Source organism: Bradyrhizobium sp. KZN70725 (assembly GCF_055264925.1).
Window position 1 is genome coordinate 111,367 of sequence record NZ_JBUYWT010000009.1, and the last position, 100,450, is coordinate 211,816.

The window sequence follows — 100,450 nt, forward strand, 5'->3', positions numbered from 1 at the left end:
AAGAACGACGTGATCAACATCGTGCGCGATCTCCGCGCCAAGGGGCTGGCGATCATCGTGCTGTCGACCGAGCCGGAGACGGTGCTGTCGCTGGCCGACCGGATCCTGGTGCTGAAGCGCGGCGCGGTGGTGCGCGAATTCGCGGGCGAAGCGGTCAGCAAGGACCGGCTGCTGGAGGCGGCCTAGAGCATGATCCGGAAAAGTGCGAAGCGGTTTTCCGATGCTCAAACAAACAGAGAAAGCGCGATGACCACCTCATCGCGCTTGATGGAGAGACATGATGGCAAGCAGTGACGGCGCCACGGCGCGAGCGGATCACCAGCGGTCGCGCGGGCTGGCGCCCTTCCTGCGCTCGCAGATGCGCAACATTGCGCCGTTCCTGACGCTGATCTTCCTCAGCGCCTTCTTCGCGATCGCGAGCCCGTCGTTTGCCACCATCGACAATGTCGGCAACATCCTCACGCAAGTGTCGGTCACCGGCATCATCGCCGTTGGCCTCACCTTCGTGATCCTGTGCGCCGAGATCGACCTGTCGATCGCCAGCATCGCCAACGTCACCGGTATTGCGGTGGCGTACTTCACGCTGCAGGAATCCTACGTCAACATCGCCAATGTCCCGATGCCGGGCATCGTCGCGATCCTGCTGGCGCTGGCGCTGTGCGCGCTGCTCGGCCTCGTCAACGCGCTGGGGTTGACCATGATCGGCATCCCCTCCTTCATCATGACGCTCGCCATGATGCAGATTGCGGCCGGCGTCTCGGCGCTGCTGGTGCGCGGCCAGATCGCCTACAAGGTGCCGGACCTGATCACGACGCTCGGCTCCGGCTCGATCGGCGGCATCCCCTGGATCGTGATCGTCGCCGCGGTGATGCTGCTCGGCGGCCACCTGGTGCTGACCTACACACGGTTCGGCCGCTACGTCTACATGGTCGGCGGCAACCGCGAGGCCGCGGAATTTGCCGGCCTCAACGTCAAGCTCATCCTCGGCAGTGTGATGGTGATCTCGGCGGTGTGCTCGGGGATCGGCGGCATGCTCGGCGTCGCCCATTTCGGCAGCGCCCAGCAGAACGAGTTCGATACCTATCTGCTGGATTCGATCGCGGCCGTGGTGGTCGGCGGCACCAGCCTGTTCGGCGGCCGCGGCGGCATCGGCAACACCATCGTCGGCCTGTTCGTGCTCGGCGTTCTCAACAACGGCCTCGACCACGTCAATATCGACAGCTTCCTGAAGATCCTGATCCGCGGGTTGATCCTGCTCGCGGCGCTGATCATCAACGTGTACGCGCAGCGGCTGCGGGAACAGGCGGCGGATTAAGGATGAAGGAGCTGAGCACACAGCTCTCTCCATTCGTCGTCCCTGCGAAAGCGGGGACCCATACGCCGCGGCGGGTATTGTTGAAGGAACTCGTCATTCCAGCGTCGCTCAACAATGATCGTTGATGGTTATGGGTCCCGGCCTTTGCCGGGACGACGCCGAGTGTGTATCGCTTGTGAGTCAAACATCCGCATTCTCGCGACATGATTTGTCCGAGCTTGCTGTTCGTTCCGCCCTCGCGTTGAAGAGGGCGCAGGGAAAGCCGCGCTGCGTAGGACGAGTAGAGCGAAGCGAAACCCATCAACTCTTATCGCGCTGTCAGAATGATGGGTACCGCTTCGCTCCACCCATCCTACGCTTCCCGGCTACCTCGCAAAATCCGGCTGCCAGTGGCGCAGCTCGCGGGCGGCGTAGGTGACCGCGCCGATCGTCGTGTAGGACGGCGCCTCCAGCATCATATTGCGGGCGAGCTTGAGGGCCCGCGCCTCGCAGATCGCGCGCTGCTTCTCGTCGGCGATCCACTCGAAGTCGATGTTGTGCGCGAGACCAAGGATGCGCCGGATGGTCTTGGCCGCGGCGAAGCCGACGGTGTCCTCGAACAGCCGCGCCATGTACGCCTGCCGTTCTGCCTCCAACCGCGCGGCACCTGCCTCGCCGGTAAATAGCGACACCGGATAGCCGTCGCCGTTCGCCTCGCTGCGCCACAGCGCCAGGAACTTTCGGGAAAACTCGCTCCAGACGCCCTCCATGGTCGCGAGTAGCCAGGCCTCGAACGAGGCGCGCTCGCCCGGCGTGCGCTCGTGGCCGGCGGAGGCCAGATAGGCCATCAGGAGGTTGCCGATGACGGCGCCGATGTCGAAGCCCATCGGGCCGTAGAAGGCGAACTCGGGATCGATTACCCTGGTCTCGCTGTCTGTAACCATGATCGAGCCGGTATGCAGATCGCCGTGCAGCAGCGCCTGCGGGCTCGCCATGAATTTCAGCTTCAGCCTGGAGATCGCGACATGCAGGTCGAGGTCCTCGCGGAACGCCGCCGCCGTGGCGTCGAGATACGGCGCGGTCCAGCGGTTCTGCTCGGCGATGCGGTAGGGATCGGTGAAGATCAGGTCTTCTGTGATCTTGCAGAGCGCGTGGTTGCCGGCGAAATCGGCGATGCCCTGCTTCTTCTCCGCGGCCGACAACGCAAGGTCGGACGTGAAGAACAGCGTTTGCGCCAGGAAGGTTGAGATATCCTCGACAAAGCGCGGGTACCACGTGGCCTCGATCAGGCCCTTGCGCATGATGATGTGCGGCTCGAGTAGCTCCATCGCGGTGAGCGCGAGCGGCGCATCATGATGCAGCACCGCCGGCACGAGCATCGGCGCCAGCCGCGCCTGATGCACCAGCGCCATGTGCTCGTAATGCGCCCGCGACAGCGGCAGCGGCCAGCTCTCGCCGACGAGGCGCACATACGGCAGCGCCTGCTTGACCGCGAGGCCGCCGCTTCCGCCCTTGACGATGAAGACGAGATTGAGATTGCCGTCGCCGACCTCGCTGATCGACCAGTCCGCCGGCGCGCCGCCGAGCTGCGCGACGATGGCGGGCAGCCCCGCGAGATAATCCCGCAGATCGGCTTCCCGCAGGATTCGATATGCGCTCGGCCCGGAGCCCGGCTGGGACTGCAGGTTCATCGTGGTCGCCTCCTCCGCAATGCCAGGGCGAGGTTGATCCCCGCTCCATTGGCATCAGTTTCTAAAACAGCATCCCCATCGGTACGTAGCCCGGGTGAGCCAACGGGTCGCGCGAACGCGCGCCCGATGACAGCCTCCGCGATACCCGGGAAAGTGATCCCGCATGTCGCTTCGCTCATGCGGGCTACTTCTGCGTATCAGAACGGCATCCCCATCAGCTTCGACAGCCGCTCGATCGAGAGATAGCCGGAATGATAGGCCCACATCGCGATCGCGAAGATCACGGCGGAAATCAGCGTGGTCCACAGCAGCTTGCGGCCCATCCGCGCCAGGATCGGCGCGCCGGGGTCGGTGCCGGGCGCGCCGACATTGTCCTCGTGCTGGCTGCGCACGCCGAACGGCAGCGTCAGGAACAGCACGAGCCACCAAAGCACGAAGTAGATCGCAAGTCCGGTGGAGATCTGGTAAGCCATGCGGCCTCAGGCCTGTTCGATCTCGACCAGGGCGCCGGAAAAGTCCTTCGGGTGGAAGAACAGCACCGGCTTGCCATGCGCGCCGATCTTCGGCTGGCCGTCGCCCAGCACCCGCGCACCCTCGGCGATCATGCGGTCACGGGCCGCGATGATGTCGGGCACGTCGTAGCAGACATGGTGGATGCCGCCGTCGGCATTGCGCTCGACGAATTTCGCGATCGGCGAGGTCTCGCCCAGCGGCTCGATGAACTCGATCTTGGTGTTCGGCAGCGTCACGAACACGGTAATCACGCCGTGTTCCGGCAGCGGCACCGCATCGGAAATCTCGGCATTGAAGGCAGTGCCGTAGATCTTCGCGGCCTGCTTGGCGTCCTTGACCGCGATCGCGACGTGATTGAGCCGGCCCAGCATCTCTCTCTCCCTTTAGTTGAGCATGATCTTTTCGGAAAATCGCTTCACACTCTTCCGGATCATGCTTAGGCTCAAACCGTCAGAACGTGCACGACGCAGATCGGCTTCTTGCCCCATTGCTCGTTCAGCGCCGCCCGCACCGCGCGCCGCACCGATTCCCCCAGCGCGTCCGGATCGCGCCGCCGCGGCTTCGGCAGGCCCTCGATCGTCGATACCACCACATCGAACACGATGTCGTCGAGCAGTTCGCCCGCCGCATTGTTCTCCGGCATGCCGACCAGATCAACCTCGGGATCGTCGACGAGCTCGCCCTGCTCGGTCATGGCGATGGCGACGAAGGCGCAGCCGGCAAAGCCCATCCGCCGCCGCTCCACCACAGCGCGCGACTTGGCGTCCTCCAGGATGGTTCCGTCCTTGTAGAGCCGCCCCGCCGGCACCTCGCCGATGATGCCGGGCGCGCCGGGCCCGAGCTTGACGAGGTCGCCGTTGCGGCAGGTCAGGACCTTGGGCACGCCGGCGGCGCGCGCCAGCTTGGCGTGTTCGGCGAGATGCAGCGCCTCGCCATGGACGGGGATCAGCAGTTGCGGCCGCACCCAGGAGATCATGTCGCGCAGCTCGTCGCGGCGCGGGTGGCCGGAGACGTGCACCAGATGCTCGCGGTCGGTGATGATCTCGACGCCCTGCATGACGAGGTTGTTGATGATCGAGCCGACCGCCTTCTCGTTGCCGGGAATGGTGCGGGAGGAGAAGATCACGGTGTCGCCCTTGTTCAGGGTGACCTGCGGATGGTCGTCATTGGCGATCCGCGCCAGCGCCGCACGCGGCTCGCCCTGGCTGCCGGTGCACAGCGCCAGCACCCTGTCGGCCGGGAAATGGCCGTAATAGTCGGCGCTGCGGAATTTATGCGAGCCATCGAGATAGCCGCATTCGCGCGCCACCTGCACCACGCGCTCCATGGCACGGCCGACCACGACGACCTCGCGGTCGGCGGCGTTGGCGGCGTCCGCCACCGCCCGCACCCGGGCGACATTGGAGGCGAAGGTCGTGACCGCGACCCGGCCCTTGGCCGCCTTGACCAGCTTCTTGATTGTGGCGGCGACCTCGGTCTCCGACGGCGAGCGCCCGTCGCGCACCGCATTGGTGGAATCGCCGACCAGCGCCAGCACGCCTTCATCGCCGAGCTCGCGCAGCCGCCGCTCGTCGGTCGGCTGGCCGATGATCGGGGTCGGATCGATCTTCCAGTCGCCGGTATGCAGCACGGTGCCGAGATCGGTCTTGATCGCCAGCGCGTGCGATTCCGGAATCGAATGCGCGACCGGGATGAACTCGACATTGAACGGACCGATATCGACTCGCCCGCCCGACGGGATCACCGTGACCGGGATTTTTGGCGGGTTGCGCTCGGCGGCGCATTTGGCCTCGAACAGCGCCGCGCTGAATTGCGTCGCGTAGATCTTGCAGCCGAGCTTCGGCCAAAGATCGATGATGGCACCGAAATGATCCTCATGGGCGTGCGTCAGCACGAGGCCCACCAGATTGTTGCGCTCCTTCTCGAGGAAGCGGACGTCGGGCATGATCAGGTCGATGCCCGGCAGATGCTCCTCGTCGCCGAAGGAGACGCCGAGATCGACCGCGAGGAAGGACCGCTGGTGGCGGTTGCCGAGGCCGTAGATCGACAGGTTCATGCCGATCTCGCCGACGCCGCCGAGCGGCGCAAAGGTGAGCTCGTCCGGACGCGCCATCAGTTCGCCCTCACCGAGGCTGCGGTGCCGAAATAGACCTCGCCGGCGGTCACGGGCAGGCGCTCGCCATCAGCAGTGCGGACGATCAGGCAGCCGGTATCATCGATGGTGTCGAACGTGCCCTCAAGGGTCGCCGAGCCGGTCTGGACCGCGACCTTCTCGCCGAGCCCGGCCGCGCGCTCCAGCCACAGCCTGCGGATCTCGGGGAAGCCGCGGCCGTCGTCCCAGATGCCGCGAAACTCGACCCAGGCGTCCGACAGCGCGGCAAACAGCTCCTCCGCCCCGATCTGGATGCCGAGCGCCGCGAGCGATACGGCCGGCGTCGGCGTCCCCTCTGGTGCTGCGACGACATTGGTGCCGATGCCGACGACGACCGCCAGCCGGCTCCCGATGGCTTCGGCCTCAAGCAGGATGCCCGAGAGCTTCCTGCCGTTGGCCAGCACGTCGTTCGGCCATTTCAGGGTGAACTTCGGGCTGTCCGGCCCGAGCCGCAGCGCCGCCTCGATGCTGACCTTCCGCAGCGCAGCTTCGAGCGACAGCCCGGCGGCGAAGCCGAGGGTAGCGGCGACTGCCGGCTGGACGTCCGTCACCTCGAGGATCGTGCTGGCGAGATTGCCGCGCGGCGCGACCCAGACCCGCTGCCGCCGCCCGCGGCCCGCGGTCTGTTCGGGCGTCACGAACCACATCGGCCCCCGCTCGCCGCCGCGGGCGCGCAGCATCGCCTCGGCATTGGTCGAGCCGATCTGATCGAAGGCGGCGAGCCGATAGCCCGCCGCTATGGCCCGGGGCCCGAGCGTGAAGGTCATGTCAGCGTTATGCGCATGATTGGTTCCGAAAGCCAGCATCCCGATTTCGGAACCGCACGCGTCAAAATAGCGATTTTGCCGCCGCCGTGGCCACACTCACCAGCGGGCCCGGATAGGCGAAGTAGAAGATATTGAAGATGCCGGCGACCGCCAGCACGGTGCGCAGCTCGACGCGGACCGGGTCGAGCTTGCCGAGCGGCTGGTCGAAATACATCACCTTGACGATCGACAGATAGTAGAACGCACCCACCACGCTGGTCAGCACGCCGATCACGGCGAGCGTGAACAGATTGGCCTTGATCGCGGCGACGAACACGTACCATTTGCCGAAGAACCCGGCGAGCGGCGGCACGCCGGCCAGCGAGAACAGCAGCATCGCGAAGATGAAGGCGAGCAGCGGGTTGGTGCGGGAGAGGCCGGCGAAATCGCTGATCTGCTCCAGCGCCTGGCCATTGCGCTTCATCGCCAGGATGATGCTGAAGGAACCGAGCGTCATCGCGACGTAGATCGTGATGTAGATCAGGACGCCCTGGGCGCCCTCGACCGTGCCGGAAGCGAGGCCGACCAGCGCAAAGCCCATATGGCCGATCGAGGAATAGGCCATCAGCCGCTTGATGTTGGTCTGGCCGATCGCGGCAAACGAGCCCAGCGCCATCGAGGCGATCGCCACGAACACCAGGATCTGCTGCCACTGGGTGACGATGCCCGGGAACGCGGTCAGCGTCGCGCGGGTGAACACCGCGAGCGCCGCGACCTTCGGGGCGGACGCGAAGAACGCCGTCACCGGCGTCGGCGCGCCCTCATAGACGTCGGGCGTCCACATGTGGAACGGCACCGCCGACACCTTGAAGCAGAGGCCGGCGAGCAGGAACACCAGGCCGAACACGATGCCGATGCTGCCGGTCGTCGCGGCGGCCGCGATGCCGGCGAAGCTGACGGTGCCGGTGAAGCCGTAGATCAGCGAGGCGCCGTAGAGCAGCATGCCCGACGACAGCGCCCCGAGCACGAAATACTTCAGGCCCGCCTCGCTCGACTTGGCGTTGTCGCGCTGGCTGGCGGCGACGACGTAGAGCGCAAGGCTCATCAGCTCGAGGCCGAGATAGAGCGAGATCAGGTCGCCGGCCGAGATCAGCACCATCATGCCGAGCGTCGACAGCAGCACCAGGATCGAGAACTCGAAGTTGCGGCTCGACGGCTGTGACAGGTACTCCGTCGACAGGATCAGGGTTGCCGCCGAGGCGATCAGCGCGAGGACCTTCAGGAAGCGCGCGAAATCATCGACGATGAAGCTGCCGCCGAAGGTCACGAGCTTGCCGGCCGGCAACCAAAGCTCCAGCACGCCGGTCAGCACCAGGAGACAGATCGCCAGCGCCGTGACGAGCCGCGTCGTCCCCTGCCCGCGATAGGCTCCGATCATCAACAGCACCATGGCGCCGACCGCGAGCACCAGCTCCGGCAGCACCGGCTGCAACTGATAACCTGCACTGGAAAAGCTCATGACGAGGGCCTTACTGGACGGTCAGCGCGGCTGCCTTCACGGCAGTCACGGCGGTTTGGTAATTGTTGACGAGCTGCTGCACCGAGGCCGCCGACATGTCGAGCACCGGCTTCGGATAGACGCCGAACAGGATGGTCAGTGCGATCAGCGGGAACAGCGTCACGCATTCGCGGAAGGTGAGATCCTTGATCGACATCAGCGACGGCTTGACCAGCGCCCCGAACACCACCTTGCGGTAGAGCCAGAGCGCGTAGCAGGCCGACAGGATCACGCCGGTGGTGGCGAAGAACGCCGTCGGCAGCGAGATCTTGAAGGTGCCGAGCAGCGTCATGAACTCGCCGACGAATCCGCTGGTGCCCGGCAGACCGACATTGGCCATGGTGAAGACCATGAAGGTCAGCGCGTAGAGCGGCATCCGGTTGACGAGACCGCCATAGGCCGCGATCTCGCGGGTGTGCATGCGGTCGTAGACGACGCCGACGCAAAGGAACAGCGCGCCGGAGACGATGCCGTGCGAGACCATCTGGAACATGCCGCCGGCGACGCCCTGCGTGGTCACCGCGAAGATGCCCATGGTGACGAAGCCCATATGCGCGACGGAAGAATACGCGATCAGCTTCTTCATGTCCTCCTGCATCATCGCCACCAGCGAGGTGTAGATGATGGCAATGACGGACAGCACGAACACGAACGGCGCGAAGTCGTGCGAGGCCAGCGGAAACATCGGCAGCGAGAAGCGCAGGAAGCCGTAGCCGCCCATCTTCAGCAGGATCGCGGCCAGGATCACCGAGCCCGCCGTCGGCGCCTCGACGTGCGCGTCGGGCAGCCAGGTGTGCACCGGCCACATCGGCATCTTCACCGCGAACGAGGCGAAGAAGGCCAGCCATGCCCAGGTCTGCATCGACCGCGGCACCGCGGTGTGCATCAGGGTCGGGATGTCGGTCGTGCCGGCGTTCCAGTACAGCGCCATGATGGCGAGCAGCATCAGGACCGAGCCGAGGAAGGTGTAGAGGAAGAACTTGAACGACGCATAGACCCGGCGCGGGCCGCCCCAGACGCCGATGATCAGGAACATCGGGATCAGGCCGCCCTCGAAGAACAAATAGAACAGCACGAGGTCGAGCGCCGAGAAGGTGCCGACCATCAGCGTTTCCAGGATCAGAAACGCCATCATGTATTCGCCGACGCGCTGCGTCACCGACTTCCAGCTCGCGATGATGCAGAGCGGCATGATCGCGGTGGTCAGGATGATCAGCGGCAGCGAGATGCCGTCGACGCCCATGTGATAGGTGATGCCGGTGGCGAGCCAGGACGCCTTCTCGACAAACTGGAAGTCGGTCGAGGCCGGATCGAAGCGCGCCACCAGGATCAGCGAGATCGCGAAGGTGATCAGCGTGGTCCACAGCGCGATCCAGCGCGCCGTGCGGCTCGCGGTCTCGTCACCGCCCCGCGCCAGCAGATAGACCAGGATCGCACCGACCGCCGGCAGGAAGGTCGTGACCGAAAGGATGGGCCAGGTTGTCATCTACTGGCCTCCCAAGCCGAACATGAACCAGGTGATCAATCCGGCGGCCCCGATCAGCATCGCGAATGCGTAGTGATAGAGGTAGCCGGTCTGCAATTTCACGACGTTGCGGGTGACGTCGAGCACGCGGGCGGAGACGCCATCGGGACCGAAGCCGTCGATGATGAAGCCGTCGCCCTTCTTCCACAGCGTGTAGCCGAGCCACTTCGCCGGGCGCACGAAGATCCAGTCGTACAGCTCGTCGAAGTACCATTTGTTGAGCAGGAACTGGTACAGCATCGGCTGCTGCTGCGCGAGCTCGACCGGTAGGTACGGCCTGCGGATGTAGAACAGATACGAGATGAACAGGCCGAGCGCCATCATCACGGTGGGCAGCGGCGCAAGCCAGCCCGGCATGTGCTCCATGTCCTCGAGGATGTGCGGGTTCATCTTCACGGACTCGCGGAAGAACTCTTCCACGCCGTGCGGGTTGACGAACAGCTCCTTGAACGGCAGGCCCGCCAGGATCGAGCCGGCGGCGAGCACGCCGATCGGCACCAGCATCCACACCGGGCTCTCATGCGCCGCGTCGTAGTGCTTCTGGTCGTGCGGCTCGCCGAAGAACGTCTTGAAGATCAGGCGCCAGGAGTAGAACGAGGTCAGGCCGGCGGCCACGATGGTCAAGAGATAGGCGTAGGTCGCGAACGGATTATGCGCCGCATAGGCCGCCTCGATGATCGCGTCCTTGGAGAAGTAGCCGGCGAACAGCGGGAAGCCGGTCAGCGCCAGGGTGCCAATGCACATCACCGCGAAGGTGTACGGGATCTTGCGCCACAGGCCGCCCATGTTGCGGATGTCCTGCTCGTGATGCATCGCGTAGATCACCGAGCCTGACCCTAAGAACAGCAGCGCCTTGAAGAAGGCGTGCGTGAACAAATGGAACATGCCGACCGAATAGGCCCCCGCTCCCATCGCCACGAACATGTAGCCGAGCTGCGAACAGGTCGAATACGCGACGATGCGCTTGATGTCGTTCTGCACGAGGCCGATCGTGGCGGCGAAGAACGCCGTGGTCGCGCCGAAGAACATCACCACCGCCTGCGCGGTCGGCGACAGCTCGAACAGCGGCGACAGCCGCGCCACCATGAACACGCCGGCGGTGACCATGGTCGCGGCATGGATCAGTGCCGACACCGGGGTCGGACCTTCCATCGCGTCCGGCAACCAGGTGTGCAGCAGGAACTGGGCCGACTTGCCCATCGCGCCCATGAACAGCAACAGGCAGGTCAAGGTCAGCGCGTCGGCCTGCCAGCCGAAGAAGTTGATGGTCTTGCCGGTCAGACCGGGCGCGGCATGGAAGATGGTCTCGAAATCGGTCGAGCCGACCAGCGCGTAGATCGCGAAGATGCCGAGCGCGAAGCCGAAGTCGCCGACGCGGTTGACCACGAAGGCCTTGATCGCCGCGGCATTGGCCGACGGCTTCTGGTACCAGAACCCGATCAGCAAGTAGCTCGCGAGGCCGACGCCCTCCCAGCCGAAGAACAGCTGAACGAGGTTGTCCGACGTCACCAGCATCAACATCGCGAAGGTGAACAGCGAGAGATAGCCGAAGAAGCGCGGCCGGTTCGGATCCTCGTCCATGTAGCCGATGGAATAGAGGTGGACGAGCGCGGACACCGTGTTGACCACGACCAGCATCACCGCGGTCAGGGTGTCGACCCGCAGCGTCCAGGCCACCTGCAGGTCGCCCGAGTTGATCCAGGGCAGCAGCACGACGCGCGCGTCATGGTGCATGAAGCCGACATCGACCAGCGTGAACCACGACAGCGCCGCCGACACGAACAAGAGGCCCGTGGTGATCAGCTCGGCAAGGCGCGAGCCGGCGGCCGCCGGCTCGGAGACATGGTGATCGTCATGGCCATGGTCATCATGGCCGTGATCGTCATGGGCCGCGGAGGCATGGGCGTCGCCATGCGCATCGTCGTGATGGTCGACGGTATCGCCGCTCGGGCAGCGCGCATGGGCACCGACCAGCGAGATAATGCCTGCGAGGATGGCGCCCAGCAGAGGCAGGAATACGATTGCCTGAACCATAACTGCGCCTAGCCCTTCATCAGATTGACGTCTTCAACCGCGATCGAACCGCGGTTGCGGAAATACACCACCAGCACGGCGAGACCGATCGCAGCCTCGGCGGCGGCCACCGTCAGCACCAAGAGCGCGAACACCTGGCCGACGATGTCGCCGAGGAAGGTCGAGAACGCCACCAGGTTGATGTTGACCGACAGCAGGATCAGCTCGATCGACATCAGGATGACGATGATGTTCTTGCGGTTGAGGAAGATGCCGAGGATCCCGAGCGTGAACAGGATCGCGGCGACCGCGAGATAGTGTCCGAGCCCGATCGTCATTTCACCCACTCCGCCGCGTCGGCATCCTGCAGGCCCTGCCCCGACGCCACCTTGCGCATCGCCATCGCCATCTCGGGCGTGCGCGCGTTCTGCACGTTGATGTTCTGCCGCTTGACCTTGGCCTTGTGGCGCAGCGTCAGCACGATGGCGCCGATCATCGCGACCAGCAACACCATGCCGGCGAGCTGGAAGTAATGGATGTACTTCGTATAGAGCACGAGGCCGAGCGCCTCGGTGTTGCTGACATTGGTCGGGATCGCCGCGGTGATCGTCTTGGTCACGGCCGGGTTGATCACCCAGGCGCCGACGACGAGCAGCAGCTCGAACATGAAGATGCCGCCGATCACGATGCCAATCGGCAGATACTGGATGAAGCCCTCGCGTAGCTCGACGAAGTCGACGTCGAGCATCATGATCACGAACAGGAACAGCACCGCGACCGCGCCGACATAGACCACGATCAGCATCATCCCGAGGAACTCGGCGCCCATCAGGATGAACAGCCCGGCCGCGTTGACGAAGGCCAGGATCAGGAACAGCACGGAGTGCACGGGATTGCGCGAGACAATCACCATCACCGCCGAGGCCACGCAGGCCGCAGCAAACAGGTAGAAGAACAGCGCCGGAAGGATCATGCCCTCACCTCACCGGTATGGCGCGTCGAGCGCGATCGACTTCGCGATCTCGCGCTCCCAGCGGTCGCCATTGGCGAGCAGCTTGGCCTTGTCATAGTACAGTTCCTCGCGGGTCTCGGTCGCGAATTCGAAATTCGGTCCCTCGACGATGGCGTCCACCGGGCATGCCTCCTGGCACAGGCCGCAATAGATGCACTTCACCATGTCGATGTCGTACCGCACCGTGCGGCGGGTGCCGTCGTTGCGGCGCGGGCCGGCCTCGATCGTGATCGCCTGCGCCGGGCAGATCGCCTCGCACAGCTTGCAGGCGATGCAGCGTTCCTCGCCGTTCGGATAGCGGCGCAGCGCGTGCTCGCCGCGGAAGCGCGGCGAGATCGGGCCCTTCTCGAAGGGATAGTTCAGCGTCGGCTTCGGCTGGAAGAAATAGCGCATCGCGAGGAAGAACGCCGAGACGAATTCCGACAGCAGAAGCGAGCGGGCGGTTGCGTTGACATTGACACTCATGACGGCCTCACTTCGGCGCGATGCCGGCGAACTGCAGCACGCCGGCCACGATCACCACCATCGCCAGCGACAGCGGCAGGAACACCTTCCAGCCGAGCCGCATCAGTTGATCGTAGCGGTAGCGCGGCACGATCGCCTTCGCCATCGCGAACATGAAGAACATGAAGAACACCTTCAGGGCGAACCAGACGATGCCCGGAATCCAGGTGAACGGCGGCAGATTGACCGGCGGCAGCCAGCCGCCCAGGAACAGGATCGACGCCAGCGCGCACATCGTGGTGATCGCGACATACTCGCCGAGCATGAACAAAAGATACGGGGTCGAGCCGTATTCGGTCATGAAGCCGGCGACCAACTCGGATTCGGCCTCGACTAGATCGAACGGCGGACGATTGGTTTCGGCCAGCGCCGAGACGTAGAACACGACGAACATCGGGAACAGCGGCCACACATACCAGTTCAGGATAGTGAGCTGCGGCAGGCCGATCAGGTGCGCAAGCCCGCGGGTGTTCTGCGCCTCGACCACAGCCGACAGGTTCAGCGAGCCGACGCAGAGCAGCACGGTGATGATGACGAAGCCGATCGAGACCTCGTAGGACACCATCTGCGCCGCCGAGCGCAGCGCGGCCAGGAACGGATATTTCGAGTTCGACGACCAGCCGGCCATGATGATGCCGTAGATCGACAGCGACGAGATCGCGAAGATGTAGAGAACGCCGACATTGATGTCGGAGATCACCCAGCCGAGATCGAACGGGATCACCGCCCAGGCGGCCAGCGCCAGGATGCACGACACCAGCGGCGCGAGCAGGAACACGCCCTTGTTGGAGCCGGACGGAATCACCGGCTCCTTCAGCACGAATTTCAGGAGGTCGGCGAAGGATTGCAGCAATCCGAACGGCCCGACCACGTTGGGGCCGCGGCGGATCTGCACCGCCGCCCAGATCTTGCGGTCGGCGAGCAGGATGTAGGCGATCGCGATCAGGAGCACGACCAGCAGCAACAGGCTCTCCGCGACCATGATGATCAGCGGCCAGAGGAAGCCGGTCCAGAACGAGCTTGCGAAGAATTCAGCCATCAGGTCACGCTCACTCCGCTGCCGTCAGCATTCGGCCCGACGCCAGCCGCGAGCACTCCGCCATCACGGCAGAGGCCCGCGCGATCGGGTTGGTCAGATAGAAGTCCTCGACGGTCGGCTTGAATGCCGCCTTGTCGACGCTGCCGCCCTTGCCTGCCAGCGCCTTGACGTCGTCGGGCTTGCCGGCCTCGATCTGGTCGAGCCGCATCAGATGCGGGTAGGCCTTGAACATAGCCTGGCGCAGCGCCTGCAGCGAGTCGAACGGCAGCTTCTTGCCGAGCACGTCGGACAGCGCGCGGATGATCGCCCAGTCCTCGCGGGCCTCGCCCGGCGGGAATGCGGCGCGGTTGGCGATCTGCGCCCGGCCTTCGGTGTTGACGTAGATGCCGGACTTCTCGGTATAGGCCGCGCCCGGCAGGATGACGTCGGCGCGATGCGCGCCCTGGTCGCCATGGGTGCCGATATAGACCACGAAGGTACCGTCCGGCACCTTGATCTCGTCGGCGCCGAGCAGGAACAGCACGTCGAGCGTGCCGAAGGTCGTCATCTGCGCTGAGGTCAGGCCACCAGCCGCCGGCGAGAAGCCGATATCGAGCGCGCCGGCGCGCGAGGCGGTATCCTGCAACACGGCAAAGCCGTTCCAGCCGTCCTTCAGCGCGCCGACATTAACGGCGAGCTTGGCGGCCTGCGCCAGCACCGCAGCGCCGTCATGCCTGGTGTAGGCGCCGGCGCCGACCAGGATGATCGGGTGCTGCGCATTCTTCAGCACGTCGGCAAAGGAGTGCTTGCCCGCCACGAGATCGGCCAGCGTGTCAGTACCCGCACCGAGATACTCATGGTCATAGGTGAAATCGGCCTTGGCGCCGATCATGCCGACCTTGAGCCCGCCGGTGCGCCAGCGCTTGCGGATCCGCGCGTTCAGCACCGCGGCTTCCTTGCGCGGATGCGAGCCGATGATCAGGATCGCGTCGGCCTGGTCGATGCCGGCAATGGTCGGATTGAAGATGTAGGAGCCGCGGCCGGCCTTGGCGTCGAACGCATCGCCGCCCTGCACGGCGAGATTGACCGAGCCGAACTTCGCGAGCATTTCCTTCAGCGCATACATTTCGTCGACCGCGGCCAGATCGCCGGCGATCGCGCCGATCCGCTTGCCGTCGCTGCGGCTGGCCTTGGCAGCGATGGCGGCGAAGGCTTCCTGCCAGGTCGCCGGCCGGAGCTGGCCGTTCTCGCGCACATAGGGCCGGTCGAGGCGCTGCGTACGCAGGCCGTCGACGATGTGGCGGGTCTTGTCGGAGATCCACTCCTCGTTCACCGCCTCGTTGATGCGCGGTAGGATGCGCATCACCTCGCGGCCGCGGGTGTCGACGCGGATCGCAGATCCCACGCCGTCCATGACGTCGACCGACTGGGTCTTGCCGAGCTCCCAGGGCCGCGCCGCGAAGGCGTAGGGCTTCGAGGTCAGCGCGCCGACCGGGCAGATATCGACGAGGTTGCCCTGCAGCTCCGAGCTCAGCGCCTGCTCGAGATAGGTGGTGATCTCCATGTCCTCGCCGCGGCCGGTCGCGCCCATTTCCGGCGCGCCGCAGACTTCGGCGGAGAAGCGGACGCAGCGCGTGCACTGGATGCAGCGGTTCATCGAGGTCTTGACCAGCGCGCCGAGATACTTGTCCTCGACCGCGCGCTTGTTCTCGGCGAAACGGCTGGTGTCGACGCCGTAGCCCATCGCCTGGTCCTGCAGATCGCACTCGCCGCCCTGGTCGCAGATCGGGCAGTCCAGCGGATGGTTGATCAGCAGGAACTCCATCACGCCTTCGCGCGCCTTCTTCACCATCGGCGAACGGGTCGAGATTTCCGGCGGCTCGCCCTTCGGGCCCGGCCGGCAGTCGCGCACGGCCCAGGCGCAGCTCGCGACCGGCTTCGGGCCGCCCTTCACCTCGACCAGGCACATCCGGCAATTGCCGGCGATCGACAGCCGCTCGTGATAGCAGAAGCGCGGAATCTCTGCGCCGGCCGCCTCGCATGCCTGCAGCAGCGTGTACTCCGGCGGCACATCGATCTCTTTGCCATCGACGATGATCTTGCTCATGTCTGTCTCAAGTCTTTCCGAGCTTGCAGTCGGGCGGTGCGACGCTCGCGGTTTTCAATGAGGTCTTCACCCATTGCTGGGTGTCGGCGCCGTAGGTCGCGAGATAGGCAGGCTGCGCCTGGTTCTTCTCGCAGAGGAACGGCAGATGCGGTTTCAGGTCGTAGTCACACGATGCCTGCCATTCGCGCTTATCCGCGAAGGCGGCAAAGGTCTCCTCGCAGGCATAGAGGAAATACGAGACAAAACTCTCATATTGGGACCGCTCTTCGCGACCGGCGGCCTTGATGGTCTCGTAGTCCGGCTGAGCGAATTTCGGATTCTGGAATGCGAGATCGGTGTAGCCGAGAAACGCCGAACGCGCGCTGGAAGCACGGTTCGAGGTACGGATTTCGTTGATCTGCAGCAGGATTGCAACAAAGCCGAGCAGCGCCACGGTCGCCTGCGCCATCTGCGCAAGCGTCCCGTACTTCTGCCACCATGCGGCCTGTTGCGTCATCACCAACATTACTCCGCGGCTACCATGTGCATGGGATCGCGAATGCCCTGGTCGTCGAGATCGGCCTTGTGCGAATATTGGTCGATGCGCTCTTCGATCTCGTGACGGAAATGCGCGATCAGGCCCTGGATCGGCCAGGCGGCGGCGTCGCCGAGCGCGCAGATAGTGTGGCCCTCGACCTGCTTGGTGACCTCGAGCAACATGTCGATCTCGCGCTTGTGGGCACGGCCGTCGGCCATCCGGGTCAGGACGCGCCACATCCACCCCGTGCCCTCGCGGCACGGCGTGCACTGGCCGCAGCTCTCATGCTTGTAGAAATAGGAGATGCGCGCGATCGCCCGGATCAGGTCGGTCGACTTGTCCATCACGATCACCGCCGCGGTGCCGAGGCCCGAGCGCAGCTTGCTCAGGCTGTCGAAATCCATCGGCGTGTCGATGATCTGCTCGGCCGGCACCATGCGCACCGACGAACCGCCGGGGATCACGGCCTTCAGATTGCCCCAGCCGCCGCGGATGCCGCCGCAATGCTTCTCGATCAGCTCGCGGAACGGAATCCCCATCGCCTCTTCGACGTTGCAGGGCCGCTCGACGTGGCCGGAGATGCAGAACAGCTTGGTGCCGACATTGTTCGGCCGGCCGATGCCGGCGAACCAGGCGGCGCCGCGGCGCAGGATGTCCGGTGCGACCGCGATCGACTCGACGTTGTTGACGGTGGTCGGGCAGCCATAGAGGCCGACATTGGCCGGGAACGGCGGCTTCAGCCGCGGCTGCCCCTTCTTGCCCTCAAGGCTCTCGAGCAGCGCGGTCTCCTCGCCGCAGATATAGGCGCCGGCGCCATGCGCGACATAGATGTCGAACGGCCAGCCGTTGATATTGTCCTTGCCGACCAGCTTGGCCTCATAGGCCTGGTCGATCGCCGCCTGCAGCCGCTCGCGTTCGCGGATGAACTCGCCGCGGATATAGACGTAGCAGGCATGCGCGCCCATCGCGAAGCTCGCGAGCAGGCAGCCCTCGACCAAAAGATGCGGATCGTGCCGCATGATCTCGCGGTCCTTGCAGGTGCCGGGCTCCGACTCGTCGGCGTTGACGACGAGATAGCTCGGACGGCCGTCCTTGGATTCCTTCGGCATGAAGGACCACTTCATCCCGGTCGGGAAGCCGGCGCCGCCGCGGCCGCGCAGACCCGACGCCTTCATCTCGTTGATGATCCAGTCGCGACCCTTGTCGATGATCCCCTTGGTGCCATCCCAGGCGCCTCTGCGGCGCGCGCCCTCGAGGCCCCAATCATGCAGGCCGTAGAGGTTCTTGAAGATGCGGTCCTTGTCGTCGAGCATGCTCAAAACTTTCCGAACATCACCGATTGGCTTGCGAATAAGCGAGCCCGGCAGCGCAGCCGCCGAACACGATGGCCCACAACAGGCTGGATTCCAGCGTGGCGCTCAGGCCGTAGCGTTGCAGCAGGAACATGAAGCCCGCCGCGACAACGGTATGCAGGGCGATCGTGCGCCAGGCCTTCATCGCAGCGCCCCTTCCCGTCTCATCTGCTAGCACCTGAAAGCTCCGCATCAGGTGGTTTCCTTCAGCGTCGTCGGCCCGCCCGCGGGCGCCGAGAACTGACGGTCGACCTGCGGGCCCGGCTTCGGCGGATTGCCGGCGGCAAAGCCGTCGAGCACCTTGCCGAAGCTTTCCTTGGTCAGGTCCTCATAGGTGTCCTTCCAGATCAGCACCATCGGCGCGTTCACGCAGGCCCCTAAGCACTCGACTTCTTCCCAGGAGAAGTTGCCGTCCTTCGACAGCTGGAAGGGATCGTGATGGATGCGGTGCTGGCAGACCTCGATCAGGTCGGCGGCGCCGCGCAGCCGGCACGGCGTGGTGCCGCACACCTGCACATGCGCCTTCTTGCCGACCGGCGAGAGCTGGAACATGGTGTAGAACGTCGCGATCTCAAGCATGCGGATATGCGGCATCTCGAGCAGGTCGGCGACAGCGCGGATCGCGGCTTCCGAGACCCAGCCGTCATGCTGCTCCTGCACGCGCCACAGGATCGCGATCGCGGCCGAAGCCTGCCGTCCCGGCGGATATTTCTCGATCTGCTTCTTGGCCCAGGCAAGATTCTCGTCCGTGAACGTGAAGCTCGCGGGCTGCAATTCCTTCGGGGCAAGGCGGCGGACAGACATCGATCAAACTCTCATTGCGCGCGGTTCGGATGCGGACATCGTCACCGGTCGACTTCGCCGAACACGATGTCCAGCGAGCCCAGGATGGCGGAAACGTCGGCCAGCAGATGGCCCCTGCAGATGTGATCCATCGCCTGCAGATGGGCGAAGCCCGGCGCGCGGATCTTGCACTTGTAGGGCTTGTTGGAGCCGTCGGCGACGAGGTAGACGCCGAACTCGCCCTTCGGCGCCTCGACCGCGGCATAGATTTCGCCGGCCGGCACGTGCACGCCTTCGGTGTAGAGCTTGAAGTGATGGATCAGCGCTTCCATCGAGCGCTTCATCTCACCGCGGCGCGGCGGCGCGATCTTGTTGTCCTCGACCACGACCGGGCCCTGCCCGTCGGGTGCCTTGAGCTTCTGGATGCACTGCTTCATGATGCGCACCGACTGGCGCATCTCTTCCATGCGGATCAGATAGCGGTCGTAGCAGTCGCCGTTCTTTCCGATCGGAATGTCGAAATCCATCTCGGCGTAGCACTCGTAGGGCTGCGACTTGCGCAGGTCCCAGGCCGCGCCCGAGCCGCGCACCATCACGCCGGAGAAGCCCCACTCCCAGGCTTCCTTGAGCGGCACCACGCCGATATCGACGTTGCGCTGCTTGAAGATGCGGTTGCCGGTGAGCAGCCGATCGAGGTCGTCGACGACCTTGAGGAACGGATCGCACCACGCCTCGATGTCGTCGATCAGCTTCGGCGGCAGGTCCTGATGCACGCCGCCGACGCGGAAGAACGCCGCGTGCATGCGCGAGCCCGAGGCGCGCTCATAGAACACCATCAGCTTCTCGCGCTCTTCGAAGCCCCACAGCGGCGGGGTCAGCGCGCCGACGTCCATCGCCTGGGTGGTGACGTTGAGCAGATGCGACAGGATGCGGCCGATCTCGCAATAGAGCACGCGGATCAACTGGCCGCGGCGCGGCACCGTAATGCCGAGCAGCTTTTCCGCCGCGAGGCAGAACGCATGCTCCTGGTTCATCGGCGCGACATAGTCGAGCCGGTCGAAATAGGGAATCGCCTGCAGATAGGTCTTGTGCTCGATCAGCTTCTCGGTGCCGCGGTGAAGCAGGCCGATATGCGGATCGACGCGTTCGACGACTTCGCCGTCAAGCTCCAACACAAGACGAAGCACGCCGTGCGCCGCCGGATGCTGCGGCCCAAAGTTGATGGTGAAGTTACGAAGGTTTTGCGGTTGTTCATTCATGGCTTCGGCTCCGCCTTGACCTTCTCATCGCCGGGCAGCGGATAGTCCGCGCCTTCCCAGGGCGAAAGGAAATCGAACTTGCGGAATTCCTGGTTGAGCCGGACCGGCTCATACAGCACCCGCTTCTCCTGGTCGTCGTAGCGGACCTCGACGAAGCCGGTGAGCGGGAAATCCTTGCGCAGCGGATGGCCGTCGAAGCCGTAGTCCGTCAGCAGGCGGCGCATGTCGGGATGGCCGGTGAAGATCACGCCATAGAGGTCGTAGGTCTCGCGCTCGAACCAGTCGGCGCCCGGGAAGACGCCGATGATCGACGGCACCTGCGTGGTCTCGTCGGCCTGCCCGCGCAAACGGACGCGCGCGTTCAGCGTCGGCGACAGCAGATGGTAGACGACGTCGAAGCGCTTCTCGCGGCTCGGATAGTCGACCGCGGTCACGTCGGTGACGTTGACGAAACGGCAGCCGGGATCGTCACGCAGAAACCTGGCGACCTCCACGATTCTGCCAATCTCGACGTCGATAGTGAGCTGATTGAACGCGACCGAGTGCGCCGTGGCCGCGCCCGGAAGCGCGCTCACGATCGTCTGCCCAAGGGCGTCGAGCTTGCCGTCGTCCATACCTGAAACCTTAGCGTTCAATAGTGCCGATACGGCGGATCTTCTTCTGCAGCAGCAGCACACCGTAGAGCAGCGCTTCCGCCGTGGGCGGGCAGCCGGGCACGTAGATGTCGATCGGCACGATGCGATCGCAGCCACGCACCACCGAATAGGAGTAGTGATAGTAGCCGCCGCCATTGGCGCAGGAGCCCATCGAGATCACGTAGCGCGGCTCCGGCATCTGGTCGTAGACCTTGCGCAGCGCGGGCGCCATCTTGTTGGTCAGGGTGCCCGCAACGATCATCACGTCGGACTGCCGCGGCGAGGCGCGCGGTGCGAAGCCGAAGCGTTCGACGTCATAGCGCGGCATCGAGACCTGCATCATCTCGACCGCACAGCAGGCGAGACCGAAGGTCATCCACATCAGGGAGCCGGTGCGCGCCCAGGTGATGAGGTCATCGGCTGCAGCGACGAAGAAGCCCTTGTCGGACAGCTCGTGATTGACCTCGAGGAAAAACGGATCATTGGCGCCGACCGGCTTACCGGTCGACGGATCAAGGATACCCCTCGGAGCCATGGCGATCTCAGATTTGGCAATCGCCGGCTGGGAGGTTGCGGCGGTGGGGCTCAATCCCATTCGAGCGCGCCTTTCTTCCATTCATACGCAAATCCGACCGTCAGCACGGCCAGGAACACCATCATCGACCAGAACCCGGTGGCGCCGAGCTTTCCGAACGCCACGGCCCAGGGGAACAGGAACGCCACTTCGAGGTCGAAGATGATGAAGAGGATCGCCACCAGATAGAACCGGACGTCGAACTTCATGCGGGCGTCGTCAAAAGCGTTGAATCCGCATTCATAGGCGGACAGCTTTTCCGGGTCCGGCGATTGGAACGCGACCAGGAACGGCGCGATCAGGAGTGCCAGACCGATCAGGCTCGCGACTCCGATAAAGACCACAAGTGGGAGATAATTCTGCAGGATGCCGGTCATCGGCGAGGCCTTCTTGCTGCGGTTTCGGACATGCCGCAGATTCGTTGATTGGAATTGTTCTTGAGGCTTTAGCGCAGCGCAACAGGGGGCGCAAGACAAGCTATTTTGACGCTTTTACCGTCCTTCCCGCGGGCTCTTGGCCTCATCAGGCGGATGCGCTTGCCTCCATGGGCAACGCCGCGGCGGCCATCCGGTGCCCTGCGCTCTCCCCATATCAGCCCAGCCCCCGCTCGGCAGCGAGCATCTCGGCGGCGGTCAGGGTGAGCCGATCGATGTGTCCGAGCAGCAGCTCAAGATCCCCCGGCGCAAGCTGTTCCAGCAGGTGCCGGTTTCGCTCCTGCGCGCCGGCCACGATGGCATCATGGGCTGCCAGGCCGGCCTTGGTGAGAGAGACCAGGGTCTCCCGGTTGTCGCGCGGATTGGCCGCCTTCGCCACCAGCTTGCGCGCCACGAGCTCGGCGAGCGCCCGGCTGATCTGCCCCTTGTCCATGCCGACGGCCTCGGCGAGCCGCACCACACTCATCGGCGGCCGCCGACCGAGCGAGGCGACCAGACCGAACTCGACCGAGGACAGGCCGGTCAGGCGCTTGTAGCGCAGCATCGCGCCGCGCCTGAGCAGGTTCGCCAGCACCATCAGCCGCGACGACATCATCGCGGTGATCGGCGCCAGTTCGGAATCGACAACGGCCTCCGGCGGCAAGGCCCTCTCAGTCCTGAGCTTCTCGGTCATCACCAACCTCTGCCAACAAAGCCGCGCGCTGCCAAGCTCAACGATATCGTTGACATTGTCATCTATCTATCGTTGACTTGGTCAACGATAGATCAGCCGCCGGCGCCCGACCAGCGGCGGGGAGGACAACATGACGATCACCCACCGGGACCGCGATCTCGGCACGGCCTATGCGATGAAGCCGTCGAGCACCCGGACCGAGCTCACCTCGGTCGGCCGCGGCACGCCGATGGGCGAGCTGTTGCGCCGGTATTGGCACCCGGTCGGCCTCACCGGTGACGCCTCCGATATCCCCAGAAAAGTCCGCGCACTTGGCGAAGACCTGATCCTGTTCCGCGACCGGCATGGCCGGGCCGGCCTGCTACATGCGCGCTGCTGCCACCGCGGCACCACGCTCTATTACGGCAAGGTCGAGGAAGACGGTATCCGCTGCTGCTATCACGGCTGGAAATTCGACACCGAGGGCCGCTGCCTCGAACAACCCTGCGAGCCCGACGGCGGCCTGTTCAAGGACAAGGTGCGCCAGCCCTGGTATCCGGTGCAGGAACGCTACGGCCTGATCTTCGCCTATATGGGGCCGGCCGAGAAAAGGCCGGTGCTGCCGCGCTACGAGTGCCTGGAAAACATGGACGACGGCGAGTTCGTCGAGGCCGACGATTCCTCGATCGGCGGCGGCGGCCCTGCCGTGATCCCCTGCAACTGGCTGCAGCATTTCGAGAACGTCGCCGACCCCTACCATGTGCCGGTGCTGCACGGCTCGTTCTCAGGGCCGCAGTTCACCAACATGATGGCCTCGATGCCCGACGTGAAGTTCGAGATGTCGCCGCGCGGCATCACGGTGCGTTCGATCCGCAGGCAGGACGACGGCAAGGTGTTCTATCGCGTCACCGAGGCCGCCCTCCCCACACTCCGCGTCGTGCCCAATCCGCGCGTCGCGCAGTTCGCGCGCGTCGAATCGATCGGCTGGACCTTGCCGATCGACGACACCTCGTTCCGCATCTACGTCGCCGGCCGGGTCAAGAACGCGGGCGATATCGGGCGGATGCGCTCGAAGTTCAACGGCAAGTTCTGGTGGGACATGACCGAGGCCGAGCACCAGCAATTTCCCGGCGACTACGAGGCCCAGGTCGGCCAGGGAGCGGTGACGATCCATTCCGAAGAGCATTTTGGCCAGAGCGACCGCGGCATCCTGATGATCCGCCGGATGCTCGCTGACCAGCTCGAGGCCATGGCCACCGGCCGCGACCCGATCGGGGTGTCGTTCGACGCCGACACGAGGCCGGTCGAATTCGAGGCAGGGAATTACATCCGCGAGGCGTAAGGCCCGCGCGCAAGCAACAACAACAAAGAAGATCGGGGGAGGAAGTGATGGTCGATGTCGCACCGCAGGCGGCCGCGCCAACGCAAGCTGCGGCCGCGCCTCGGCGCGCCGCTACTACGTCCTCGCCTTGCTCACGATCATCTACGCCCTCAACTTCCTCGACCGCACCATCTTCAACGTGCTGATCGAACCGATCAAGAAGGAGTTCACGCTCAGCGACACCACGATGGGCCTGCTCGCCGGGTTCGGTTTCGTGCTGTTCTATTCGCTGCTCGGCATTCCGATCGCGCGGATGGCCGATCGCCTCAACCGCCGCAACATCGTCGCGGTCGCCTTCGCGTTCTGGAGCGCGATGACCTATCTCTGCGGCCTCGCCTCCAGCTTCACGACGCTGGCATTGGCCCGGGTCGGCGTCGGCATCGGGGAGTCGGCGGGCACGCCGGCCTCGCAATCGATGATCGCCGATCTCTTCGACAAGAACGAACGACCGCGCGCGCTCGGCATCTACGCGATCGGCACCTATCTCGGCGTCTTCCTCGGCTATTTCATCGGCGGCTATGTCAACCAGCACTATGGCTGGCGGATGGCGTTCTTCACCGCCGGCCTGCCCGGCATCGCGCTCGCCGCCGTCTTGTGGCTGACGATCGCCGAGCCGAAGCGCGGCGCGATGGCCGAGACCTTCAAGGCCGAGCCGCTGGGGCCGACGCTGCGTTTCCTGGTATCGCAGCCGAGCTTCGTCATCGTGCTGATCGGCTCTTGTCTGACGACCTACACCAACTACGCCACCGCGGTGTGGATCCCGCCGTTCCTGGCGCGGATCCATCACCTCACCAGCGCCGAGATCGGCACCTATGCCGGCACCTTCAAGGGTCTCGCCGGCATGGCGGGCACGCTGATCGGTGGCCTCGTGGTGGCGCAGATCGGCCGTCGCGACGACCGCTGGAAGCTGTGGGCGCCCGCGATCATGTCCGGTCTCGCCGGCCCGGTGTTCGCGCTGTGCATGCTGACGCAAAGCTTCACGCTGATGGTCGCGACGCTGGCGCTGACCTCGTTCATGGTCGGCTTTCATCTCGGCCCGATCTTCGCGATTGCGCAGACGGTGGCAAAACCCAGCATGCGCGCGCTGGCCTCGGCGATCGTGCTGCTGACCGCGACCTGCTTCGGCCAGGGCGTCGGCCCCCTCGCCGTCGGCATGATCAATGACGCGCTGAAAGGCACCTACGGCGTCGATGCGGTTCGCTACTCGCTGCTGTCGGCCGCGCTCACGACGACGCTCGGTGCCCTGCTGTTCGTGTTGGCGGCACGCGCGATCCGCGCCGACATCGCGCGCGCGAGCTAGCACCCGTCTCAGCCGAGCCGGCGCGTGATGTCAGGCTGCGCTCACGTCAGCTTGCCGGTGTATTTCTCCAGCGCCGCCCAGGCGTCCGCGCCGTAGGTCTTCTGCCACTGCGTGTAGAAGCCGGCCTTCACCAACGCGGCCCTGAACTGCACGGGATCGGGCTTGTTGAAGGTCATGCCCTTCTCGGTCAGCTCGGCCTGCAGCGAGCGGTCCATCTCGACCAGATCGGTGCGCTCCTTCACCGCCGCGGCGTCGAACGCGGCATTGATGAGCTCGAGCAGATCGGGCGGCAGGGCCGCCATCGCGCGGCGGTTGCCGAGGATCCAGTAACCGCTCCAGCAATGGTTCGAGAGCGCGCAGAATTTCTGCACCTCGTAGAGCTTGCCGGTCGAGACCTGCGCCAGCGGGTTCTCCTGCCCTTCGACGATGTGGGTCTGCAGCGCCGAATAGAGTTCGCTGTAGGAGATGCTCGACGGCAGCGCGCCAAGCCCTGAGAACAGCGACGTCAGCAATGCCGTCACCGGCACGCGGATCTTGAAACCCTTGAGATCGTCGACGCTGTTGAGCTGCCGGCTCGACGACGAGGTGATCTGACGGAAGCCGTTGTCCCAGACCTTCTTCAGCGGCACGACGCCGGTCTTCGTGATCGCCTCGCGCACGAGGTCGCCGACGCCGCCGTCCATCGCCGCCCAGACCTGGTCGTAGGACTGAAAGGCGAAACCGATGCTGGGCAGCCCCGATAGCGGCACCAGCGTCGACAGCGTCATGCTGGGCGCGGCCAGCAGCTCGATCCCGCCGGCGCGGACCTGCGACAGCATCTCCGGATCGCCTCCGAGCTGGTGTTGGCGAACACCGTGATGTTGACCCGGCCGGACGACTGCGCGCCGACCGCCTTGGCGGCCTCAGTCAGGCGGATTGTTAGCGGATGGGTTTCCGGAGTGTTGACGCCGAGCTTGAAGTCGAACTCGGCCGCCGCAACGGCGCGCTTACCAAACATCGTGGCGGCGAGTGCCGCGGAGCCGGTTCCAAGGACGCGGCGCCGGGTTAGTCTCATTGTTTTCATTATTGTTTTTCTCCCAAGCGCATTTCCGCGCCTGGGGTAGTTTTAGCCGGCCGGCAGTGTGACGCAAGGCACGGTGAAACCAATCCGCCCGTGGCACGAAACCATTTCCCGGAACTCACGAAACGATCCGGAAACAGATGGGCCTTACCAGTACCTGCCATAGACGGCGCACAGACGCCCGGAGGCGACCATGAACCACTCGATCCATTCAGCTGACCGCGCGACCCATCTCAAGATTGTGGTGGTTGCCCTTATTGCGGGGATCGGGATCGCGGCGCTCGGCATTTCGGCCCGGAACAACGCGGATTTCACCCAGACTGCCCAGTCCACGCAGGTCATCAAGGCTGGCAAGCCGGTGGCGATCACCTCGTCGGGCACCTCCACGGTCCGCTAAGACGCTTTCAAGCCTCGGCAGACACAACGGCCGCCCCTGGGCGGCCTTTCTTGTTGGTCCTGATCGTCTCAAGCTCGGACCAGGACGGTGTGGCCTTTGCGAGCAGGTTCGGCTACGGCGATTGTGGACCACCGAGACCGGAGTGCGCGCGATCGACGTGTGCAAGGTCGCAACCCGGCTGAGCGCAGCGAATGACTGAACCTCGCCTCGCCGGCGACAACATTGCGAAGCCGCAGCATGCTTCCCGCACCGACGGGTCGCCCCCTTTGCTCGGCCTCCCGGCATCGCTGCCGCTGGTGCTCGACCTCGACGGCACGCTGATCACGGGCGACCTGCTCTATCTGAGCTTCGTCTCGATCCTGCGCCGCAATCCGCTGATCGTCGTGTCATGCGCCGCCTGGCTGACGCGCGGCCGCGCGGCGCTGAAGCGCCGGCTCGCACAGCGCCAGCGCATCGACTGGAGCCGGATCGAACTGCACCAGGACGTCGTCGCATTGGCCGAGCGCGAGAACGCGGCCGGCCGCCGCATCGTGCTGGCAACCGCGGCCGACGCGCTGCTCGCTCAGAAGCTGGCGTCGCGTCTGCCTTGGATCGACCAGGTGCTTGCCTCCGACGGCGAACATAATCTCAAGGGCGCCAACAAGGCCGACCTGTTGCAAAGGACATTTCCCGGGGGCTTCATCTACGCCGGCGACAGCGCCTCCGACCTCGCGGTCTGGGCCCACGCCGCCGGCATCATCACCGTCAATGCCCGCGATGCCGTGCGCGCCGCCGCGACCGGGCTCGGCAGGCCGACGCTGCATTTGCAGGGCCGCGCGGCCGCAGCGAAATCTTAACCGCGCCCTAACGCGGTTGTTCGATTGCAATCCGCTCCGCGACCCCAGTCTTAAAAGTTGCCCGGCTAAGGTCGGCGTCAACAAAGGCGCAGGCCACAATGAATTTGCAGCAGCAAGTAATTTCAACCGGCTTCAAGATCATCTGCACGGATTGCGGCAGCCTGGCGATCAAGGTCGCCGATCCGGCGCATGCATCCGGCGACACCATCATCGAATGCCGCCGCTGCAACGCGGTGCGCGGCACGGTGGCGGACCTGCACAATTTGGCGCGGCGCGGCCGCGACCTGTTCGAATTCTAACCGCGGCCCCGCCAATGCTGTCAGACCCGAAGGCGACCACGCAGAGCGACGTTCCCTTGGACACGGTCTGGTCGATCCTCGAGGCCGCCAACGAATTGGGCGACACCCACACGGTTGACGCCTGCCGCCGCATCATCGACGCCAATTTGCGCGGCGATGCACCGGGACAATCCGACCTCAACGCGGTCGCCGCATTCTTTGCCTGATCAAGGCAGGGCGTTGCCGTTGTGTGAATTCGTAGGGCATCGCGGAGACGAATGGCCAGGCAGAAACATAACAACACAGACCGGGATATTGCTTAACTTGCTTCGTCCAGGGCCGACCGGCTAGCTGCCTGGCAGCTTTCGGATGCGGACGGACCGATGACATTGACGCGCGGTGACCTGGTTGTCGGGGTCACGATCCCCGGGTTCTTCGTCCTCAGCGTCGCCTCGATGATCGCCTGTGGGCACGCATTCCCGGCGATGCATGTCTGGCGATCCGGCATCACCGCGCAGGCCGTCCTCGGCATCACCATCATGGTCGCGTTCGTCCCGGCGTTCGTCGCGGCACGATTCAGCTTCGGTTATCTGGTCGGCTTCTCGCTGCTGTCAGCCGTGTTCGGCTTCGTCTGGCTCAGCTTCTTCAGCGCCTTCGACTATCCGCACGCCATCGCCCGCTGGGCCATGATCGCCGCGCTGGCCGCCGCGATGATCCCTCTGATGTTACAGAATATCCCGGTTTGGCGGCCCGATTTGTCCGAGGCGGCCGTCAAGCGCATCGCGATTCTGCTGCTGGCGTCGTGCCTTGCCGTGCTGATCGGCGACATCTCCTACGGGGCCAATCTTGGCAATCCCTATGGCGCAGCCCGCACCGCCGTCGTGCGCCCGGCGCTGTTGAACTATCTCACCGGAATCATGACCGGCGCGGTCCTGCCCTATTTGTTCGCGCATTTCGCATCGCGCAGCCGATGGATGCCGGCAGCCGGGGTGCTGCTGCTTGCGCTTTGCTTCTATCCCGTCGTCAACAACAAGACCGTCCTGTTGCTGCCGATCTGGCTGCCGTTTCTGTTCTGGCTGTACGGCCGGTTCGACCCGCGGCTGGCCACGGTGCTCGCATTTCTGATCCCGATGATCGTCGGCCTTTTGGCTTTCGCCGTCCTCGTGTCCGACAAGACCTACATCGTGTTCAGCACCATCAATCTGCGCTTCGTCGCGATCCCGTCACTCGCGCTCGATCAATACGCCGACTTCTTTGCGCACCGCGAACTCACCCGGTTCTGCCAGATCACCGTCCTGCGATACATAACCGCCTGCCCGTACGGCGAGCTCGGCCCGACCCTCGGAGCGATTTATCAGGACGGCAATTTCAACGCGTCCTTCCTCGCCACCGAGGGCATCGCATCGGTCGGTCTTGCGCTCGCCCCGGTGTCGGCTTCCGTCTGCGGCCTGATCCTGTCGGTGGGATCGATGGTCTCAAAGCACCTGTCGCCGCGCTTCATCGCGGTTTCGTCCGGCATCGCAGTTCAGGCGATCATGAACGTGCCGCTCACGACAGGCCTGCTGTCGAACGGGATAGCACTGCTGTTCCTGCTGTGGTGGCTGACGCCCGAACAGCGCGTGGCATTATCAGTCAGGCTCGAGCAGGCCGCTCAACCCGTCAGCGTTGTCGGCCTCGCGGCGTCCTGAGCTGTCGCGGCAGTTCGCCAGGTGCAGTGAACAGGAGGGCAGGCAACTCGTTATGGCACCGGTCCAGAGGGACCAATGGTTTCGGGCCAAACACGCTGCTAAGTCATTGAAATAAATGGCGCGAGAGACGGGACTCGAACCCGCGGCCTCCGCCGTGACAGGGCGGCGCTCTAACCAACTGAGCTACTCCCGCGGATGCCGATCGTCGGATTGATCCGCGCAGGACCGAGGGCATAAAGGCCCGCATCCGGTTAGTCAAGGACGTTGCGGATTCCTGCACAGCGTCGGCATTTTCGCGGCGCGTACGCGGGTTGTCGCCTGTTTTCAGGGGAAACGGCGTAGTCAGCGAAGCCCCGAATCAAATAAGGCCTGATACGTCTGGGTTTCCTGTGGCCGGCCCGGCGCTGCCCGTTCCCGGAACCGGCGGTTTTCAGGACTTTTCCGGACGCATTTTCCCGACGCGAACGGCGCGCCATTCGCGTGAAAAGCAGCAATCCAGCCATTCAGCAACGAGGAGGGCCAGACATGGCGAAGAAAGCAGCGACACCGGCGACGATCACGCTGAAGCATTTGGCGGCGGCCATCGCCGAGGAGCAGGAGCTGTCCAAGAAGCAGGCCGAGGCGATTCTGACCGACATGGTCACCAGGATCACCAAGCACCTCAAGAAGGGCGAGCGCATCAGGATCGTCGGCCTCGGCATCCTCCAGGTCCGCAAGCGCGCCGCCCGCATGGGCCGTAACCCGGCGACCGGCGAACAGATCCACATCAAGGCCAGCAAGAAGGTCGCCTTCCGCGCCGCCAAGGAGCTGAAGGAAGCCGTCTAGCGCCTACTCTCTCCGTTAAGGCAAAGCGCCATTCCGGCTCGTGACGCGGCCCCGGGTGGCGCTTTTCTGTTATAGGATTGTCCTTCGAAACTCGCCTTGACGCGGTTTGCTCGCGCGAACCAACTTCGCCAAAGCGCATTGTTCCTTTCTCCAGTTTTTTGCGCGGTTTTCATGCTGGCACCGGCTCTCGACTTCAAGCACACCGTCACCGAGCGCTTCCTGCGCTATGTCGTGATCGACACCCAGTCCGATCCGGATTCACCCACCACGCCTTCCACCGAGAAGCAGAAGAATCTCGGGCGCCTGCTGGTCGCCGAGCTGCAGGCGATGGGGATATCCGACGCGCATCTTGACCCGCACGGATACGTCTACGCGACGATCCCGGCCAACACCGACAAGACAGTGCCGGTGATCTGCTTCTGCTCGCACATGGACACCTCTCCCGACTGCACCGGCAAGAACGTCAAACCGCAGGTCGTGAACAACTACCGCGGTGGCGATATCGTGCTGCCCGCCGATGCCTCGCAGGTGATCCGCGCCGCCGAGCACGAAGCGCTGGCCGACCAGATCGGCAACGACATCATCACCACCGACGGCACCACCCTGCTCGGCGCCGACAACAAGGCGGGCCTTGCCGAGATCATGGATGCCGCGCATTTCCTGATCACCAATCCGCAGGTGAAGCACGGCACCGTCAAGATCCTGTTCACGCCGGACGAGGAGATCGGCCGCGGCGTCGACAAGGTCGACATCAAGAAGCTTGGCGCCGATTTCGGCTACACCATGGATGGCGAGACCGCTGGCCATATCGAGGACGAGACCTTCTCGGCCGACGGCGCCAGCATCATCATCGAAGGCGTCGCGACCCATCCGGGATTCGCCAAGGGCAAGATGGAGCACGCGATCAAGATCGCCGCCGCGATCGTCGATCGCCTGCCGAAGGACACCTGCTCGCCCGAGACCACCGAGGGCAAGGAAGGCTTCCTGCATCCGGTCGCGATCTCCGGCGCGCTGGAGAACGCGCGGATCGACTTCATCGTGCGCGATTTCACCGAGGCCGGCCTGAAGCAGAAGGAAGCGCTGCTGGAGGACATCGTGAACGATGTCATGAAGGGCTATCCGCGCTCGACCTACCGCATGGAGGTCAAGCAGCAGTACCGCAACATGAAAGACGTGATCGATCGCCACCCCCAGATCGTGGCCTATGCGATCGAGGCGATCGAGCGCGCCGGCCTCACGCCGGTGAAGACCTCGATCCGCGGCGGCACTGACGGCTCGCGGCTGTCCTTCATGGGACTGCCCTGCCCGAACATCTTCGCCGGCGAGCACGCGTTCCATTCGCGGCTCGAATGGGTCAGCCGGCAGGACATGGAGAAAGCCGTGCAGACCATCGTGCACCTGGCGATGATCTGGGAAGAGCGGGCGTAGGAGTCGCGGCTCCTTTTTCTTCCGTCATTGCGAGGAGCTCGGCGACAAAATTGCGAAGCAATTTTGCACTGAAGCGACGAAGCAATCCATGTTGGCACATATGCGGCGCGATGGATTGCTTGCTCGCGCGCACAATGACGGAGTGCTTGGTCCCGAGAGTTCTATGCCCGCGCGGTCACGATCCAGATCGCGCCGGGCAGCAGCACCGCATCGCCCTTCAAGAAAGGCGCCAGCGCCTCGCGCATCGAGGCGATCGCCGCAGCGCGCACCTCATCAGGGTGCCCTTCCAGCGCGCGGCTGGCCGGCCCGATCTCGAGCGCGCCCTGTATCGCGGCATCGATGCCGCGCCCGGTCGCGACATCAAGCTCAACCCGGCACGGCTCCATGGCAATGCCGGAGAAGCCGGCTTCGCCCAGGATCCGCTTCACCCGGGCCTCGGAGGCGAACGCGAACGGGCCGGGATCCTCGGGCCCTAGCGGCGGCAGTTTCGGCACGTGCTTGTAGACGGCAGCAAGCGGCGTCATGAAGAACGGATTTTCGCGCGGCTCCTGCCAGCAGACGAAGGCGAGACGGCCGGTCGGCTTCATCGCCTTGCGCAGATTGGCGAACGACGTCACGGGATCGGCAAAGAACATCACGCCAAAGCGCGAGGCCAACAGATCGAAGCTCTCGCTGACAAACGGATAGATGGTCGCGTCGGCCAGCGCGAACTCGACCGGCAAACCCTGCGGCGCGCTCTGCCGCGCCCGCGTCAGCATCGGCTCCGAGACATCGACGCCGAGCACGTGACCTGTGGGCGCGACCTTGGCCGCCAGCGCGAAGCTCGAGGCGCCGCTGCCACAGCCGACATCGACGACGCGTTCGCCGGCTTTCGGCGCGGCACGATCGATCAGGAGGTCGAGCACCGGCTGCAGCACGATATCCTGCGCGGCCTGCCGTGTGGCCCAGCGCTGACCGCCCGGCCCGTTCCAATAAGCAATCTGGTCGGCGTTCTGCGGATGGCCAGCGTTCATGCGATCCAAACCTCGTTAGGAAGCTTCTGTCGTCTCATGCTTGGGCATGATCCTTTTCGGAATACCGCTTCGCACTTTTCCGGATCATGCCCTAGCAAGTCTCGCGCGTCGCGGCGCGCAGCATCGGCATCAGCTGATAGGTGAATCCGGCATCGGCCTTGGTGACGGGATCGTTGGCGACGATCTCCTGCGGATCGGCATCGTCAGGCAACTGCAGCACGCCGAGTCCCCAGACCCCGGCGGGATCGGCGACCGGTCCGAACACCAGCGCCTTGCCGGCCTGCAGCAGTTCGCCGCAATAGGCGACGTGCGCCTGCATGATGGCGGCTTCCTGCGGCGCCATATCCTGAGGAAAGGTCGGGCGCGGTCCGGTCAATTTGCAGACGTAGTATTTCATCGACCTGATCCGCGCTCGGAGCTCTATTTGGCGGCTGCGCTCGTGGGCTTGGCCGGTTTCGGCTTCGCGGCATTCGCCTTGGGCGCGCCCTGCCCGTCGCTGCGCGCGATGCCCCAGGGATCGGTCGGCTTCTGATCCGGCACACCACTGAGCGCCCGCTGATAGGCGCGCTGCTGGCGCGCCTCGTTGGCCGCATCGGCCGGCGACTTCTCGACCTCTTCGCGATAGCGCTGAACGTGATCCGACTGTGCGAATGCGGGTCCGGCAATCATGGTGAGAAGAAAAATCGCGGCGAGTTTGCGCATGCATCAAGTTCCCGGTTAGGCGGACAGAATAGCATCGCTGCAGCGTCGGCATCAAATCGGAGCGCGTGACTTTCGGCACCTTTCGCACCATCGGGGATCGAATGACATTCGGCACGCCAGCGCGGAGCAAGCGCGGTCCCGGCCATCCCCATGAGACTACTCCACGGCCGGGATCGCGCCCTCTCCGCGCGTTCACCGAGAGCGATGCAATGGCCTTACTCCGTAGGGCTCATCAACCAGAGGCCGCTTTGCAGCTCGTGAAACACCGCGCCACCGTCATCCTGCGCGAGCATGTGCAAGCGGAGGCCGAGCTGGTCGGACGAGCCGCGGTTCTCACCGATGGAACCGCAGGGACCGTCGAGGGCGTGTTTCTCGACGAATCTCATGGGTTGCGCATCTCGATCAAGGGCCACATCGGGAAGTGGCCGATCGCGACCATCAGGATGCTTCAGCCATAGGGCTGGATCCAAAACGGGGAAGCACGCCCGCACATTCAGGCAGCCGGTCCGCCTGCGCTCTTCGAGCTTCGGTGCGACAGCCTTCGCCCTGCGAACCGAACAAGCGGATGAATTCGTGCTCACAGGCTGGCTTGCCCAGCCGTAGCCCGTGAGGTGCGAAGGCTGGTAGGCGGCGAGAGATTCGAACTCCCGACCCTCTCGGTGTAAACGAGATGCTCTAACCAGCTGAGCTAGCCGCCCTTACCTGCGCGCCTCTTTAGCCTCGCCTGCCCCCGAGGCGCAAGGCCGCAAAACCTCAATCCGTCAGCTCCAGTCCTTGGGGTGCGCTGGCAATTCCTTGAGATCATTGATCCATGGCGCAGCGGAGCGGCACCAGACCTGGCGTCGCGGGCTCAATTGGCCGCGTTGGCGAATGCTGCCCCAGCGGATGCCCCAGTCGTCGGGCCCGCCGTCCTCGCCGCTCGTAAACAGCGGCGAACCGCAATCGCCGCAAAAGTGCTGGAAGCGGATTCGGCCGTTATCGCCCCGCTTGCCGTAGACCTTCGGCGCACCTCCGATCAGCCGCACCTGTTCGGCGTCGCAGATCACCGTGACGCGGTAGGGCGAGCCGGTCAGCGCCTGGCAGTCCGTGCAATGACAGATCGAGACGCATTCGGGGTCGATCTCGGCCTGATAGGTGATAGCCCCGCAATGGCATTGCCCGTCGATACGCATGTAGCGCTCTCCAATTCCGTCAAACAAAGCAACCGCCGTGGGCGCGGTTCCATCGTCCAGGGCCTGGCTCTCGGCCCACCTCCTTTAACGGAGCAACGTGGTATCCCATAGGCGCCTTGTTTGGGATACCAAATCGGGATACGAAAGCCGCCTGATGTAGATTCCGCGCCGCCAACGAGCGGCCAAAGGACGGCGCCATGTCGCAGATGCTTCAGATTCATGACCAGCTCCGGGAGATGATCCTGTCGCTCGACCTGGGGCCCGGCGAGCGACTGACCGAGCGCTGGCTGGAGAGCCGGTTCGAGGGGTCGCGCACGCCGATCCGTGCCGCGCTGGTCCGGCTCGAAGGCGAAGAGCTGGTGCGCCGCGACGGCCGCAACTGGATCGTCGCACCGATCGACCTCGGTGAGCTGGAGGCGCTGGCCGAGTTCCGGATTCCGCTGGAGACGACGGCGGTGCGCCTCGCCTGCGCGCGGGCGAGCGCAGCCGATATCGCCGGCGTCGAGGAGATGCTGGATGCCTGCCAGTCCGGCGCACCGCGCGAGGAATGGCATCGGGTCGGCACCGATTTCCATGTCGAGATCGCGCGGCTCTCCGGCAATCCCTTCATCGTCAAGGCGATCGCCGGCGCCATGACGAGGCTGTCGCGGGCGCGCTGGCTGGAAGTGTGGACCGAGCCCTCGCGTGAGCAGGCCTGGCGCGAGCACCGGCGCATCCTCGGCTTCATCAAGGCCAACGATCCGGAGGCCGCCGCGCGCGAGGCCGCCGACCACATCACCGATACCCGTGATCGCCTGCTGCGTTCGCTGAACGAGGATCGCCGCGGCCTGCGAGCGCGCGGCTTCGCCGTGATCGGGCTGCGCTGACATGAACATCGAAGTCGATCGCGAAGCCCTGCTCGACGCGGGCCCCTGGAAACGCAATTTGATCGTCTGCGTGTTCGGCTCCTTCACGACAATCGTGGGGATGACACTGCTGCTGCCGTTCCTGCCGCTCTATGTCGAGCAGCTCGGAGTGACCGATCATGCCGCGATCGTGCAATGGTCGGGCGTCGCCTATGGCGCAACCTTCTTCAGCGCGGCGCTGACGGCGCCGCTGTGGGGACGGCTCGCCGATCGCTACGGCCGCAAGCTGATGCTGATCCGCGCCAGCCTCGGCATGGCGATCGCGATGTCGCTGATCGGCATGGCGCACAACGTCTATGAGCTGGTCGGCCTGCGGCTGCTGACCGGCCTGCTCGGCGGCTACGCGTCGGGTTCGACCGTGCTGGTCGCGGCGCAGACGCCGAAAGCGCGGTCCGGCTGGGCGATCGGCGTGCTGTCGGCCGGCATCATGGCCGGCAGCCTGGTCGGTCCCTTGATCGGCGGCGTGCTGCCGGGCCTGATCGGCATCCGCGCGACATTCTTCCTGATCGGCGGCGTCATCTTCTTCACCTTCCTCGGCACGACCTTTTTGATCCGCGAGGAAGCACGCCCGAAGACCGCGAAAGGCGGCAAGGCGCGTGGCGGCTGGTCGCTGGTCCCGGACAAGCGCCCCGTCGTCGCGATGTGGGGAACCGGCCTGCTGCTGATGGCCGCCAACATGTCGATCGAGCCGATCATCACGGTCTATGTCGCGCAATTGGTCGAAGCACCGCAGGTGACGTTCGTCGCGGGCCTCGTGATGTCGGCGGCGGCGTTCGGCAGCCTCTTGTCGTCCTCGCATCTCGGCAAGCTGGCCGATCGGGTCGGCCACTGGCGGATCATCACCATCTGCCTTGCTGTCTCCGCGCTGCTGTTGATCCCGCAGGCCTTCGTGGTCAGCGGCTGGCAGTTGATCCTGCTGCGCTTCCTGATGGGGCTCGCGCTCGGCGGCCTCCTGCCCTGCATCGCGAGCGTGATCCGGCACAACGTGCCCGATGCGGTCACCGGCAGCATGCTCGGCTATTCGATCTCGGCGCAATATGCCGGCCAGGTTATCGGCCCGCTCGGCGGCGGCTTCATCGGCGGCCATATCGGCATGCCCGCAGTGTTCCTCGGCACCAGCGTGCTGATGGCACTCGGCGCGATCGGCAATTTCGTCGTCGAGAGGAAAGACTAGTTCCGGCGCCGGCGTACCCACGTCGGCAACTCGATCGTTCCGTACCGCAACGACGAAAAAGCCCGTCGGGGTGTCGGAACGCGCGCCATTCGTTCGTCCTTTTGCCTGTGAAGCCAGTAAATGGAGATACCCAATGGCCGACCTGACCCTGACCACCTTCGATTGGGTTCCGGAGATGCCGCGGGGATTTGTGCGCGACCTCCGGGTGCGCTGGGCACTGGAAGTGGCGCGCTTGCCGTATCGCGTCGTGAGCGTGCCATTTCGCGATCGGAGCGCCGAGCACTTCGCGCACCAGCCGTTCGGCCAGGTGCCGTGGCTGACCGACGGCGACATCTCGATCTTCGAGAGCGGCGCGATCCTGCTGCATCTCGGCGAGCGCAGCGACGCGCTGCTGCCGACCGATCCGCACCAACGCAACGATTCTTTGAAATGGCTGTTCGCAGCGCTCAACTCGGTCGAGATGGCGAGCCTGCCCTGGTCGCTCCTGGTATTCTCGGGCGAGAGCGGCGGCACGTCGGCATGGACACGCTTCGACGGCTTCCTGCAATCCCGGCTCAGGCACATGGAGCCGGTGCTCGCGGGCCGCAAATGGCTGGCCGGGGCATTCTCCGTCGCCGACATTCTCATGGCGGATGTGCTGCGCCTGGTCGACCGCTTCGACGGACTGGCGGAATATCCCGCGTGTCGCGACTACGTTGCGCGCGCCACGGCCCGGCCGGCTTTCGCAAAAGCGCATGCCGATCAGATGGCGCACTTTGCCGCCGCGGACAGAGCCGCAGCCTTCCCGACCTGATCGCGAACAGCGAAAACAAAAACGGCGCCCGAAGGCGCCGTTTTCTTATGTCGATCTGAGCTCGCTCAGTGCGCCGTCAGGCCGCCGGACGCTTCATCGGAAGCATCGGGCTTGACGTCGACCTTGCTGGTCTCCTCTTCCCAGACGATCGGCGCGGGCACGCGGACCAGCGCCTTGGCGACGACCTCATCCAGCCGCGAGACCGGAATAATGTCCATGCCGCCCTTGATCGCATCGGAAATCTCCGTGAGATCCTTGGCGTTGTCCTCCGGGATCAGCACCGTCTTGATGCCGCCGCGGGCGGCGGCCAGGAGCTTCTCCTTCAGACCGCCGATCGGCAGCACGCGACCACGCAGCGTGATCTCGCCGGTCATCGCGACATCGTGGCGGACCGGAATGCCGGTCATGACCGAGATGATCGCGGTGGCCATCGCAACGCCGGCAGACGGACCGTCCTTCGGCGTCGCGCCCTCCGGCACGTGAACGTGGATGTCGCGGCGGTCGAACATCGGCGGTTCGATGCCGTAGACGATCGCACGCGAGCGGACGTAGGACGCCGCCGCCGAGATCGACTCCTTCATCACATCGCGCAGATTGCCCGTGACGGTCATCTTGCCCTTGCCGGGCATCATGACGCCTTCAATGGTGAGCAACTCGCCGCCGACATCGGTCCAGGCCAGACCGGTGACGATACCGACCTGATCCTCGTCGTCGATCTCGCCGAAGCGATACTTCGGAACGCCGAGGAACTCTTCGATGTTCGCCTCGGTGACCTTCACCGACTTCTTCTTGGAGATCATCAGCTCCTTCACCGCCTTGCGGGCGAGTGTGGAGAGCTCACGCTCCAGGTTACGCACGCCCGCTTCGCGGGTGTAGCGGCGGATCATCAAGAGCAAGGCCGCGTCGTCGATCGACCATTCCTTGGAGTCCAGACCGTGCTTGGAGAGCGCGCTCGGGATCAGATGCTTGCGCGCGATCTCGACCTTCTCGTTCTCCGTGTAGCCGGCGATCCGGATGATCTCCATGCGGTCCATCAGCGGGCCCGGAATATTCAGCGTATTCGCGGTCGTGATGAACATCACGTTGGACAGGTCGTAGTCGACCTCCAGGTAGTGGTCGTTGAAGGTCGAGTTCTGCTCGGGGTCCAAGACCTCAAGCAGCGCCGACGACGGATCGCCGCGGAAATCGGCGCCCATCTTGTCGATCTCGTCCAGCAGGAACAGCGGGTTCGAGGTCTTCGCCTTGCGCATCGACTGGATGATCTTGCCGGGCATCGAGCCGATATAGGTGCGGCGGTGACCGCGGATCTCGGCCTCGTCACGCACGCCGCCGAGCGACACGCGCACGAATTCGCGCCCCGTGGCCTTCGCGATCGACTTGCCGAGCGAGGTCTTGCCGACGCCGGGAGGCCCGACCAGGCACAGGATCGGTCCGGTCAGCTTGTTGGCGCGCGACTGCACCGCGAGATACTCGACGATACGGTCCTTGACCTTCTCGAGTCCGTAGTGATCGGAGTCCAGCACCGCCTGCGCGGCCTCGAGGTCCTTCTTGACCTTGGACTTCTTGCCCCACGGGATCGACAGCAGCCAGTCCAGATAGTTGCGCACGACGGTCGCTTCCGCGGACATCGGCGACATCTGGCGCAGCTTCTTCAGCTCGTGCTGGGCCTTCTCGCGCGCTTCCTTGGACAGCTTGGTCTTGGAGATCTTCTCCTCCAGATCGGCCAGCTCGTCGCGACCTTCGTCGTCGCCGAGCTCCTTCTGGATCGCCTTCATCTGCTCGTTCAGGTAATACTCGCGCTGGGTCTTCTCCATCTGGCGCTTGACGCGCGAGCGGATGCGCTTCTCGACCTGCAACACCGAGATCTCGCTCTCCATCAGGCCCAGCACCTTCTCCAGGCGCTGCGTGACGGACAACGTCTCCAGGATCGCTTGCCGATCGGCAATCTTGACCGCGAGATGCGAGGCAACGGTATCGCCGAGCTTGGCGAAATCGGTGATCGCCTGAACCACGCCGACGACTTCGGCGGAGATCTTCTTGTTCAGCTTCACATAGCTTTCGAAGTCGGACACGACCGACCGCGCCAGGGCCTCGGCTTCGACCGAGTTGGCGTCAGTGTCGGCGAGCGCGACCGCGGTCGCCTCATAATATTCGCTGCGGTCGGAATACTTCTCGACGCGCGCGCGCTCGAGGCCCTCGACCAGCACCTTGACGGTGCCGTCGGGCAGTTTCAGGAGCTGCAGGACGCTGGCGAGCGTACCGGTCTCGTAAATTGAATCGGGTGCCGGATCGTCATCGGACGCGTTCTTCTGCGTCGCGAGCATGATCAGCGCGTCGTTCTTCATCACCTCTTCGAGCGCGCGGATCGATTTCTCGCGGCCGACGAAGAGCGGCACGATCATGTGCGGGAAGACGACGATGTCGCGGAGCGGCAGCACCGGATAGGAGTGGCTTTCGCCGTGGACGATCGTTGGCCGGGGTTTTGAGGTCGTCATGGCCTAATCCTTTTGTTGTGCCCCCTTGCACGCAGTCCGCCTGCTTGCGCAACCGCCACAAGGTGCCTTGGTGATGCGGAATGAGAATGCCGTCGGCAGCCGCTTATTCCGCATCGTGAAGCGACGAATCTCAACGGATGAGATCCCTCACCGATAGCATTAGGTGGCTATCAGGCGGGGGGTGTCAAGTCTCAGAAGTGTCGGGAAATATAGGCTAAACAAGCATTTGCTGCTACGCCGTAAGGGCGCCGCTGCTGCGCCACGGCGGCCGCCGGAGCGTCCGGCAGCCGTGCATTTTTGGCGGGTCGAGACGAGCGCCGTTTAGGCGCTCGCGCTGCTCTCGACGGCGCGGTCGGAACGATCCGCGTAGATGTAGAGTGGACGCGCCGTTCCCTCGACGACCTCGCGCGAGATCACGACTTCCTCGACGCCTTCCAGGCCCGGGAGATCGAACATGGTTTCGAGCAGGATGCTCTCCAGGATCGACCGCAGGCCGCGCGCGCCGGTCTTGCGCTCGATCGCCTTGCGGGCGACCGCGCCAAGCGCCTCGTCGGCGAAGGTCAGCTCGATGTTCTCCATCTCGAACAGCCGCTGGTACTGCTTCACCAGCGCGTTCTTCGGATCGGTCAGGATCTTCTTCAGCGAGGTCTCGTCGAGGTCCTCCAGCGTCGCAACGACGGGCAGACGGCCGACGAATTCCGGGATCAGGCCATACTTCAGCAGATCTTCCGGCTCGACGTGACGGAAGATCTCGCCGGTGCGGCGGTCCTCCGGCGCGAGCACCTGCGCCGCGAAGCCGATCGAGGTCGAGCGGCCGCGCGCGGAGATGATCTTCTCGAGGCCCGAGAACGCACCGCCGCAGATGAACAGGATATTGGTGGTATCTACCTGCAGGAACTCCTGCTGCGGATGCTTGCGGCCGCCCTGCGGCGGGACCGAGGCCACAGTGCCTTCCATGATCTTCAGCAGCGCCTGCTGGACGCCCTCGCCCGACACATCGCGGGTGATCGAGGGGTTGTCCGATTTGCGGCTGATCTTGTCGATTTCGTCGATATAGACGATGCCGCGCTGCGCACGCTCGACGTTGTAGTCGGCGGCCTGCAGCAGCTTCAGGATGATGTTCTCGACGTCCTCGCCGACATAGCCGGCTTCAGTCAGCGTCGTCGCGTCAGCCATGGTGAAGGGCACGTCGAGGATGCGGGCCAGCGTCTGCGCGAGCAGCGTCTTGCCCGAACCGGTCGGACCGATCAGCAAAATGTTCGACTTCGCCAGTTCGACGTCGTTGTGCTTGGTCTGATGGTTGAGCCGCTTGTAGTGGTTGTGGACGGCGACCGACAGCACCTTCTTGGCATGGCTCTGGCCGATCACGTAGTCGTCCAGGACCTTGCAGATTTCCTTCGGCGTCGGGATGCCGTCGCGCGACTTCACCAGCGAGGACTTGTTCTCCTCGCGAATGATGTCCATGCACAGTTCGACACACTCGTCGCAAATGAAGACAGTCGGTCCGGCAATCAGCTTGCGAACTTCATGCTGGCTCTTGCCGCAGAACGAGCAATATAGCGTGTTCTTGGCGTCGCTCGTGCCGACCTTACTCATTCATTATCTCCGTCCGCCGTTCGATCTTGTTTGCCAGATCGACCCAATCCGGCACACAACCGGGCTGTTGGGTAGATAGAGCAAATTCCGTACCAAAAAAGACCCTTACGCAATACTGACCGTGTGGATCACGGTTTATTCGAATCTCCGCGATCATAGCCGATGCATCACAGCCAACCATGCTGGCACCCGACTATCAAGAATTCGCTAATCGGATGGCCGGCTCAAGACCGTGACAATACCGTGATTTTCAACGATCGCACGTGGAATACGCGTCGAAATCCACGGAACGTTGCGGGATTACCACGTCGGTATATGAGCACGAAAGCGGAACTTTCCGCTGTGCGCATGCACCCGCCGGCGGGTCCAGCACCCTGCTTTTGCCGGTTATGTGAGGCGTCAATGTGGAGATCACACCGACGCCTCGAGATGCCTGCCCAGATCAGGCCGCCTTCGCGGCGGCCGGATCGTCCGGACGCTTGTCGATGACCTTGTCGACGAGGCCGAACGCCTTGGCGTCCTCGGCGGTGAGGAACTTGTCGCGCTCCAGCGCGTCCTCGATCGCCTTGTAGGTCTGACCGGTATGCTTCACGTAGATTTCGTTGAGGCGCTTCTTGAGATTCAGGATCTCCTGCGCGTGCAGCATGATGTCGGTGGCCTGACCCTGGAAGCCGCCGGAGGGTTGGTGCACCATGATGCGGGAATTCGGCAGCGTGAAGCGCATGTCCTTCTCGCCCGCAGCCAGCAGCAGCGAGCCCATCGAGGCCGCCTGCCCGGTGCACAGCGTCGATACCGGCGGACGGATGAACTGCATCGTGTCGTAGATCGCAAGACCCGACGTCACCACGCCACCCGGCGAGTTGATGTACATCGAGATTTCCTTCTTCGGATTCTCGGCCTCGAGGAACAGCAACTGCGCGACGATCAGCGTCGACATGCCGTCTTCCACCGGACCGGTGACGAAGATGATGCGCTCTTTCAGCAGGCGCGAGAAAATGTCGTAGGCGCGTTCGCCGCGATTGGTCTGCTCGACGACCATCGGCACGAGGTTCATGTAGGTTTCAACGGGATCGCGCATGAAAGAACCCAAGGGTTAGGGGTGATGCAGAACTTTGCTCAAGACTACTTGGCTCAAGACTACTGCCTCAAGGCTTAACCCAGATATGGGCCAATTTCCGGCCGACAAGGCCGTCAACTCGCCGCACTAGCCACCTGGGCAGGTCGCAGACCTTCAAGCTGATTCGCGTCTTCGCGCCTAGCGACGGGACCCGTCGCGAGGCGCGCTTTCGCGGTTCATCATTAACGCGAGGTGCCGAAATTAAGCGGCAGTTTTCTCGGCGTCTTCATCCTTGAACAGCTCCTCCTTGGTGACCTTCTTCTCGGTCACATTGGCGAGCTCCAGGACGAAGTCGACAACCTTGTCCTCGTAAATCGGGGCGCGGAGCTGGGCCAACGCCTGGGCGTTGCTGCGGTAGTAGTCCCAAACTTCCTTCTCGCGGCCGGGCATCTGGCGCGCGCGCTCGATCACGGCGCGCGACACCTCGTCGTCGGTCACGGTAATCTTGTTCTTCTCGCCGATCTCCGACAGCACGAGGCCGAGGCGGACGCGGCGGTCGGCGATCTTGTGGTACTCCTCCTTTGCCGCTTCCTCGGTGGTGTTCTCGTCGGCGAAGGTCTTGCCGGACGAGTCCATCTCGGCCTTGATCGAGTTCCACATCAGATTGAACTCTTCGGTGACAAGCGACGGCGGCGCCTCGAATTTGTGGCTCTCGTCGAGCCGGTCGAGCAGCGCGCGCTTGACCTTCTGGCGGGTGGCGCCGGCGAACTCGGCCGTCAGACGCTCGCGGGCGGCTTCCTTCAGCTTGTCGAGCGACTCCAGACCAAGCGTCTTGGCGAACTCGTCGTCGATCGTGGTCTCACCGGGCGCCTCGATCAGCGTCGCGGTGGTCTCGAACTCGGCCGGCTGGCCGGCGAGCTTCTCGTTCAGATAGTTCTTCGGGAACGAGACCTTCAGCGTGCGAGTCTCATTGGTGCCGATGCCGATGAGCTGCTCCTCGAAGCCCGGGATGAACTGGCCGGCGCCGATCACGACCTGGATGCCCTCGCCGGTGCCGCCCTCGAAGGCTTCACCGTTGATGGTGCCCTTGAAGCTGATGGTGACGCGGTCGCCCTTCTCCGCCCCGCCCTCGGTCTTGGCATTGTACGGGCGGCTGCCTTCCGCGATCCGCTTGATGGCATCGTCGACATCGGCGTCGGAGACGTCGACCACCGGCTTCTCGACCGAGAACGACTTGAAATCGGCGAGCTGGATCGGCGGCACGACCTCGATCGCGACGGTGTAGGTCAGGTCGGTCTTGCCCGACAGCAATTCCTCGACCTGGTCCTTCTCGGTCGGCATCGTGATCTTCGGCTCGCCGGCGAGACGGAAGCCGCGATCCTCGAAGATCTGCCGGTTGGTGTCGCTGATGGTCTGGTCGATGGTCTCGGCCATCACCGAGCGGCCGTAGATCTTCTTGAGATGCGCCACCGGCACCTTGCCGGGACGGAAGCCGTTGAGACGGACCTTGTCCTTGAGGTCGACCAGCTTGGCGTCCGCCTTGGCATCGAGATCGGATGCCGGGACGCTGATCTTGAATTCGTGCTTCAATCCCTCGTTGAGGGTCTCGGTGACCTGCATGGTATCAATCTTCTTCCGCTTTTGCCGCGGCCCGAGCGGCCGTGGCAGTGTTCAATCTGTTCGACGATGGGCCTTGCGGCCTAACGTCTGTGGGTTCGGCGAACCCTCACCCCATCGGGGCCAAAGGTTCTCCAAGAATTCGTCATGCAAACGCTGTAAGCGCTTGGTGCGGGCGGAGGGACTCGAACCCCCACAACTTTCGTCACTGGAACCTAAATCCAGCGCGTCTACCAGTTCCGCCACGCCCGCGCGAAAAGCATCCCAGTCCGGCCGCGATGCCGCGGGCGGCCGGGCTTATAACATGCGCCCACCGGTTCGCAGTAAAAAAATGGCCGCTGTTGAGCCCGCCCTGCGACCGATCGCGACTGGACAGGTACTCTTGAAAATGGTCCGCATCGGCAGGATGGCAAGTCCTCCCGCAAGTCCCGAATTTTCCCTCACCCGGCGCGATCTGATCGCCGCCCTCGGCGCCGCGGCGTTTTGCCCCGCTCTGCCGGCCACCGTCGCGGCGCAGGGCCGGATCGCGGTCGCGCTCCAGGCCAAACCTGACCGCATCTCGCTTCGTCCGGACGGACCGGGTCCTGGCGGACCGGAGATACCGGTCTGGTCGCTCGGCAGCGGCGACCTCCGCTTCAAGCGCGGCGAGGTCCTCGACGTGACCTTTGGCAATGAACTGCCGGTCGCGGCCGCGCTGGATTGCCGCGGGCTCGACGGCGTCGCGGCGGCGGAGCCACTGGCCTCCCGGGCGCGGCTTGCCGCCGGGGCAAAGGATAGCTTCCAGCTGCCGCTTCGGCATGCCGGCACCTTCCTGTGCGAGCCGCTGATCGGCGATGGCAGCACGGCGCCGGCACGGCCGCGGCCGCTGATCGTGACCGGCACCTCGCCGGTTGCGGTCGATCGCGACGAGGTCTTGCTGATCGAGGAGTGGCGCCTGCGACCGGACGGAAGCGCAATCCCGGCCGGCAATGATCCAAAAGATTCGACGCAAATTCATACGATTAACGGCAAAACCTCATACGACATCTCGGCACCGGCCAATGCCCGCCTCAGACTCCGCTTCATCAATGGCAGCCAACGCAGCGTGCTGGCGATCAAGCTGGAGAACCTCGATGTCCGTGTGATGGCCATCGACGGCCAGCCGGCCGAACCGTTTCCGGCCCGCAACGGTGCGCTGGTACTGGCTCCCGGCGGCCGCACCGATGTGTTCGTCGACGCGGCCGGACCGGCCGGAACCAGCTTTCCGATCCTGCTGCACGACGGCACGCAGGCCCGCCCGGTCGGCAAGCTGGCCATCTCGAACGACCCGCCGCTGCGGCCGGCGCCGTTCCCGCCGGCTCCGCCGCTGCCCGGCAACGACATGCCCGCCCAGCTCGATCTCAAGAGCGCCGCAAGGTTCGAGCTAACCCTCGGCACGCCGACCGAATGGTTCCGCACGGCGGACTTCAAGCCATCGGCCGCGCCGGCCTTTCAGGCCAAAGCCGGCCGGCCGGTGGTGCTGGCGCTGACCAACCGCGGCCCGATCGCCAGCGTCTTTCATCTGCACGGCCATCACTTCCGTCTGCTCGACCGGCTCGACGACGGCTGGAAGCCGTTCTGGCTCGACACGCTCGCGATCGAGCCAGGCCAGACCCAGCGCATCGCCTTCCTCGCCGAATATCCGGGCCGCTATCTGATCGAGCAGGTCGCGACCGACTGGGCCGCGCCGCGGCTCGTCCGATGGTACAGTGTCCAATAACAAGAAGAGGAAACGTCCATGAGCCAGACAGTTGCAGCGATCCGCGCAGTCAAGGCGCGAAGCGTCGTGGTGCCGCTCAAGCGCCCTGTGAAGAACGCCTTCGGCGTGATCGATTCCGGCCCGCTGGTTCTGATCGATGTCGAGACTGACCAAGGCGTTACCGGCCGCACCTACATCTTCGCCTACAGCAAGCTCACGCTTAAACCTCTTGCCTATCTGATCGAGGAGATCGGCCGCGAGCTCATCGGCAAGCCGGTCGCGCCGTTCGACCTGATCAAGGCAATGGACGCCAAGTTTCGGCTGCTCGGCTGGCAGGGCCTGGTCGGCATGGCGGTATCCGGACTCGACATGGCGTACTGGGATGTGCTCGGCCAGCTCGCCGGCCGGCCGCTGGTCGAACTGCTTGGCGGCTCGGCGAAGCCGATCAAGGCCTATGACAGCTACGGCGTGGTCGATCCCGTTGCCGATGAGCGCGCGCTGCGCTGCTCGCTCGACCAGGGTTTTCGCGGTATAAAAATCAAAGGCGGCGACGGTGATGCCGCCAATGACGAGCGCGTCGTGAAGGGCGTGCGCGCCCTGCTCGGCCCCGACATCGCGTTGATGATCGACTTCAACCAGTCGCTCGATCCGGCGGAGGCGACCCGCCGCATCGCCCGCCTTGCGCCCTACGATTTGCACTGGATCGAGGAGCCGGTGCCGCAGGAGAGCCTGTCCGGCCACGCAAAAGTCCGCGAGACCTCGCCGACGCCGATCCAGGCCGGCGAGAACTGGTGGTTTCCGCGCGGCTTTGCCGAAGCGATCGCGGCCGGCGCATCCGACTTCATCATGCCCGACGTGATGAAGGTCGGCGGCGTCACCGGCTGGATGCAAGTCGCGGGACAAGCCGACGCCGCCTCGATCCCGATGTCGAGCCATCTGTTCGCGGAAGTCAGCGCGCATCTGCTCGCGGTGACGCCGACCGCGCACTGGCTCGAGTTCCTCGACTTCGCCGGCGCGATCCTCACAAGGCCCGCCGAAATCGTCGACGGCGCGGTGACCGCCAAGGGTCCCGGGCTCGGCATCGAATGGAACGAGCCGGCGGTCGCGAAGTATCTCGTCAGCTAGCGGCGATCCTGGCCGGTGAGCGCACGCTTCACCTTTGCGACGCATTCATGTAGGTCGATCCGAAATCGGAGCGCCCAATGTCGACCAATAGCAAGCTGACGCTCAAATTCCGTTGCCCGACGGAGCTTGACGGACTGATACCGGCCCCGATACCGGCGGCGCAGGGCGTTCCCGACTGGCTCAGGGCGATGCCGGCGACGGCCTTCTCCTCGATCAACCTGCACGACGAGGATACCATCAAGCGCTGCCCGCCGTTCGTGGATGCGATGACCTGCGGGTTCTTGCTGCCGCTGGTTTGCGATCTCAAGGTCGAGGACGGCGAAATCACCTGGGACCAGGACCTGCCGCCGGGAGGCACGCCGGAATTCCCACGCTCACCGATCGGCTTCCACGACCCGGGTCAGGTCACCGGCACTCCGCTGTTTGAAGAGGGCCGCTTCTTTCTCAAATTCCACAATTTGTGGACCGTCGAAGCCCCGGAAGGCTACGCGATCTACTTCACCCATCCCGTCAACCGCTTCGATCTGCCATTCACCACACTCAGCGGCCTGGTCAATTCCGACCTCTATGCCGACAATTGGGTGCACTTTCCGGCGTACTGGCACGACAGGAATTTCAGAGGCGTCCTCCCCAAGGGGACTCCGATCGCGCAATGTATTCCCGTCAAGCGAGACGACTGGACCGCGCAGGCATCGCCGTTCACCGCGGAAGACGCCAAGCGGGTCGGCGAACTCCGCACCGAGCTCAGACGGCAGCCGAACCTCTACCGGAGAAACTTCAGGGCGTAAGGCATGGCGGAATGCCGTCCGCCGCGCGCAATCTCAGTCCCCGCCGAGGAACTTCGCAGCGGCGCTCTGGGAGAAGAAGAAGCGGCCATGAGATCCCGAGGCCATGACGAATGCCGCGCGTCCAAACAGCTGGGGCTGACCGCGCATCACCGAGCGCAGCGCTGCCTCGGCAGCATCGCGCTCCCCCTGCTCGAAAAGGCAGGTGGCGAGGTGGGCGCGGGTTGAGCGATCATCCGGGTATTGCGCGAGCACGCGGCGGAACGCATCCGCGGCTGCGGCGTAGTCGCCACGGAGGATCAGGACCCGCCCGAGCTGGTTGAGAATGTCGGGGCGTCCCGGCGCAGCATCACGTGCCGCCGTCAGGACGCTTGCAGCCCGCGCGACGTCATTGGTCTCCTGCAACAGGCGCCCGAGAGCGAGCTTCAGGTCGGCGCTCTCAGGGGCCAGCGCGAGACCGGCCTCGATCGTGCTGATCGCTTCGTCGTGTTGACCGGCCTTGGCAAGCTGCCCGGCGAGTTCCTGAAAGGACGGAAAATATGGCGGGCGGCGTGCCGCCGTGCGCCGAAGCTGTGCGATGCCGTCGGCGACGCGGCCCGCGCCGCACATCAGCGCGCCGAGCAAAGTCTCGACCTCTCCATCGTCGGTGCGACGCGCAACCCGCTCGAGCGTTGCGATCGCCTCGCCGCCCCGGTTCTGCCCCATCAGGGCATGCGCCAGAAGAAGCGCGGCGTGTCTGTCCGTGCGGTTTGATTTCAGGAGGTTCGTCGCAATCTGCTCGGCCTGAGCAAACTGCTGCGCCCGCAACGCCAAGGCGCCTTGTTGCAGCGCCTGAGCGAGGAAATTGTTCTGCCTGCCACTCACGAGAGGTTTCTGGAGGATCCGAGAGAGGGCCCTAGCCCCGCCATCGCGGGGCGTCCAGCAACAGTCTCGTTAAAACGCGACATGAGGTCAACAGCAGCGCCCCGCCCACCTTCTGGCCTACCCAACGGCCTGATGTCGTCGAGCCCATGGCGATCACATCAATTCGCATCGAAATCGCGAAACGGAACCCGTCAATTCGGGACAAGCGTCGGATAAATCCTGTAGTGTCGGAGTTGATCGGCGTGCCGCCGAGCGAATCTGGCACCATGTGGCTCAGATCGGAGAACAGGGATGGCACAGTGTATCGTCGTCGTTCAATTCGACCTTCCGAAACGAACTGAAGAACAGGCCATCAGGGGTGGCATGGGCACCGCCCCCATTTACCGAAAGCTCGCAACAAAGGGGCTGATCCGCAAAGACTATCTCAATGGAGAGGCCGGTACCGGCGGCGTCTATCTCTGGGAGAGCCGAGAGGCGGCCGAGGCATGGTTTACCGAGGCCAAGATCGTCGAGCTCACCGGACGGTTCGGAGTCCGGCCGCGGCTGACCTGGTACGACACACACGTCACCGTCGACAATCTCAAGGGCGAGACGCGGGTGAGCCAAACCGCGCTGATTTCAGCAGCGGAATGAAATCGACCTGAGGTCAGCGTCGAGCGCCCGCATCTGAGCACAGTGCGGGCGCTGTAACGCGGCCGTTTTCGACCGGGGCCTTTGGCCCGACGCCTACTCCCCGCCTCCGGCAATCCCGCCGGGGCTCGGTTGCAGCTTGCCGCGCGCCTGCGCCGATGACGCTTCGCTGTCCATCGCCTCCGGCCGCAATGCCTCCAGCGGACGCTTGCGGGTCTCGATGCCGAGCACCGCAACCGCGATCGCCTGCACCACCAGGAGCCCGGCCACCACAGAGACGACGCCGGTGACGCCGAACCTGATGAACAGCTCGACCACGATGAACGGCGTCACGATCGACATCAGGCGACCGGCGGTGTTGCAGATGCCGGATCCGCGCATCCTGAGCTCGGTCGGGAACAGTTCGGGGATGTAAAGCCCCCAGGCCAGCGCCAGCATCACCGCCACCGTGAACACGAGCAGGAAGCCGATCACGACGAAGGCGACCGGGTTGATGAACATCGGATAGATCAGCCCGAGCCCGGCCGCGGCGAGCGACAGCACGATCAGCGACGGCTTGCGGTCGATCTTCTCGCCGATCCACATGCCCGACAGCGTGCCGAGCGGGCTGCCGAGCGTCATCAGCATGGTGTAGCCGAGCGATGACGACAGGTTGATGCCCTGCTTGACGAAGAAGGTCGGGATCCAGGCGATGAAGCCGTAGACCGCGGTGTTGAGCCCGATCAGGATCAGGCAGCCGACGGTGGTCCGCGCGATCAGTGCGCGCGAGAACAGGCGCGTAAAGCGAACGTCCGGCTGTACCGGCGCCGGCTGATAGGCCGGGGTCGGCAGGGTCCTACCCTTGCCGACCTCCTGCTCGATCGCCGCCAGCACCGCCTCCGCCTCGGCGCTCTTGCCCTGCGTCTCGAGCCAACGTGGCGATTCCGGCAGCGAGCGCCGCAGGAACCAGACGATCATCGCGCCAATGCCGCACAGCGCAAACATCCAGCGCCAGCCGAGGTGCGGAATGACGACCCAGCCGACCAGCGTCGCGACGAACAGCGCACCATTGGTGCAGGTCGCGAGCGCCGCGCCCCAGCGGCCGCGCTGCTGCGGCGGGATGAATTCGCTGAGCACGACATAGCCGACGACGATCTCGGCGCCGAGCCCGAGGCCCATCACGAAGCGGGCCCCGATCAGCCAGCTCATCGACGGCGCGAGCGTTGCCGCCAGCGCGCTGAGGCCGAAGATCAGGAGGTTGGCCTGATAGGCGAACTTGCGGCCGAAGCGGTCGCCGGCGACGCCCGCCAGCCAGGCACCGATCAGCATCCCTACAAAGGTCGCCGAGATGAAGCGCGCATTCTGCGCGAGGTCCGAATAGCCGGACTGAACCAGTGCGCCGAGAATGCTGCCGGCGAGGAAGATCTCGAAGCCGTCGACGAACAGCCCGGCTCCGATCAGCGCGAAGATCCGGTAGTGAAACCTTGAGATCGGCAATCTGTCGAGCCGGCCCCCCGCGTTAACGCCCTTGGTCACTTCAGCCTCCCTGATTTTGATTTTGTTTTGATCGTTGTCCGCGCCGATTTTTGTGCCCGCGCTATCCGGTCGAGACGCGCGCCTCCTCGTCTGCGCTCGCATGCATGGCTTGCGGCCGCGGCAGGCCGAGGTTCTCGCGCAACGTGTCGCCCTGATACTCGCGCTGGAACAGGCCGCGCCGTTGCAGCTCGGGCACGACGAGGCGCACGAAGTCCTGGTAGGTTCCGGGCACATGGGTGGCGGCGACGACAAAGCCGTCGCAGCCGCCTTCGCAGAACCAGCGCTCCATCTGATCGGCGACCGCCTTGGGCGAGCCGACGAAGGTCGGTAGTTCAGCGAGCGTCCCGCGCCCGCTGAACTGCACGAAGTCCCGCGGTGTCGGATTGGGCTTGCCGCTGAGATTCATCACGCGGTCGCGGATTGCTTGCAGCCCGCTGATCGAGGCCAGCTCATCCGACGTGAACGGCTCGTCCATCGGCTTGGCCGCGAAATCGTAGTTCAACACCTCCGACAACAGCGTCAGCGCATCGATCGGCTTGGCGAGCCGGCTGATCGCCGCGAACTTGTCCTCGGCCTCGGCCTGGGTCTCGGCGACGACAGGATAGACCGCCGGCGCGATGCTGATGTCCCTGCCCGTCTTGGCGAGCGTCCCCTTCAAGTCGGCATACTGCTTCTTCGCGATGTCGAGATTGGGATAGATCACGAAGATCAATTCGCCCCAGCGCGCCGCGAAGGTCTTGCCGCGGCCGCTCTGGCCGGCCTGAATGATCACCGGATGGCCCTGCGGCGAGCGCGGCACCGTGAACGGGCCGCGCGAGCGGAAGAACTGCCCGTGATGGTCGAGCCGGTGCACCTTGGCCGGGTCGGCGAACAGCCCGCTCTCGCGGTCGAAGCTGACGGCGCCGTCCTTCCAGCTGTTCCAGTGGCCGAGCACGACCTCCATGAACTCGTCCGCGCGGTCGTAGCGCAGATCGTGGCTGAGATGCTGCGAGGCACCGAAATTCGCCGCCTCGGAGTCGTTCAGCGAGGTCACCACGTTCCAGGCGGCGCGGCCGTTCAGCAGCAGGTCCATCGTCGCGAACACCCGCGCGACGTGGAACGGCTCGTAATAGGTGGTCGAATAGGTCACGCCGATGCCAAGCCGCTCGGTCGCCAATCCCATCGTGAGCGCAACCGAGACGGGATCGAGCTTCGCCGCGCGCACGCCGTGGCGGATGGTCTCACGGAAATCGTCGCCGAAGCGATCGGGGATCGCGAGCCGGTCGTCGAAGAAGGCGAGATGAAACTTGCCGTGCTCCAGCGTGCGCCCGATCTCCTGATAATAGTCGCGCGAGAACCAGTTCGGCTTCGAGTCCGGATGGCGCCAGGAGGCGGGATAGTTCGAGCAATTCTGGGCCTGCAGGAAGCCGATCAATTTCATCTGCCTGGTCATGGCGTGGTTCCTTCGTGGCCGCGGGAGAATTGGGGCATGTCAGATCACCCCGTCGCTGCGCAGCGCGGCGAGCGCCGCCGCGGTTGCGCCGGCAAGTGAGGTCAGGACTTCGTCGGTGTGCGCGCCGAGCGCGACGCCGGCATGCTTGAACTGCGGCGGCGTGCGCGACATTTTTGGGATCGCGCTCGGCACCGCAATCGGCCCGGCGCGCGAGGGCACCTCAGCGATGTTGCCGCGGGCGCGGTATTGCGGGTCGGCGAAGATGTCACTGATGCTGTAGATCGGCCCGCAGGGCACGTCGTAGCGCTCGCACTCGGCAAGCGCCGTCTCCAGCGGCATGGAGCCGATCCAGTCGGCGACCATCCCGTTGACCTCCTCGCGCCGCGCCAGGCGGCCGGCCATGGCCGCATAGCGCGGGTCGGTCGCGAGATCCGGCCGCCGCATCGCCTGCGCCAGGCGCTCGAACATCTTGTCACTCGAACAGGCCAGCGCCACCCATTTGCCGTCGGCGGTCTGGTAATGGCTGTGCGGCACGACATTGACGGTATCGGCACCGAGGCGTTCGCGGACGAAGCCGGTCTTGGCGAACACAGTCGCCATCTCGTCGAGCAGCCGAAACACCGATTCATAGAGCCCGATATCGACCACCTGCCCGTGTCCGGTGGCTTCGGCATGGCGCAGCGCCAGCAGCACGCCGAGCGCGCCCCATAGCCCGGAAATGTAATCGGCGAGCGAGGTCGATCCCGGCATCACCGGCGCCCGTCCGGCCTCGCCGGCAAGATAAGCGAGCCCGCTGAAGCCGTGCGCGATCCGGGCAAAGCCCGGCTTGTCACGCAAAGGGCCGTCCTGCCCATAGGCGCTGATGCGCAGCATCACGAGTTTTGGGTTGATCTCGCGCAATGCCTCGAAGCCGAGCCCCCATTTCTCCAGCGTGCCCGGCCGGAAGTTCTCCAGCACCACGTCGGATTGGCGGACCAGCTCGCGAAACAGCGCCGCGCCCCGCTCGCTGCGCAGATCGAGCGTCACCGACTTCTTGTTGCGGGCCTCGCTGAGCCAGACATAGGTGTCGCCGCATTCGCTCGGCGTGCCGAACCGGCGCAAGGGATCCCCTGTGCCTGGCTGCTCGATCTTGATCACCTCGGCGCCGAAATCGGACAGCACCGTCCCGCAGAACGGCGCCGCCACGAAGGTCGCGATGTCGAGCACGCGAATTCCGGACAGCGGTGGCTCATGCGACATCGCGCGCTCCTTGCCTGCCCGCCGCCTGAATTGCGTCATGGCGGTCGATGATCGCCTGCGCGCGCTTGAGCACCGCAAGATCGATCAACACGCCGTCCTGCCCGTAGGCACCGTCGCCGCCGGCGCTGGCGGACTGGATCTTGGCCGTGATCTCGCGCGCCCAGCCGATCTCGCGTGCGGTCGGCGAGAACACCTCGTTGGCGGTTTCGAGCTGCGAGGGATGGATCGCCCATTTGCCCTCGAAGCCGAGCGCGGCCGCCCGCGCCGCACTGGCGCGAAAGCCTGCGGCATCGCCGAAATTGGCATAGGGGCCGTCGATGGCACGCAGGCCGTGGGCGCGGCAGGCATTGGCGATGCGGGCGAGCGCGAAGTGCCACTGGTCGTTCCAGTGCATCCGGCGCGCGCCTCCCTCGTCCGCATCGGTGAGCACGGCATAGCGCGGATCGGAGGCGCCGATGATCTCGCCGCAGGTACGCAGGTCGATCGAGTAATCGCCGATGCCGAAGATGACCGCTTCCAGCCGTTCCGACGCCTGCACGATGTCCTCGACATTGGCGAGTCCAAGCGTGGTCTCGATCAGGATCTCGATGCCCAGCGGCCTTGCGCGCGGGAACTCGCGCTCGAGCCCCGCCAGCAGCGCGTCGACGAAACGGACGTCGAACGCGGTGCCGACCTTCGGCACCATGACGAGGTCGAGGCGCGGCGCGCGGCTGACGATCTCGATGATGTCGCGATGCGCCCATTCGGTATCGAGGCCATTGATGCGCACCGCCAGCGTCTTGTTGCCCCAGTCGATCCGGTTCAGCGCCTCGATCGCGATCTCGCGCGCCTCGGGCTTTCGCGGCGGCGCAACCGCGTCCTCCAGATCCAGGAAGATGAAATCGGCCGCGCTACTCGCTGCGCGTTCGAAGAAATGGGTCGAGGTCGCGGGAACCGCGAGTTCGGAACGCTGGACGCGGCGCGTGCGCGGCTTGGTGACGGTGAAGGACATTGGAGCATCTTTTCTGCATCGCGCCGCAGGATCGTCTCCCGCGGCCAACAACAATCATGCTAGATGTCCGACACTGATCTTTCTAACGAGATTATCTTAAGAACTGTTCAGTTCTCCGGGACAATCGTCTGCAGGGCAAAACGATGTCGCAGATCAATTTCAAGCTGCTGCACATGTTCATCGCGGTCGCGGAGAACAAGAGCTTTCGCCAGGCCTCCGAGCAGCTCAACCGCTCGCAATCCGCGGTCAGCATGCAGATCAAGCTGCTGGAGGATCAGGTCGGCGCCGCGCTGTTTCATCGCACGACGCGGCGCGTCGAGCTGACCGCGGAGGGACTGCAACTGCTGACGCATGCGCGGCGCGCGCTCGGCGAATGGGAGAACGGCCTGCGCGAGATCCGTGAGGTCATCGACATCCAGCGCGGCACGCTGTCGCTGGCCTGCGTCCCGACCATTGCCGCGACCATTCTGCCGCAGGCGCTGCACGCCTTCCAGGCGAGCTATCCCGGCATCAACATCAATCTGCGCGAGCTTGCGGCCGAGGACATGCTGGACTGCCTGCGCCGGCGCGAGGCGGATTTCGGCATCGGGCCGGAGACGGACGGCTCGACCGAGTTTCAGTTCGCGCCGCTGTTCAACGACCCGATCTATGCGCTGGCGACAAGAGCGTTTCCGTTTCGCAAGCGCAGCGCTGTCGACCTAACCGAACTGTCCGCCTATCCGATCCTGCTCAACTCAAAATCGGCGGCGCTGCGCTCGATGCTGGAGCGCGCGCTCGCCACGCGCAATCTGCAGATGAAGATCAAGTTCGAGGTCGAGCACAGCTACACGCTGGCCGCGCTGGCCGGCGCCGGTCTCGGCGTCGGCATCCTGCCGAAGGTCGCCTTGCCGCGGCCGGTCAGGAAGACGATGCAGGCGCTACCGATCGTCAATCCGACGCTGGAGCGCACCGTCTGCATCGTCTCGTTGCGCGGACAATCGTTCTCGCCGGCTGCCGGCGCGCTGACATCAGTGATTCACAAATTCCTCAAGCCGCGCCCTTAGGTCCGCCGGGCCAACCCGCAGAACGCGCCACCAAAATAGATCAGCGGCGTCTCCCCCTCACGCAGATGCATCGCGCGGACCGCGCCGACGAAGATCGAATGCGTGTCGTGCGCATGCTCGTCGATCAGCTCGCAGTCGAGCCCGATCAGCGCATCCTTAAGGATCGGCGCGCCCGTGGCCAGCGACAGCCAGCCGTCGGCGTCGGAAAAGCGATCGTCCCGCTCGATGCCGCGGCGGCCGGCGAACACATTGGCCAGCTCGGCCTGGTCGGCGTGCAGCATGTTGACGCCGAACGCGGCGGTGCGCCGGATCAGGCCATGCGCGCTCGCCGAGAGGTTGACGCAGGCGATCAGCCGCGGCGGCGTGTCCGACAGCGAACAGACCGACGTCGCCGTCATCCCCGTTCTGTCGCCCGGCCCGCCCGCCGACAGGATCGTCACCGCGCCGGCGTGGTGGCGCATCGCCGCGCGATAGGACGCGGGGTCGACGCTCCCGTGAGCCGGAGCGGCGGCGGTCCGTGAAGCGGTCGAAAGCAGGCTGGTCGGTGCGTTCATCTGACTGTTCCGGGCGAGAGGCGACGGTTTCGAATCGTATAGGCCAGCTCGACCGATCGCAGAAACGCAAATATCTAACCAGTTGTTCAGATCATCCGATCAATGCCGTCGGGCGTGTGCAGGCCGGCGAGCCACGGCAGCGCCTGATCGAATGCCGCGCGATGCGCGCGCGCGGCGACATCCATGTCGGCCAGCACCAGCCGCCTAATACTCAATCCCGAACTCGTCATAGAGGCGGCGGAACACGGCGGGCAGCACTTCGGTGAGATCTTCGGCGATCAGGCCGGGGCCCGCCTCGCTCGCGCTCTCGCCGTGCATCCAGACGCCGATGCTGGCGGCCTCGAAGGCCGCGGCGCCCTGCGCCAGGAAACCCGCGATGATGCCCGACAGCACGTCGCCGGCGCCGGCGGTGGCGAGCCACGGCGGCGCATTGGCGGCGACGGTGGCGCGGCCGTCGGGAGACGCGATCACCGTGTCGGCGCCTTTCAGCAGCACCACCGCGCCGGAGCGCTCGGCCGCCGCGCGCACGCGCTCGAGCTTGGAGCGGCCGGGATGCTTGTTGGAAATATCGCTGAACAGCCGCGGAAACTCGCCCTCATGCGGCGTCAGCACCACCTGCTGACCGTCGCTAGCCTTGATCGCCTCGAACAGCCGGTCCGGCGCGCCGGCAAAGCTGGTCAGCGCGTCGGCGTCGAGCACCAGATGCCGCTGCGCCGACAGCGCGGTGTGGACGAAGTCACGGGTCCGCGCGCTGACCCCGGCGCCCGGACCGATCACGCAGGCATTGAGGCGCTTGTCGCCAAGCAGCTCGGCGAACTGGATCGGGTTGTCGACTGCGCGCACCATCACCGCGGTCAGCGCCGCAGCGTTGACGGCAAGCGCATCACGCGGCGAGGCCAGCGTCACGAGGCCGGCGCCGGCGCGCAGCGCCGCGCGCGCGGCGAGCCGTGCCGCCCCGGTCGAGGCGAGATCGCCCGACACCACGACGGCGTGCCCCCGCGCGTATTTGTGGCCGTCGATCCGCGGTACCGGAAACGACCATCGCCAGGCCTCCGGCGCATTCTCCGCGGTCAGCGGCTTGATCTCGTCGAGCACCTGCGCGGCGATACCGATGTCGGCGACGCGCACCCGGCCGCAATACATCCGGCCCGGCAGCAACAGATGCGCGGGCTTCTTGCGGAAGAAGGTGACGGTCTCGGTGGCCTGCACGGCCGCGCCCATCACCGCGCCCGATGTGCCGTTGATGCCGCTCGGCAGGTCGACCGCCAGCACCGGCGTACCGTTGGCATTGATCGCGGCGATCATCTCCAGCGGATCGCCCTTTACCGGCCGGTTGAGGCCGGCACCGAACAGCGCGTCGACGATCAGCGCCGGCTTGCCGAGCGCCTGCGGGTTAAACGGCAGCACCGGATATTTCCAGCCCTTCGCCGCCAGCGCCGCGTCGCCTTGCAGGCTGTCGCGCTCGCAGAGCAGGATCACCGAGACCTCGCGGCCGCGCGCGGCAAGCTCGGCGGCAGCGACAAAGCCGTCGCCGCCATTGTTGCCGCGGCCGGCGACCACCACGATCGGCCCCTCCTCGACCAGGTCCATCGCGGCTTCCGCGACGGCCTGGCCCGCGCTCATCATCAGCGCGAAGCCCGGCGTTCCGGCTGCGATGGTCAGCCGGTCAGCGCGCTCCATCTCGGTCGTGGTCAGAACGTCCATGCCGAATCCTCAATCGCTTCGCCTTTTCGAGAGGCAATTCCTGTGACGTTCGCGGGGTTTCTACTGGCCGACTGCATACGGATTGATCTATTTGCCTATTTATTAGGCTTGGATATCATAGCCCATGTGGTTCGATATCAGCCGATTGCCTGTTAAAAGGCTGATAACATTCTGAAATCGGGGACCTTAACAACTTGGCATAGACCCTGCTTTTGAGGAAGCCGCGCGCAAGGCCGCTTCATGCGACCATTGCGCGTGTTTCCGGCCACCGGCCGGAAGCCTTAAGACCAACCAGACTGCGCCCCACGCGCATCGAACTCGACCCTGCAATCTGCAATGCCCGGGAGGCGCTCAGTGAAGAAGATTGAAGCCATCATCAAGCCCTTCAAGCTCGACGAGGTGAAAGAAGCGCTCCAGGAAGTCGGACTGCAAGGCATCACCGTCACCGAGGCCAAGGGATTTGGCCGCCAGAAGGGCCATGCCGAACTCTATCGCGGTGCGGAATACATCGTCGACTTCCTGCCCAAGGTGAAGATCGAGATCGTGATCGGCGACGACCTGGTCGAGAAGGCGATCGACGCGATCCGCCGCGCGGCGCAGACCGGCCGGATCGGTGACGGCAAGATCTTCGTCTCCAACATCGAGGAAGCCATCCGCATCCGGACCGGCGAATCCGGGCTGGACGCTATTTAAGGGCGGTGCTATCCGGATTTTCCGACGGCAAAAGAGAAAAAAGGCTGCTTCGGCAGCCTGATTTCGTTTGTGTAGTCACACGAACTCGCCAAAAGCGGGAATAACGTCGCTCTCCGCTGGAAACCGACCCGCACATCCATAAGGGGTATTCATGAAGACCGCCAAAGACGTCCTGAAATCGATCAAGGACAACGACGTCAAATACGTCGACCTGCGCTTCACCGATCCGCGCGGCAAGTGGCAGCACGTCACCTTCGACGTCAGCATGATCGACGATGACATCTTCGCCGAGGGAACGATGTTCGACGGCTCGTCGATCGCCGGCTGGAAGGCGATCAATGAATCCGACATGTGCCTGATGCCCGACCCGGTCACCGCGACGATCGACCCGTTCTTCGCCGAGACCACCATGGTCATCACGTGCGACGTGCTCGAGCCGACCACCGGCGAGCCCTACAACCGCGACCCCCGCGGCATCGCCAAGAAGGCCGAGGCGATGGTGAAGTCGATGGGCGTGGGCGACACCGTGTTCGTCGGCCCCGAGGCCGAGTTCTTCGTGTTCGACGACGTGCGCTATTCGGCCGAACCCTACAACACCGGCTTCCGCCTCGACTCCTCCGAGCTGCCGATCAACTCGGCGACCGAATATGAGGGCGGCAACCTCGGCCACCGCATCCGCACCAAGGCCGGCTACTTCCCGGTGCCGCCGCAGGACTCGGTGCAGGACATGCGCTCCGAGATGCTCGGCGCGATGGCCAAGATGGGCGTCAAGGTCGAAAAGCATCACCACGAGGTGGCCTCGGCCCAGCACGAGCTCGGCATGAAGTTCGACACGCTGACGCTGATGGCCGACCATATGCAGATCTACAAGTACTGCATCCACCAGGTCGCCCACATCTACGGCAAGACCGCCACCTTCATGCCAAAGCCGGTCTACGGCGACAACGGCTCGGGCATGCACGTGCATCAGTCCATCTGGAAGGACGGCAAGCCGACCTTCGCCGGCAACAAATACGCCGACCTGTCGGAGACCTGCCTGCACTACATCGGCGGCGTCATCAAGCACGCCAAGGCGATCAACGCGTTCACCAACCCGTCGACCAACTCCTACAAGCGTCTGGTGCCGGGCTATGAAGCCCCCGTGCTGCTCGCCTATTCCGCGCGCAACCGCTCGGCGGCCTGCCGCATCCCCTACACCGCGAACCCGAAGGCCAAGCGCGTCGAGGTGCGTTTCCCCGACCCGATGGCCAACCCCTATCTCGGCTTCGCCGCGATGCTGATGGCCGGTCTTGACGGCATCAAGAACAAGATCGATCCGGGTCCGGCGATGGACAAGGACCTCTACGATCTGCCGAAGGAAGAGCTGAAGCAGATCCCGACCGTCTGCGGCTCGCTCCGCGAGGCGCTCGAGAGCCTCGACAAGGACCGCGCGTTCCTCAAGAACGGCGGCGTGTTCGACGACGACTTCATCGACGCCTATATCGAGCTGAAGATGACCGAGGTCGCGCGTTTCGAAATGACCCCGCACCCGGTGGAATTCGAGATGTACTACTCGCTGTAAATCTTACGGCACCGACGACAAGCGAAAGGCGCTTCCACCGGAAGCGCCTTTTGTTTTTGGGTGAGAACGGTGCGTAGGATGGGTAGAGCGAAGCGAAACCCATCGCACCGGTGCAAGCCTTGAGATGATGGGTTTCGCTTCGCTCTACCCATCCTACGCAGGGCAGTTACACCTTCGCCTTGGCGAGCCGCCGTCCGCCGGCGTCGAGCGCGCCGAAGGTGCCGGCGATCATGTCCGGCGTCGGAATCATGCCGCCGAGCAACCAGCTCGCCGGCTCGCCCTCCTCGATCTTGGCCCAGACGTTGCGGCGGAAGTCCGGGTTACCCTGCGCCTCGATCTCGACCATGAGGTCGGTGACGCGCTCCAGCAGCGCCTGCTTCTGCGCGACATCGAAGATGCCGCGGACGGTGGAAATGGTGACGCAAGGCATGGTCTCTCTCCATTGCTGAGGGTGTGACAACGCAGCGAAGATGGACCGGCACGGCCAAATCAGGCAGTGGCCGATCGGACAGAGATCGGGCAATATCTGCCACCGCCCGATTGCGCTGATCGGCTAGCATGACGGCAAATTCCGGAGGTCCCATGAAGCTTGCGATCCTCGCGCTGGAAAAGGCTGCATGCAATCGGCGGTCGCCGGCATCGCCGACATCCTCACCCTCGCCAACCACGTGATGCAGCTGCGCGGCGGCAAGGCGCGCTTCAGCTGGCAGACGCTCTCGCTCGACGGCAAGGCGGTGCGCGCCGGCGGCGGCAAGTTGCTCGCCGTCGATGGTGCGGTGGGCAGGCGGACGGCGTGCGACGCGATCATCGTGCCGGGCAGCCTGGTCGATCATCTCACCGCCGAGCGCCTGCAACCGCAATATGACCGTGCCGGCGCCTGGCTGCGCCAGCAGCATGCCAGCGGCCGGCTGATCGGCGCATTCTGCAGCGGCGTGCTGCTGCTCGCCAATGCCGGCCTGCTCGACGGTCGCCGCGCCACCATCACGTGGTGGCTGCAGAGCGAGCTGCGTCGCCGCCATCCCAAGGTTGATCTCGCCGGTGATGCCGTGATCACGCAGGCCGATCGCCTGGTCTGCGCCGCTGGCCCGATGTCGTGGGTCGATCTGTTGCTGCGGCTGATCGAGCTCGTCGAAGGCGCGGAGGTCGCAAAGGTTTGCGCCGACTATGCGGTGATCGACACCGCGCAGCGCACCCAGGCGATCTTCATGCCGCTCGGCTACATGCTCGGCCAGGACCCGCTGCTGATCAAGGCGGACATGCTGGTGCGCCGCACCGGCAAGACCCCGATCACGGTGCGCGGCCTCGCGCATGCGCTCGGCCTCAGCGAACGCACACTGAACCGCCGCTTCCGCGAACTGACCCACGAGCCGCCGCAGGCCTTCATCATGCGCCGCCGCGTCGAGCACGCCCGCACGCTATTGGAAACAACGGCGCAGCCGATCAAGGCGATCGCCCGCGCCACCGGCTATGAGGACGAGAGCAGCTTTCGAAAGGCCTTCCGCAAGCTCACGCTGACATCGCCGCAGGCCTATCGCGCGCAACGATCGATGCGCGCGGCCTGATCGCGGGAAGCCCCGGAAGACTACGGTCAGCAACGCTGACGAACCTGATGACGTGATGCGAACCGCACACAAGGTTGTGTTTCCGGGATCGACAACGCCTGGGCTCGGGTGTTCACTGCCGGCAAGGACCCGAAAGCGGCTTCCGATAAAACACACATTCATTTTTCTGCATGGGGAGAAACGAGATGTCTTTCGTCGCTCGACGAATGGCGGCGCTTTCGACCGCCATCACCATTCTCGCTGTCTGTGCTGGCAGCGCATTCGCCCAGAAGAAATACGACACCGGCGTAACCGATACCGAAATCAAGATCGGCAACATCATGCCCTATAGCGGGCCGGCATCCGCCTACGGCACCAGCGGCCGGGCCCAGGCGGCCTATTTCCGCAAGATCAACGCCGAGGGCGGCATCAATGGCCGCAAGATCAACTTCATCTCCTATGACGACAGCTACAGTCCGCCGAAGACGGTCGAGCAGGCGCGCAAGCTGGTCGAAGGCGACGAGGTCTTGCTGATCTTCGCCTCTCTCGGCACGGCATCCAACGGCGCGATTCAGAAATACATGAACGTGAAGAAGGTGCCGCAGCTGTTCATTCAGACCGGTGCCACCAAGTGGAACGATCCGCAAAGCTTCCCATGGACCATGGGCTGGCAGCCCAGTTATCAGAGCGAGGGACGGATCTACGCCAAGCACATCCTGAAGGAAAAGCCGGGCGGCAGGATCGCGGTCCTCTACCAGAACGACGATTACGGAAAGGACTATCTCAAGGGCCTGAAGGACGGCCTCGGCGACAAGGCGGCGTCGATGATCGTGATCGAGGATGCGTATGAGGTGGCCGAGCCGACGATCGACACGCACATCGTCAAGATGAAATCGATGAATGCCGACGTATTCGTCGACATCGCCACACCGAAATTCGCGGCGCAGGCCATCAAGAAGGCGGCCGAGATCGGTTGGAAACCGCTGCACATCCTCAACTCGGTAGGTTCCTCGCTCGGCGCCGTGATCCAGCCTGCCGGCTTCGAGAACGCACAAGGCATCATCTCGGTGGCCTACCTGATGGATCCGCTCGATCCGCAATGGAAGGACGATCCCGGCATGAAGGCGTTCGACGAATATCTCTCCAAATATTTCCCCGAAGGCAATCGGGCCGACAGCCTGATTGTGACAGGGTACAATGCGGCTCAGACGCTGGTTCAGGTGCTTAAGCAGTGCGGCGACGATCTCACGCGCGCCAACGTCATGAAGCAGGCCGCCAACCTGAAGGCCTTCCGCACCACCAACCTGCTGCCCGGCATCACAATGAACACCAGCCCGATCGATTTCGCGCCGATCAAGCAGATGCAGCTCAGACGACTCAAGGGCGAGCGATGGGAGCTGTTCGGGCCGATGCTCAGCGCGGAAGTGGGAGGTTAGCCGACCGCAGCCCCTCACTGCGCCGCCCGGCGGTCCGAGCGTTATCCGCGTCATTGCGAGGAGTTCGCGACAAAATTGCAAAGCAATTTTGCGCTGAATCGGCGAAGCAATCCACCTCTCCGCGTATCCGGAAAGATGGATTGCTTCGCTTCGCTCGCAATGACGCTAGTAGCCTTGGATCTGTAGGATGGGTAGAGCGCAGCGAAACCCATCATCTCGCCCCCTGAACAAGCGATGGGTTTCGCTTCGCTCTACCCATCCTACGGAGCTTGACCTACACCCGGAACAGCTTCGCGTACCTCGCCTTGATCTCCTCCGACTGCACCTGCACCTGGGCCGGATCGGCCTTGAGCATTTTCAGTTTGTCGAGCGGCACGTGCCCGGCCTTCTCCTTCACCTTGGCGTGGAACGAGCGGTGCGCGAATTCGTCGGCCAGCATCTGCTGCGTCTCGGCGCTGAAGAAGTAGCTCTGGAACAGCCGCGCCGCATTCGGGTTCGGCGCGTTCTTGAAGATGCCGCTCGGGACGATGATCAGCGGCGCGCCCTCGGCGGGATAGACCACCTCGACCGGCTTGCCCTGATCCTTGGCCAGCACGAGGTTGTAGTCGTTGCCATCGGCCATCACCGCGCGCTCGCCGAGCAGAATCTTCTTCGGCGGATCGGCCGCCGACTGCACCTGCATCACGCGCTGCTGCGACAGCTTCTCCAGATACGGCCAGCCGAGGTCGCGTGCCAGCACGAAGGTCGCGGTCATGATCGCGCCGGAATAGCTCGGGTGGCCCTTGACGATTTTGCCGCGCCACTTGGGATCGAGCAGGTCGGCGTAGCTCTTCGGCGCCTCCTCGCGCTTCACCTGCTCGGTGTTGTAGCCGATTACCTCGAACCAGGCGCAGGATGTCGCCGAGGTGCCGTCGGGATCGATCTGGTCGGCCGGAAAATGCCTGGCGACGTCCTCCGGCACATAGGCCGCGAGCCAGTCGTTCTTCTTCCAGTCGAGGTAATGCGCGGGATCGGTGGAATTGGCGACGTCGACGGCGTTGATGCCGCTGCCCTGCTCCTGTGCGATGCGCTGGAAGATACGCTCCGCGCCCGAGCGCTCGACGCGGACGCTGATCCCGGGATATTTCTGCTCGAAGTCACGCGCGAGACGCTCGGCCGTGTTCAGCTCCAGCGCGCTGTAGAACGAGATCTTGCCTTCCTTCTTGGCGGCTGCGATCAGCTCCGGCGTCACGGCTTCCGCCGGCGGCGCCGCCGCGCGCAGCGGCTCCGCGAATACCATGCCGGCGGCGGTGGCCGCCGTCACCTTGAGCCAGTCGCGCCTCGACCATTTGCGGTCCTGCATTCCATACTCCCTGAAATCGGGCCGTTGACCGGCCGCGCCTTTGTCGCGGGAGCTTAGCGCGTAGGAGGGGTAGAGCGAAGCGCAACCCATCAAATAGCGGCCACATCAGGGATGATGGGTTTCGCGCAGTTTATCATCGGGCCGCGCGTTGCGGACCCGTTGGCATCCAGGTCACGCCACGGTCTACGTTTTCGCGGGCGGATTCTCGCGCAGGAAGCGTTCGAGATCGGGCTGCACGGAATAAGGCTGCGGAACCGGATCGCCCTGAAAGTCGACCTGAAGATCGAGGCAGCGCCGCAGCATCCGCGCCAGCTCGCCGCGCCGATAGGGCTTGGTCAGCAGCGGAATGCCGTGACCGCCACGCCCCTGCTGTGCGGGCAGCACGCCGTCGCTGTAACCCGAGGTGAACAGCACCCGCAGTGCCGGGCGCCCGGCCATCAGCGTCTCCGCCAATTGCCGGCCGTTCATGCTGCCGGGCATCACGATATCGGTGAACAGAAGGTCGAACGCGGTGCCGCGTTTGACGATTTCGAGCGCAGCGTCCGCGTTCGCAGCGACCAGCACGTTGTAGCCGAGGCTTTCGAGCTGGCCCGTGACATAGTCTCGGATCGTAGGGTCGTCCTCCACGCACAGGACCGTCTCGTGGCCGCCCCTGACGGGCAGATCGTCCTCCTCCACCGCGCGCTGCGCGGTACCGTCGGCCTTCGGCAGATAGATCCTGAAGATGGTGCCGCGCCCCTGCTCGCTCTTGACCTCGATGCCGCCGCCGCTTTGCTTCACGAAGCCGAACACCATGCTGAGCCCGAGCCCGGCGCCCTGCCCGACCTCCTTGGTGGAAAAGAACGGATCGAAGATCTTCTCCAGATGCGTCGGCGAAATGCCGGTGCCGGTATCGGTCACCTCGATCACGAGATGATCGCCGGCGCGCTCGACGCCGCACGCCACGGCGTCGGGAATCCCGAGCTGGATGTTGCGGGTCGCAAAGCTCAGCGTGCCGCCGTCAGGCATGGCATCGCGCGCATTGATGGCGAGATTGACCAGCGCAGCACCAAGCTGGCTGCGGTCGACGAAGGCGAGCCAGGCGTTGCGGCCGAGCTCCGTCCTGATCTCGGTCTGCGAACCGAGCGTCTGCGACAGCAGCCGGACCACCTCGCCGACCAGGTCGTTGACGTCGGTCTCGCCGGGCTGCAGCGGTTGCTTGCGCGCGAATGCCAGGAGGCTCGAGGTGAGCTGCGCGCCGCGATCGGCGGCATCGCTGATCAGCTTGGCGATTGCGGCGAGTTGCGGGTTGTCCTTGACGCCGTCGGCGAGGATCTCGATCGTGCCGGTGATCACGGTCAGCATGTTGTTGAAGTCGTGCGCGATGCCGCCGGTCAGCCGCCCCAGCGATTCCGACTTCTGCGCCAGGATCAACTGCTCCTCGGCGATCCGGCGCTGGCTGACGTCCCTGACAAAGGAATTGATGATCCAGCCGTCACCGCGGCGCAGCGCGTTGAGGGACACCTCGACATAGAACCGGTGACCGTCGCGGTGCAGGCACGCCGTTTCATAGCGCATGCCCATGCCGCCGGCCGCGGTCTCCTGCAGGAAGCGGGTGATCCGCTGCCGGTGCGCGAGGCGCAGCTCCTCCGGAAACACCAGTTCGACCACCCGATAACCGACCGCCTCGGAGCGCGTCCAGCCGGTCAGCACCTCGGCCTGCGGGCTCCAGTCGAGAATGACGCCGTCCTGGTCGGTCTGGACGAAGGCGTCGAGCGCGGTCCTGACGATGGCTTGCGCCATCTGCTCGCTCTCGACCAGCGCCTGGTGTGCCCGACGCTGCGCGGTGACGTCGTGCAGTACGGCGACCGCGCCCCGCAGATTGCCGGTATCGTCGCGCAGCGGCCGCGCGTTGACGACAAGGAAGACGGCCGGTTGCGGCGGTTGCGGTTTGACGATCAGCTCGAAATCGTCGACGTCATCGCCGCGCAGCGCACGCGCCATCGGCGTGTCCGGGATCGGCATCACGGTGGTGCCGTCGGCATAATAGTTCTGGAAGGTGCGAACGCCGGTCAGGGTATCAAAACCGGGTTCGACACTATACAGCCGTCGCGCCGCGGCGTTGACGATCACGATCATCCCGTGCTCGTCGGCGACCACCACCGGATCGCGGATGCTCTCGACGGTCTTCTCCAGCAGGTGCTGCCTGCTGCCCAGCTGCGCCGACAATTCGGCAAGCGTCGCCGCGAGCTGAGCGGTCTCGCGGTCATCGCTTGAGCCGAGCGAGACCTGCTGGCCGCGCGACAACGCCTCCGCCGCCCGCACCAGCTGGGCGGGCGTCCTGGACAGCGATCTCGCAATCACCTCAGCCGTCATCAATACCACCGCAACCGCGCCACCCGCGAGCAGAACGCCCGGCCAGGTTACGCCATGGATGAAGCCCAGCGCGAGCAGGAGCGCGGCGACGGGAAACAACATCCCCATCGCCAGACGGCCCGACAAATTCATCCCGACCAACCCCTCGTGTCGGCTGCACCCGAAAATGGAAAAGGAAAAGCAGTATTCGGAAAGGGTCGTCGGCGCCGGAGCAAATATCCCTGTTGCTTAGCCGAGTCCGGCGCCGCAATCCGCCACTATCGTATCCGTATTAGTACGGAGGAAGGCCGATTCCGGCGCACGCGCAATACCGGAAGTATAGCTGCGACCTGTCGACCAGCGGTACATCTCGCCGGCAGCACAACTCAACATACCGAGAATTTGCAGGAGGGCCCCGGAGTACATGTTTGGCGCCGTGGTCAGCCGTCGGCCGAACGCGCCAGGCGGGATGCCGACATGGTCGCTCGCCAAACATGGACCACTCCCGCGTTTCTGGGTCCAGCCCAGCCCTCGCCGGCGCTTGGCGACGCTCTCAACGCCGACTTACGACACCTCGAAGTAACGTGCCTCGGCTGCGAGACGCATCGTGAGGCGGCCGAACAGGACCTCGATCCACGAGCTCGAGCGCCCCGTGGCAAGCGGTGTTCCCGATTGCGGACGAACAATATCTCGGCCAAAATCGTCGGGACAGTTCAGGAAGGATGAGCTTACAAAAAGAGAGACGATGTGACGTGCAGGCCGCATCCTCATCCCTCGTAGGCTTAAGCTGCAAATACCGATCTGGGTCCCGTTGAATGTTAGCGCGCCGAAGAGCGGATCTGCTCTCAAGGCGGGTGACCTTGCATTTGCTACGGAGCACAAAATGGATTCCATGCTGAATGACAGGGTCGCGGAAGGGCGGCTCGTGAGCTTGGAAGAGCAGCTTTCGAACCTCGCGCGCGAAGCAGGAGTCAGCCCTTCCGGCCCGCCGACCGGCAAGAAAGCGCTTCACGCGCCGCTAGAAGCGGTTCATCGATTGGCGGATTGGCGCCACCTGGCCATTGTCGGTTCCGTGCTGGCAGCATGCATTGGTGGCGCTGCTTGGTGGTGGTCGTCACCCAGCGATACGGCGATGGTGGCCTCCCCTGGCCACTCCTCACCTCCTGCGCAAACCCCGTCGAAGGACGCCGCGCCGAAAGACGTTGCGCCGACTGCCGCCGCACTTTCTTCCGACTTGGCGCAGCAGCTTCAACCGATGGCGCGCGATCTCGCTGCCTTGAGGCAAGCGGTCGAACAGCTTGAGGCGAGGCAAGAACAATTGGTCCGCGACCATAAAAATGTCGCAAGCCAACTCGAGGCGAGCCAAGCAGAAATGGCACGCAGCAAAGATATCATCGACCAGATCAAGGCGACCCAGGATCAGATGGCTCGCGAAAGCGAGACGGTCACCGAGCGGCTCAACGCAAGCCAGGACCAGCTGGCCGGTGTCATTGCCAACGCCGCAGAGCCGAAGGTGAGCCCCGAACAGCCAAAGGTAAGCCCCGAACAGCCAAAGGTAAGCCCCGAACAGCCAACGGTAGCCCCGGAAATACCACTGCCGCGTCCGCGGCCGTCGACCGATGTTGCCCAGGCGCGCAAACCGGCGCCAACCCCGACGCGGCCGCACGCCACCAGCAAACCGCAACCGCCGGCATGGCCATGGTCAGTGCGCTAATGCCGTGACGTGCTGCTTCCTGCGTGCCGTCGACGAACTCAGGACGTCACGAACGCAAAGTGTGTTGTCCCCGCAACGTCTCAAGAGTTCCGTTGAGCATCGCACCTGTTGGGACTTCACTGTGTGGCAAATTCCCCGTTTAATAAAGGCGGACCTGAGGCAAAGATTTTACCACCAAGACGTTCATTTAAGATCAGGTTCAAGAGGCCGCTGACCAGCGCCAGCGGCCTCTTCGTGTTGCTTCATTGATCGCAAAGTGCAGGTATCGGCCGTTGCCGCTAGGAACGATCTACTCGCCTGCCGCTCGGCTCCCATCGATTGGCCAAGGAAAGCCCCGCGTCTTTCATGGCTTCCCGAACCGAGGTTCGACAAACCGACCCGACGGACAGGCGACGCCACACCTTTGGTGTCGTCCCTGCGAAGGCAGGGATCCATAACCACCGACGGTCCTTGTTGAGCAGTGCCGCAACGACGAGTCCCCCTCCACAACAACCGCCGCGGAGCATGGGTCCCTGCCTTCGTAGGGATGACAGCGCGTTTTTCGGAGACGACGTCGTGATTAACGCGCAGGGACGGTGGGGGTGAAACCGTCCTACGCCGCCCGCCGCCGTTCGCGCAGCGCGTCGCCGAAGGCTTCGAACAGGGCGCGGTTGATCGGATTGCGCTGCGGATCGTATTCGGCGTGCCACTGCACACCCAGCGCAAAACCCGGCGCATCGGCGATGCGGATCGCCTCGATGGTGCCGTCCTCGGCGATGCCCTCGATCACGACGCGCTTGCCGGGCTCGAGGATGCCCTGGCCGTGCAGCGAATTGACTCGAATGGTCTCCCGGCCGAGGATTTTTGCGAACGCGCCGCCCGGCGTCAGCGCGACGTCATGACGGTCGGCGAACACAACGGTCGGGTCAGGATGGATCTCGCCGTTCTCCAGCCGCGGCATCCGGTGGTTCATGCGGCCCGGAATCTCGCGGATCTCCGGATGCAGCGAGCCGCCGAAGGCGACGTTCATCTCCTGCAGGCCGCGGCAGATACCGAAGATCGGCACACCGCGCGCGACGCAGGCTTCCGACAGCGCCAGCGCAACGTCGTCGCGGTGGATGTCGTAGGGCTCGTGGGCGGCGCAAGGTTCGGAATTGAAGCGGGTCGGATGAACATTGGCGCGGGCCCCGGTCAGCACCACGCCGTCGACCACGTCGAGCAAGGCACTGACCTCGGTGATTTCGGGGCTGCCGGCGAACATCAGCGGCACCGCGCCCGACACCTCGGCAACCGCGCGAAGGTTGCGCTCCCCGACCATCTGGACTGTGAAACGATTTTCGATGCGATGGGCGTTTCCGATCACGCCGACCACGGGCCGTCTCATTATTGAAGTCTCGCGCAATGATTCTTCTAAGTTTGCGACGTTGCGGAGACGATCATGCCTTCGAGTTCCCGCCGGATCAACTGTCTATATCTGCACAGGGGGGCTTGCAGTCCTGCACAGATTCGCGCCCCTCGGGACCCAAAGCCGGCCAGATGCCCACCGATCGCGCCCGGCCCCGCACCCCGTCAGCGGCGAACCGGCACGGCCCCGCCAGCTTGATCCCGGCGGGGTTTTCGCCAAAGACTGCTCGAAACACCGTCGCGAAGGGGGAATCACCCGTGACAGACTCGGCTGACAATCGCCTGAAGGCCCGCAACGACTTGGCATGGGCGATCGCCGTCGGCGGCATCGGCGTGGTGCTGTTCGCTGCCCTGCTGACCTTCGCCTGGCATTTTGCCGCGACCTTGTTCCTGCTGTTCGCCGGCATGCTGCTCGGGGTCGCCCTCAATGCCATGACCACCCTGCTCGGCCGGCTGACCAAGCTGCCCCACGCGTTGCGGCTTGCGATCGTCTGCCTGGCGATGGCCGGGCTGCTGTCCGGCATCGTGTTCCTCGGCGGCACCACGATCGCGCAGCAGGCCACGGTGCTGAGCAACACGATCAAATCGCAGCTCGGCAGCGTCAAGGACTTCCTCGAACAGCACGGGGTCGACACCAGCTATCTCGATTTCACCAATGCCGCGGGCGAGGCAAAGGGCGAAGGCACCGCCGTGACGACGACGACAACGACGCCCCCATCGTCGCAGTCCCATGGCATCCCCGGCGCCGGCACGCTGGCCTCAAGCGGCGGCGCCATCATCAGCCAGACGCTGAAGGTGCTACTCGGCACCGTCAGCGTCGTCGGCAACTTCTTCATCGTGCTGTTTCTCGGGCTCGCCTTCGCGGCCCAGCCCAGCATCTACCGCGCCGGGCTGTTGTTCATCGCGCCGGTCAAGTACCGCGCGCAGGCGACCATCATCGTCGACCGCATCGGCGAGACGCTGGAGCGCTGGCTGATCGCGCAGATCATCACGATGACGGCGGTATTCCTCGTCACCTGGATCGGGCTTGCCATCATCGGCATTCCGAGCTCGTTCATCCTCGGCATCCAGGCCGGCCTGCTCGCCTTCATTCCGACGGTCGGCGCGATCCTCGGCGGGCTGATCGTGGTGCTCGCGAGCCTTGCGACCGGATGGATCGCGGCGCTGTCGGCCTTCATCCTGTTCCTCGGCGTCCACGCGCTGGAAAGCTACGTGCTGACGCCGATCATCCAGCGCCAGGCGCTCGACATCCCGCCGGCCACGCTGTTCGCGTTCCAGATCCTGCTCGGCGTCGTGTTCGGCATCTGGGGGCTGGCGCTGGCGCTGCCGCTGATGGCGATCGCCAAGGTGATGATCGACCACTTCAAGACGGAGGATCCGGCGCGGGCCGCGTGACCGCACGTCAGGAGAGCAGCAGCACCGTTCCCGCGACCATCAGCATCACGCCGGCCAGCATCACCATCGGCCAGCGACTCTTCGGCGGCTGGTATCGCCCCTGCGCGCGCCGTTCGGCGATCAGCGCGGTCTCGTATTCATGCGAGTCCGAGAACAGGCAGGCGAAACCGCTGCGCGCCGAAACCGCGGCGGCTTCGAGCGACATCAGGGCTGACTGCGGATTGCGGGTGCGGATCGACTCCATGCCCGAAAGCATGGGATCGAATGGTTAACCACTCGTTACCGCACTCATGCCCGGATGCTCGCCGGCTTTTGCCGCGCCGAAGCCGGCAGGCCCGCGGTCTTGCGCCGCCAGTTCTCCAGCGAGAGCGGCAATTCCTCCGCTGCCTCGACGCGGTTGCGGCCGCCGCGCTTGGCCTGGTAGAGCGCGGTGTCGGCCGAGGCCAACAGCACCTCGAGCTCGGTGCCGGCGGGACCGCCTGCGACGCCGATGCTGACCGTGGTGTCGACCGCGCCTTCCTCGCAGGTGATGTTGCTGTTCTCGAAGGCTTCGCGCACGCGCTCGGCGACCAGCACACCCTCCTCCAGCGAGCACGGCAGCAGCGCCGCGAATTCCTCGCCGCCGATCCGGCCCGACAGATCGCTGATCCTGAGGCTGTTGACCACGACAGCGGAGAACAGCTTCAGGATCTCGTCACCCGCGGGATGGCCGAAGCGGTCGTTGATTGACTTGAAGTGATCGATGTCGAAGATCATCACGGTGACCGGCCGGCCGGCAATGGACTCGCGCTCGATCACCCGCGCGCAGGCCTCGGTGAAGCCGCGGCGGTTGAGCATGCCGCTCAGGGGGTCGATCGACGCGGCCGTCTTGTGCACGGCCACCGCGCGGTCCGACACCATCATAAAGATCACGAACACCGTGCCGATCGCGTACAGCACGAGTTCGATCGAAAACAGCGTGACCCAAAAGCTGGAGACGAAATTCTGGCCGTTCAATCGCAGCAGGTCGCCGACCAGGATCGGCAGCATCAGGACGCAACCGTGCGCGACCGGGATGACGATCGCAAGCCAGCGCCGTTGCATCGCGCGGCGGCGCTCGCTCCACAGTTCTGATGCGGTCAGCGCGGCGTAGATCGCGACGATCCCGGCACCGATCGTCAGGCGCATCGCGGGATCCTCAACCGTCGTCACCGCCCCGATCCATGCGATCGGGCCGAGCACGAGGCCCAGCAAATTGGCCTTGCGGCCGTGGAAAATGCGCGCGGCATTCCAGACCAGGCCGCAGGCGGCGAATCCGATCGCATTGAGGCCCAGCAGAACCATCGGATCGAGCGTCGAACTACCGACCGTCCAGACCGCGACCGAGGCCGCGCCGAGCAGATAGGCGGTGCCCCACCATTTCAGCGCGGAAATGTTCTCCTGCCTGCCGAACAACCACAGCATGGCGCCGAGCATGCCCGCGACCATGGTGGCGAACAAATAAAGTGTCGATGGATCGAACGACATAAACTCACCCCAGCCCGGTGTGATGCAACGTTCGCAGGCGCAAATGAATACGGTGATGCAGCGCCATTGCGAGCCCGCAAGCTAGAAGGTGCGAGTTCCAATTTCGTTTGCACGCACACGCAAGTTTTCATGAAAAACTGCGCTAATTCGCGCCGAAGCATCGCCGGTCGGACGCAGCAAAAAGGGCGCCTCGCGGCGCCCTCTGCAACTCGATGCCCGCGGCAATTGCCGCGAATTTTAGAACTCGAATTAGCGCTTCGAGAACTGGAAGGACTTGCGGGCCTTCGCCTTGCCGTACTTCTTGCGCTCGACCGAGCGGCTGTCGCGGGTCAGGAAGCCGCCCTTCTTGAGGACGCCGCGCAGCTCGGGCTCGAAGTTGGTGAGCGCCTTCGAGATGCCGTGGCGGACAGCACCGGCCTGGCCGGAGAGACCGCCGCCGGCGACGGTGCAGATCACGTCGTACTGGCCGTTACGGGCGGCAGCGACCAGCGGCTGCTGGATCATCATGCGCAGCACCGGGCGGGCGAAGTAGACTTCGAACTCGCGGGTGTTGACCGAGATCTTGCCGGAGCCCGGCTTGACCCAGACGCGGGCGACCGCGTCCTTGCGCTTGCCGGTGGCGTAAGCGCGGTTGTACTTGTCGACCTTCTTGACGTATTTCGGCGCGTCGGGAGCGGCCGGCTTGACCTGCGAGAGCTGGTCGAGGGACTGCAACGTATCGGACATTATGCGGCCCTCGTGTTCTTGCGATTCAGGGAAGCGATATCGACCTTCTCGGGGCTCTGCGCTTCATGCGGATGATCGGCACCCGGATAGACGCGCAGATTGCCCATCTGCATGCGGCCGAGCGGACCACGCGGGATCATGCGCTCGATCGCCTTCTCGACGACGCGCTCGGGGAAGCGACCCTCGAGGATCTGCTTCGCGGTGCGCTCCTTGATGCCACCGATGAAGCCGGTGTGCTTGTAGTAGGTCTTCTGGTCGCGCTTGCGACCGGTCAGCACCACATGCGCGGCGTTGACGATGATGACGTTGTCGCCGCAATCGACATGCGGGGTGTAGGTGGGCAGGTGTTTGCCGCGCAGGCGCATCGCGACGAGCGTGGCGAGACGACCGACGACCAGACCCTTGGCGTCGATCACGACCCACTTCTTCGTCACTTCGGCGGGCTTGGCCGAGAACGTGCTCATGTGTGAAATCCGTGAAAAAGAAATCGGCGCCGTATGCGCCGAACTGGCAGCTTTCTAGAGAAGCCGCGATCGCGCGTCAACGCCCACGCGCTCAAATTACATCAGAAAAAACAATGGCTTGCAATTATGGTGCAATAATACCGTAGAAAAGCCTATTGATTTGGAATGGAATAGGTCGCCGTGACATGGGCGATGGGATCGGGAGACGAGCCGGACAGCAGGTTGACCTCGCCGACCGCGAGCCGCTTGCCGAGCTTGAGCAGCCTCGCCACCGCAAGTACGTCCTGCCCCGGCTGACCCTTGCGCAGGAAGTTGATGTTGAGGTTGGTGGTCACGGCAAGGCCAACCGGCCCGATCGCCGACAGCAGCACCACGTACATCGCGAAATCCGCCAGCCCCATCAGGGTCGGCCCGGACACCGTACCGCCCGGCCGCAGCATGCGCTCGCTGAAGCGCTGGCGCAGCAGGGCGGTCTCGCCGTCGGCGCTTTCGATCCGGACATCGTCGTAGACGAACGCCTGCGGGAATTCCCTCCGCAGGAACTCCTCCACGTCAGCCACGCTCATTTTCGCAGTCGCCATGCCGTCCCTGCCCTCGCTTCAGCCTGCCTGTTACATTAAGTTGTCACAGAGACCAAAGTGGAATTTCACCATGTCCGCCCAAGCCGCCCGCGCCGAAGCGCCGCAACACCAGCCGATCCTGCTGCGCGAGACCGTCGGCAGTATCGCGCTACTGACGCTCAATCGCCCCGGAGCGCGCAACAGCCTCTCCGAGGGCCTGATCGCCGAGCTGCACGCCGCCCTGAACGATGTCGGCGGCGACAAGCGCATCCGCGCCGTCGTGCTCGCCGCCAAAGGCCCGGCGTTCTGCGCCGGCCACGACCTCAAGGAGCTTACCGCGCGCCGTAGCGATGCCGACCGCGGCCGCGCCTATTTCGCGCAAATCATGAACGCCTGCAGCGCGATGATGCAGGCCATCGTGCGCCTTCCGAAGCCGGTGGTCGCATCCGTCCAGGGCATCGCCACCGCGGCCGGCTGCCAGCTCGTCGCAAGTTGCGACCTCGCGGTCGCCTCCGAAGCGGCGGCGTTCGCGACGCCGGGCGTCGACATCGGGCTGTTCTGCTCGACGCCGATGGTGGCGCTGTCGCGCAACGTGCCGCGCAAACAGGCCATGGAGATGCTGCTGACCGGAGAGCCGGTCTCGGCGGCAACGGCGCAGAGCATCGGCCTCGTCAACCGCGTGGTATCCGCTGGCACCGAACGCGACGCCGCGATCGCGCTGGCCGAGAAGGTCGCGCTGAAATCGGCCTACACCGTCAAGCTCGGCAAGGAAGCGTTCTATCGCCAGGCCGAGATGAACCTCGCCGATGCCTATCGCTTCGCCGCCGAGGTGATGACCGAAAACATGATGGCGCGCGACGCCGAGGAAGGCATCGGTGCCTTCATCGAGAAGCGCGATCCGAAGTGGCAGGACAAGTGACGACCTGAGGTCGTCATTCCGGGATGGTGCATTAGCACCAGACCCGGAATCTCGAGATTCCGGGTTCTCGCTGCGCGGGCCCCGGAATGACAAACCCGGAAGAAAAATGAATCACGACGCCTACGACGACAACTACATCCGCAGCATTCTGAACAACGTCAAGACCATCGCGATGGTCGGCGCCTCGCCGGTCAATGTGCGGCCGAGCTATTTCGCGTTCAAATATCTGGCGCAGCGCGGCTACGACATGATCCCGGTCAACCCCGGCCATGTCGGCAAGACGCTGATGGGCAAGCCGTTCGTCGCCTCGCTTGCGGACATCGATCGGCCGATCGACATGATCGACATCTTCCGCAACTCAAGCCACATCATGCCCGTGGTCGAGGAGGCGCTGAAATTGTCGACGCCGCCGAAGGTGATCTGGATGCAGCTTGGCGCGCGCGACGATGCCGCTGCCGAGAAGGCGGAAGCCGCGGGCCTCAAGGTGGTGATGAACCGTTGCCCGAAGATCGAGTATGGCCGGCTGTCGTCGGAGATCTCGTGGATGGGCGTCAACTCGCGCACGCTGAGCTCCAAGCGTGCGCCGATCCCGACGCAGGGCATGCGGCTGTCGCTCAATCGCACGAGCTTCGGCGGCGGACAGACCGCGGCGTCCGACCGCGCGGCAAAGAACAAGACCGAGACGACCTGACATCGCAGCGGAATAATCGCTGCGATCATCCGGTATAGCGCGGATGCCCGTCCAACTGGCGGTGTGCCTAACTCGCTTGACGGCGGGCGCCGTCGCCATCAGCATGCCGCGCGTTTCGACCAGGCCACAACAGGATACTAAAGAATGACCGATCGCCTTCCGGGATTTTCCACCCTCGCCGTGCACGCCGGCGCGCAGCCTGATCCCACCACCGGCGCGCGGGCGACACCGATCTACCAGACCACGTCATTCGTCTTCAACGATGCCGACCACGCGGCCTCGCTGTTCGGCCTGCAGGCTTTCGGCAACATCTATACTCGCATCGGCAACCCGACCAATGCCGTGCTCGAGGAACGTGTCGCAGCCCTCGAAGGCGGCACCGCGGCGCTCGCCGTCGCTTCCGGTCACGCGGCGCAGGTCGTCGTGCTGCAGCAGCTGTTGAAGCCCGGCGATGAGATCATCGCGGCACGCAAGCTCTATGGCGGCTCGATCAACCAGTTCACGCACGCCTTCAAGGCGTTCGGCTGGAACGTGGCCTGGGCCGACCCAGATGAGATCGAAAGCTTCGAGCGCGCGGTGACGCCGCACACCAAGGCGATCTTCATCGAGTCGATCGCCAACCCGGCCGGCAGCATCACCGATATCGAGGCGATCGCGGCCGTTGCGCGCAAGGCCGGCGTGCCGCTGATCGTCGACAACACGCTGGCCTCGCCCTATCTGATCAAGCCGATCGACCACGGCGCCGACATCGTCGTGCACTCCCTGACCAAGTTCCTCGGCGGTCACGGCAACTCACTCGGCGGCATCATCGTCGATGCCGGCACCTTCGACTGGTCGAAGGACAACAAATATCCGATGCTGAGCGAGCCGCGCCCGGAATATCACGGCATCCGGATCCAGGAGACCTTCGGCAACTTCGCCTTCGCGATCGCCTGCCGCGTGCTCGGCCTGCGCGACCTCGGCCCCGCGCTGTCGCCGTTCAACGCCTTCATGATCCTGACCGGCATCGAGACGCTGCCGCTGCGCATGCAGAAGCACTGCGACAACGCCAAGGCGGTGGCGGAATTCCTCTCCACTCACCCCGCTGTGTCGGCGGTGAACTATGCCGGCCTGCCCGGCGACAGGTACAACGCCTTGCAGCGCAAATATGCGCCGAAGGGAGCCGGGGCGGTGTTCACGTTTAGCCTTAAGGGCGGCTATGACGCCGGCGTCAATCTGGTGTCGAACCTGCAGCTGTTCTCGCATCTCGCCAATGTCGGCGACACCCGCTCGCTGGTGATCCATCCGGCCTCCACCACCCACAGCCAGCTCGACGACGCCGCCAAGGTGAGGTCGGGCGCGGCGCCCGAGGTGGTGCGGCTTTCGATCGGCATCGAGGACAAGGAAGACCTGATCGCCGACCTCGACCAGGCCCTGCGCGCCTGATCCCGCAATTGTTCCGGAGCGGTGCGCCGTATCGCTCCGGCAACTTGCCCAAGGCGGCGGGCCTCCCGTTAACGCTTAATACCGACGGGCCTCTCGTTAACGTTCAATCCGGCTTAAAGTGGCAGTGATAGGCTCCGGATGATTCGGGAGACCATTGATGCTGCGCTGGACATTGCCGCTCGCGATCGCATTGTTTGCGATCCCGCCTGCTGACGCCGCCGACGGCCCGGCCGTCGCCAAGAGCGCGACCGTCAAGGCCGCGCGCCAGCTGCCGGCGGGCCTGCCGCACCGGCATTACGCCTACCGCACCACGATCACATCGCCGACCTATGTGCGGCGCGGACGCCAGCTCGTGGTCGTCGAGCAGCCCGTGGTGATCCCGCTCAATTCCGAGCCGTATATCCCGTTCGTGCCCGGCGAGCCGCTGCTGCCGGGGTCGTCGTCGCTGCCCGGCTATTACGGCAATTGGCACTCCTACAACTATTTCGGCCCGTACTACGGCGGTGCCTATGTGACCTATTGGGACCGCCTACCCTACGCCTGTGGCGTCTACGGCTACTGCTAGCGCGGACCGATCGGGTGGCCAGATCGCCGCAGAAATCCAGCGCACCGGCTTCGGGGAACGCGGTGACCGCTGATCTCGTCGCGGTGCTGGTCGCCGTCACCGAGGGCACGCCCAAGATCATGACCATCGCCGGCGGCTCCGCGCTGCCGAGCGGCCCGTTCGAGTTCACCCATCGCTCGCTGCAGACCGCGCTGCGGGCCTGGGTCGAAGCGCAGACCGGCCACCCGCTCGGCTATGTCGAGCAGCTCTACACCTTTGCCGACCGCGGCCGCTCCGGCGATGCCAAGGGGCCGCACAGCGTCTCGATCAGCTATCTCGGCCTGACCCGCGAGGATCGTGTCGGCGAAGGCTTTGAGGCGCACTGGTCCGGCTGGTACGACTACTTCCCCTGGGAGGATCATCGCGCCGGCGCGCCGGCCTTCCTGGCGAAGACGATCGCGCCGAAGCTGAAAACGTGGGCGAAGGCGGCGCCGTCGCCGACGCTGCAGCGCGAGCGCTGGCAGCGTTGCGCCATCACTTTTGGACTCGACGATCGCGACTGGAACGAAGAGCTGGTGCTGCAACGCTATGAGCTGCTCTACGAGGCCGCGCTGATCCCGGAAGCCGGACGCGGGCATGCCCGCGAGGCGCCGGTCGTACCGGGCAAGCCGATGACGGCGGATCATCGCCGCATTCTCGCGACCGGGATCGCGCGGCTGCGCGCCAAGATCAAATACCGTCCGGTGGTATTCGAGCTGATGCCGGCCGAGTTCACCCTGCTGCAACTGCAACGCAGTGTTGAGGCGCTCGCAGGCCGGCTGGTCCACAAGCAGAACTTCCGCCGGCTGATCGAGCAGCAGGAACTCGTTGAAGAGACTGGCGCAATGGCCGCCGATACCGTCGGCCGGCCGGCCAAGCTATTCCGCTTCCGCCATGCCGTGCTGGCCGAACGGGCCGTCGCCGGCACCAAGCTCCCGCTTTCGCGCACTTGACACGCCTTATGCTCAGGATAAGTATAAGCCATCTTATGCTCACGGAGAGTATAAATGGTTGCGCTCGATACCGATCTGCTCACCCGCACCGCGCCGCTTTATGAGCGCGTCAAACGCGTCATCCCGCCGTTCGAATGGGCCACGTTCGCCGAGGACGTCGATGCGATCCTCGCGCTGAAACGCCGCCGCAACGCGGTGGTACTGGCGCATAATTACCAGACGCCGGAGATCTTCCACGGCGTCGCCGATATCGTCGGCGACAGCCTGTTGCTCGCGCGCGAAGCAACCAAGGTCGATGCCGATGTCATCGTGCTCGCGGGCGTGCACTTCATGGCCGAGACCGCGAAGCTACTCAATCCGGCCAAGACCGTGCTGATCCCCGACCTCAAGGCCGGTTGCTCGCTGGCGGATTCCATCACCGCGCAGGACGTGCGGCTGATGCGCGCGCGCTACCCGGACGCACCGGTCGTCGCCTATGTCAACACCTCGACCGCGGTGAAGGCCGAGTCCGACATCTGCTGCACGTCGGGCAATGCGCTGAAGGTGGTTGAATCGCTCGGCGCCGAGCGCGTCATCATGCTCCCGGATGAATATCTGGCGCAGAACATCGCCAAGCAGACCAGCAAGAAGATCATCGCCTGGAAGGGCCACTGCGAGGTGCACGAGTTGTTCACCGCCGATGACGTGCGTCAGCTGCGCGAGGATCATCCCGATGTCACCATCCTGGCGCATCCGGAATGCCCGCCCGAGGTGGTCGCCGAAGCGGACTTTGCCGGGTCGACGGCTGCGATGCAGTCGTTCGTCGAGACCAAACGTCCGCCGCGCGTCGTGCTGCTGACGGAATGCTCGATGAGCGACAACATCGCCGCGCTAAATCCCGGTGTCGACTTCGTCCGCCCCTGCAATCTCTGTCCGCACATGAAGCGGATCACGCTGAAGAACATCCGTCACGCGCTGGAGACCAACCAGCACGAGGTCACCATCGACTCCGCGATCGCTGATCGCGCGCGCAAGAGCGTCGAAAGGATGCTGGCGATATGAGCATCGATATCTCCGATCTCAACGGCCGCCCGGTGATCATCGGCGGCGGTGCCGCCGGGCTGATGACCGCGCTTCAGCTCGCCCCCGAGCCGGTCGTGCTGCTGTCGAAGTCGCCGCTCGGCGCGGAAGCTTCCAGCATGTGGGCTCAGGGCGGCCTTGCGGCGCCGGTCGGCGCAGATGACAGCCCTGCCCTGCATCTCGCCGATACGCTCGCGGCCGGCGCCGGCCTTTGCGACGCGGCCGCCGCGAGCCGGATCGTCCACGCCGCGCCCGCCGCCGTCGAGCAGCTGGCGAGGCTCGGCGTCGCCTTCGACCGGCACGCCGACGGCAGCTGGCGCCTCGGGCTCGAGGCCGCACACCGCCGCAACCGCATCGTGCACGCCACCGGCGACGGTACCGGACGCGAGATCATGCGCGCGCTGATCGCGGCGGTCCGGCGCACACCATCGATCACGCTGCTGGAAGGCGTCGAGGCGCGCCGGCTGCTGGTCGAGGACAATGCGGTCAGGGGCGTGCTTGCAGCCAACGCAAGCGGCGCGCTGACGATCACGACCAATCGCGTGGTGATCGCGACCGGCGGCATCGGTGGGCTGTTCGCCGACAGCACCAATCCCGGCGGGTGTTTCGGCCAGGGGCTCGCACTTGCCGCACAGGCCGGCGCGAAACTGTCGGACATCGAGTTCGTCCAGTTTCATCCGACCGCGTTCGACGGGCCGTCGCGCCCGATGCCGCTGCTGACCGAGGCGATCCGTGGCGATGGCGCGGTGTTGATCGACGAGACCGGCGAGCGCTTCATGGCCGATCAGCCCGGCGCCGAGCTTGCGCCACGCGACATCGTGGCGCGCGCCGTGTGGCACCACCGTGCCGCGGGGCATCGCACCTTCCTCGACGCGCGCCAACATCCGGGCGCGGAGTTTGCGCAGCGCTATCCCGTGATCAGCGCGTTCTGCAAGATGGCCGGCATCGACCCCGCCCATGATCCGATCCCGATCCGGCCGGCGGTTCACTACCATATGGGCGGCATCGCGGTTGATGGCTATGGCCGCAGCACGGTGCAGGGCCTGTGGGCCTGCGGCGAGGCCGCGCGCACCGGGTTGCACGGCGCCAACCGCCTCGCCAGCAACTCGCTGATGGAAGCGATCGTCTGCGCGCGCTGGGTCGCGGAGAGCATCGAAAGCGTAAGTGCGGGCCCGCGCGCCATGCTGCGCGACGATGCGATGCCACAGGCTTCCGATCCCTCCGCCGTGCGACCGATCCTCACCCAGGGACTCGGCGTCCTGCGCGATCGCGACGGGATCGCCCGCGCGATCCGCAGTCTCTATCCACTCGCATGCGGTCACAGTGCGGCGTCCGACGCAGCATTGGTCGGATTGATGGTCGCGGTTGCCGCCATCCGGCGTGAGGAAAGCCGCGGCGGCCACTTCCGCACCGATTTCCCGCACATTGCTGCGTCGGCCGTTCCGTCGTCCCTTACCCGCGCCGATGCACTCGCCGCCGCGCGCGACATCGTCGAATCCACGCCATTTGCCAGGAGTGCCCTGTCATGACCCTCACCCCCCTGCTGCCGCTGATCTATGAGCCGATCGTGCAGACCGCCTTGCGCGAGGATCTCGGCCGCGCCGGCGATATCACCGCAGACGCCATCGTGCTGGCCGGCCAGCAGGCGCGGCTGGTGATGCGGGCGCGGCAGCCCGGCGTGATCGCCGGGCTCGATGTCGCGCGGTCAGCCTTCCAGACGGTGTCGCCGGCCATCACGCTGCGCGCCGAACGGCCCGACGGCAGCGCGGTCGAACCCGACCAGGTCATCGCGATCATCGACGGCCCGGCCCGCAGCCTGCTCACCGCCGAGCGGACCGCGCTCAACTTCCTCTGCCATCTGAGCGGTGTCGCCACCGCAACGGCTACGCTGGTCAAGGCCGTGGCGGGCACCCGCGCGCAGATCGTCTGCACCCGCAAGACCACGCCGGGACTGCGTGCGCTGGAGAAATATGCGGTGCGCGCCGGCGGCGGCGGCAATCATCGCTTCGGGCTGGATGACGCGGTGCTGATCAAGGACAACCACATCGCGCTCGCCGGCGGCATCCGCACCGCGATCGAGCGCGCCAAGGCCAATACCGGCCATCTCGTCAAGATCGAGGTCGAGGTCGACACGCTGTCGCAGCTCGAGGAGGCGCTGACGCTCGGCGTCGACGCGGTGCTGCTCGACAACATGACGACCGAGCAGCTCAGCCAGGCGGTCGACATGGCGCGCGGCAAGGCGATCACCGAAGCCTCCGGCCGCATCACCGCGGCGACGGCCGCAGCGATTGCCGCAACCGGCGTCGACCTGATCTCGGTCGGCTGGGTGACCCACAGCTCGGCCGCGCTCGATATCGGGCTCGACTATCTGTCCTGATCGATCAAAGAGGTTGATCGATCAACCGGGCTGGCCGACCGCAACGAGGGTCGGCTGATCCCGCTCGGTCCGGCGCGCGGCGAAGCGCTCGGCCTGCAGCACCGCGAGCGTCAGCACGACGATGGCGACGGCCTGGTGCGTCAGCGCCAGATCGATCGGCACCTGATGCAGCAGCGTCAGGATGCCGAGCGTCGCCTGCAGCGTGATCGCCGCCACCAGCCACCAGGCGCCGGCGATCACCGCGCCGCCGGCGCGCGCGCGCATGGCATCGATCGCATGTGCGATCGCCAGCGCGAACAGCAGATAGGCGGTCATGCGATGTTCGAACTGCACCGTCAGCGTGTTGTCGAACAGATTGCGCCACCACGGTGTCTCGAACCAAAGCCGGTCAGCCGACGGAATGAAGCCGCCGTCGATGTCGGGCCAAGTATTATAAACCCTGCCCGCGCGCAGCCCCGCGACCAGCGCGCCGAAATAGAGCTGCACGAAGGTCAGCACGAGCAGCACCGCGCTCGTGAGCTTCAGCCTGAGCGGCGCGATCACGCTTGGGCGGTCGGTCAGGCGCCGCAGCGTCCAGACGATCGCCGCGAAGATCAGAAGCGCCAGCACAAGATGCGTCGCCAGCCGATACTGCGATACCTCGATGCGTTCCGAGAGGCCGGACGCGACCATCCACCAGCCGACGCCGCCCTGCAGCGCGCCGAGGCCGAAAATCACCCACAATCGCCGGCCGAGTTCGCCGCTCACCGCGCCGCGCCACAGGAAATACAGGAACGGCAGCAGATAGGCCGCGCCGATCACGCGGCCAAGCAGCCGGTGGCTCCACTCCCACCAGAAGATCGTCTTGAATTGCTCGAGCGTCATCCCGGCGTTGAGCTCGCGATATTGCGGGATCCTCTTGTAGCCCTCGAAGGCTTGGGTCCACTGCGCCTCGGTCAGCGGCGGCAGCGTACCGGTCACCGGCTTCCATTCGACGATCGACAGGCCGGACTCGGTCAGCCGCGTGGCGCCGCCGACCAAGACCATCAGGGCGATCAGGGCGGCCACCGCGACCAGCCATACCCTGACGGCGCGAAGCTGCGATGTCTTTGCGGAAATACCGGCCATTTCGCCCTGACTTGATTGGATTTTCGGGCCCCTTATAGTCCGCCGCGCCCGCGGCGCAAGCCGCCGTCCGGAGCCTCGTTTCCGATCAAGTCGGAAGCAAGCTCCAGAACGTTGTTTTGACGCGTTTTCTTTGCGCGAACCGGTGCCCGCTTCGCTCGAAAACGCCCTGGATCACGAGTTGCAAATATCCGCCATGGCCATACGCACCCGCAAACTGCTCGGAACCATCTTCCTGCTGATCCTGGTGGTGGTGTGGTCGCTGCTTGGCATGACGGTCGCGCAGACGCCGTGGCTTGCCAATTCGGGGCTGCTGCAGGCGATCTTCTACGTCGTCGCTGGCCTCGGCTGGGTGCTGCCGGCGATGCCGATCGTCGCCTGGATGTCGCGGCCCGATCGCGCCTAAGTAACGTCCTGGTCGCGCGCGCTGCGCGTCGGCCGCACCGGCGCGAACATCACGCCCGACAGCAGTACCCGCATCATCCGCAGCGAGCGCACGCGGCCGTCCCATGCGATGCGCGGCAGCGCGTGAAGGTTGGTGCGCCCCTGCGCCTCGATGACCCCTGGTATGGTCGACACCGCGCTGGCAAAGCCGGCCTCTTCGGCCATCACGACATGCGGACGGCCGAACGCATCGCGGTCCCCGAACGGGAATGCGAAATGTCTGACCTGCCGCCCAAGCGCGCTCTCGGCCACCGCCTTGCCCATCGCCATCTCGCGCTGCGCGTCGGCATCCCTGAGGCTCGACAGCGCCGGATAGTTCACGGTCGCGCTGCCGAACGTCACGTTCGGATCGGCGGCAAGCTTCGCCAGATCCTGCCAGTCGAGTGACGCATTGCGTGACAATTGGGCTGCGTCGGCCGAATAGCGCCTGGCGAGATCGTTCAGCGCGTAGGACAGGTCCGACGGCGGCAGCTTGCGCAGCCAGCCGGACAGGAAATCGAACAGCTCGTATTTGTCCGAGAGATTTGAAATCGCGAAGTGCCGCTCCCGGCCGTCGATCATCATGCTGATGCGGTTTTCGCGCGCGATGATTTCCTCCAGCACCAGCCACCACGCCACGCCGACGCCATCGGGAAAGGCCGTCGGCAGATACAGCGCGAAGGGAACGCCGTGCCTGGCGAGCACCGGCCAGGCATGGGTGACGATGTCCTTGCTGGCGCCGTCAAAGGTCAGGCAGGCAAAGCGCCGGCGCTCCGGCAAGGTCACCGCGCGGCGGCAAGCCTCATCGATCCTGACGATGTCATACCGCCAGCGCTTCAACCCACGGATCGTGCGATCGAGGAAAGCCGGCGTGATCTCCTGGGACTTCAGCGGCTGAAACCGGCCGCGTCGCGCGGGACGAACGCGGGCGAAGCGCAGGATCACCCCGGCGCCGCCGCTCTCGCGTTCCCGCAGCTTGAAGGCGCCACTGAAATACGCGAGCTCCATTCCGGCCCGTCGTAAAATCCCGCTGTCCGGCGCCAAGATCCCCGTCCTTGTCAGGCGGTTCCCGCACACCGCCGCGGCATTGTTCTTACTCTTTGTTGACATTTCCCTGCGAAGGTCGGCCCCAGCCGAGAACTGTAAATTAATACCCTAAAATTTCGGGTTCCGAGATGACCATGGCGGCGGCAATCGAAGGCCAGACGGCCGAGACGCGGGCGTGGCCGAACGCGATCCGCGTCGCCGGCGTCGACATCTTTCATGATCTCACCGCGGCCGAAGCGACCTGGCGCGGCTTCGAGACGTCGCAGCACAGCTACACGCCCTATCAGCGGTTCGATTTCCTCGCCAGCTGGCAACGCCAGGTCGGCGAGCGCGAGGGCCTGCGGCCCTTCATCGTCGTCGCTCATGACAGCGAACGCCGGCCGCTGCTGCTGCTGCCGCTCGCAATCGAATCCCGCCTCGGCGCGAACTGCGCGAGCTTCATGGGCGGCAGGCATGCGACCTTCAACATGGCGCTGTGCGCGAAGGATTTCGCCGCCGATGCGACGGAAGCCGACATCGCGGCCCTGATCCGATCGATCGCCGAACGCTCCCGCGCCGATGCGCTCGCGCTCTGCCAGCAGCCGCTGCGCTGGCGGGATCTGCCGAATCCGCTGGCGCTGCTGCCGCATCAGGCTTCGGTCAACGACTGCCCGGTGCTGGCGATCGAGCCCGGCGCGGCACCGGCGGCGCTGGTCAGCAACTCGTTCCGCCGCCGCCTCAAGGGCAAGGAGCGCAAGCTGCAGGCGCTGCCCGGCTATCGCTATTATGTCGCGAGCGAGAGCGCCGATGTCTGCCGCCTGCTCGACTGGTTCTTCCGCGTCAAGCCGCAGCGCATGGCCGAGCAGAAGCTGCCGAACGTGTTCGCCGAGCCGGGCATCGAGCAGTTCATTCGTGCCGCCTGCCTCGCGCCGCGCGCCGACGGCAACGGCTACGCGATCGACATCCACGCGCTGGAGTGCGACGAGGAAGTGATCGCGATCTTCGCCGGCGTGTCCGACGGTCATCGCTTCTCGATGATGTTCAACACCTACACGATGTCGGCCAATTCCAAGTTCAGCCCCGGCCTGATCCTGATGCGCGATATCATCGATCGCCATGCCGGCCTGAACTACCGCGCTCTGGATCTCGGCATCGGCTCGGACGAGTACAAGCGGCTGTTCTGCAAGGACGATGAAGCCGTCGTCGACAGCTTCGTTCCGCTCAGCTTGCGCGGCAAGCCGGCGGCCAGCGCGCTGTCGGCCATCAATCGCGCCAAGCGCGCTGTGAAGCAAAATCCGGCGCTGTTCGAGATTGCCCAGAACCTGCGCAGCATGTTCCGCTGAGTGTTCAGCGCGCCGCGTCGCCCTGCTCTGCGCCGCCATTCGGTACGCCGAGCCGTTTCATCGCGTCGAACAAGAGTGCCGCAGCGGGTGACAGCGCACGCTTGCGCAACTTGATCAGGCCGTAATTCTCCAACAACAGCCTGTCGCGCAGGCGCAGCACCTTGAACCGCTGCGGATCGACCAGATCGAACACCAGCATGGGGACCGGCACGATCGCGTCGATGCCCGCGGCAATTCCGACCGATGCGAAAAACGACTCGGTGTTGATGACCCGGCGCGGCGGCGTCACGCCGCGGCTCATGAACAGCCTCTCGAGTGCCTGGCGCATGAAGGATTCGCGCGGCTGGCAGATCCATTGCTGGTCGGCCATGTCCTCCAGCTCGACCGTCTCGCGGCCGGCCAACGGATGCTCCGCGCGAACGAGCAGCACCGCCTCCTCCGCGCCGATCTCGTAATAGTCGAATTGCCGGGGGTCGATGCCGGCGGGAATCCTGGCGACGACGAAATCGAACTCGAGCGCCAGCAGTCGCGTGATCAATGGCGGGCTGGTGCTGACATCGAGCGAGATGTTCACCCGATTCAGCTTTTCGCCGAGATACTGGATCACGTCGACGACGAGGTCGATGCTCGGCTTGGCGACTGTTCCAACGGAGACGGTGCCGAGCTCACCGGATTTGTAGCCCGCGAACTCGTCGGTGACCTGGTCGAGATCGGCCAGCACGCTCTTGCCGCCACGGATCAGGATCGATCCATAGGCCGTCGGTTCGACGCCGCGCGCCGTGCGCTCGAACAAGGGAACCCGCGCCAGCGCCTCGATTTCGGCAAGCATCTTCGATGCCGCCGATTGGGTGATGTTCAACCGCTCGGCGGCGAGCTGCAACTTGCGCTCATTGTCGAGAGCGACCAGCAAGCGCAGCTGGCGCAGTTTCAGATTACTGATCACGGCCCGCCACCATCCTGCCCGGCAAGGGCCCTTTCCGTTCCGATTAAGCCGGAACGGGGCTCCAGATTCTGCTTTGAGGCGTTTTCTTGACGCGAGCCGGCAGCCACTTCGCCGGAAAACGCTCCAGGGTTCCCGCGTTTATACCGCGGTGCATCATGACAGTTTCGCCGTGGCTCCATTCCCAAATGCCATTAGTCACGCGGCAGTCGATTACACAACAATGAAGAAGACTTGCAAGAGCAACGCGACGAACCGCTGCGGGTGCGCCAGTGCCGCCCCGAACAGCGCAGTGATCGTCTGCCGAATCGAAAAACAGGAAGGGATGGGAACGATGAGCGACGATGTCGAGAAGCGCGCGATCGGAAAGATGATGCGGCGGCTGATTCCGTTCCTCATCCTGTGTTACTTCGTGGCCTATCTCGATCGCGTCAATGTCGGCTTCGCCAAGCTGCATATGAACGCGGCGCTCGGCCTCAGCGAGGCCGCCTACGGGCTCGGCGCCGGGCTGTTCTTCATCGGCTACTTCTTCTTCGAGGTGCCCTCCAACATCCTGCTGGAGCGGTTCGGTGCGCGGCGGTGGATCGCCCGCATCATGATCAGCTGGGGCATCGTCTCGGCCGCATTTGCCTTCATCCCGCAGATGTCCGCGGCGAGCGGCCTGTCGAGCGAATGGATCTTCTACTTCCTGCGCCTCCTGCTCGGCGCCTGCGAAGCCGGCTTCTTCCCGGGCATCATCTTCTATTTGACGCTCTGGTTCCCGTCGGTGTACCGCGCGCGCGTCATCAGCCTGTTCATGCTGGCGATCCCGATCTCGAGCATCATCGGGGCGCCGATCTCGGGATTGCTGCTCAACCTGTCGGGCGCCGGCCTGACCGGATGGCAGTGGCTGTTCGTCTGCGAGGCATTGCCGTCGGTCCTGGTCGGCTTCGCTGTCCTGACCTTCCTGCCGGATTTTCCGCGCCAGGCAAGCTGGCTGCAGCCCGACGAGGTCAAGTGGATTCAGACGACGCTTGAGCGCGAGCGGCAGCAAACCGAGGCCGTGGAGCATATTTCCGTCCTGCAGTCGCTCACCGACTCGCGGGTCCTTGCCTGCGCCTTCGTGTATTTCTGCCTCAACGCGGCAAGCTACGGCGTCGCATTCTTCCTGCCCACCATCATCAAGGCGTTTGGCGTCACCGACACCCAGACCGGCTTGATCGCGGCCCTGCCCTTCGTGTTCGGCGCGGTCGGCATGGTGCTGCTCGGCCGCCATTCCGACAAGACCGGCGAGCGGCGATACCATGTCGCCGGCGCGCTGACGCTCGCCGCCGTCGGTATCGGCCTTGCCGGGCTGGTGTCGAATCCGGTGCTGATCGTCGCCCTGCTCTGCCTTGCGCAGATCGGCGTGTCGGCGGTGCCGCCGATGTTCTGGCCGATGCCGGCAGGTATCCTGACCGGCGCCTCGGCGGCGGCAGGCATTGCCGCGATCAACTCGCTCGGCAACCTGTCAGGCTTCGCCGGCCCATTCGCCGTCGGCTATCTGAAGGACCTGACGGGCAGCTTTACGGCAGGGCTGCTGCTGCTCGCCGTGATGGGACTGATCGGCGCGCTGGTCACGATCAGGCTGCGGATCGATCCGGTGCTCGAGCGAACCGCGCGCGAGCCGATGATGGCGCACTAGGCATCGGGCGCCTCCACCGGATGGGATGGGAACGGCGCCGGTAATGCCTGTCACCTGCCGGCGGCCGCCTTGCTTGCGGCCGCCTTGGCGATCTCACGGATGCACGCGATGAAGATCTCGGCGGTCGGGCCCAAGGTGCGGCCTTTCAACGTGACGATCGCGGCCGAGACGGCGGCCGCTCGCGGAAGCTGAACCGGAAGCTCCTTCAGCCCGAGATCACCGCCGGCAAACCGCGCGACCGAGCCCGGCAGCACGGTGATGAAGCGGCCGGTCGCGGCGAGCCGGCAGCACAAATGAAGCGACAGCGTCGTGATCGGCGCGCTTGGCATCTGCATTCCGAATTCGCGAAACGTCTCCGCCACCGCGGCGCCCGGAAAGGTGTCCGGCGGAGGCAGCACCCAGCGCTCGTGTGCGAGGTCGGCCAATTCGAGCCTGGACGCGCGCGCCCATTTGCTTCGCCTTCCCGCGACCACGACGCGCCGATCGTCGAGCAAGGGCTCGACCGCCAGGTCCGTCTCGTCAAACGGCGTCGGCGTCCATCCAAGCAACAGATCGATGTTGCGCTCGCGCAGTTCGCGGTAGCGCAGATCGCTGAGAACGGTCTGCGCGACATTGATGCGGATGCCGGGATGCTGCCGCGTGAAGCGGTCGATCGCCACCGGAAGCAAGCCCGCTGCGATGCTCTCCGTGCTGCCGATGCGCAACTCTCCGATGCTCGGATCGGCCAGAAACTCGAGCTCCTGCAAGCCCTGGGTAAGCTCGTCGAAGATCGAGACCCCGCGTCGCACCAGAGCATGGCCATAGGCCGTCAGTTCGATGCCGTTACGGCAACGATCGAATAGCCGAAGGCCGAGCGCGTGCTCCATGCCGCTGACCGCCCGCGAAATCGCCGGCTGCGACACCGCGAGCTCCGCGGCAGCCTTCGCCATGCTGCCGCGCTGCGCGATAACGAGCAGGATGTGCAGGTCGCGCAGCTTGATCCGGCGTCGGGCACGCTCGATGTCCTGCATCAGCGATCCTTACCAAAACGGTTATGGACGCCTCAGACACTAGCATTGGACGTTTATCCCCGCCTCACGCATCCTCCGCGTGCGATGACGCAGATCGTCGCGCCCCGAACGGCGCGGCTCGACGACCATGGAGGCATGCATGTTGACCCGTCGCGACGTCCTGACCGCGTCAGCGGCCGGTGCCGCGCTCGCCGCCGCAGGCCTGGTCCGGCCAGTCGGCGCGCAGCCCCGCCTGAAGACCGCCCATATCCTGACCGGCTACACGCCCGGATTGCCCGACGCCGTCGCAAGGCTCGTTGCCGGGCAGATGAAGGACTATGCCGACTCCATCGTCGTTGAGACCCGGCCCGGCGCGAGCGGCCGGATTGCGATCGAGGCGGTAAAGAACGCCGAGGCCGATGGATCGGTCATGCTGCTCGCGCCGCTTGGGTTCATCGCGCTGTTTCCACACACCTACAATTCGCTCGCATACACACCGCAGGACTTCACGCCGGTATCGACCGTCGGCTCATTCGCGACGCTGCTGGCGATCGGCCCGAAAGTCCCGAACGATGTCAGGAGCCTCGCCGACTTCGTCGCCTGGTGCCGCGCCAACCCGACACAGGCGACCTACGGCACGCCGGGCGTTGGCACCACCCTGCATTTCATCGGTGCGATGCTCGGCCGAACCGCGGGCTTCGACTATCTCCACGTGCCCTATCAAGGCAGAGGGGCGGTCCAGGATCTCCTGAAGGGCGAGATCGCGTCGGCGGTGATGCCGATCGACAGCCTGCTGGGTCAGGTCCAGTCCGGACAGCTTCGCGCTCTGGCGACGACCGGTCCCAGCCGTCTCAAATCCCTCCCCGATGTGCCGACGGTGGCGGAAGCCGGTTACCCCGGGCTTCAGGACGTGACCTGGTTCGGCATCTTCCTGCCGGCGAAGACGCCCGCGGCAATCGTCGCGCAACTCAACGGCGCGATCCAGGCGTCATTGCGCAGCGACGAGGTCAAGTCCGGCATGGCCAAACTGTCGGTCGACGTCGACGCAATCGCGATGAATGACTTTGCGCAACTGCTCGCCACCGAATCCGATCGCTGGAAAGGGATCGTGCGGGCGACCGGATTTACCCCGACGGGCTGACGGTGGCGCTCAGGCAGCCACCACCCGCGGGCCCCTCACAGCCGCTTCCGACGCCGCGCAGGGCTTGCTCAGCATCGTCACTTCGGCGAAGCCGACCGCCCTGAGTTGCTCGACCATCGAGTGGCGGGCATCCTGCGCCATGGTGGCGTCGGGCACGACGACCGCCTGCGCCTTCGCGGTCAGCAGTTCGGCCGGCAGGTCGAGGGCCGAACCGGCGTCGAGCAGCACGTGGTCGTAGACCCTGAGCAGCGCATCGATCGCAAGGGCGAGCCGCGGCGATTGCAGATGCGAGCGATCGAAGCCCGGACGCCCGGCGCTGACGATCTGAACACGCGACTGCCGGTCCTTGGTGATGATCTGCGCGAAGGTCGCCTCGCCCTGCATCAGCTCGGCAAGGCCGGGCGCCGCCGGATCGACGGTCGCCGACGTCAGCACCGGCGAGGACGCGACGAGATCGACGACGACAACCTTGGCCTGGCGCGCCATCAGACGCGCCAGCGTCAGGGCGGTCAACGTAACGCTATCAGCCGCGGCCGGGCCGAGCACGGTGACCTTGTGGGCGGCGGGACCGGCGGCGACAAGGCGCTCGGCGAGCTCATCGATCTCGTCGGCAGTCTGGGCGGACTCAGGCTGCGGCGGAGGTTCATAGGCAGCCGCAGGCTCCAGCGGCAGTTCGGGCTCCACGGCCGGCTTCGGCGCGACCGGCGATGCGAGCGCGGGTTCAGGGGGCAGCGCCGGCGCGGGGTGGTCCACGGTTGCGGCATCCATGACCGGCTCGCGGCGCCTGATCACGGCAGCCGCCGGCGCGAAGGCGCGGCCAACCGCACCGGGCGCGGAGATGCGCAGCAGCTCGCCGGTGATGATGATGCCGGATGACAGCAACAGCGTCGCCAGCGTCGCGATCAGCACGATCGGCAGCTTCTTCGGATAGGCCGGCGTATTCGAAACCGAGGCGCGCGAGATGATGCGACCGTCGGTCGGCGCGGCCTCGATGTTCTCGCGCGCCGTCGCCTCGCGGTACTTGGCGAGATAGGCCTCCAGCAGGTCGCGCTGCGCCTTGGCTTCGCGCTCCAGCCCGCGCAGTTGCACGTCCTGGCTATTGCTAGACGACGCCTGCCTCTTCGACTGGTCCAGGCTCGCCTGCAACGCCATGACTCGGCCATCGGCGACGCGGGCGTCATTGTCCAGCGAGCGCGAAACCTTGCCGGCTTCTTCGCGCAATTGCCGGTCGAGATCGGCGATCTGCGCCTTCAATTCCTTGATGCGCGGATGGTTGTCGAGCAGCGTCGACGACTGCTCGGCAAGCTGCGCGCGCAGCGTGCCGCGCTGTTCGGCCAGCCGGCGGATCAGCTCGGAATTGAGCACCTCCGACGCCTCGATCGGCTTGCCGACCTGAAGCATCTCCCGGATCAGCCGTGCCTTGGTCTCGGCATCCGCCTTCAGCGCGCGGGCATTGTTGAGCTGCGTGTTCAGCTCACCCATCTGCTGGTTCGACAGCGGGATGTTGTTGGTGCCGACGAACAGGCTCGACTTCGAGCGGAATTCCTCGACGCGCGAATCCGCCTCCGCGACCTTGGTGCGCAGCTTGTCGATCTCGCCGAGCAGCCATGTGCTGGCGGATTTGGCCTGGTCCTGCCGCGCGGCCTGCTGCAGCACGAGATAGCCGTCCGCGATCGAGTTGGCGACGCGCGCCGCAAGCTCGGGATCCTCGGACTGGAACTCGATTACCATGACGCGCGACTTGTCGACCGCAAAAGCCTGGAAGCGCTCGTAATAGGAATCAAGCACCCGCTCTTCCGGCGTCAGGCTGAACGGGTCACGGCCGATGCCGAACAGCGCCAGCAGCGACTTCAGCGGCGAAAAGCCCCGCAGCACCGGATCGAACTCCGGACGTTCGGCCAGCTTGTTCTTCTTGATGATGTCGCGCGCGAGATCGCGCGACAGCAACAGCTGCACCTGGCTCGTCACCGCCTCGGCGTCGAGCGAGGTGCGCTCCAGGTCGCGCTCGCCGTTCGGACGCAGGAAGGCGTTCTCGCGATTGTCGATCAGGATTCGCGCTTCCGACTTGTAGCGCGGCGTCACGACGTTGACCGCGGCAAGCGACAACGCGAACACCAGCACCGTCGGCACGATGATCCAGCCGCGCTTGCGCGCCAGCGCGCGGCCGAGCACGTGCAGGTCAAGATCGGCCGCCTCCGCCGGACGGGCCGGCTTGTCAGGAGCAGGCTTGTCGGGATCAGGCTTGGGCGCAGCCGGCTTCACGACAGCTTCGTCGGCAACGGGCGCAGACTTCGGCAACGCCCGTTGCACGACGGCCTTATCCTTGCCTCTACGCCAGAATGCAAAACGCATAACGAACCCCCGCGGACACCGCGACTCCATCTCAATGGGGCGATTACAGTCCATTAAGGTTGCCGCTGGGTTAATCGGTGGGGTTGACGGGCATGGCCGCCACCACCCGCCCCGTCATTCTTTGTTAACCATGGGTGCCGTTAATCGGAGCCGATATTGTCGCGGGATTCCTTGCATGCGCGATCTGCGCGCTCCCCTTATTTGTCTGGTCGCTGCGCTCGCGCTGTCGGGCTGCATTGGCCGAACGTCGCCGCTTGCCGGTGACCCCGGTCTCGAACCGATGGCGTATGCTGCGCCCGTGGCCTATGCCGATCCCGCACCGACGCGCGAGGGCTATAATCTCGGCCCCGGCGACAAGCTCCGCGTTGTGGTCTATGGCCAGGAAGGGCTGACCAACGCCTATGCGATCGACGCCGCGGGCGCGATCACCATGCCGCTGATCGGCTCGGTGCCGGCGCGCGGCCGGACGCCCGCCGGGCTTGCCGCCGAGATCACCGCGCGGCTGCGCAACGGCTTCATCCGCGAGCCGTCGGTCGCAGTCGAGATCGAGGCCTACCGGCCGTTCTTCATCCTCGGCGAAGTCCAGGCCCCCGGCCAATATCCCTATGTGCCCAACATGACGGTCGAAAGCGCGATCGCGATCGCCGGCGGCTTCTCGCCGCGCGCCAGGCGCGACGAGGTTACCGTCACCCACACCAATGCATCCGGCGCCGGCCGCTTGGTCGCTCCCCTGGGCACGCCGATCGGCCCCGGCGACACCGTGTTCGTCGGCGAGCGCTGGTTCTGATCGATGGCGCAGGATCAAAATCAGCAACCGCCCCTCCGCATCCTGCACGTGGTGCGTGCCCCGGTCGGCGGCATCATTCGTCACATCCTCGACGTCGCCAACGGCCAGATCGAACGCGGCCATCATGTCGGCATCGTCGCCGACAGTTTGACCGGCGGCGCGCGGGCCGACGCGGCGCTTGCCGAGATCGAGCCGCGGCTCAAGCTCGGCGTCCACCGCGTCGCGATACGCCGTGAGCCGCGCTTCGCCGACTTCATGGTCTGGGCCCACATCGCCGGCCTGATCCGCAAGCTGAAACCCGATGTCGTCCACGGGCATGGCGCCAAGGCCGGCGCCTATGTCCGGCTGCGGCGGCGGTCGGGCAAGGTGATCCGGGTCTACACGCCGCATGGCGGCTCGCTGCACTACCCGCTCGACACCTGGAAGGGCCGCTTCTACAGCCAGCTCGAGCGCACCCTGATGAACAGCACCGACCTGTTCCTGTTCGAGAGCGCGTTTGCCCGCGACACCTATCAGCGCACCGTCGGCAAGCCGGCAGGCCTCGTGCGCTGCGTGTTCAACGGCGTCACCGCGGAGGAGTTCGAACCGGTCCCCCGCGCCGACGATGCCACCGACGTGGCCTATGTCGGCGAGTTCCGGCGCATCAAGGGCGCCGATCTGCTGATCGACGCGGTGGCGAAGCTGCGCGCCGAGGGCGAGCCGGTGACGTTGACGCTCGGCGGCGACGGCGAGGAATTCGAGCGCCTCAAGGAGCAGGTGAAGCGGCTGTCGCTCGGCGAGGCCGTCCGCTTCATCGGTCACGTCAAGGCGCGCTATGGCTTTTCGAAGGGCAGCCTGCTCGTGGTGCCCTCGCGCGGCGATTCGATGCCCTATGTAGTGATCGAGGCGGGCGCGGCCGGCGTTCCGATGATCGCCGCCGATGTCGGCGGCATCCCGGAGATCTTCGATACCCACACCGACGCCCTGTTCGCGCCGAGCAATGCTGGAGCGATGGCCGACGCGATCAAGGCCGCGCTCGACGATCCCGCCGCGACCGCGGCGCGCGCCGAGCGATTGCGCGAGCGGATTTCGGAACATTTCTCGCAAAGCGCGATGGTCGAGGGGGTACTGGCCGGCTATCGCGACGCATTTGCCAAACGTTAACCACTTCTTGCACACGTAACCGTTTCTTCCGATTTGTCCCCTTAAGTCACGCCCGGGGGAATTTTCGTGCTGCGCGCGGATGCCCATCTGCATGCGCAGGAATGGACGTGGACTCGTGGAACCGTTTAACGCACGCTCGATGCTGGATGCCGCTGCGTCTGCGACGGCCGCTCAGCCGCAGATCGAACGGCGCCGGCGCCTCTCGCCGGCCGCGCTCGCCGTTACCAACCAGAAGGTTCGCGGCGCCTACTCGCCGGTTGTGATCGCCGGCGTGGTTCGCCTCGCCGACTTCGTGCTGCTCAGCCTGGTCGGCGTCGGGCTCTATCTCGCCTATGTCAGGCCGCTCGCCGGCGGCAGTATTCACTGGGGGTACATCGCATCGATCCTCGGCATGTCGGCTGCCGCCGTGGTCTGCTTCCAGGCCGCCGATATCTACCAGGTGCAGATCTTCCGCGGCCAGCTTCGCCAGATGACGCGCATGATCTCGTCGTGGGCCGTCGTGTTCCTGCTGTTCATCGGCATCTCCTTCCTGGTCAAGCTCGGCGGCGAGGTCTCGCGGGTCTGGCTGTCGTCGTTCTTCTGCGTCGGCCTTGCGGTGCTGATCGCCGAACGGCTGCTGCTGCGATCGATGGTGCGCGCCTGGGCGCATGACGGCCGGCTCGACCGCCGCACCATCATCGTCGGAGCAGACCACAATGGCGAGCAGCTGATCGAGGCGCTGAACGCCGAGGATGATTCCGACATCCATCTGCTCGGCGTGTTCGACGACCGCAATGACGATCGCGCCACCAACACCTGCGCCGGCGCACCGAAACTCGGCAAGATCGATGACATCGTCGAATTCGCCCGCCGCACCCGCGTCGACCTCGTGCTGTTCGCGCTGCCGATCTCGGCGGAGACCCGCATCCTGGAAATGCTGAAGAAGCTGTGGGTGCTGCCGGTCGACATCCGCCTGTCGGCCCATACCAACAAGCTGCGCTTCCACCCCCGTTCCTATTCCTATATCGGCAAGGTGCCGACGCTCGATATGTTCGAGGCGCCGATCACCGACTGGGATCTGGTGCTGAAATGGCTGTTCGACCGCGTGGTCGGCGGTCTGGCCTTGGTTGCGGCGCTGCCGGTGTTGGGACTGGTGGCGCTCGCGGTGAAACTCGACAGCCCCGGCCCGGTGCTGTTCCGCCAGAAGCGCTTCGGCTTCAACAATGAGCGGATCGACGTCTACAAATTCCGCTCGCTCTACCACCATCAGGCCGACCCCACCGCCTCCAAGGTGGTGACCAAGAACGATCCGCGCGTGACCCGCGTCGGCCGCTTCATCCGCAAAACCTCGCTCGACGAATTGCCGCAACTGTTCAACGTTGTGCTGAAGGGCAATCTCTCGCTGGTCGGCCCGCGCCCGCACGCCGTGCAGAGCAAGCTGGAGAACCGCCTGTTCGACGAGGCGGTCGACGGCTACTTCGCCCGCCACCGCGTCAAGCCCGGCATCACCGGCTGGGCGCAGATCAACGGCTGGCGCGGCGAGGTCGACACTGACGAGAAGATCCAGAAGCGCGTCGAATACGACCTCTATTACATCGAGAACTGGTCGGTGCTGTTCGACCTCTACATCCTGCTCAAGACCCCGTTCTCGCTGCTAACGAAAAGCGAGAACGCGTACTGATCGAGGCGGGTTCAAACCGCACGTCATTGCGAGCGCAGCGAAGCAATCCACGCTGCCGCTAGGGGATAGGTGGATTGCGTCGTCGCTGACGCTCCTCGCAATAACGGGTGTCAGGTTCTGTGTCCGTTGCGTTGCGTGAGTATCCGATGGCCTATGCGGCGACAGCCGGGACGACCCATTCGCTGACATCAGCACCAACGGGCGTGCTGGCGCTGCAGCGGGCGCTGGTGTGGCTGGCCGGCGCGTCCGGCGCCATCGTGTTCATCGAGCCGAGCCCGTATGAGCTCGTCACGCTGACTGCCTGCGTGCTGTTCTTCGCCACGGGCCTGCGCATGCGGCTCGTGTTCATGCCGCTGCTGTTCACATTGATCGTGCTCAATGTCGGCTACAGCATCGGTGCGGTGCCGTTCCTCGACAAGCCGGAGGTGGTGAACTGGATCCTGACCTCCTGGTACATGGCCATCACCGTCATCTTCTTCGCGATGGTGATGTCGGAGGATACCGAAGCCCGCCTCGACATGCTGCGCCGCGGCCTGATCGTCGGCGCGATGATCGCTTCGCTCGCCGGCATCGCCGGCTACTTCCGTCTGGTGCCCGGCGGCTACGACCTGCTGACGCTGTATGACCGCGCCCGCGGAACCTTCAAGGACCCGAACGTGCTCGGCGCCTTCCTGATCCTGCCGGCGCTGTTCACGCTGCAGAGCGTGGTCTCCGACCGCTTCGGCAAGGCGCTCCGCAACGCCATCGCCTTCGGCATCATCTCGCTCGCGATCCTGCTGTCGTTCTCGCGCGCCGCCTGGGGCGGCCTCGTGATCACCGCGGCCTTCATGCTGGCGCTGATGGTGTTCACCAGCCGCTCGCAGGCGCAGCGCTCGCGCATCATCGTGATGACCTTGATCGCCGCGATCCTGGCCGTGGCGCTGATCGCTGTGCTGCTCTCGATCGGCTCGGTCGCGGACATGTTCAAGCAGCGCGCGAGCTTCGACCAGAGCTATGACGAAGGCCGCTTCGGCCGGTTCGGCCGCCACATCCTCGGCGCCCAGATGGCGCTCGAGCTGCCGTTCGGCATCGGGCCGCTGCAATTCCACACCTACTTCCCCGAGGACACCCACAATTCCTATCTCAACGCCTTCATGTCGGGCGGCTGGATCTCGGGGATTTGCTATCCGGCGCTGGTGTTCGTCACCGCGATCATCGGCTTCCGCTACATCTACATGCGGGTGCCGTGGCAGCGCGGCTATCTCGCGGTCTTCTCGGCGTTCCTCGGCTTCGTCGGCGAGAGCTTCATCATCGATACCGACCACTGGCGGCACTTCTGGATGATGCTGGGCACGATGTGGGGCATGTATGCGGCAGCCGAGCACTACCGCGCGACGTCGGCACGGATCATCGACGAGTCTTCGGCGGCATCTTGAGACTGGCGCGCTGCTCCGGCGGCATGTCGATCACCGCCTTCAATGCTCCGGTCGCTTCCAGCACGCCCTTGTAGCCGTCATTGGCGAAGCGCAGCAGCAAGCGCAGCTCGTCGTCGGTGTAGCTGCTCCACAGCTTGAGCATCGCCTCCTGCATCGGCACGTAGAACTTGCCGATCTCCGCCGCTTTTTCCTCCACCACCGAGATGAAGACCTTGCGGCGGTCGCTCTCGTCCCGCTCGCGGCGCACGTAACCCGCCTTCTCCAGACGATCGACCACGCCGGTGATCGCGCCGGTGGTCAGCCCGGTGACCTCGGCGAGGCGCCCCGCGGTCACACGCCCCTCAAGGTGCAGGATGTCCATGCATTCCATGTCGGAGTTGGAGATTCCGGCCATGTTTGCAACGGCTTGGCCGTACATCACGCCCTGCGCGGATGACCGGCGCATCGCCTCCTCGAGTTCCTGCATCAGCGCTTCGCGCGACGTCGTGCTTGACAAATCGGCTCCTATATCTTACTCGCCTAATATCTTATAAACTAAGATAATTAGCAACTGACCTTTCCTATCCCACACGGATGCATGGAGCAAGGCATGACCTCACGTCCCCGTAAAGCTCTGATCATCGGCGCCGGCATCGCAGGCCCTGTCACCGCGATGTTCCTGACCCGCGCCGGAATCGAGACCGAGCTCTATGAAGCCTGGCCCTACTCCACCGGGATCGGCGGCGGGCTGCAGATCGCGCCGAACGGCATGCACGTGCTGGCGGAGCTCGGCCTCGCCGACGAGTTGATCCGCAACGGCTCGATCGCGGAGTCCTTCGACTTCTATTCGCAGGGCGGCAAGAAGCTCGGCTCGCTCAACCAGAACATGCAGCAGCGCTTCGGCCAGCCCGCGGTGAACATGTGCCGCGCGACGTTGAACGAGACGCTGATCGACAAGGCCTGGGCCTCCAACGTCTCGGTGTTCTTCGAGAGGAAACTGGTGAAGATCGAGGACCGCGGCGATCAGCCCGTGATCGCCTATTTCAACGACGGCACCACCGCCGAGGGTGATTTCGTGATCGGCGCCGACGGCGTGCACTCTGCGGTGCGGCGCCATGTGATCCCTGACGGCCCGACGCCGTTCGACACCGGGCTGATCGGCTTCGGCGGATTCGTGCCCCGCGCGGTGATCGAGAAGCTGCCGATCGGCCAGAGGGTGGCGACCACGTTCGGGCAGAGCGGCTTCTTCGGCTTTGGGATGTGCAGCCCCGATCCGGACACGGGCGCGATGTGGTGGAGCACGCAGCCGTCGCACGGCATGACCGCGGCGGCCTACCGGTTGCAGAGCCAGGCCGCGATCAGGCAGCATCTGCGCGATTTCCACGCCGGCTGGCACGCGCCGATCCCCGAGATCATCGAAGCCGCCGAGAATATCGTGGTCACCGACACGCTCGACGTCGCGACGCTGCCGACCTGGTCGCGCAAGCGCACCCTGTTGATCGGCGACGCCGCGCACGCGACGAGCCCGCATGCCGGCCAGGGCGCATCGCTGGCGCTGGAAGACGCGCTGCGGCTCGGCATCCTGATGCGCGACGGCCAGGAGCTCGGCATGACGTTCCAGGCTTTCGAGCACGAGCGGCGCCCGCGCGCCGAGAAGATCGTGGCGATCGCCCGCCGCAACGGCAACAGCAAGCGCGAGTTCAGCCCGACCGGCGCCTGGCTCCGCGATCACATGTTGAAGCTGCTGCTGCCGGTGTCGTCCAAGGGAATGGACTTCATGTACGCTTATAATCCGCGCGCGGCGGCGTAGCGCCTCTCCCTCTCCCCGTCCTTCACGGGGTCGAGACGAGCGAAGCTCGCTCTTAGAGGGTTGGGGTGAGCGGCTCTCTCCACGAGCAATGCGATCGGACGGACCTGTACCCCTCACCCGGATCGCATCTGACGATGCGATCCGACCTCTCCCCGCAAGCGCAGGGGTGTCCGGGGAAATTCAGGCATAGCGGAGCTCCATCTGGTCAGGTGAGATGGTTGATTTCCGACGGCTGGGGTTGATGGGCGGAGGTTTGTCGATGGCAGCGAGGGATCGACGCGTGAGCAGGAGCTGGCCGACGAGTTCGGCGAACCTGAGCGGGAGCATTTTGATGCAGTTGGTGTGAGCGGCGATGCGC

Annotated in this window: 96 protein-coding genes, 3 tRNA genes and 1 pseudogene (1 of these 100 cut by a window edge); 43 read left to right on the forward strand and 57 right to left on the reverse strand. The window is 64.9% G+C overall.

The window, feature by feature from the left end; genetic code table 11:
* Together ACZBJS_RS11320 and ACZBJS_RS11325 are read left to right on the forward strand one after the other, a co-directional pair.
* A protein-coding gene (locus ACZBJS_RS11320; RefSeq protein ID WP_057016479.1) for a sugar ABC transporter ATP-binding protein crosses the window boundary here: on the forward strand, positions 1-186 show its 3' portion. It extends 1,317 nt beyond the left edge of the window; only the last 186 of its 1,503 coding nucleotides appear in the window; its start codon lies beyond the left edge, outside the window; it ends in the stop codon at positions 184-186.
* Positions 187-280: 94 nt separating this feature from the next.
* Positions 281-1,315, forward strand: coding sequence for an ABC transporter permease (locus ACZBJS_RS11325; protein WP_038385101.1), 1,035 nt, complete (start codon positions 281-283; stop codon positions 1,313-1,315).
* A gap of 365 nt (positions 1,316-1,680) precedes the next feature.
* On the opposite strand, the gene mtnK is transcribed toward ACZBJS_RS11325, so the two are convergent.
* The 22 genes from mtnK to ACZBJS_RS11435 all read right to left on the reverse strand — a co-directional run bounded on the left by mtnK (position 1,681) and on the right by ACZBJS_RS11435 (position 22,360).
* The gene (gene mtnK / locus ACZBJS_RS11330; protein ID WP_253590128.1) at positions 1,681-2,985 is read right to left on the reverse strand and encodes an S-methyl-5-thioribose kinase; all 1,305 of its coding nucleotides are present in this window, start codon (positions 2,983-2,985) and stop codon (positions 1,681-1,683) included.
* Positions 2,986-3,182: 197 nt separating this feature from the next.
* Positions 3,183-3,458 (reverse strand): DUF1467 family protein, encoded by a 276-nt coding sequence (locus ACZBJS_RS11335; protein WP_057016477.1) that lies wholly within the window; start codon positions 3,456-3,458, stop codon positions 3,183-3,185.
* Positions 3,459-3,464: 6 nt separating this feature from the next.
* Positions 3,465-3,869, reverse strand: a complete 405-nt coding sequence (mce, locus tag ACZBJS_RS11340) for a methylmalonyl-CoA epimerase (RefSeq protein ID WP_057016476.1) — start codon at positions 3,867-3,869, stop codon at positions 3,465-3,467.
* A 71-nt stretch (positions 3,870-3,940) separates the two neighbouring features.
* Entirely contained in the window at positions 3,941-5,611 is a 1,671-nt protein-coding gene (locus ACZBJS_RS11345; protein ID WP_316394163.1) for a ribonuclease J, read from the reverse strand.
* Entirely contained in the window at positions 5,611-6,417 is an 807-nt protein-coding gene (locus ACZBJS_RS11350) for a biotin--[acetyl-CoA-carboxylase] ligase (RefSeq protein WP_076825413.1), read from the reverse strand. The genes ACZBJS_RS11345 and ACZBJS_RS11350 overlap by 1 nt, the downstream gene beginning before the upstream one ends.
* 61 nt (positions 6,418-6,478) lie before the next feature.
* Positions 6,479-7,915 carry an NADH-quinone oxidoreductase subunit NuoN gene (gene nuoN, locus ACZBJS_RS11355; protein ID WP_057016475.1) on the reverse strand — a complete coding sequence of 479 codons (1,437 nt, stop codon included), beginning with the start codon at positions 7,913-7,915 and terminating at the stop codon, positions 6,479-6,481.
* A gap of 10 nt (positions 7,916-7,925) precedes the next feature.
* Positions 7,926-9,440, reverse strand: coding sequence for an NADH-quinone oxidoreductase subunit M (locus tag ACZBJS_RS11360; protein WP_016841819.1), 1,515 nt, complete (start codon positions 9,438-9,440; stop codon positions 7,926-7,928).
* Entirely contained in the window at positions 9,441-11,513 is a 2,073-nt protein-coding gene (gene nuoL / locus ACZBJS_RS11365; protein WP_076825360.1) for an NADH-quinone oxidoreductase subunit L, read from the reverse strand.
* A gap of 8 nt (positions 11,514-11,521) precedes the next feature.
* Positions 11,522-11,830: an NADH-quinone oxidoreductase subunit NuoK gene (gene nuoK, locus ACZBJS_RS11370; RefSeq protein WP_016841823.1), complete on the reverse strand. Its 309-nt coding sequence runs from the start codon at positions 11,828-11,830 to the stop codon at positions 11,522-11,524.
* Positions 11,827-12,465 (reverse strand): NADH-quinone oxidoreductase subunit J, encoded by a 639-nt coding sequence (locus ACZBJS_RS11375; RefSeq protein WP_028333975.1) that lies wholly within the window; start codon positions 12,463-12,465, stop codon positions 11,827-11,829. Before ACZBJS_RS11375 ends, nuoK begins: the two co-directional genes overlap by 4 nt.
* Before the next feature lie 9 nt (positions 12,466-12,474).
* Positions 12,475-12,969: an NADH-quinone oxidoreductase subunit NuoI gene (gene nuoI, locus ACZBJS_RS11380; RefSeq protein WP_018271854.1), complete on the reverse strand. Its 495-nt coding sequence runs from the start codon at positions 12,967-12,969 to the stop codon at positions 12,475-12,477.
* Between the two features lie 7 nt (positions 12,970-12,976).
* On the reverse strand, positions 12,977-14,047 hold the full coding sequence (gene nuoH / locus ACZBJS_RS11385; RefSeq protein ID WP_018271855.1) for an NADH-quinone oxidoreductase subunit NuoH: 1,071 nt from the start codon (positions 14,045-14,047) through the stop codon (positions 12,977-12,979).
* Between the two features lie 10 nt (positions 14,048-14,057).
* Positions 14,058-16,133, reverse strand: a complete 2,076-nt coding sequence (nuoG, locus tag ACZBJS_RS11390; protein ID WP_316394153.1) for an NADH-quinone oxidoreductase subunit NuoG — start codon at positions 16,131-16,133, stop codon at positions 14,058-14,060.
* A gap of 7 nt (positions 16,134-16,140) precedes the next feature.
* Entirely contained in the window at positions 16,141-16,632 is a 492-nt protein-coding gene (locus tag ACZBJS_RS11395) for a hypothetical protein (RefSeq protein ID WP_143270708.1), read from the reverse strand.
* A 5-nt stretch (positions 16,633-16,637) separates the two neighbouring features.
* Positions 16,638-17,963, reverse strand: coding sequence for an NADH-quinone oxidoreductase subunit NuoF (gene nuoF, locus ACZBJS_RS11400; protein WP_057016471.1), 1,326 nt, complete (start codon positions 17,961-17,963; stop codon positions 16,638-16,640).
* Between the two features lie 19 nt (positions 17,964-17,982).
* The gene (locus tag ACZBJS_RS11405) at positions 17,983-18,195 is read right to left on the reverse strand and encodes a hypothetical protein (protein WP_035631350.1); all 213 of its coding nucleotides are present in this window, start codon (positions 18,193-18,195) and stop codon (positions 17,983-17,985) included.
* On the reverse strand, positions 18,195-18,806 hold the full coding sequence (nuoE, locus tag ACZBJS_RS11410; protein WP_029080758.1) for an NADH-quinone oxidoreductase subunit NuoE: 612 nt from the start codon (positions 18,804-18,806) through the stop codon (positions 18,195-18,197). The genes ACZBJS_RS11405 and nuoE overlap by 1 nt, the downstream gene beginning before the upstream one ends.
* A gap of 41 nt (positions 18,807-18,847) precedes the next feature.
* Entirely contained in the window at positions 18,848-20,044 is a 1,197-nt protein-coding gene (locus ACZBJS_RS11415; protein WP_076825356.1) for an NADH-quinone oxidoreductase subunit D, read from the reverse strand.
* A complete protein-coding gene (locus ACZBJS_RS11420) occupies positions 20,041-20,658 on the reverse strand; it encodes an NADH-quinone oxidoreductase subunit C (protein ID WP_253639752.1) in 618 nt (205 codons plus the stop codon). Before ACZBJS_RS11420 ends, ACZBJS_RS11415 begins: the two co-directional genes overlap by 4 nt.
* A gap of 10 nt (positions 20,659-20,668) precedes the next feature.
* On the reverse strand, positions 20,669-21,214 hold the full coding sequence (locus ACZBJS_RS11425; RefSeq protein WP_176936700.1) for a NuoB/complex I 20 kDa subunit family protein: 546 nt from the start codon (positions 21,212-21,214) through the stop codon (positions 20,669-20,671).
* A gap of 50 nt (positions 21,215-21,264) precedes the next feature.
* The gene (locus ACZBJS_RS11430) at positions 21,265-21,630 is read right to left on the reverse strand and encodes an NADH-quinone oxidoreductase subunit A (protein ID WP_018271860.1); all 366 of its coding nucleotides are present in this window, start codon (positions 21,628-21,630) and stop codon (positions 21,265-21,267) included.
* Positions 21,631-21,844: 214 nt separating this feature from the next.
* Entirely contained in the window at positions 21,845-22,360 is a 516-nt protein-coding gene (locus tag ACZBJS_RS11435) for a MarR family winged helix-turn-helix transcriptional regulator (RefSeq protein ID WP_057016467.1), read from the reverse strand.
* Between the two features lie 130 nt (positions 22,361-22,490).
* Here ACZBJS_RS11435 and ACZBJS_RS11440 point away from each other — a divergent pair, with 130 nt between their 5' ends.
* Positions 22,491-23,681: an aromatic ring-hydroxylating dioxygenase subunit alpha gene (locus tag ACZBJS_RS11440; RefSeq protein WP_253639750.1), complete on the forward strand. Its 1,191-nt coding sequence runs from the start codon at positions 22,491-22,493 to the stop codon at positions 23,679-23,681.
* Between the two features lie 127 nt (positions 23,682-23,808).
* A complete protein-coding gene (locus tag ACZBJS_RS11445; protein ID WP_316394147.1) occupies positions 23,809-25,020 on the forward strand; it encodes a spinster family MFS transporter in 1,212 nt (403 codons plus the stop codon).
* Between the two features lie 41 nt (positions 25,021-25,061).
* Here ACZBJS_RS11445 and ACZBJS_RS11450 read toward each other — a convergent pair.
* A pseudogene (locus tag ACZBJS_RS11450) lies at positions 25,062-26,017 on the reverse strand (TRAP transporter substrate-binding protein).
* Positions 26,018-26,273: 256 nt separating this feature from the next.
* On the opposite strand from ACZBJS_RS11450, the gene ACZBJS_RS11455 reads away from it, so the two are divergent.
* From ACZBJS_RS11455 to ACZBJS_RS11475, 5 genes are all read left to right on the forward strand, one after another.
* The gene (locus ACZBJS_RS11455; protein ID WP_057016463.1) at positions 26,274-26,477 is read left to right on the forward strand and encodes a hypothetical protein; all 204 of its coding nucleotides are present in this window, start codon (positions 26,274-26,276) and stop codon (positions 26,475-26,477) included.
* A 191-nt stretch (positions 26,478-26,668) separates the two neighbouring features.
* Entirely contained in the window at positions 26,669-27,313 is a 645-nt protein-coding gene (locus ACZBJS_RS11460; RefSeq protein ID WP_057016462.1) for a haloacid dehalogenase-like hydrolase, read from the forward strand.
* 98 nt (positions 27,314-27,411) lie between these two features.
* Positions 27,412-27,612 carry a hypothetical protein gene (locus ACZBJS_RS11465; RefSeq protein WP_028333962.1) on the forward strand — a complete coding sequence of 67 codons (201 nt, stop codon included), beginning with the start codon at positions 27,412-27,414 and terminating at the stop codon, positions 27,610-27,612.
* A 14-nt stretch (positions 27,613-27,626) separates the two neighbouring features.
* Entirely contained in the window at positions 27,627-27,818 is a 192-nt protein-coding gene (locus ACZBJS_RS11470) for a hypothetical protein (protein WP_076825345.1), read from the forward strand.
* A 156-nt stretch (positions 27,819-27,974) separates the two neighbouring features.
* Positions 27,975-29,279 carry a hypothetical protein gene (locus tag ACZBJS_RS11475; protein WP_463438714.1) on the forward strand — a complete coding sequence of 435 codons (1,305 nt, stop codon included), beginning with the start codon at positions 27,975-27,977 and terminating at the stop codon, positions 29,277-29,279.
* Between the two features lie 116 nt (positions 29,280-29,395).
* Here the strand turns inward: ACZBJS_RS11475 and ACZBJS_RS11480 are convergent.
* A tRNA-Asp gene (locus tag ACZBJS_RS11480) sits at positions 29,396-29,472 on the reverse strand.
* Positions 29,473-29,780: 308 nt separating this feature from the next.
* Here ACZBJS_RS11480 and ACZBJS_RS11485 point away from each other — a divergent pair.
* Positions 29,781-30,104, forward strand: coding sequence for an HU family DNA-binding protein (locus ACZBJS_RS11485; protein WP_259171327.1), 324 nt, complete (start codon positions 29,781-29,783; stop codon positions 30,102-30,104).
* A 171-nt stretch (positions 30,105-30,275) separates the two neighbouring features.
* The gene (gene pepT / locus ACZBJS_RS11490) at positions 30,276-31,532 is read left to right on the forward strand and encodes a peptidase T (RefSeq protein WP_316394144.1); all 1,257 of its coding nucleotides are present in this window, start codon (positions 30,276-30,278) and stop codon (positions 31,530-31,532) included.
* 161 nt (positions 31,533-31,693) lie between these two features.
* Here the strand turns inward: pepT and ACZBJS_RS11495 are convergent, their stop codons facing one another.
* The 3 genes from ACZBJS_RS11495 to ACZBJS_RS11505 form a co-directional block, all read right to left on the reverse strand.
* Positions 31,694-32,545 carry a class I SAM-dependent methyltransferase gene (locus ACZBJS_RS11495; RefSeq protein ID WP_141341001.1) on the reverse strand — a complete coding sequence of 284 codons (852 nt, stop codon included), beginning with the start codon at positions 32,543-32,545 and terminating at the stop codon, positions 31,694-31,696.
* Positions 32,546-32,636: 91 nt separating this feature from the next.
* Positions 32,637-32,942 (reverse strand): YciI family protein, encoded by a 306-nt coding sequence (locus ACZBJS_RS11500; RefSeq protein WP_141341002.1) that lies wholly within the window; start codon positions 32,940-32,942, stop codon positions 32,637-32,639.
* 23 nt (positions 32,943-32,965) lie between these two features.
* Complete coding sequence (locus ACZBJS_RS11505; RefSeq protein ID WP_038385060.1) at positions 32,966-33,247, reverse strand: hypothetical protein; 282 nt, start codon at positions 33,245-33,247, stop codon at positions 32,966-32,968.
* Between the two features lie 248 nt (positions 33,248-33,495).
* On the opposite strand from ACZBJS_RS11505, the gene ACZBJS_RS11510 reads away from it, so the two are divergent.
* The gene (locus tag ACZBJS_RS11510; RefSeq protein ID WP_016847733.1) at positions 33,496-33,705 is read left to right on the forward strand and encodes a hypothetical protein; all 210 of its coding nucleotides are present in this window, start codon (positions 33,496-33,498) and stop codon (positions 33,703-33,705) included.
* Between the two features lie 163 nt (positions 33,706-33,868).
* On the opposite strand, the gene ACZBJS_RS11515 is transcribed toward ACZBJS_RS11510, so the two are convergent.
* Both ACZBJS_RS11515 and ACZBJS_RS11520 read right to left on the reverse strand, forming a co-directional pair.
* Positions 33,869-33,945, reverse strand: a tRNA-Val gene (locus ACZBJS_RS11515).
* A 63-nt stretch (positions 33,946-34,008) separates the two neighbouring features.
* Positions 34,009-34,419 carry a GFA family protein gene (locus ACZBJS_RS11520; RefSeq protein ID WP_057016455.1) on the reverse strand — a complete coding sequence of 137 codons (411 nt, stop codon included), beginning with the start codon at positions 34,417-34,419 and terminating at the stop codon, positions 34,009-34,011.
* A gap of 197 nt (positions 34,420-34,616) precedes the next feature.
* Between ACZBJS_RS11520 and ACZBJS_RS11525 the strand changes: the two genes are divergently transcribed.
* From ACZBJS_RS11525 to ACZBJS_RS11535, 3 genes are all read left to right on the forward strand, one after another.
* A complete protein-coding gene (locus ACZBJS_RS11525; protein WP_028340149.1) occupies positions 34,617-35,285 on the forward strand; it encodes a GntR family transcriptional regulator in 669 nt (222 codons plus the stop codon).
* Position 35,286: 1 nt separating this feature from the next.
* Positions 35,287-36,498, forward strand: coding sequence for an MFS transporter (locus ACZBJS_RS11530; RefSeq protein ID WP_316394142.1), 1,212 nt, complete (start codon positions 35,287-35,289; stop codon positions 36,496-36,498).
* 133 nt (positions 36,499-36,631) lie between these two features.
* The gene (locus ACZBJS_RS11535) at positions 36,632-37,291 is read left to right on the forward strand and encodes a glutathione S-transferase family protein (RefSeq protein WP_316394141.1); all 660 of its coding nucleotides are present in this window, start codon (positions 36,632-36,634) and stop codon (positions 37,289-37,291) included.
* Positions 37,292-37,356: 65 nt separating this feature from the next.
* On the opposite strand, the gene lon is transcribed toward ACZBJS_RS11535, so the two are convergent.
* The 5 genes from lon to ACZBJS_RS11560 form a co-directional block, all read right to left on the reverse strand.
* On the reverse strand, positions 37,357-39,786 hold the full coding sequence (gene lon, locus ACZBJS_RS11540; RefSeq protein WP_028333951.1) for an endopeptidase La: 2,430 nt from the start codon (positions 39,784-39,786) through the stop codon (positions 37,357-37,359).
* A gap of 321 nt (positions 39,787-40,107) precedes the next feature.
* Positions 40,108-41,382 carry an ATP-dependent Clp protease ATP-binding subunit ClpX gene (clpX, locus tag ACZBJS_RS11545; protein ID WP_018271869.1) on the reverse strand — a complete coding sequence of 425 codons (1,275 nt, stop codon included), beginning with the start codon at positions 41,380-41,382 and terminating at the stop codon, positions 40,108-40,110.
* 442 nt (positions 41,383-41,824) lie between these two features.
* Positions 41,825-42,460: an ATP-dependent Clp protease proteolytic subunit gene (locus tag ACZBJS_RS11550; RefSeq protein ID WP_016847729.1), complete on the reverse strand. Its 636-nt coding sequence runs from the start codon at positions 42,458-42,460 to the stop codon at positions 41,825-41,827.
* Between the two features lie 240 nt (positions 42,461-42,700).
* Complete coding sequence (gene tig, locus ACZBJS_RS11555) at positions 42,701-44,059, reverse strand: trigger factor (RefSeq protein WP_463438715.1); 1,359 nt, start codon at positions 44,057-44,059, stop codon at positions 42,701-42,703.
* 164 nt (positions 44,060-44,223) lie between these two features.
* Positions 44,224-44,308 (reverse strand) — tRNA-Leu (locus tag ACZBJS_RS11560).
* A gap of 136 nt (positions 44,309-44,444) precedes the next feature.
* On the opposite strand from ACZBJS_RS11560, the gene ACZBJS_RS11565 reads away from it, so the two are divergent.
* From ACZBJS_RS11565 to ACZBJS_RS11575, 3 genes are all read left to right on the forward strand, one after another.
* Complete coding sequence (locus tag ACZBJS_RS11565) at positions 44,445-45,794, forward strand: multicopper oxidase family protein (RefSeq protein WP_463438724.1); 1,350 nt, start codon at positions 44,445-44,447, stop codon at positions 45,792-45,794.
* Between the two features lie 18 nt (positions 45,795-45,812).
* Positions 45,813-46,898, forward strand: a complete 1,086-nt coding sequence (locus tag ACZBJS_RS11570; RefSeq protein ID WP_168855912.1) for an enolase C-terminal domain-like protein — start codon at positions 45,813-45,815, stop codon at positions 46,896-46,898.
* A 77-nt stretch (positions 46,899-46,975) separates the two neighbouring features.
* Positions 46,976-47,686, forward strand: a complete 711-nt coding sequence (locus tag ACZBJS_RS11575) for a hypothetical protein (protein WP_057016449.1) — start codon at positions 46,976-46,978, stop codon at positions 47,684-47,686.
* 33 nt (positions 47,687-47,719) lie between these two features.
* Here the strand turns inward: ACZBJS_RS11575 and ACZBJS_RS11580 are convergent, their stop codons facing one another.
* Positions 47,720-48,496, reverse strand: a complete 777-nt coding sequence (locus ACZBJS_RS11580) for a tetratricopeptide repeat protein (protein WP_141341006.1) — start codon at positions 48,494-48,496, stop codon at positions 47,720-47,722.
* Positions 48,497-48,838: 342 nt separating this feature from the next.
* Between ACZBJS_RS11580 and ACZBJS_RS11585 the strand changes: the two genes are divergently transcribed.
* Positions 48,839-49,180, forward strand: a complete 342-nt coding sequence (locus tag ACZBJS_RS11585) for a hypothetical protein (RefSeq protein WP_063790074.1) — start codon at positions 48,839-48,841, stop codon at positions 49,178-49,180.
* A 93-nt stretch (positions 49,181-49,273) separates the two neighbouring features.
* On the opposite strand, the gene ACZBJS_RS11590 is transcribed toward ACZBJS_RS11585, so the two are convergent.
* The 4 genes from ACZBJS_RS11590 to ACZBJS_RS11605 form a co-directional block, all read right to left on the reverse strand.
* The gene (locus ACZBJS_RS11590; RefSeq protein ID WP_316397366.1) at positions 49,274-50,692 is read right to left on the reverse strand and encodes an MFS transporter; all 1,419 of its coding nucleotides are present in this window, start codon (positions 50,690-50,692) and stop codon (positions 49,274-49,276) included.
* A 61-nt stretch (positions 50,693-50,753) separates the two neighbouring features.
* Positions 50,754-52,124: an LLM class flavin-dependent oxidoreductase gene (locus ACZBJS_RS11595; RefSeq protein ID WP_316397365.1), complete on the reverse strand. Its 1,371-nt coding sequence runs from the start codon at positions 52,122-52,124 to the stop codon at positions 50,754-50,756.
* 39 nt (positions 52,125-52,163) lie between these two features.
* The gene (locus tag ACZBJS_RS11600; protein WP_229191158.1) at positions 52,164-53,363 is read right to left on the reverse strand and encodes a CaiB/BaiF CoA transferase family protein; all 1,200 of its coding nucleotides are present in this window, start codon (positions 53,361-53,363) and stop codon (positions 52,164-52,166) included.
* A complete protein-coding gene (locus ACZBJS_RS11605) occupies positions 53,353-54,354 on the reverse strand; it encodes an HpcH/HpaI aldolase/citrate lyase family protein (protein ID WP_229191159.1) in 1,002 nt (333 codons plus the stop codon). Before ACZBJS_RS11605 ends, ACZBJS_RS11600 begins: the two co-directional genes overlap by 11 nt.
* 143 nt (positions 54,355-54,497) lie before the next feature.
* Between ACZBJS_RS11605 and ACZBJS_RS11610 the strand changes: the two genes are divergently transcribed.
* The gene (locus ACZBJS_RS11610; RefSeq protein WP_057016444.1) at positions 54,498-55,397 is read left to right on the forward strand and encodes a LysR family transcriptional regulator; all 900 of its coding nucleotides are present in this window, start codon (positions 54,498-54,500) and stop codon (positions 55,395-55,397) included.
* Here the strand turns inward: ACZBJS_RS11610 and ACZBJS_RS11615 are convergent.
* The 3 genes from ACZBJS_RS11615 to ACZBJS_RS11625 all read right to left on the reverse strand — a co-directional run bounded on the left by ACZBJS_RS11615 (position 55,394) and on the right by ACZBJS_RS11625 (position 57,655).
* Complete coding sequence (locus tag ACZBJS_RS11615; RefSeq protein ID WP_229191160.1) at positions 55,394-55,951, reverse strand: flavin reductase family protein; 558 nt, start codon at positions 55,949-55,951, stop codon at positions 55,394-55,396. The genes ACZBJS_RS11610 and ACZBJS_RS11615 overlap by 4 nt on opposite strands.
* 86 nt (positions 55,952-56,037) lie before the next feature.
* A complete protein-coding gene (locus tag ACZBJS_RS11620) occupies positions 56,038-56,166 on the reverse strand; it encodes a hypothetical protein (RefSeq protein WP_256520413.1) in 129 nt (42 codons plus the stop codon).
* Positions 56,156-57,655: an NAD(P)H-hydrate dehydratase gene (locus ACZBJS_RS11625; protein WP_253590109.1), complete on the reverse strand. Its 1,500-nt coding sequence runs from the start codon at positions 57,653-57,655 to the stop codon at positions 56,156-56,158. The genes ACZBJS_RS11620 and ACZBJS_RS11625 overlap by 11 nt, the downstream gene beginning before the upstream one ends.
* A 354-nt stretch (positions 57,656-58,009) precedes the next feature.
* Here ACZBJS_RS11625 and ACZBJS_RS11630 point away from each other — a divergent pair, with 354 nt between their 5' ends.
* Both ACZBJS_RS11630 and glnA read left to right on the forward strand, forming a co-directional pair.
* A complete protein-coding gene (locus ACZBJS_RS11630) occupies positions 58,010-58,348 on the forward strand; it encodes a P-II family nitrogen regulator (RefSeq protein WP_011441447.1) in 339 nt (112 codons plus the stop codon).
* Positions 58,349-58,499: 151 nt separating this feature from the next.
* Positions 58,500-59,909 (forward strand): type I glutamate--ammonia ligase, encoded by a 1,410-nt coding sequence (gene glnA / locus ACZBJS_RS11635; protein ID WP_028333940.1) that lies wholly within the window; start codon positions 58,500-58,502, stop codon positions 59,907-59,909.
* A 166-nt stretch (positions 59,910-60,075) separates the two neighbouring features.
* Here the strand turns inward: glnA and ACZBJS_RS11640 are convergent, their stop codons facing one another.
* A complete protein-coding gene (locus ACZBJS_RS11640; protein WP_316397364.1) occupies positions 60,076-60,339 on the reverse strand; it encodes a tautomerase family protein in 264 nt (87 codons plus the stop codon).
* A 187-nt stretch (positions 60,340-60,526) separates the two neighbouring features.
* On the opposite strand from ACZBJS_RS11640, the gene ACZBJS_RS11645 reads away from it, so the two are divergent.
* Positions 60,527-61,471: a GlxA family transcriptional regulator gene (locus tag ACZBJS_RS11645; protein WP_463438716.1), complete on the forward strand. Its 945-nt coding sequence runs from the start codon at positions 60,527-60,529 to the stop codon at positions 61,469-61,471.
* A 185-nt stretch (positions 61,472-61,656) separates the two neighbouring features.
* The gene (locus ACZBJS_RS11650; protein ID WP_076825315.1) at positions 61,657-62,886 is read left to right on the forward strand and encodes an ABC transporter substrate-binding protein; all 1,230 of its coding nucleotides are present in this window, start codon (positions 61,657-61,659) and stop codon (positions 62,884-62,886) included.
* Between the two features lie 274 nt (positions 62,887-63,160).
* Here ACZBJS_RS11650 and ACZBJS_RS11655 read toward each other — a convergent pair whose 3' ends face one another.
* Complete coding sequence (locus ACZBJS_RS11655; RefSeq protein ID WP_076825313.1) at positions 63,161-64,228, reverse strand: ABC transporter substrate-binding protein; 1,068 nt, start codon at positions 64,226-64,228, stop codon at positions 63,161-63,163.
* 183 nt (positions 64,229-64,411) lie between these two features.
* Complete coding sequence (locus ACZBJS_RS11660) at positions 64,412-66,685, reverse strand: PAS domain S-box protein (RefSeq protein ID WP_463438717.1); 2,274 nt, start codon at positions 66,683-66,685, stop codon at positions 64,412-64,414.
* Positions 66,686-67,445: 760 nt separating this feature from the next.
* Here ACZBJS_RS11660 and ACZBJS_RS11665 point away from each other — a divergent pair.
* Entirely contained in the window at positions 67,446-68,276 is an 831-nt protein-coding gene (locus ACZBJS_RS11665; protein ID WP_463438718.1) for a hypothetical protein, read from the forward strand.
* A 592-nt stretch (positions 68,277-68,868) separates the two neighbouring features.
* Here the strand turns inward: ACZBJS_RS11665 and ACZBJS_RS11670 are convergent.
* Positions 68,869-69,639: a gamma-glutamyl-gamma-aminobutyrate hydrolase family protein gene (locus tag ACZBJS_RS11670; RefSeq protein ID WP_316397360.1), complete on the reverse strand. Its 771-nt coding sequence runs from the start codon at positions 69,637-69,639 to the stop codon at positions 68,869-68,871.
* Positions 69,640-69,917: 278 nt separating this feature from the next.
* Between ACZBJS_RS11670 and ACZBJS_RS11675 the strand changes: the two genes are divergently transcribed.
* Complete coding sequence (locus ACZBJS_RS11675; protein ID WP_463438719.1) at positions 69,918-71,054, forward strand: AI-2E family transporter; 1,137 nt, start codon at positions 69,918-69,920, stop codon at positions 71,052-71,054.
* A 7-nt stretch (positions 71,055-71,061) separates the two neighbouring features.
* Here the strand turns inward: ACZBJS_RS11675 and ACZBJS_RS11680 are convergent, their stop codons facing one another.
* From ACZBJS_RS11680 to ACZBJS_RS11700, 5 genes are all read right to left on the reverse strand, one after another.
* Entirely contained in the window at positions 71,062-71,298 is a 237-nt protein-coding gene (locus tag ACZBJS_RS11680) for a hypothetical protein (RefSeq protein ID WP_316397358.1), read from the reverse strand.
* A 44-nt stretch (positions 71,299-71,342) separates the two neighbouring features.
* Entirely contained in the window at positions 71,343-72,560 is a 1,218-nt protein-coding gene (locus ACZBJS_RS11685; protein ID WP_316397357.1) for a GGDEF domain-containing protein, read from the reverse strand.
* A gap of 249 nt (positions 72,561-72,809) precedes the next feature.
* Complete coding sequence (gene rpsI, locus ACZBJS_RS11690; protein WP_028333930.1) at positions 72,810-73,286, reverse strand: 30S ribosomal protein S9; 477 nt, start codon at positions 73,284-73,286, stop codon at positions 72,810-72,812.
* On the reverse strand, positions 73,286-73,750 hold the full coding sequence (gene rplM / locus ACZBJS_RS11695; protein WP_016840522.1) for a 50S ribosomal protein L13: 465 nt from the start codon (positions 73,748-73,750) through the stop codon (positions 73,286-73,288). The genes rpsI and rplM overlap by 1 nt, the downstream gene beginning before the upstream one ends.
* Positions 73,751-73,902: 152 nt before the next feature.
* Positions 73,903-74,331 carry a PaaI family thioesterase gene (locus ACZBJS_RS11700; protein ID WP_057020654.1) on the reverse strand — a complete coding sequence of 143 codons (429 nt, stop codon included), beginning with the start codon at positions 74,329-74,331 and terminating at the stop codon, positions 73,903-73,905.
* Between the two features lie 70 nt (positions 74,332-74,401).
* Between ACZBJS_RS11700 and ACZBJS_RS11705 the strand changes: the two genes are divergently transcribed.
* The 8 genes from ACZBJS_RS11705 to nadC all read left to right on the forward strand — a co-directional run bounded on the left by ACZBJS_RS11705 (position 74,402) and on the right by nadC (position 82,317).
* Positions 74,402-75,229 (forward strand): enoyl-CoA hydratase, encoded by an 828-nt coding sequence (locus ACZBJS_RS11705; RefSeq protein ID WP_316397295.1) that lies wholly within the window; start codon positions 74,402-74,404, stop codon positions 75,227-75,229.
* A 106-nt stretch (positions 75,230-75,335) separates the two neighbouring features.
* On the forward strand, positions 75,336-75,920 hold the full coding sequence (locus ACZBJS_RS11710; RefSeq protein ID WP_057020656.1) for a CoA-binding protein: 585 nt from the start codon (positions 75,336-75,338) through the stop codon (positions 75,918-75,920).
* Between the two features lie 144 nt (positions 75,921-76,064).
* Positions 76,065-77,345 carry an O-acetylhomoserine aminocarboxypropyltransferase gene (locus ACZBJS_RS11715; RefSeq protein ID WP_141342882.1) on the forward strand — a complete coding sequence of 427 codons (1,281 nt, stop codon included), beginning with the start codon at positions 76,065-76,067 and terminating at the stop codon, positions 77,343-77,345.
* 157 nt (positions 77,346-77,502) lie between these two features.
* Positions 77,503-77,910: a hypothetical protein gene (locus ACZBJS_RS11720; protein ID WP_018271884.1), complete on the forward strand. Its 408-nt coding sequence runs from the start codon at positions 77,503-77,505 to the stop codon at positions 77,908-77,910.
* Between the two features lie 119 nt (positions 77,911-78,029).
* Positions 78,030-78,881 carry an NUDIX hydrolase gene (locus tag ACZBJS_RS11725; protein WP_233475385.1) on the forward strand — a complete coding sequence of 284 codons (852 nt, stop codon included), beginning with the start codon at positions 78,030-78,032 and terminating at the stop codon, positions 78,879-78,881.
* A 54-nt stretch (positions 78,882-78,935) separates the two neighbouring features.
* Positions 78,936-79,922, forward strand: a complete 987-nt coding sequence (nadA, locus tag ACZBJS_RS11730) for a quinolinate synthase NadA (RefSeq protein WP_057020659.1) — start codon at positions 78,936-78,938, stop codon at positions 79,920-79,922.
* Entirely contained in the window at positions 79,919-81,469 is a 1,551-nt protein-coding gene (locus tag ACZBJS_RS11735) for an L-aspartate oxidase (protein ID WP_316397294.1), read from the forward strand. The genes nadA and ACZBJS_RS11735 overlap by 4 nt, the downstream gene beginning before the upstream one ends.
* The gene (nadC, locus tag ACZBJS_RS11740; protein ID WP_168855921.1) at positions 81,466-82,317 is read left to right on the forward strand and encodes a carboxylating nicotinate-nucleotide diphosphorylase; all 852 of its coding nucleotides are present in this window, start codon (positions 81,466-81,468) and stop codon (positions 82,315-82,317) included. The genes ACZBJS_RS11735 and nadC overlap by 4 nt, the downstream gene beginning before the upstream one ends.
* A 21-nt stretch (positions 82,318-82,338) precedes the next feature.
* Here nadC and ACZBJS_RS11745 read toward each other — a convergent pair whose 3' ends face one another.
* A complete protein-coding gene (locus ACZBJS_RS11745; RefSeq protein ID WP_168855922.1) occupies positions 82,339-83,424 on the reverse strand; it encodes a COX15/CtaA family protein in 1,086 nt (361 codons plus the stop codon).
* A gap of 193 nt (positions 83,425-83,617) precedes the next feature.
* Between ACZBJS_RS11745 and ACZBJS_RS11750 the strand changes: the two genes are divergently transcribed.
* Complete coding sequence (locus ACZBJS_RS11750; protein WP_016844954.1) at positions 83,618-83,827, forward strand: DUF2842 domain-containing protein; 210 nt, start codon at positions 83,618-83,620, stop codon at positions 83,825-83,827.
* Here the strand turns inward: ACZBJS_RS11750 and ACZBJS_RS11755 are convergent.
* Positions 83,824-84,852 carry a polysaccharide deacetylase family protein gene (locus tag ACZBJS_RS11755; RefSeq protein WP_168855923.1) on the reverse strand — a complete coding sequence of 343 codons (1,029 nt, stop codon included), beginning with the start codon at positions 84,850-84,852 and terminating at the stop codon, positions 83,824-83,826. The genes ACZBJS_RS11750 and ACZBJS_RS11755 overlap by 4 nt on opposite strands.
* A gap of 167 nt (positions 84,853-85,019) precedes the next feature.
* On the opposite strand from ACZBJS_RS11755, the gene ACZBJS_RS11760 reads away from it, so the two are divergent.
* Positions 85,020-86,213, forward strand: coding sequence for a GNAT family N-acetyltransferase (locus ACZBJS_RS11760; RefSeq protein ID WP_076825293.1), 1,194 nt, complete (start codon positions 85,020-85,022; stop codon positions 86,211-86,213).
* A 4-nt stretch (positions 86,214-86,217) separates the two neighbouring features.
* On the opposite strand, the gene ACZBJS_RS11765 is transcribed toward ACZBJS_RS11760, so the two are convergent.
* Positions 86,218-87,156: a LysR family transcriptional regulator gene (locus ACZBJS_RS11765; protein WP_229190299.1), complete on the reverse strand. Its 939-nt coding sequence runs from the start codon at positions 87,154-87,156 to the stop codon at positions 86,218-86,220.
* 322 nt (positions 87,157-87,478) lie between these two features.
* Between ACZBJS_RS11765 and ACZBJS_RS11770 the strand changes: the two genes are divergently transcribed.
* Positions 87,479-88,816 (forward strand): MFS transporter, encoded by a 1,338-nt coding sequence (locus ACZBJS_RS11770; protein WP_016844958.1) that lies wholly within the window; start codon positions 87,479-87,481, stop codon positions 88,814-88,816.
* A 50-nt stretch (positions 88,817-88,866) separates the two neighbouring features.
* On the opposite strand, the gene ACZBJS_RS11775 is transcribed toward ACZBJS_RS11770, so the two are convergent.
* Entirely contained in the window at positions 88,867-89,826 is a 960-nt protein-coding gene (locus ACZBJS_RS11775; protein ID WP_316397293.1) for a LysR family transcriptional regulator, read from the reverse strand.
* 139 nt (positions 89,827-89,965) lie between these two features.
* Here ACZBJS_RS11775 and ACZBJS_RS11780 point away from each other — a divergent pair, with 139 nt between their 5' ends.
* Positions 89,966-90,946 carry a Bug family tripartite tricarboxylate transporter substrate binding protein gene (locus tag ACZBJS_RS11780; RefSeq protein ID WP_057020864.1) on the forward strand — a complete coding sequence of 327 codons (981 nt, stop codon included), beginning with the start codon at positions 89,966-89,968 and terminating at the stop codon, positions 90,944-90,946.
* A 9-nt stretch (positions 90,947-90,955) separates the two neighbouring features.
* Here ACZBJS_RS11780 and ACZBJS_RS11785 read toward each other — a convergent pair whose 3' ends face one another.
* A complete protein-coding gene (locus ACZBJS_RS11785) occupies positions 90,956-93,298 on the reverse strand; it encodes a GumC family protein (protein WP_316397291.1) in 2,343 nt (780 codons plus the stop codon).
* 175 nt (positions 93,299-93,473) lie between these two features.
* On the opposite strand from ACZBJS_RS11785, the gene ACZBJS_RS11790 reads away from it, so the two are divergent.
* The 4 genes from ACZBJS_RS11790 (at position 93,474) to ACZBJS_RS11805 (ending at position 98,303) form a co-directional block, all read left to right on the forward strand.
* The gene (locus ACZBJS_RS11790; RefSeq protein WP_463438720.1) at positions 93,474-94,085 is read left to right on the forward strand and encodes a polysaccharide biosynthesis/export family protein; all 612 of its coding nucleotides are present in this window, start codon (positions 93,474-93,476) and stop codon (positions 94,083-94,085) included.
* 3 nt (positions 94,086-94,088) lie between these two features.
* Positions 94,089-95,228: a glycosyltransferase family 4 protein gene (locus ACZBJS_RS11795; RefSeq protein ID WP_316397290.1), complete on the forward strand. Its 1,140-nt coding sequence runs from the start codon at positions 94,089-94,091 to the stop codon at positions 95,226-95,228.
* A 115-nt stretch (positions 95,229-95,343) separates the two neighbouring features.
* Positions 95,344-96,888 (forward strand): undecaprenyl-phosphate glucose phosphotransferase, encoded by a 1,545-nt coding sequence (locus ACZBJS_RS11800; protein ID WP_057020669.1) that lies wholly within the window; start codon positions 95,344-95,346, stop codon positions 96,886-96,888.
* A 146-nt stretch (positions 96,889-97,034) separates the two neighbouring features.
* Entirely contained in the window at positions 97,035-98,303 is a 1,269-nt protein-coding gene (locus ACZBJS_RS11805) for an O-antigen ligase family protein (RefSeq protein WP_076825280.1), read from the forward strand.
* Here ACZBJS_RS11805 and ACZBJS_RS11810 read toward each other — a convergent pair.
* Entirely contained in the window at positions 98,275-98,769 is a 495-nt protein-coding gene (locus ACZBJS_RS11810) for a MarR family transcriptional regulator (protein ID WP_141341084.1), read from the reverse strand. The two genes, ACZBJS_RS11805 and ACZBJS_RS11810, sit on opposite strands and share 29 nt — an antisense overlap.
* 123 nt (positions 98,770-98,892) lie before the next feature.
* Here ACZBJS_RS11810 and ACZBJS_RS11815 point away from each other — a divergent pair, with 123 nt between their 5' ends.
* Positions 98,893-100,092, forward strand: a complete 1,200-nt coding sequence (locus tag ACZBJS_RS11815) for an FAD-dependent oxidoreductase (RefSeq protein ID WP_310885897.1) — start codon at positions 98,893-98,895, stop codon at positions 100,090-100,092.
* Positions 100,093-100,450: the final 358 nt, after the last annotated feature.

Coding starts and splice junctions, on each gene's coding strand:
- ACZBJS_RS11460 (WP_057016462.1), top strand. CDS start 26,669: ATGACTGAACCTCGCCTCGCCGGCGACAACATTGCGAAGCCGCAGCAT.
- ACZBJS_RS11650 (WP_076825315.1), top strand. CDS start 61,657: ATGTCTTTCGTCGCTCGACGAATGGCGGCGCTTTCGACCGCCATCACC.
- ACZBJS_RS11785 (WP_316397291.1), bottom strand. CDS start 93,298: ATGCGTTTTGCATTCTGGCGTAGAGGCAAGGATAAGGCCGTCGTGCAA.
- mce (WP_057016476.1), bottom strand. CDS start 3,869: ATGCTGGGCCGGCTCAATCACGTCGCGATCGCGGTCAAGGACGCCAAG.
- ACZBJS_RS11750 (WP_016844954.1), top strand. CDS start 83,618: ATGGCCATACGCACCCGCAAACTGCTCGGAACCATCTTCCTGCTGATC.
- ACZBJS_RS11500 (WP_141341002.1), bottom strand. CDS start 32,942: ATGAAATACTACGTCTGCAAATTGACCGGACCGCGCCCGACCTTTCCT.
- ACZBJS_RS11720 (WP_018271884.1), top strand. CDS start 77,503: ATGCTGCGCTGGACATTGCCGCTCGCGATCGCATTGTTTGCGATCCCG.
- ACZBJS_RS11735 (WP_316397294.1), top strand. CDS start 79,919: ATGAGCATCGATATCTCCGATCTCAACGGCCGCCCGGTGATCATCGGC.
- ACZBJS_RS11615 (WP_229191160.1), bottom strand. CDS start 55,951: ATGAACGCACCGACCAGCCTGCTTTCGACCGCTTCACGGACCGCCGCC.
- ACZBJS_RS11595 (WP_316397365.1), bottom strand. CDS start 52,124: ATGACCAGGCAGATGAAATTGATCGGCTTCCTGCAGGCCCAGAATTGC.
- lon (WP_028333951.1), bottom strand. CDS start 39,786: ATGACGACCTCAAAACCCCGGCCAACGATCGTCCACGGCGAAAGCCAC.
- ACZBJS_RS11530 (WP_316394142.1), top strand. CDS start 35,287: ATGAACATCGAAGTCGATCGCGAAGCCCTGCTCGACGCGGGCCCCTGG.
- ACZBJS_RS11465 (WP_028333962.1), top strand. CDS start 27,412: ATGAATTTGCAGCAGCAAGTAATTTCAACCGGCTTCAAGATCATCTGC.
- ACZBJS_RS11455 (WP_057016463.1), top strand. CDS start 26,274: ATGAACCACTCGATCCATTCAGCTGACCGCGCGACCCATCTCAAGATT.
- ACZBJS_RS11700 (WP_057020654.1), bottom strand. CDS start 74,331: ATGGCGACTGCGAAAATGAGCGTGGCTGACGTGGAGGAGTTCCTGCGG.
- ACZBJS_RS11645 (WP_463438716.1), top strand. CDS start 60,527: ATGCAATCGGCGGTCGCCGGCATCGCCGACATCCTCACCCTCGCCAAC.
- ACZBJS_RS11335 (WP_057016477.1), bottom strand. CDS start 3,458: ATGGCTTACCAGATCTCCACCGGACTTGCGATCTACTTCGTGCTTTGG.
- ACZBJS_RS11535 (WP_316394141.1), top strand. CDS start 36,632: ATGGCCGACCTGACCCTGACCACCTTCGATTGGGTTCCGGAGATGCCG.
- ACZBJS_RS11760 (WP_076825293.1), top strand. CDS start 85,020: ATGACCATGGCGGCGGCAATCGAAGGCCAGACGGCCGAGACGCGGGCG.
- ACZBJS_RS11425 (WP_176936700.1), bottom strand. CDS start 21,214: ATGGCTCCGAGGGGTATCCTTGATCCGTCGACCGGTAAGCCGGTCGGC.
- ACZBJS_RS11350 (WP_076825413.1), bottom strand. CDS start 6,417: ATGACCTTCACGCTCGGGCCCCGGGCCATAGCGGCGGGCTATCGGCTC.
- ACZBJS_RS11795 (WP_316397290.1), top strand. CDS start 94,089: ATGGCGCAGGATCAAAATCAGCAACCGCCCCTCCGCATCCTGCACGTG.
- ACZBJS_RS11360 (WP_016841819.1), bottom strand. CDS start 9,440: ATGACAACCTGGCCCATCCTTTCGGTCACGACCTTCCTGCCGGCGGTC.
- ACZBJS_RS11775 (WP_316397293.1), bottom strand. CDS start 89,826: ATGCAGGACATCGAGCGTGCCCGACGCCGGATCAAGCTGCGCGACCTG.
- ACZBJS_RS11680 (WP_316397358.1), bottom strand. CDS start 71,298: ATGGAGTCGATCCGCACCCGCAATCCGCAGTCAGCCCTGATGTCGCTC.
- rpsI (WP_028333930.1), bottom strand. CDS start 73,286: ATGTCCGATACGTTGCAGTCCCTCGACCAGCTCTCGCAGGTCAAGCCG.
- ACZBJS_RS11575 (WP_057016449.1), top strand. CDS start 46,976: ATGTCGACCAATAGCAAGCTGACGCTCAAATTCCGTTGCCCGACGGAG.
- mtnK (WP_253590128.1), bottom strand. CDS start 2,985: ATGAACCTGCAGTCCCAGCCGGGCTCCGGGCCGAGCGCATATCGAATC.
- nuoI (WP_018271854.1), bottom strand. CDS start 12,969: ATGAGTGTCAATGTCAACGCAACCGCCCGCTCGCTTCTGCTGTCGGAA.
- clpX (WP_018271869.1), bottom strand. CDS start 41,382: ATGAGTAAGGTCGGCACGAGCGACGCCAAGAACACGCTATATTGCTCG.
- nuoG (WP_316394153.1), bottom strand. CDS start 16,133: ATGAGCAAGATCATCGTCGATGGCAAAGAGATCGATGTGCCGCCGGAG.
- nadC (WP_168855921.1), top strand. CDS start 81,466: ATGACCCTCACCCCCCTGCTGCCGCTGATCTATGAGCCGATCGTGCAG.
- pepT (WP_316394144.1), top strand. CDS start 30,276: ATGCTGGCACCGGCTCTCGACTTCAAGCACACCGTCACCGAGCGCTTC.
- ACZBJS_RS11665 (WP_463438718.1), top strand. CDS start 67,446: ATGGATTCCATGCTGAATGACAGGGTCGCGGAAGGGCGGCTCGTGAGC.
- ACZBJS_RS11605 (WP_229191159.1), bottom strand. CDS start 54,354: ATGTCCTTCACCGTCACCAAGCCGCGCACGCGCCGCGTCCAGCGTTCC.
- ACZBJS_RS11415 (WP_076825356.1), bottom strand. CDS start 20,044: ATGAATGAACAACCGCAAAACCTTCGTAACTTCACCATCAACTTTGGG.
- ACZBJS_RS11585 (WP_063790074.1), top strand. CDS start 48,839: ATGGCACAGTGTATCGTCGTCGTTCAATTCGACCTTCCGAAACGAACT.
- ACZBJS_RS11815 (WP_310885897.1), top strand. CDS start 98,893: ATGACCTCACGTCCCCGTAAAGCTCTGATCATCGGCGCCGGCATCGCA.
- ACZBJS_RS11755 (WP_168855923.1), bottom strand. CDS start 84,852: ATGGAGCTCGCGTATTTCAGTGGCGCCTTCAAGCTGCGGGAACGCGAG.
- ACZBJS_RS11640 (WP_316397364.1), bottom strand. CDS start 60,339: ATGCCTTGCGTCACCATTTCCACCGTCCGCGGCATCTTCGATGTCGCG.
- ACZBJS_RS11505 (WP_038385060.1), bottom strand. CDS start 33,247: ATGCGCAAACTCGCCGCGATTTTTCTTCTCACCATGATTGCCGGACCC.
- ACZBJS_RS11405 (WP_035631350.1), bottom strand. CDS start 18,195: ATGCGGAGCTTTCAGGTGCTAGCAGATGAGACGGGAAGGGGCGCTGCG.
- glnA (WP_028333940.1), top strand. CDS start 58,500: ATGAAGACCGCCAAAGACGTCCTGAAATCGATCAAGGACAACGACGTC.
- nuoE (WP_029080758.1), bottom strand. CDS start 18,806: ATGTCTGTCCGCCGCCTTGCCCCGAAGGAATTGCAGCCCGCGAGCTTC.
- ACZBJS_RS11670 (WP_316397360.1), bottom strand. CDS start 69,639: ATGAGACGGCCCGTGGTCGGCGTGATCGGAAACGCCCATCGCATCGAA.
- ACZBJS_RS11375 (WP_028333975.1), bottom strand. CDS start 12,465: ATGATCCTTCCGGCGCTGTTCTTCTACCTGTTTGCTGCGGCCTGCGTG.
- ACZBJS_RS11770 (WP_016844958.1), top strand. CDS start 87,479: ATGGGAACGATGAGCGACGATGTCGAGAAGCGCGCGATCGGAAAGATG.
- ACZBJS_RS11550 (WP_016847729.1), bottom strand. CDS start 42,460: ATGCGCGATCCCGTTGAAACCTACATGAACCTCGTGCCGATGGTCGTC.
- nuoH (WP_018271855.1), bottom strand. CDS start 14,047: ATGGCTGAATTCTTCGCAAGCTCGTTCTGGACCGGCTTCCTCTGGCCG.
- ACZBJS_RS11440 (WP_253639750.1), top strand. CDS start 22,491: ATGACGATCACCCACCGGGACCGCGATCTCGGCACGGCCTATGCGATG.
- ACZBJS_RS11420 (WP_253639752.1), bottom strand. CDS start 20,658: ATGGACGACGGCAAGCTCGACGCCCTTGGGCAGACGATCGTGAGCGCG.
- ACZBJS_RS11610 (WP_057016444.1), top strand. CDS start 54,498: ATGTCGCAGATCAATTTCAAGCTGCTGCACATGTTCATCGCGGTCGCG.
- rplM (WP_016840522.1), bottom strand. CDS start 73,750: ATGAGCACGTTCTCGGCCAAGCCCGCCGAAGTGACGAAGAAGTGGGTC.
- ACZBJS_RS11470 (WP_076825345.1), top strand. CDS start 27,627: ATGCTGTCAGACCCGAAGGCGACCACGCAGAGCGACGTTCCCTTGGAC.
- ACZBJS_RS11710 (WP_057020656.1), top strand. CDS start 75,336: ATGAATCACGACGCCTACGACGACAACTACATCCGCAGCATTCTGAAC.
- ACZBJS_RS11600 (WP_229191158.1), bottom strand. CDS start 53,363: ATGTCGCATGAGCCACCGCTGTCCGGAATTCGCGTGCTCGACATCGCG.
- ACZBJS_RS11345 (WP_316394163.1), bottom strand. CDS start 5,611: ATGGCGCGTCCGGACGAGCTCACCTTTGCGCCGCTCGGCGGCGTCGGC.
- ACZBJS_RS11625 (WP_253590109.1), bottom strand. CDS start 57,655: ATGGACGTTCTGACCACGACCGAGATGGAGCGCGCTGACCGGCTGACC.
- ACZBJS_RS11705 (WP_316397295.1), top strand. CDS start 74,402: ATGTCCGCCCAAGCCGCCCGCGCCGAAGCGCCGCAACACCAGCCGATC.
- ACZBJS_RS11325 (WP_038385101.1), top strand. CDS start 281: ATGGCAAGCAGTGACGGCGCCACGGCGCGAGCGGATCACCAGCGGTCG.
- ACZBJS_RS11780 (WP_057020864.1), top strand. CDS start 89,966: ATGTTGACCCGTCGCGACGTCCTGACCGCGTCAGCGGCCGGTGCCGCG.
- nuoF (WP_057016471.1), bottom strand. CDS start 17,963: ATGCTCGACGACAAGGACCGCATCTTCAAGAACCTCTACGGCCTGCAT.
- ACZBJS_RS11435 (WP_057016467.1), bottom strand. CDS start 22,360: ATGACCGAGAAGCTCAGGACTGAGAGGGCCTTGCCGCCGGAGGCCGTT.
- ACZBJS_RS11715 (WP_141342882.1), top strand. CDS start 76,065: ATGACCGATCGCCTTCCGGGATTTTCCACCCTCGCCGTGCACGCCGGC.
- ACZBJS_RS11745 (WP_168855922.1), bottom strand. CDS start 83,424: ATGGCCGGTATTTCCGCAAAGACATCGCAGCTTCGCGCCGTCAGGGTA.
- ACZBJS_RS11570 (WP_168855912.1), top strand. CDS start 45,813: ATGAGCCAGACAGTTGCAGCGATCCGCGCAGTCAAGGCGCGAAGCGTC.
- ACZBJS_RS11810 (WP_141341084.1), bottom strand. CDS start 98,769: ATGCAGGAACTCGAGGAGGCGATGCGCCGGTCATCCGCGCAGGGCGTG.
- ACZBJS_RS11725 (WP_233475385.1), top strand. CDS start 78,030: ATGACCATCGCCGGCGGCTCCGCGCTGCCGAGCGGCCCGTTCGAGTTC.
- nuoN (WP_057016475.1), bottom strand. CDS start 7,915: ATGAGCTTTTCCAGTGCAGGTTATCAGTTGCAGCCGGTGCTGCCGGAG.
- tig (WP_463438715.1), bottom strand. CDS start 44,059: ATGCAGGTCACCGAGACCCTCAACGAGGGATTGAAGCACGAATTCAAG.
- ACZBJS_RS11655 (WP_076825313.1), bottom strand. CDS start 64,228: ATGCAGGACCGCAAATGGTCGAGGCGCGACTGGCTCAAGGTGACGGCG.
- ACZBJS_RS11805 (WP_076825280.1), top strand. CDS start 97,035: ATGGCCTATGCGGCGACAGCCGGGACGACCCATTCGCTGACATCAGCA.
- ACZBJS_RS11520 (WP_057016455.1), bottom strand. CDS start 34,419: ATGCGTATCGACGGGCAATGCCATTGCGGGGCTATCACCTATCAGGCC.
- ACZBJS_RS11790 (WP_463438720.1), top strand. CDS start 93,474: ATGCGCGATCTGCGCGCTCCCCTTATTTGTCTGGTCGCTGCGCTCGCG.
- ACZBJS_RS11475 (WP_463438714.1), top strand. CDS start 27,975: ATGACATTGACGCGCGGTGACCTGGTTGTCGGGGTCACGATCCCCGGG.
- ACZBJS_RS11685 (WP_316397357.1), bottom strand. CDS start 72,560: ATGTCGTTCGATCCATCGACACTTTATTTGTTCGCCACCATGGTCGCG.
- ACZBJS_RS11495 (WP_141341001.1), bottom strand. CDS start 32,545: ATGAACGCTGGCCATCCGCAGAACGCCGACCAGATTGCTTATTGGAAC.
- ACZBJS_RS11430 (WP_018271860.1), bottom strand. CDS start 21,630: ATGACCGGCATCCTGCAGAATTATCTCCCACTTGTGGTCTTTATCGGA.
- nadA (WP_057020659.1), top strand. CDS start 78,936: ATGGTTGCGCTCGATACCGATCTGCTCACCCGCACCGCGCCGCTTTAT.
- ACZBJS_RS11565 (WP_463438724.1), top strand. CDS start 44,445: ATGGTCCGCATCGGCAGGATGGCAAGTCCTCCCGCAAGTCCCGAATTT.
- ACZBJS_RS11660 (WP_463438717.1), bottom strand. CDS start 66,685: ATGTTGTTTCCCGTCGCCGCGCTCCTGCTCGCGCTGGGCTTCATCCAT.
- ACZBJS_RS11525 (WP_028340149.1), top strand. CDS start 34,617: ATGTCGCAGATGCTTCAGATTCATGACCAGCTCCGGGAGATGATCCTG.
- nuoL (WP_076825360.1), bottom strand. CDS start 11,513: ATGGTTCAGGCAATCGTATTCCTGCCTCTGCTGGGCGCCATCCTCGCA.
- nuoK (WP_016841823.1), bottom strand. CDS start 11,830: ATGACGATCGGGCTCGGACACTATCTCGCGGTCGCCGCGATCCTGTTC.